This is a genomic window from Anabaena cylindrica UHCC 0172 (genome assembly GCF_034931625.1).
Taxonomy (GTDB): domain Bacteria; phylum Cyanobacteriota; class Cyanobacteriia; order Cyanobacteriales; family Nostocaceae; genus Anabaena; species Anabaena cylindrica_A.
Window position 1 is genome coordinate 1 of the sequence record NZ_JAYGGY010000081.1, and the last position, 110,384, is coordinate 110,384.

101 protein-coding genes and 2 riboswitches are annotated in these 110,384 nt (G+C 38.8%); of the genes, 47 read left to right on the forward strand and 54 right to left on the reverse strand.

Annotation, left to right across the window (positions count from 1 at the left end; all coding sequences use genetic code 11):
- Positions 1-36: 36 nt before the first annotated feature.
- Together VB713_RS16125 and VB713_RS16130 are read right to left on the reverse strand one after the other, a co-directional pair.
- Positions 37-1,704: an MlaD family protein gene (locus VB713_RS16125; RefSeq protein WP_323312530.1), complete on the reverse strand. Its 1,668-nt coding sequence runs from the start codon at positions 1,702-1,704 to the stop codon at positions 37-39.
- A gap of 67 nt (positions 1,705-1,771) precedes the next feature.
- Positions 1,772-2,554, reverse strand: a complete 783-nt coding sequence (locus VB713_RS16130; RefSeq protein WP_323312620.1) for an ABC transporter ATP-binding protein — start codon at positions 2,552-2,554, stop codon at positions 1,772-1,774.
- Positions 2,555-2,753: 199 nt separating this feature from the next.
- Here VB713_RS16130 and VB713_RS16135 point away from each other — a divergent pair, with 199 nt between their 5' ends.
- Positions 2,754-3,620, forward strand: coding sequence for a shikimate dehydrogenase (locus tag VB713_RS16135; protein ID WP_323312621.1), 867 nt, complete (start codon positions 2,754-2,756; stop codon positions 3,618-3,620).
- Positions 3,621-4,398: 778 nt separating this feature from the next.
- On the opposite strand, the gene VB713_RS16140 is transcribed toward VB713_RS16135, so the two are convergent.
- From VB713_RS16140 to psbB, 4 genes are all read right to left on the reverse strand, one after another.
- Positions 4,399-5,130: an HAD family hydrolase gene (locus VB713_RS16140; RefSeq protein WP_323312531.1), complete on the reverse strand. Its 732-nt coding sequence runs from the start codon at positions 5,128-5,130 to the stop codon at positions 4,399-4,401.
- A 332-nt stretch (positions 5,131-5,462) separates the two neighbouring features.
- On the reverse strand, positions 5,463-6,608 hold the full coding sequence (locus tag VB713_RS16145) for a 30S ribosomal protein S1 (protein ID WP_323312532.1): 1,146 nt from the start codon (positions 6,606-6,608) through the stop codon (positions 5,463-5,465).
- Between the two features lie 310 nt (positions 6,609-6,918).
- Complete coding sequence (locus tag VB713_RS16150) at positions 6,919-7,023, reverse strand: photosystem II reaction center protein T (protein WP_027401293.1); 105 nt, start codon at positions 7,021-7,023, stop codon at positions 6,919-6,921.
- 120 nt (positions 7,024-7,143) lie between these two features.
- Positions 7,144-8,673: a photosystem II chlorophyll-binding protein CP47 gene (gene psbB, locus VB713_RS16155; RefSeq protein ID WP_323312533.1), complete on the reverse strand. Its 1,530-nt coding sequence runs from the start codon at positions 8,671-8,673 to the stop codon at positions 7,144-7,146.
- Positions 8,674-9,254: 581 nt separating this feature from the next.
- On the opposite strand from psbB, the gene VB713_RS16160 reads away from it, so the two are divergent.
- From VB713_RS16160 to VB713_RS16195, 8 genes are all read left to right on the forward strand, one after another.
- A complete protein-coding gene (locus VB713_RS16160; RefSeq protein ID WP_323312534.1) occupies positions 9,255-9,710 on the forward strand; it encodes a Panacea domain-containing protein in 456 nt (151 codons plus the stop codon).
- Entirely contained in the window at positions 9,703-10,326 is a 624-nt protein-coding gene (locus VB713_RS16165; RefSeq protein ID WP_323312535.1) for a hypothetical protein, read from the forward strand. Before VB713_RS16160 ends, VB713_RS16165 begins: the two co-directional genes overlap by 8 nt.
- A gap of 37 nt (positions 10,327-10,363) precedes the next feature.
- Positions 10,364-10,588, forward strand: a complete 225-nt coding sequence (locus VB713_RS16170; RefSeq protein WP_323312536.1) for a DUF433 domain-containing protein — start codon at positions 10,364-10,366, stop codon at positions 10,586-10,588.
- A 62-nt stretch (positions 10,589-10,650) separates the two neighbouring features.
- Positions 10,651-10,845, forward strand: coding sequence for a type II toxin-antitoxin system Phd/YefM family antitoxin (locus VB713_RS16175; RefSeq protein ID WP_323312537.1), 195 nt, complete (start codon positions 10,651-10,653; stop codon positions 10,843-10,845).
- A 214-nt stretch (positions 10,846-11,059) separates the two neighbouring features.
- Positions 11,060-11,629 (forward strand): Uma2 family endonuclease, encoded by a 570-nt coding sequence (locus VB713_RS16180; protein WP_323312538.1) that lies wholly within the window; start codon positions 11,060-11,062, stop codon positions 11,627-11,629.
- 86 nt (positions 11,630-11,715) lie between these two features.
- On the forward strand, positions 11,716-13,374 hold the full coding sequence (locus VB713_RS16185; protein WP_323312539.1) for an ABC transporter substrate-binding protein: 1,659 nt from the start codon (positions 11,716-11,718) through the stop codon (positions 13,372-13,374).
- 115 nt (positions 13,375-13,489) lie between these two features.
- A complete protein-coding gene (locus VB713_RS16190; RefSeq protein ID WP_323312541.1) occupies positions 13,490-14,515 on the forward strand; it encodes an ABC transporter permease in 1,026 nt (341 codons plus the stop codon).
- A 518-nt stretch (positions 14,516-15,033) separates the two neighbouring features.
- Positions 15,034-15,540, forward strand: coding sequence for a DUF1993 domain-containing protein (locus VB713_RS16195; RefSeq protein ID WP_323312542.1), 507 nt, complete (start codon positions 15,034-15,036; stop codon positions 15,538-15,540).
- Positions 15,541-15,683: 143 nt separating this feature from the next.
- On the opposite strand, the gene VB713_RS16200 is transcribed toward VB713_RS16195, so the two are convergent.
- The 3 genes from VB713_RS16200 to VB713_RS16210 form a co-directional block, all read right to left on the reverse strand.
- Positions 15,684-15,911 carry a hypothetical protein gene (locus tag VB713_RS16200; RefSeq protein ID WP_323312543.1) on the reverse strand — a complete coding sequence of 76 codons (228 nt, stop codon included), beginning with the start codon at positions 15,909-15,911 and terminating at the stop codon, positions 15,684-15,686.
- Between the two features lie 300 nt (positions 15,912-16,211).
- A complete protein-coding gene (locus VB713_RS16205) occupies positions 16,212-16,610 on the reverse strand; it encodes a PIN domain nuclease (RefSeq protein ID WP_323312544.1) in 399 nt (132 codons plus the stop codon).
- A complete protein-coding gene (locus VB713_RS16210; protein WP_323312545.1) occupies positions 16,597-16,833 on the reverse strand; it encodes a type II toxin-antitoxin system VapB family antitoxin in 237 nt (78 codons plus the stop codon). Before VB713_RS16210 ends, VB713_RS16205 begins: the two co-directional genes overlap by 14 nt.
- A gap of 572 nt (positions 16,834-17,405) precedes the next feature.
- Between VB713_RS16210 and VB713_RS16215 the strand changes: the two genes are divergently transcribed.
- Positions 17,406-19,115 (forward strand): serine/threonine-protein kinase, encoded by a 1,710-nt coding sequence (locus VB713_RS16215; RefSeq protein ID WP_323312622.1) that lies wholly within the window; start codon positions 17,406-17,408, stop codon positions 19,113-19,115.
- Between the two features lie 149 nt (positions 19,116-19,264).
- A complete protein-coding gene (locus tag VB713_RS16220; RefSeq protein ID WP_323312546.1) occupies positions 19,265-21,403 on the forward strand; it encodes a protein kinase domain-containing protein in 2,139 nt (712 codons plus the stop codon).
- Between the two features lie 215 nt (positions 21,404-21,618).
- Here VB713_RS16220 and VB713_RS16225 read toward each other — a convergent pair whose 3' ends face one another.
- The 4 genes from VB713_RS16225 to VB713_RS16240 form a co-directional block, all read right to left on the reverse strand.
- Complete coding sequence (locus tag VB713_RS16225; protein WP_323312547.1) at positions 21,619-22,341, reverse strand: hypothetical protein; 723 nt, start codon at positions 22,339-22,341, stop codon at positions 21,619-21,621.
- Positions 22,334-23,818, reverse strand: coding sequence for an AAA family ATPase (locus tag VB713_RS16230; RefSeq protein WP_323312548.1), 1,485 nt, complete (start codon positions 23,816-23,818; stop codon positions 22,334-22,336). Before VB713_RS16230 ends, VB713_RS16225 begins: the two co-directional genes overlap by 8 nt.
- Positions 23,819-23,991: 173 nt before the next feature.
- On the reverse strand, positions 23,992-25,227 hold the full coding sequence (locus VB713_RS16235) for an LL-diaminopimelate aminotransferase (protein ID WP_323312549.1): 1,236 nt from the start codon (positions 25,225-25,227) through the stop codon (positions 23,992-23,994).
- A 248-nt stretch (positions 25,228-25,475) separates the two neighbouring features.
- Entirely contained in the window at positions 25,476-26,357 is an 882-nt protein-coding gene (locus tag VB713_RS16240) for a PEP-CTERM sorting domain-containing protein (protein ID WP_323312550.1), read from the reverse strand.
- Positions 26,358-26,916: 559 nt separating this feature from the next.
- Between VB713_RS16240 and VB713_RS16245 the strand changes: the two genes are divergently transcribed.
- From VB713_RS16245 to VB713_RS16255, 3 genes are all read left to right on the forward strand, one after another.
- Positions 26,917-27,627 (forward strand): TIGR04283 family arsenosugar biosynthesis glycosyltransferase, encoded by a 711-nt coding sequence (locus tag VB713_RS16245; RefSeq protein WP_323312551.1) that lies wholly within the window; start codon positions 26,917-26,919, stop codon positions 27,625-27,627.
- Positions 27,628-27,693: 66 nt separating this feature from the next.
- Positions 27,694-28,446, forward strand: coding sequence for a TVP38/TMEM64 family protein (locus VB713_RS16250; RefSeq protein WP_323312552.1), 753 nt, complete (start codon positions 27,694-27,696; stop codon positions 28,444-28,446).
- Positions 28,439-29,209, forward strand: coding sequence for a TVP38/TMEM64 family protein (locus VB713_RS16255; RefSeq protein WP_323312553.1), 771 nt, complete (start codon positions 28,439-28,441; stop codon positions 29,207-29,209). The genes VB713_RS16250 and VB713_RS16255 overlap by 8 nt, the downstream gene beginning before the upstream one ends.
- 128 nt (positions 29,210-29,337) lie before the next feature.
- Here the strand turns inward: VB713_RS16255 and hisG are convergent, their stop codons facing one another.
- On the reverse strand, positions 29,338-29,970 hold the full coding sequence (hisG, locus tag VB713_RS16260; protein WP_323312554.1) for an ATP phosphoribosyltransferase: 633 nt from the start codon (positions 29,968-29,970) through the stop codon (positions 29,338-29,340).
- A 37-nt stretch (positions 29,971-30,007) separates the two neighbouring features.
- Between hisG and rppA the strand changes: the two genes are divergently transcribed.
- The 4 genes from rppA (at position 30,008) to VB713_RS16285 (ending at position 33,328) form a co-directional block, all read left to right on the forward strand.
- A complete protein-coding gene (gene rppA / locus VB713_RS16265; RefSeq protein WP_323312555.1) occupies positions 30,008-30,718 on the forward strand; it encodes a two-component system response regulator RppA in 711 nt (236 codons plus the stop codon).
- A 284-nt stretch (positions 30,719-31,002) separates the two neighbouring features.
- Positions 31,003-31,356 carry an Hpt domain-containing protein gene (locus VB713_RS16270; protein WP_323312556.1) on the forward strand — a complete coding sequence of 118 codons (354 nt, stop codon included), beginning with the start codon at positions 31,003-31,005 and terminating at the stop codon, positions 31,354-31,356.
- Between the two features lie 383 nt (positions 31,357-31,739).
- A complete protein-coding gene (locus VB713_RS16275) occupies positions 31,740-31,991 on the forward strand; it encodes a DUF6444 domain-containing protein (RefSeq protein WP_323312628.1) in 252 nt (83 codons plus the stop codon).
- A gap of 173 nt (positions 31,992-32,164) precedes the next feature.
- Entirely contained in the window at positions 32,165-33,328 is a 1,164-nt protein-coding gene (locus VB713_RS16285) for an FAD-binding oxidoreductase (RefSeq protein WP_323312557.1), read from the forward strand.
- A 236-nt stretch (positions 33,329-33,564) separates the two neighbouring features.
- Here VB713_RS16285 and VB713_RS16290 read toward each other — a convergent pair whose 3' ends face one another.
- From VB713_RS16290 to ureE, 5 genes are read right to left on the reverse strand one after another with little or no spacing between them, the layout of a single operon-like run.
- Positions 33,565-34,533, reverse strand: coding sequence for an acetamidase/formamidase family protein (locus VB713_RS16290; RefSeq protein ID WP_323312558.1), 969 nt, complete (start codon positions 34,531-34,533; stop codon positions 33,565-33,567).
- A 50-nt stretch (positions 34,534-34,583) separates the two neighbouring features.
- A complete protein-coding gene (locus VB713_RS16295; protein ID WP_323312559.1) occupies positions 34,584-35,357 on the reverse strand; it encodes a lipase family protein in 774 nt (257 codons plus the stop codon).
- A gap of 41 nt (positions 35,358-35,398) precedes the next feature.
- A complete protein-coding gene (ureG, locus tag VB713_RS16300) occupies positions 35,399-35,995 on the reverse strand; it encodes an urease accessory protein UreG (protein WP_323312560.1) in 597 nt (198 codons plus the stop codon).
- A 31-nt stretch (positions 35,996-36,026) separates the two neighbouring features.
- Complete coding sequence (locus tag VB713_RS16305) at positions 36,027-36,710, reverse strand: urease accessory protein UreF (RefSeq protein WP_323312561.1); 684 nt, start codon at positions 36,708-36,710, stop codon at positions 36,027-36,029.
- The gene (ureE, locus tag VB713_RS16310) at positions 36,691-37,131 is read right to left on the reverse strand and encodes an urease accessory protein UreE (protein WP_323312562.1); all 441 of its coding nucleotides are present in this window, start codon (positions 37,129-37,131) and stop codon (positions 36,691-36,693) included. Before ureE ends, VB713_RS16305 begins: the two co-directional genes overlap by 20 nt.
- Before the next feature lie 330 nt (positions 37,132-37,461).
- Positions 37,462-37,525: riboswitch (Fluoride riboswitch) on the forward strand.
- An 88-nt stretch (positions 37,526-37,613) separates the two neighbouring features.
- On the opposite strand from ureE, the gene VB713_RS16315 reads away from it, so the two are divergent.
- Both VB713_RS16315 and VB713_RS16320 read left to right on the forward strand, forming a co-directional pair.
- Positions 37,614-39,242, forward strand: a complete 1,629-nt coding sequence (locus VB713_RS16315; RefSeq protein ID WP_323312563.1) for a cation:proton antiporter — start codon at positions 37,614-37,616, stop codon at positions 39,240-39,242.
- Positions 39,243-39,433: 191 nt separating this feature from the next.
- A complete protein-coding gene (locus VB713_RS16320; protein ID WP_323312564.1) occupies positions 39,434-40,732 on the forward strand; it encodes a voltage-gated chloride channel family protein in 1,299 nt (432 codons plus the stop codon).
- 124 nt (positions 40,733-40,856) lie between these two features.
- Here the strand turns inward: VB713_RS16320 and VB713_RS16325 are convergent, their stop codons facing one another.
- On the reverse strand, positions 40,857-41,177 hold the full coding sequence (locus VB713_RS16325) for a hypothetical protein (RefSeq protein WP_323312565.1): 321 nt from the start codon (positions 41,175-41,177) through the stop codon (positions 40,857-40,859).
- 50 nt (positions 41,178-41,227) lie between these two features.
- Positions 41,228-42,829 (reverse strand): peptide ligase PGM1-related protein, encoded by a 1,602-nt coding sequence (locus VB713_RS16330; RefSeq protein WP_323312566.1) that lies wholly within the window; start codon positions 42,827-42,829, stop codon positions 41,228-41,230.
- A 113-nt stretch (positions 42,830-42,942) separates the two neighbouring features.
- On the opposite strand from VB713_RS16330, the gene VB713_RS16335 reads away from it, so the two are divergent.
- Positions 42,943-43,482: a hypothetical protein gene (locus VB713_RS16335; RefSeq protein ID WP_323312567.1), complete on the forward strand. Its 540-nt coding sequence runs from the start codon at positions 42,943-42,945 to the stop codon at positions 43,480-43,482.
- 63 nt (positions 43,483-43,545) lie between these two features.
- Here VB713_RS16335 and VB713_RS16340 read toward each other — a convergent pair whose 3' ends face one another.
- Positions 43,546-44,007: a pentapeptide repeat-containing protein gene (locus VB713_RS16340; protein ID WP_323312568.1), complete on the reverse strand. Its 462-nt coding sequence runs from the start codon at positions 44,005-44,007 to the stop codon at positions 43,546-43,548.
- A gap of 335 nt (positions 44,008-44,342) precedes the next feature.
- Between VB713_RS16340 and VB713_RS16345 the strand changes: the two genes are divergently transcribed.
- A complete protein-coding gene (locus VB713_RS16345; protein WP_323312623.1) occupies positions 44,343-44,600 on the forward strand; it encodes a hypothetical protein in 258 nt (85 codons plus the stop codon).
- Positions 44,601-44,640: 40 nt separating this feature from the next.
- Here VB713_RS16345 and VB713_RS16350 read toward each other — a convergent pair whose 3' ends face one another.
- The 3 genes from VB713_RS16350 to VB713_RS16360 form a co-directional block, all read right to left on the reverse strand.
- Positions 44,641-46,188 carry a mercuric reductase gene (locus tag VB713_RS16350; RefSeq protein ID WP_323312569.1) on the reverse strand — a complete coding sequence of 516 codons (1,548 nt, stop codon included), beginning with the start codon at positions 46,186-46,188 and terminating at the stop codon, positions 44,641-44,643.
- A 170-nt stretch (positions 46,189-46,358) separates the two neighbouring features.
- Entirely contained in the window at positions 46,359-46,565 is a 207-nt protein-coding gene (locus VB713_RS16355; protein ID WP_323312570.1) for a hypothetical protein, read from the reverse strand.
- Between the two features lie 385 nt (positions 46,566-46,950).
- Positions 46,951-47,370, reverse strand: a complete 420-nt coding sequence (locus VB713_RS16360; RefSeq protein WP_323312571.1) for a Fur family transcriptional regulator — start codon at positions 47,368-47,370, stop codon at positions 46,951-46,953.
- A gap of 192 nt (positions 47,371-47,562) precedes the next feature.
- Between VB713_RS16360 and VB713_RS16365 the strand changes: the two genes are divergently transcribed.
- Positions 47,563-48,093 carry a peroxiredoxin gene (locus VB713_RS16365; protein ID WP_323312572.1) on the forward strand — a complete coding sequence of 177 codons (531 nt, stop codon included), beginning with the start codon at positions 47,563-47,565 and terminating at the stop codon, positions 48,091-48,093.
- A gap of 216 nt (positions 48,094-48,309) precedes the next feature.
- A complete protein-coding gene (gor, locus tag VB713_RS16370; protein ID WP_323312573.1) occupies positions 48,310-49,674 on the forward strand; it encodes a glutathione-disulfide reductase in 1,365 nt (454 codons plus the stop codon).
- 148 nt (positions 49,675-49,822) lie between these two features.
- Here the strand turns inward: gor and VB713_RS16375 are convergent, their stop codons facing one another.
- The 5 genes from VB713_RS16375 to VB713_RS16395 all read right to left on the reverse strand — a co-directional run bounded on the left by VB713_RS16375 (position 49,823) and on the right by VB713_RS16395 (position 58,462).
- A complete protein-coding gene (locus VB713_RS16375; RefSeq protein WP_323312574.1) occupies positions 49,823-51,703 on the reverse strand; it encodes an ABC transporter ATP-binding protein in 1,881 nt (626 codons plus the stop codon).
- A gap of 294 nt (positions 51,704-51,997) precedes the next feature.
- Positions 51,998-52,312 (reverse strand): chromosome segregation ATPase, encoded by a 315-nt coding sequence (locus VB713_RS16380; protein ID WP_323312575.1) that lies wholly within the window; start codon positions 52,310-52,312, stop codon positions 51,998-52,000.
- A gap of 497 nt (positions 52,313-52,809) precedes the next feature.
- A complete protein-coding gene (locus VB713_RS16385; RefSeq protein ID WP_323312576.1) occupies positions 52,810-53,991 on the reverse strand; it encodes a M20 family metallopeptidase in 1,182 nt (393 codons plus the stop codon).
- Positions 53,992-54,364: 373 nt separating this feature from the next.
- Complete coding sequence (locus VB713_RS16390) at positions 54,365-56,065, reverse strand: serine/threonine-protein kinase (RefSeq protein WP_323312577.1); 1,701 nt, start codon at positions 56,063-56,065, stop codon at positions 54,365-54,367.
- A 297-nt stretch (positions 56,066-56,362) separates the two neighbouring features.
- Complete coding sequence (locus VB713_RS16395; protein ID WP_323312578.1) at positions 56,363-58,462, reverse strand: putative bifunctional diguanylate cyclase/phosphodiesterase; 2,100 nt, start codon at positions 58,460-58,462, stop codon at positions 56,363-56,365.
- A 248-nt stretch (positions 58,463-58,710) separates the two neighbouring features.
- On the opposite strand from VB713_RS16395, the gene VB713_RS16400 reads away from it, so the two are divergent.
- The 6 genes from VB713_RS16400 to VB713_RS16425 all read left to right on the forward strand — a co-directional run bounded on the left by VB713_RS16400 (position 58,711) and on the right by VB713_RS16425 (position 65,805).
- On the forward strand, positions 58,711-62,034 hold the full coding sequence (locus VB713_RS16400) for an ATP-binding protein (protein WP_323312579.1): 3,324 nt from the start codon (positions 58,711-58,713) through the stop codon (positions 62,032-62,034).
- 103 nt (positions 62,035-62,137) lie between these two features.
- Positions 62,138-62,581, forward strand: a complete 444-nt coding sequence (locus VB713_RS16405; RefSeq protein WP_323312580.1) for a response regulator — start codon at positions 62,138-62,140, stop codon at positions 62,579-62,581.
- A 349-nt stretch (positions 62,582-62,930) separates the two neighbouring features.
- A riboswitch (cobalamin riboswitch) is annotated at positions 62,931-63,094 on the forward strand.
- A gap of 25 nt (positions 63,095-63,119) precedes the next feature.
- Positions 63,120-63,899, forward strand: a complete 780-nt coding sequence (locus tag VB713_RS16410) for an energy-coupling factor ABC transporter permease (protein WP_323312581.1) — start codon at positions 63,120-63,122, stop codon at positions 63,897-63,899.
- A complete protein-coding gene (locus VB713_RS16415) occupies positions 63,886-64,188 on the forward strand; it encodes an energy-coupling factor ABC transporter substrate-binding protein (RefSeq protein ID WP_323312582.1) in 303 nt (100 codons plus the stop codon). Before VB713_RS16410 ends, VB713_RS16415 begins: the two co-directional genes overlap by 14 nt.
- Positions 64,185-64,997, forward strand: coding sequence for a cobalt ECF transporter T component CbiQ (gene cbiQ, locus VB713_RS16420; protein WP_323312583.1), 813 nt, complete (start codon positions 64,185-64,187; stop codon positions 64,995-64,997). Before VB713_RS16415 ends, cbiQ begins: the two co-directional genes overlap by 4 nt.
- Positions 64,972-65,805 (forward strand): ABC transporter ATP-binding protein, encoded by an 834-nt coding sequence (locus VB713_RS16425; protein ID WP_323312584.1) that lies wholly within the window; start codon positions 64,972-64,974, stop codon positions 65,803-65,805. The genes cbiQ and VB713_RS16425 overlap by 26 nt, the downstream gene beginning before the upstream one ends.
- Before the next feature lie 144 nt (positions 65,806-65,949).
- On the opposite strand, the gene petA is transcribed toward VB713_RS16425, so the two are convergent.
- Both petA and petC read right to left on the reverse strand, forming a co-directional pair.
- Positions 65,950-66,951 (reverse strand): cytochrome f, encoded by a 1,002-nt coding sequence (petA, locus tag VB713_RS16430; protein WP_323312585.1) that lies wholly within the window; start codon positions 66,949-66,951, stop codon positions 65,950-65,952.
- 149 nt (positions 66,952-67,100) lie between these two features.
- Complete coding sequence (gene petC, locus VB713_RS16435; RefSeq protein ID WP_323312586.1) at positions 67,101-67,640, reverse strand: cytochrome b6-f complex iron-sulfur subunit; 540 nt, start codon at positions 67,638-67,640, stop codon at positions 67,101-67,103.
- Between the two features lie 317 nt (positions 67,641-67,957).
- Between petC and VB713_RS16440 the strand changes: the two genes are divergently transcribed.
- The gene (locus tag VB713_RS16440; protein ID WP_323312624.1) at positions 67,958-68,266 is read left to right on the forward strand and encodes a DUF3067 family protein; all 309 of its coding nucleotides are present in this window, start codon (positions 67,958-67,960) and stop codon (positions 68,264-68,266) included.
- 39 nt (positions 68,267-68,305) lie between these two features.
- Here the strand turns inward: VB713_RS16440 and VB713_RS16445 are convergent, their stop codons facing one another.
- The 3 genes from VB713_RS16445 to tatC form a co-directional block, all read right to left on the reverse strand.
- A complete protein-coding gene (locus VB713_RS16445; protein WP_323312587.1) occupies positions 68,306-68,650 on the reverse strand; it encodes a DUF5615 family PIN-like protein in 345 nt (114 codons plus the stop codon).
- Positions 68,647-68,940 carry a DUF433 domain-containing protein gene (locus tag VB713_RS16450; protein WP_323312588.1) on the reverse strand — a complete coding sequence of 98 codons (294 nt, stop codon included), beginning with the start codon at positions 68,938-68,940 and terminating at the stop codon, positions 68,647-68,649. The genes VB713_RS16445 and VB713_RS16450 overlap by 4 nt, the downstream gene beginning before the upstream one ends.
- 73 nt (positions 68,941-69,013) lie before the next feature.
- Complete coding sequence (tatC, locus tag VB713_RS16455) at positions 69,014-69,808, reverse strand: twin-arginine translocase subunit TatC (protein WP_323312625.1); 795 nt, start codon at positions 69,806-69,808, stop codon at positions 69,014-69,016.
- A 279-nt stretch (positions 69,809-70,087) separates the two neighbouring features.
- Here tatC and VB713_RS16460 point away from each other — a divergent pair, with 279 nt between their 5' ends.
- From VB713_RS16460 to VB713_RS16470, 3 genes are all read left to right on the forward strand, one after another.
- Positions 70,088-70,318, forward strand: coding sequence for a hypothetical protein (locus tag VB713_RS16460; RefSeq protein WP_323312589.1), 231 nt, complete (start codon positions 70,088-70,090; stop codon positions 70,316-70,318).
- 250 nt (positions 70,319-70,568) lie between these two features.
- Positions 70,569-71,903, forward strand: coding sequence for a P-loop NTPase fold protein (locus VB713_RS16465; RefSeq protein ID WP_323312590.1), 1,335 nt, complete (start codon positions 70,569-70,571; stop codon positions 71,901-71,903).
- Positions 71,879-77,035, forward strand: a complete 5,157-nt coding sequence (locus VB713_RS16470) for an eIF2A-related protein (RefSeq protein WP_323312591.1) — start codon at positions 71,879-71,881, stop codon at positions 77,033-77,035. The genes VB713_RS16465 and VB713_RS16470 overlap by 25 nt, the downstream gene beginning before the upstream one ends.
- Positions 77,036-77,050: 15 nt before the next feature.
- Here the strand turns inward: VB713_RS16470 and VB713_RS16475 are convergent, their stop codons facing one another.
- Positions 77,051-78,349, reverse strand: coding sequence for a hypothetical protein (locus VB713_RS16475; RefSeq protein ID WP_323312592.1), 1,299 nt, complete (start codon positions 78,347-78,349; stop codon positions 77,051-77,053).
- Positions 78,350-79,390: 1,041 nt separating this feature from the next.
- On the opposite strand from VB713_RS16475, the gene fmt reads away from it, so the two are divergent.
- Positions 79,391-80,392, forward strand: a complete 1,002-nt coding sequence (fmt, locus tag VB713_RS16480; protein WP_323312593.1) for a methionyl-tRNA formyltransferase — start codon at positions 79,391-79,393, stop codon at positions 80,390-80,392.
- 215 nt (positions 80,393-80,607) lie between these two features.
- On the opposite strand, the gene VB713_RS16485 is transcribed toward fmt, so the two are convergent.
- Positions 80,608-80,970, reverse strand: a complete 363-nt coding sequence (locus tag VB713_RS16485) for a DUF6464 family protein (RefSeq protein WP_323312594.1) — start codon at positions 80,968-80,970, stop codon at positions 80,608-80,610.
- A gap of 218 nt (positions 80,971-81,188) precedes the next feature.
- Between VB713_RS16485 and VB713_RS16490 the strand changes: the two genes are divergently transcribed.
- The 4 genes from VB713_RS16490 (at position 81,189) to VB713_RS16505 (ending at position 85,905) form a co-directional block, all read left to right on the forward strand.
- Complete coding sequence (locus VB713_RS16490) at positions 81,189-82,265, forward strand: vWA domain-containing protein (RefSeq protein WP_323312595.1); 1,077 nt, start codon at positions 81,189-81,191, stop codon at positions 82,263-82,265.
- Positions 82,266-82,634: 369 nt separating this feature from the next.
- Complete coding sequence (ligA, locus tag VB713_RS16495; protein WP_323312596.1) at positions 82,635-84,680, forward strand: NAD-dependent DNA ligase LigA; 2,046 nt, start codon at positions 82,635-82,637, stop codon at positions 84,678-84,680.
- A gap of 162 nt (positions 84,681-84,842) precedes the next feature.
- Complete coding sequence (locus VB713_RS16500; protein ID WP_323312597.1) at positions 84,843-85,415, forward strand: fasciclin domain-containing protein; 573 nt, start codon at positions 84,843-84,845, stop codon at positions 85,413-85,415.
- A gap of 250 nt (positions 85,416-85,665) precedes the next feature.
- Positions 85,666-85,905 carry a spondin domain-containing protein gene (locus tag VB713_RS16505; RefSeq protein ID WP_323312626.1) on the forward strand — a complete coding sequence of 80 codons (240 nt, stop codon included), beginning with the start codon at positions 85,666-85,668 and terminating at the stop codon, positions 85,903-85,905.
- Here VB713_RS16505 and VB713_RS16510 read toward each other — a convergent pair.
- From VB713_RS16510 to VB713_RS16560, 11 genes are all read right to left on the reverse strand, one after another.
- Entirely contained in the window at positions 85,813-86,094 is a 282-nt protein-coding gene (locus VB713_RS16510; RefSeq protein WP_323312598.1) for a type II toxin-antitoxin system VapC family toxin, read from the reverse strand. The genes VB713_RS16505 and VB713_RS16510 overlap by 93 nt on opposite strands.
- Entirely contained in the window at positions 86,094-86,342 is a 249-nt protein-coding gene (locus tag VB713_RS16515; RefSeq protein WP_323312599.1) for a hypothetical protein, read from the reverse strand. Before VB713_RS16515 ends, VB713_RS16510 begins: the two co-directional genes overlap by 1 nt.
- Before the next feature lie 238 nt (positions 86,343-86,580).
- A complete protein-coding gene (locus tag VB713_RS16520) occupies positions 86,581-86,811 on the reverse strand; it encodes a DUF2283 domain-containing protein (RefSeq protein ID WP_323312600.1) in 231 nt (76 codons plus the stop codon).
- A gap of 13 nt (positions 86,812-86,824) precedes the next feature.
- Positions 86,825-87,079, reverse strand: a complete 255-nt coding sequence (locus VB713_RS16525) for a DUF4258 domain-containing protein (RefSeq protein ID WP_323312601.1) — start codon at positions 87,077-87,079, stop codon at positions 86,825-86,827.
- Positions 87,080-87,204: 125 nt separating this feature from the next.
- Positions 87,205-90,396 (reverse strand): VWD domain-containing protein, encoded by a 3,192-nt coding sequence (locus tag VB713_RS16530; RefSeq protein ID WP_323312602.1) that lies wholly within the window; start codon positions 90,394-90,396, stop codon positions 87,205-87,207.
- Positions 90,397-90,487: 91 nt separating this feature from the next.
- On the reverse strand, positions 90,488-90,676 hold the full coding sequence (locus VB713_RS16535) for a hypothetical protein (RefSeq protein ID WP_323312603.1): 189 nt from the start codon (positions 90,674-90,676) through the stop codon (positions 90,488-90,490).
- A gap of 18 nt (positions 90,677-90,694) precedes the next feature.
- Entirely contained in the window at positions 90,695-91,081 is a 387-nt protein-coding gene (locus VB713_RS16540; protein ID WP_323312604.1) for a hypothetical protein, read from the reverse strand.
- 59 nt (positions 91,082-91,140) lie between these two features.
- Entirely contained in the window at positions 91,141-91,773 is a 633-nt protein-coding gene (locus tag VB713_RS16545) for a type I restriction enzyme HsdR N-terminal domain-containing protein (RefSeq protein ID WP_323312605.1), read from the reverse strand.
- A gap of 161 nt (positions 91,774-91,934) precedes the next feature.
- Entirely contained in the window at positions 91,935-92,825 is an 891-nt protein-coding gene (locus tag VB713_RS16550) for a serine protease (RefSeq protein ID WP_323312606.1), read from the reverse strand.
- Between the two features lie 51 nt (positions 92,826-92,876).
- Complete coding sequence (locus VB713_RS16555) at positions 92,877-93,836, reverse strand: serine protease (RefSeq protein WP_323312607.1); 960 nt, start codon at positions 93,834-93,836, stop codon at positions 92,877-92,879.
- Positions 93,837-94,448, reverse strand: a complete 612-nt coding sequence (locus tag VB713_RS16560) for a COP23 domain-containing protein (protein ID WP_323312608.1) — start codon at positions 94,446-94,448, stop codon at positions 93,837-93,839.
- A gap of 323 nt (positions 94,449-94,771) precedes the next feature.
- Between VB713_RS16560 and VB713_RS16565 the strand changes: the two genes are divergently transcribed.
- The 4 genes from VB713_RS16565 to VB713_RS16580 all read left to right on the forward strand — a co-directional run bounded on the left by VB713_RS16565 (position 94,772) and on the right by VB713_RS16580 (position 99,868).
- Entirely contained in the window at positions 94,772-95,689 is a 918-nt protein-coding gene (locus VB713_RS16565) for a DMT family transporter (protein WP_323312609.1), read from the forward strand.
- A 445-nt stretch (positions 95,690-96,134) separates the two neighbouring features.
- Positions 96,135-97,862, forward strand: coding sequence for an alpha/beta hydrolase (locus VB713_RS16570; RefSeq protein ID WP_323312610.1), 1,728 nt, complete (start codon positions 96,135-96,137; stop codon positions 97,860-97,862).
- A gap of 154 nt (positions 97,863-98,016) precedes the next feature.
- Entirely contained in the window at positions 98,017-98,895 is an 879-nt protein-coding gene (truB, locus tag VB713_RS16575) for a tRNA pseudouridine(55) synthase TruB (RefSeq protein WP_323312611.1), read from the forward strand.
- Between the two features lie 190 nt (positions 98,896-99,085).
- Positions 99,086-99,868 (forward strand): DUF928 domain-containing protein, encoded by a 783-nt coding sequence (locus tag VB713_RS16580; protein WP_323312612.1) that lies wholly within the window; start codon positions 99,086-99,088, stop codon positions 99,866-99,868.
- Positions 99,869-99,880: 12 nt separating this feature from the next.
- Here VB713_RS16580 and VB713_RS16585 read toward each other — a convergent pair whose 3' ends face one another.
- Both VB713_RS16585 and VB713_RS16590 read right to left on the reverse strand, forming a co-directional pair.
- A complete protein-coding gene (locus VB713_RS16585; RefSeq protein ID WP_015213214.1) occupies positions 99,881-100,177 on the reverse strand; it encodes a hypothetical protein in 297 nt (98 codons plus the stop codon).
- A 63-nt stretch (positions 100,178-100,240) separates the two neighbouring features.
- Positions 100,241-101,392: an ABC transporter ATP-binding protein gene (locus tag VB713_RS16590; RefSeq protein WP_323312613.1), complete on the reverse strand. Its 1,152-nt coding sequence runs from the start codon at positions 101,390-101,392 to the stop codon at positions 100,241-100,243.
- 341 nt (positions 101,393-101,733) lie between these two features.
- Here VB713_RS16590 and VB713_RS16595 point away from each other — a divergent pair, with 341 nt between their 5' ends.
- A complete protein-coding gene (locus tag VB713_RS16595) occupies positions 101,734-102,927 on the forward strand; it encodes a HAMP domain-containing sensor histidine kinase (RefSeq protein ID WP_323312614.1) in 1,194 nt (397 codons plus the stop codon).
- 414 nt (positions 102,928-103,341) lie between these two features.
- Here VB713_RS16595 and VB713_RS16600 read toward each other — a convergent pair whose 3' ends face one another.
- The gene (locus VB713_RS16600) at positions 103,342-104,058 is read right to left on the reverse strand and encodes a GUN4 domain-containing protein (protein ID WP_323312615.1); all 717 of its coding nucleotides are present in this window, start codon (positions 104,056-104,058) and stop codon (positions 103,342-103,344) included.
- A gap of 275 nt (positions 104,059-104,333) precedes the next feature.
- Between VB713_RS16600 and VB713_RS16605 the strand changes: the two genes are divergently transcribed.
- The 3 genes from VB713_RS16605 to VB713_RS16615 all read left to right on the forward strand — a co-directional run bounded on the left by VB713_RS16605 (position 104,334) and on the right by VB713_RS16615 (position 107,172).
- Entirely contained in the window at positions 104,334-105,755 is a 1,422-nt protein-coding gene (locus VB713_RS16605) for an NADP-dependent isocitrate dehydrogenase (protein ID WP_323312616.1), read from the forward strand.
- A gap of 76 nt (positions 105,756-105,831) precedes the next feature.
- Positions 105,832-106,407, forward strand: coding sequence for a Uma2 family endonuclease (locus VB713_RS16610; protein ID WP_323312617.1), 576 nt, complete (start codon positions 105,832-105,834; stop codon positions 106,405-106,407).
- Positions 106,408-106,458: 51 nt separating this feature from the next.
- The gene (locus VB713_RS16615; RefSeq protein WP_323312618.1) at positions 106,459-107,172 is read left to right on the forward strand and encodes a Uma2 family endonuclease; all 714 of its coding nucleotides are present in this window, start codon (positions 106,459-106,461) and stop codon (positions 107,170-107,172) included.
- A gap of 230 nt (positions 107,173-107,402) precedes the next feature.
- On the opposite strand, the gene VB713_RS16620 is transcribed toward VB713_RS16615, so the two are convergent.
- The 3 genes from VB713_RS16620 to VB713_RS16630 form a co-directional block, all read right to left on the reverse strand.
- Positions 107,403-107,666 carry a type II toxin-antitoxin system ParD family antitoxin gene (locus VB713_RS16620; RefSeq protein ID WP_323312627.1) on the reverse strand — a complete coding sequence of 88 codons (264 nt, stop codon included), beginning with the start codon at positions 107,664-107,666 and terminating at the stop codon, positions 107,403-107,405.
- A 100-nt stretch (positions 107,667-107,766) separates the two neighbouring features.
- Positions 107,767-110,136, reverse strand: coding sequence for an AAA family ATPase (locus tag VB713_RS16625; RefSeq protein ID WP_323312619.1), 2,370 nt, complete (start codon positions 110,134-110,136; stop codon positions 107,767-107,769).
- The coding region (locus VB713_RS16630) for a hypothetical protein (protein ID WP_416242451.1) at positions 110,133-110,384 on the reverse strand (252 nt) is incomplete at its 5' end. The genes VB713_RS16630 and VB713_RS16625, both read right to left, overlap by 4 nt.

Here is a 110,384-nt window from a genome sequence, read left to right on the forward strand (position 1 = left end):
GTTATTGGTCATTGGTCATTGGTCATTGGTCATTGGTCATTGGTCATTGGTTATTGGGTTATTAACTTCCTTTGCTGCTCCTGTTTTCTGTTGCCTGTATTCCCGTAATTGTTGCAATAGCTGTTCTTCGGATGACTTAAGAACCAGTGGACTAGTATTCTGGGTAATTTTTTCTACACTCTCAACAGAACTCTCGACATTAGCAGGTAAGGGTTCAAGTTGAATTACTGCTTTTTCCTGGTGTGGAGGTGTAGAAATTTCTAAATCTGGCTGAAGGACAGATGCTTTCTGGGTTGGAGTTGGCGGTACAACTTTGGATTTATCTACAGATGCTTTTGCTTTCTGGGTTGGAGTTGGCGGTACAACTTTGGGTTTATCTACAAATGCTTTCAAAGTTGGAATTTGAGGCACAACTTTGGGTTTATCGACAAATGCTTTCAAAGTTGGGGTGGGACTGATAACTTTTGTTTGATTCAAAGATGTTTTGAGAGAATCTAAGGTAACAGCTACCTTTGCTTGCTGCTGTATATCTTGTGTAGAAGACACCAATTTACTTAGACCATTTACCAATTGCAAGAGATTTTGCCGGAACTTAGGATCACCTGTTAATTCATCTAAATCTGATGTGATTTTTTGTGTATTTTCAAATGTCACCCTGGCTGAATCTAGGGTTTGTTGTAGTAGCACGACATTTTTAGGATCATTTAAATTTTTAGAAGCATCCTTCAAATTAGCTGAAGCTTCGGCGGCATTAGCAGAAAGAAGTTCTAAATTTTTTAACAATTCTCCTTCTGTCAGGCGATTAACCGCAGGTGAGAAACTGCTAACTGTCTGACGTAATTGGTTACTGGTTTGGGTAATACTGTTTAAAGCACCGACTAGGGAAGAACGGTTTGTAGTTAATAAATCATCTAAGTTATTGAGTAAACTACTTGCTTGTTTTGCCGTGACACTAAAATCGCTGGCTGTTACACCTAATTGATTTGCAGTTTTTTTGCTAGTTGCTGTCAGTTCATTAGTAGCTCGTTGGACTGTAACAGCCGTACCAGAAAATATACCTATTTGTCCTTTAAAGGTTTTGCTGACACTCTGGAGTTCTCGACTAAGGTTAGCGACGCTAGAAGCCGCGTCAGCAGAAGTTTCTAAGGCTCGATTAATATTTTGATAAAATTTTTCGTTACTGTATTGATTAGCAAAATTAGCTGATTGACGAATCAGGTCATCGACACTGATACCAATCTGACCTTTTAAGTTACTAGCCTTATTGCAAATAATCAGGCTGGGATTACAATCTTTTTCTAGAGGTTTAGAAATATTCGTCCCAGTTGGCAAGGTGGCTTTTGGTACGATATCAATAATACTTTCGCTAATTAATCCGCTCTGATTTGCTTCAATAACCGAATCAGCAGGAATCAGTAAGTTAGGATTGTTAATTTCAATTTCCACTTCAACGGCATTTGCTCCCGTTGCAATCTTGGAAATACTACCGATTTTGACACCACGATAACGGACTGGTGAACCTTTTTGCATCCCGCCGGCGTTAGCAAATTCCACCACTGCTTTATATGAATTGCGTCCGGGGGTAATTCGATTCAACCACAAGAGAATGGCACCAAATGCGCCTAAACCGAGTAGGAATAACAATCCTACAGAGCCTTCTCTCAATGTTCGTGTAGACGTGAATTTGCTAATTAAACCTCGCATTTTTTTCCACCCAAAAACTAGTCATGATTTGTGAGTTTCACGATATTGAGAGTCATTCAGTATTGATCTAGCCGACTACCTGAATCGGCCCATGTATACTCCCGCTCATAAATTGTCTGATCAAAGGATGCTCAGTGTGATCTATTTCACTTACTTTACCTTGCCATTGCACTTTACCTTGATAAAGAAATACCAATTTGTCAGCGGTACGCCGAATGGTACTTTCTTGGTGGGTAACAATGCAGTATGTACTACAGATACCTTGTGTACATTGCAAACTGCGAATTAAATCCTCTATTACCGTTGAGGCTATGGGATCTAGTCCGGCTGTGGGTTCATCGTACAATAAAACTTCTGGACTGTCTGCGGGACTATCGGGATTAGACATAATCGCACGGGCAAAACTGACCCGTTTTCGCATTCCTCCAGAGAGTTCTGAGGGATAAAGATGACCGATTCCTGGTAAACCCACCACATTTAATTTATCGTTTACTAGTTGGCGAATGCGCGATCGCTCTAACCTTGAGTTTTGATACAATAAAAATCCGACATTTTCCTCCACTGTCAACGAATCAAATAAGGCTGCTTGCTGAAATACCATCCCAATTCCTACAGGATCAGTTCCATCCTCAATCAACCCACTTCGTTTTACCCCTTGAATATAAATTTCTCCTGCATCGGGCTGTAATAACCCCGCAATTATTCTTAAAATCGTCGATTTACCAGTTCCTGAAGGGCCAATAATTGCCAGCGCTTCCCCTCGATAAATTGTCAAATCGACATTATCTAAAACCTTATTTTTACCAAATGTTTTAGAAATACCTTTCAGTGCAATTAACGGTTCGATCATTGGTGATTGGCTTCCGTCGTTAGCCTCAGCCGAATGGTCATTGGTCATGGTAATAGGTAATGTAATGGGTAATGGTGTACCAAAGTCATAGTAATCCTGGTGGTCTACAGTACACAACCGTTATCTTCACACCAGAGAGCAATGACATGAGACAATAAACATTGTGGCTGGAGTCAAGGCTAGAAAAGTTGATTTACTTATGATTAGCGGCAAAACTAAACTTTTAGGAGTAATTGGGTATCCTGTGGAGCATTCTCTATCCCCAGTGATGCACAATGCGGCCTTGGCGAAATTAGGGTTAGATTATGTGTATTTGCCTTTTCCTATTGCCCCAGAAAATTTAGAAATTGCGATTGCTGGTTTTTCTGCCATTGGCGTTGTTGGGTTTAGCGTCACAATTCCCCACAAACAATCTATTTTACCTTTTTTAACAGAAATTTCTCCTATTGCTCAAGCTATCGGTGCAGTCAATACTGTGACTCGCCAAGAGAACGGGTGGGTGGGAACTAACACAGATGTAGAAGGCTTTATTGCTCCTTTACAAACCACATATCAGCAAGATTGGAGTCAAAAAACAGCAGTAATTTTAGGTAATGGTGGTGCAGCAAGAGCAGTTATTGCCGGTTGTATTCAGCTAGGTTTGGCTGAAATTCATGTGGTGGGGCGAAATTTGCAGAAGTTAACAGAATTTCGGCAAAGTTGGCAAAATTCACCCTTTGCAGATAAATTTCAAGTGCATGATTGGCAAGAATTACCCAAGTTAATTCCCCAAGCAAATCTGTTAGTCAATACAACTCCTGTAGGGATGTATCCTCATGTAGATCAATCACCTTTAAGTGCAGAGGAGATAGCGAATTTACCTTCAGGCAGTATTGCTTATGATTTGATATATATCCCTAAACCAACGCAGTTTCTCCAACTAGCAGAAAAACAAGGTGCTATTCCCATTGATGGCTTAGAAATGCTAGTTCAACAAGGCGCAGCAGCATTAAAAATCTGGTTGAAACAAGAAAATGTACCTGTAACCGAAATGCGTCAAGCACTAAAAAATCATCTTGGGTTATAGATAAGTAAGAATTTAGGAGTCAGGAGTCAGGAGTCAGGAGTCAGGAGAAAGAATTAGAGGAGGTAAGAAGAAAAGTGATTGAATTTTGATGGTTTCAAAGCTTATTCCTTGCACCTTATTCACTCTTTAGCCCTTAGCCCTCTCAATCCATTGATTTATCTATGTTTTTGGTTTATATCCCACATTCCGCAGGTATTTTTTGATTTTTTGTAATTATCTACAATCCAATGATAACAAGGCTTTCAGCCTATAAAACTCAATTCCATATTACGGCGATTACTGCCATACCTAACGGCTAAACCAGGCTTATTGACACTATTATCAATAAATTAGTCAGTTCGAGATTAAATTCCTTGAACACCTCCATAGGGAATAAAAAATGTGAGGTGGTTATTATGATTGGGTTTTAGCTGTTTTGTGAAATTCATTTTTTGATAAAACAACCTGCTGGGAAGAATATTTTAAGTATATTTACTCATGCTGAATGTGGGTTATATGCCTAACGGCACGCTCCGCGAACAGCAAGCCCTATGTAAGGATTCAGGATACAGAATATTTGATATATACTGCAAACGGGTCAAACTTGGACTTATGTCATACTGACCGTAACGTAGTGCAGGGAAGTATCTCGGAGATTCTTCACTTCGTACCCTACGGGAAGCAAGCTACAGAATGACACTTTTAACCAGTTTTTAGTATAGCAGGGAACAGGGAACAGAAGAGAAAAATATTCTTCTTCCTTCTTCCTTCTTCCTTCTTCCTTCTGACTCCTGACTCCTTACATTACAACCTGAATTTCATCCAGTTGATTAATCACCACATCTGCACCTTTAACATTACTGGAATTGCCAATCCAAGTAATACCTATACAACCGGCGGCTTGAGCATTACGCGCCATTTGCATATCACCAACGGAATCACCTACCATCAAAGTAGCGCCCGGTTCCACGCCTAAAGCTTGACAAGCTTGCAAAAATAAGATTGGATCTGGTTTACTTGGGCCTTCATCAACTCCCATTTCTAGTTGCAAATAATCCCTTAATTGGTGAGTGCTGACAAATTTCTGCACATCTTCAGTTGTGGCAGCTGAGAGGATACCAAGTTTTAACTCAGCTTCTGATAGAGACTTTAAAACTTCCAAGCTACCCGCAAACAAAGGTGAGGGAGTTTTGTCAATATATTGTTCAGCTTCTGCTAAAGCTTGACGGGCGATTTTTAAAGATTCAAACCAGCCTCTACCAGTTTCTGCTATGTAGGCAGCAGCGGCTACTTCTGTTTCTCTACGACTGGCTACGGATATTAAACCCGCAGGATCTAATCTATCGCTATTAATACCAAAAGCCATCAATAAAGGTTCCCCAATACCCGGAACTTGAGCGTCTATCATCCGCGCACCTCTTTGTCCGAGCGATCGCAAATAACTCTCTGAGTCTTCTAAAGTACCATTTTTATCAAATAAAATTGCCTGAATATTAGAAAACTGGATGTTTTTACATTTAATAGTCGCCATAATAAAAAAATTTGTAATAGTTCTTTCAACAGTCTGCTTTTAGGGCGCAGCTATGCCCGCAATGGCTTTACGTAATTCGTAATTAAGTTTTGCAATAGGAATTAAAACCCAGACAAAAAACTTGCTGCCTTTAGAGATAGGAATATGAAACCCTATCATTTACGAAAGATCCGTCTCCTGACTCCTGACTTCTGACTCCTGAATGTTTACAAAGATCCTTCATTCCGTGTAATCCTTAAATCCGTAAAATCAGTGATAAAAAAAGAGGGAACGTCCCTCTTCATTAAACAATTTGATAATCTAAGTTGCAGGTAATTACAACTAAGAATTTATTAATCTTCTATCGCTGCGGGAGTTTCTGCTTCAGCTACAACTTCAGTTTCTGTAGGAGTTTCTGCTTCGGCTACAACTTCTACTGGAGTTTCTGCTTCAGCTACAACTTCAGTTTCTGTAGGAGTTTCTGCTTCAGCTACAACTTCAGTTGCTGCGGGAATTTCTGTTTCAACTTCTTCAGTTGCTGAGGGAATTTCAGCTTCAGCTTCTACAGCTGCTTCCACAGGTGCAGCGGTGATACCTTGCTGTTTAGCTAACATCTGTTCCCTATACTTAGCTGCCATTTCTTCGGCCTTATCATAGACCAAATCACGGTTCTTAATCATGTCACCGGGTTCTGGTTCCAACTGCTTGGTAGACAGAGAAATTCTTCCTCTTTCTGCATCCAAGTCAATGATCATCACTTTCACTTCATCATTGACATTGAACACGCTGTGAGGTGTGTCAATATGCTCATGGGAAATTTCAGAAATGTGGAGCAGTCCGCTAACACCACCGATGTCGATGAATGCACCGTAGGGCTTAATACCGCGAACAGTACCAATTACTACTTCACCAACTTCTAAGCGGTTCATCTTCCGCTCAACCAACGCGCGACGATGAGAGAGAACTAAGCGGTTACGTTCTTCATCTACTTCTAGGAATTTTAAGGGTAATTCTTCCCCTACCAATTCTTCTTTCGGTTTGCGGGTACTGATGTGAGAGCCGGGGATAAAGCCGCGTAGTCCTTCAATTCGTACCAATGCACCACCACGGTTAGTAGCAAACACACCAGAACGGACAGTAGCATCCTCTGCTTGTAACTGCCGTACTCTTTCCCATGCTCTCATGTATTCAATACGACGAATGGAAAGGGTTAGCTGACCATCTTCGTTTTCATCAGTGAGGATGAAAAATTCCCGTGTTTCGTTTGATTGTAAGACTTCTTCCGGGCTATCCACCCGGTTAATAGACATTTCCTGTATAGGTATGTATGCTGCTGTTTTAGCACCGATGTCAATCAGAGCGCCGCGCGGCTCTATACTGAAAACTGTACCTGGTACAACATCACCAGGGCTGAAGTGATAATCGTACTTATCGAGTAGAGCAGCGAAATCTTCGTGAGTAAATCCAATTTCTGGAGCGGTTAAGTTCTGATTGACCATGCTGATTTGTTCCTGGTTCTGTTCTCCGTCAAGTTTTTGCCACAATTAACAATGTGTATGCAAGGGCTTTTTTTAAAGAAGTTTACACTTACACGTTTGTTCATACTAGCTCAGAAGAGCTAGGTTCACACATATCAACTTCCAGATAGGAAATTATATCACATCTCAAAAAGTTTTTCACCAATTGACAATTGTAGCTTAATTAGTTTAGCAAAAGATATTCGCAAGATTATCCGTTGCCGCCTATTCTAGGTTGCAACGGATAGAATCTTTAGATTACCTGACTTGTCAGGTAAATGGTAATAGGAATCTATTTTTCTTTTTTCTCAAAGCGAGGTGGTTCGCGGAATGCGATCGCAAAAAAGAGAACGCCTATTGCCAAAGTCAAAATTAAGATGTATGCAACACTTTCCATATTACGAGTTCCTGTTTATCCAGTCGGTAATATTAGTGTACCAAGGAGAGGGATGGGGTGTGGGATATGAGGAAGTTGATTTTCTCTAAATCCCCAATCCCAAGCACGAGTTCCCAAGAATTAGAGAGCTTCGTTCCGGCGGGTTGATTTGTCACCCACTTTCTGGAATAGACCCCACTCAACTTGCTCTTCTAGATCCGCTTCCACACCAGCGAATACGTCTCGGTAGATTGTCCGAGAACCATGCCAGAGGTGTCCAAAGAAGAATAGGAGGGCAAATACGGCGTGACCAAAGGTAAACCAGCCTCTGGGAGATGTACGGAATACACCATCAGATTTTAAAGTTTCCCGGTCAAATTCAAAGATTTCTCCACCTTGAGCCTTACGAGCATACTTCTTCACATCAGCAGGATCTGTAAAGGTTTTACCATTCAGATTGCCGCCGTAGAAGCTAACAGTAACGCCTGTTTGCTCAAAGCTATACTTGGATTCTGCCCGACGGAAGGGGATATCAGCGCGGATAACACCATCTGCGTCAGTCAAAATCACTGGGAAGGTTTCAAAGAAGTTAGGTAGACGACGTACAGTCAACTCTCGACCTTCACCATCTTTAAATACTGCGTGTCCTTGCCAAGATTGAGCAATACCATCACCGTTAACCATTGCTCCTGTACGGAACAAACCACCTTTAGCGGGGCTATTGCCTACGTAATCGTAGAAAGCCAGTTTTTCGGGAATTTTTGCCCAAGCTTCAGCCAGGGTAGCACCTTGGGCAACATCTGTTTGCACACGGCGCTCAATTTCTTCATGGAAGTAGCCTTGATCCCATTGGTAACGGGTTGGTCCAAACAGTTCAATGGGGGTGGTGGCGTTACCGTACCACATTGTTCCAGCAACAATGAAAGCGGCGAAGAATACCGCTGCTATACTGCTAGAAAGTACGGTTTCGATGTTACCCATCCGTAGAGCTTTGTAGAGCCTTTCCGGTGGACGAACTGTGAGGTGGAATAAACCAGCAATAATACCAACAACACCAGCAGCTATGTGGTGAGCAACAACGCCACCAGGGTTAAACGGGTTAAACCCGGCTGGTCCCCATTCTGGTGCTACTGCTTGGATGCTACCAGTGACACCGTAGGCATCGGAAACCCACATTCCAGGGCCAAATAGTCCTGTGAGGTGGAATGCACCAAAACCGAAACAAAGTAAACCAGATAAGAACAGGTGGATGCCAAACATTTTTGGCAAGTCTAAAGCAGGTTCGCCTGTGCGAGGATCTCTAAATAATTCCAAATCCCAGTAAACCCAGTGCCAAACGGCAGCGAGGAATAACAAACCGGAAAGAACAATGTGAGCAGCTGCAACGCCTTCAAATGACCAGAAACCAGGATCGGTTGCTTGTCCACCAGTAACGCTCCAACCGCCCCAAGATTCGGTGACTCCTAGACGTGACATGAAGGGTAGTACGAACATCCCTTGTCGCCACATGGGGTTGAGAACTGGATCACTGGGATCGTAAATAGCCAGTTCATACAATGCCATTGAACCAGCCCAGCCAGCGACTAGGGCTGTGTGCATTAAGTGTACAGAAATCAGCCGGCCTGGATCGTTCAGAACCACTGTATGTACTCGGTACCAGGGTAGTCCCATTGACTACAATCCTCCTAGATGAGTTAGTTTACAAAGCAATTTTCTTACTGAGTTTCTGAGGGACGGAAACCGCCATTCGGATAACTCTCTGAATTTTTTTGTTATTGCCAGTCTTGAGTTTTACCACAGATTGGCCTGCGGTTTGGCAATGCTTAATTAGCTGCAATAATGTTGCCCCTGAAATTTGCTAACTTCAGGAGGCTATATTTTCAGCGTTTGTGCGATCGCCTGGTAAACACGCAAAAATGAGAATGTTTTAAAAAGTGTAACTATTGACGGGGCGCTTTGCAAGCGTGTAAATAGATGGGATCACGTAACTTGTGGCTTAAATGTTGCTACCCATCCCCAGAATGCTGAGGTTTTTCCTGCCCAGACTCCAGCATAAAACTAAAATTGGGGCTTTACTGAGCGAACTGCTTGCAGCAGCGCTTCGCTATCGCTTGTTGAAGAATTACAGATTATGATTTTAGACTGAATCTTAGGCATATAAATTCTGGTTATTATTCTAGGAAGGAGAGGAAAATTCTCATAATTTTTACATAAAATATAGTACAATAGTATTTGTTGGAGGTGAATGAATTATGATTTCACAGGAATTAGATAAAGTTCAAATAGCAATCATTACTATTCACAGAGAGCTATTTGATGAAAGCCCTTCACCGATGAAGTTACAGAAATTGTGCTATTACGCACAAGGTTATGCTTTAGCTCAAGAAAAAGAGCTATTCCCTGAAGATTTTCAAGCATGGCAACATGGTCCAGTGATATGTGATCTTTACTACAAATACAATAATTACAAGTGGCATCCAATTAATGAGGAGGTATCTGAGCCTGAAGGCATTGATTATAAATACTTGAAAGATATCGTAAGTGCTTATGGGCGATACGACGGAGCAGCACTCAGCACAATGACACACAGAGAAAGACCTTGGTTAGATGCAAGGGGTAATTTGGATGAATCAGAAGGTAGCAATGCTTTAATCACTAAAGAATCTCTCCGTGACTACTTCTCTTCTAAGTTAAAAGCCTATGGCTAAAAATAAATTTGATGCTATAGCGGAGCAAGATGCAAGGTCTGTATTAGAAGAGCGTCTCCGTATTTCATTTAAATATCTTGATTGGGACTCAGAAGAGTTCTTTTTTCATGGAATGGAAATTAAATACTATCAGAAATTCTTTGATTGCATATCAACTATAGAATCTAGTACAGAAAGGGAAATAACTGAGCAAACACATCCTAGTTTATCACCTAAGTCGATATTTAACTCCCAAACTTCAATTAGGAATTCGTTTTCTGATGAGGTAATTACCAGGATTAAGGATAAGCTCTTCGTTCAAACAAGGGACGAAGAATCATCACTAGATCAGGCTAGAGAAATAGCCTCAAGGGCTTTTGAAGTAAGACTGGGAAAAAATTATGGGCGAATTCATGGTTTCATATGGAATAACACTTTCAATATTGTCTGGTTTGATCCGGCTCATAATTTATATCCTATGAATCGTGGAATAACAAAACATAAAGATGTTGCAACAGTCAAGTGTTTTTCACCAGATGAATGTTTGCGGCTTCAAGAAATAATAAAGGAACTACAGAAAGAGAATACAGAATTGTATGAAACACTGTTTAACAATGTGGATTCTCATCAAATCTAAACATCATGATAATTGGTTTGGAAGAAGGAAAAAAACTATGGAAAATCGCATAAATATTCATCCAGATATTTGTAATGGACGACCGATTATCGCTAACACTCGAATTCCTGTGCAAACGATTATGGAGTTTTTATGTGCAGGTGATTCAATCGAGGAAGTTATTGAAGATTACCCATCTCTGAAACGAGAAGATATTTATGCTTGTATCCAATTTTCAGCCAAGTTGATGGCAAATCACTACAAAGTGAGAAAAATTGCATGAATGGGTTTTTATTTGATGAAAATCTACCCACTAAAACTATTGAATAGATAAAGGAGCATAAAATGGATGCAATGACGACTCAGCAAGCAAGTAATGACTTAGATAGTTTGATAGATCGGGTTATTGCAGATGTAGAACCGACAATTATTTGTAATAACAACGGCAATAAAGCTATTTTGATTTCTCTAGACGAATTTTCCTCATGGCAAGAAACATTATACTTACTGTCAAATCCTGTTATACTAAAAACGGGTTAAAAGTGTCATTCTGAACGAAGTGAAGAATCTCCGAGATACTTCGCTGCACTACGTTCCGCTCAGTATGACATAAGTCCAAATTTCACCCGTTGGCAGTATAACACTAAGCATCTTCTTACATCAATTCAATCAGCAAAAGCAGGTGAGATTTTTGAGAGAGATTTAATTGAATAATGAAACTCACATTATTAATTTTAAGAATTGAGAAAAAGCAATGACAGTTGCAATTGCGAAAAAGATGTCTTTTGAAGAATTTCTCAACTATGACGATGGCACGGAAACTTTATATGAATTGGAAAATGGAGAATTAATTCCCGTACATTCAGAAAGTGATATCAATCAAAGGATAGAGATGTTTCTATTGTCCTATTTTCCTCAGTTGGGCATTCCATTTTCTCGATTGCGGATGAAGGCTGAGGTGGCTGTGAACAGCAGAATGGTGGGTGTTCGTGTACCTGATCTGGTAGTGTTTTCTGAAGAGTTAGCTGTTGCTATGGAAACTGCTAGTAGATCGCTTGTATTGATGGATATGCCACTGCCGTTAATGGTAATTGAGGTAGTAAGTCCTAATCAGGCTAATCGTGATTATCGCTACAAAAGATCCGAGTATGCAGCGCGGGGTATTGCTGAATATTGGATTGTTGATCCAATTGCCCAAAAGGTGACAGTGTTGGAATGGGTGGAAGGTTTTTATGAAACCCAGGTATATGAAAATGATAGCGTGATTGTTTCTCCCCTATTTGCTGGTCTCAAGTTGACTGCGGCTCAAGTCTTACAAAAATAAGATATCAGTCTTGTAAAGATAATCTGACTAGATGTAATTAGCTAAACATATATCCTAAAATAATTAACTACTGTAAAAAAAAATTAATGTTCATAACTTGGTTATCCTTGTCTATGAGAGAGTGGGGACGGGTGACAAAATTTCTGTCGTTATTCTGTCTATGCTTCTTATTGGTTGTTAGTTGTACACCTAGCCAACAAACCACTAACCCAACACCTGGAAATACAGCTAATTCCGCTGGTGATGGCAGAATTACTGTTGGTACAACTCAAAAGCCACGTACCCTTGATCCTGCGGATGCTTATGAATTGGCTTCTTTGAGTTTAGTCTTTAATATGAGCGATCGCTTGTACACCTACGAATCAGGCAGCACGGAAGTTAAACCCCAACTAGCTACAGCATTACCGAAAGTTAGTGCAGATGGTCTAACATACACTATCCCCATCCGTGAAGGAGTGGTTTTTCACGATGATACTCCCTTCAATGCCAAAGCAATGGAATTTAGCATCCAGCGCTTTATGGAAAATAAGGGTAAACCATCTTTCCTACTTTCCGATACAGTAGCTTCTGTCAAAGCCACAGGAGACTATGAATTAACAATTAAGCTGAAAAAGCCTTTTGCCGCGTTTCCCTCTTTATTGGCTTTTTCTGGGGTGTGTGCAGTTTCCCCCAAAGCCTATGAAATTGGTGCTGGTAAATTTCAACCTAATATCTTTGTCGGGACTGGTGCTTATAAGTTAGCGCAGTATGGTACTGACTCTCTGCGCTTTGATGTATTTGATAAATATTGGGGTGAAAAACCAGCCAATAAAGGCATCAATGTCCAAATTCAAACCAGTCCAGTTAACTTATTTAATGCTTTCCGTACTGGTGCGGTAGATGTAGCTTATTTATCTTTGCAACCAGACCAAATTCGTAGCTTGGAAGAAGGTGCGAAAAAAGGAGATTGGCAAGCCATTACCGCCCAAGGTAGTGTAGTTAGTTATCTGGTGTTGAATCGGAATCAGCCGCCTTTAGATAAAGTAGAAGTAAGAAGTGCGATCGCATCACTAATTAATCGTCCATTATTAAATGAGCGTGTTTTGTTTAGTCAAGCAGATCCGCTTTATAGTATGATTCCTACAACATTCAATGTTTCCCAACCATTATTTAAAGAAAAATATGGTGATGGTAACTTTGAGCAAGCTCAAAAATCCCTAATTGCAGCAGGATTCTCCAAAGAAAATCCTGCTAAAGTCCAAATCTGGTATCCTTCTAGTTCACCAACTCGCAGTTTAGCAGCACAGACCCTAAAATCTCTTGCTGATACTAAAATGGATGGCATCTTACAACTAGAAGTAAACACAGTAGAAGGTGCTACATTCTTCAAAAAGATTTCCGAAGGTTTATATCCAGCCGCACTACTTGATTGGTATCCAGACTTTTTAGATCCAGATAACTACGTTCAGCCATTTTTAGCTTGTGAAAAAGGTTCAGTTGCTAAAGGATGTGAAACCGGAGGCAGTCAAACTCAAGGTTCATTCTACTACAGCGAAGTCATGAATAAGCTGATAGATCAGCAACGCAAAGAACTAAACCCAGAAGCACGGAAAAAAATATTTGCTGACATTCAAACACAAGTAGCAACTGATGTTCCTTACATTCCTTTATGGCAAAACAAAGACTATGTATTTGCCCAAAAAGGTGTAAATAACGTTAACCTTGACCCCACTCAAAACTTAATTTATAAAACAATTAAAAAGTAGATACTGAAGATATAAAGAAGATGAGGGAGATAAGGAAAAATCTTTAGATTTCTCCTGACTCCTGACTCCTGACTCCTGACTCCTGACTCCTGACTCCTGAACTCCTATTTAAAATATGTCTCGTTCTAAAGCTTTACAATATTACATAGTTTCAAGATTACTGTTTGCACCACTGCAATTATTCACTATAGTCACTCTTGTCTTTCTTTTACTCAGAGCTACACCAGGAGATCCAGCAGATGCAATTCTGGGTGGACGTGCGCCAGAAAGTGCTAAAGAAGAATTAAGAAAACAACTAGGTTTAAATTTACCTATTTGGCTCCAATATCTCAATTATTTAGGACATATCCTACATTTTGATTTAGGAACTTCCTTGACAAGTCGAGGACAACAAGTATGGGAAATAATTGGACAATATTTCCCCGCAACAGTAGAATTAGCGGTTTCAAGCATGACTGTGGCGCTAATTGTTGGTGTTTTAGTGGGGACTTTTTCCGCCTCTCGTCCAGGGACATCTTTTGATGTTGGTGGGCGTTTATTTGGTATTATTACCTATGCGCTACCCATGTATTGGGCGGGTATGCTATTGCAATTAATTTTTTCAGTTCAACTAGGTTGGTTTCCAAATTCTAACCGCTTTCCTCCAAATCTTCCCGCACCTGCATCTATCACAGGTTTATATACAATTGATAGTTTATTAACTGGTAATTTTAGTCAGTTTTTCACTGCGTTACATTATTTGGCTTTACCAAGTTTGACTTTAGGAATTTTGCTGAGTGGAATTTTTGAACGCATTGTCAGAGTTAACTTAAAACAAACCTTAAAATCTGATTATGTAGAAGCTGCTAGGGCGCGGGGAATTTCAGAAAATAAGATTTTAGTCTCCCATGCTTTGAAAAATGCCTTAATTCCTGTAATTACGGTTTTAGGGTTAACGTTTGCTTCCCTGTTAGGTGGGGCAATTTTAACTGAAGTCACATTTTCCTGGCCTGGTTTAGCAAATCGACTATATCAAGCTATTTCTGACCGTGATTATCCCACAGTGCAAGGGGTTTTAGTATTTTTTGGTGCGATCGTAGTAAGTGCAAGTATTTTAATTGATATTCTCAATGCTTATGTAGATCCAAGAATTAGATATTAACACAGTATCCATACTGTACTGTAGCCAAAAATGATTCCCTATTATAGTATGACGACAAAATTAATCCAAAAAGTTATAGAGACAGTTAAAACTTTACCAATAGAAGAACAAAGTAATATTCTTTAACATTGCTTATATGAGTTAGAAACACATAAAATTGCTCAATCAAATCAATCTCAAGTTAAATTATCGGAATTACTTCTTTTACCTGAATTAGAAGAAAATAAAATGTTGTTTGAACGAAATAAAGACACAGGTAGAGATATTACATTATGAAATATTTATTAAATACTTGTGTTATTTCTGAATATGTCAAAAAAACAACGAAAAAACTGGACGCTGTGGGGTTTCATACTTTAACCCAACCTTGTATATTGAGAGAAGTAGTAGCAAGGATGGGAGAATTAGAATTTGGCAACTCCCATAATAAATATTAGCTTTTTACCTACTCTTAATTAATCCTTTAAGATTAGATGAGACATATCAAACTTGTTTGAACTTTTTCTGGAGAAATATCAATGACCATTTCCATGTACAAATCTTCAATACCCGTATCTATTCACTCACTGAATAATCTGATAAATATTCTTGAAAAAGGTGCTAAATATGCAGAAACAAAAAAAATAGATCCTTCTGTGTTGATTAATAGTCGTCTATATCCAGATATGTTGCCATTATCAAGACAAGTACAAATTGCCACTGATATAGTAAACAGAGGTCTTGCCAGACTAGCAGAAACAGAAGCACCTAAATTTGAGGATAATGAAACCACGTTCCCTCAACTTATTGACCGCGTTCAAAAAACTATCTCTCATTTAAATACATTTAAGCCTGAGCAAATCGACGGTTCAGAGGAGAAAGCAATTACCTTAGAGGTGGGTGGTAATACTTTATCTTTTCAAGGAATGCCATATCTCCTGTATTTTATTTTACCAAACCTTTATTTCCATGTCACAACAACATATAATATTCTCCGACACTGTGGTGTAGAAGTTGGCAAACGAGACTTCCTTGGTCAGCCATAAAAAGAGACGCAATTAAGCCCCTACCAAGGGGTTTAATTTTAGATAATGCCCAATGGGTTGATTCAGAAACAATGCCCTTTCAAATCTCTTTGCCAAAACAACGGTCATAAAAGGCTCTACAAATCGTCCAAAAAATGGAACAGCTAAGTTGAGCAGTGGCTAGTATCCTTTGCATCACCACCCATATCTCTTGCGCGTCCGCTCCAACGTGTTCTTAGTCCGGGCTTTCTCGATAAGTTCACAACTTCTCTTCCGCTTTCGGCTTGCTTCTTACGTAAGTCTGTAAATATTGCGTCCAAGTCATAGTTGAAGGACTTGGCGTACTTTTCACGAATTTGGTGGATTTCTTCGACAATTTCATCTGTCCACATGATCTAATCTCCCATTAATTCGTTAGGTGTACAAATGTACAAAGAATAGGCAGAACGTAGCCGAAATCGAGACTAATCTCCGCGCCAGGATTAGATTTTTAGTTGATCTGGCTGTGAGATAGCCCAAGATGCTGGTTTCGATGTAAACGGTTTCACTCATATGGAATAGGTTTGAGGTCTTTCCATAATAGATAAATACTAAATACGTTGGGTTTCATACTTCAACCCAACCTACGGCAAGCGATCGCACTGAAAAATTACAATTGTGTGTGAGTCAGTTTGGTGTTTTGTAGAAAAAACTCAAGGTTGAAAGCGAAGGTGTTGGAGCGATCGCACTTGAGCAATAGTTACAAAGTCACGATCATTATGAATCAGAAGTAAATTGTTTTCCAATGCTGCTTGAGCGATACAGCAATCGATTGGGCTACGAACGGTAAGTCCTTGGCGGCGTAAGTCAAAGTAGATACGGGCTGCTGCTTGCCAAGACTCAACTGTGAGTTCAATGTAATCTTGTGTTTCGAGGTACGTAGAGAGGAGATCCCATTCTTGCTCATTCAAGCTACCTTGAAGCAGTTCAAGCTGAGTGAATCGAGTGAGTAAAACTTCTCGATTAGCAATCAGGGTTTCAAGCTGCTGGCGAACTTGATCGCTGCGATCGCGGAAAACGCCAATCCAAACAGATGTATCAATCAACAACATGAAGAGTTTCGCGCAGAGTCTTGTGATCAAAGTCTGGAACCAACTGGATTCGTCCCGCAAGATCGAGAAGATTTTTCTTACGGTGCGATCGCACAAATTCTTGTAGGGCAAGATTCACCAGTTCTTCTTGGGTGGCGAGGTTAGTCAGTTGAAAGGCTTCGTTGAGAAGCGATTCATCAAGGTTAAGGGTAATTTGCATTGGATATTGGGTTGAAATATGCATGATTATTCTTTCCACATTTTAACCCGATAGATGACCAACCCACCTCTAGGCATATCTTTGTTAGTTGGCTCTGAATCCTTAAGCTACTTGCTTTGGCGCAATGCCCTTTCAAATCGCTTTGCCAAAATAATGGTCATAAAAGTAACGCAATAACCCGATTGTGTTGAGGATCTCTTTTGGGGATTATTTCAGAGAATGTGACTATGATATTCACAGAATCTAATCTTGCTTTAATTTCAGGAGTTGCAATACCAAAGTGATGTCCCTGAATATACTCGACTCCAAGATCAACAACCAATTCTCGTAATCTTTAGTGAACTGGCTCTCTAGGAAACAAAATTTTCCAAGAGTTTTTGTAAAATTCCCTAAGTATTTAAACGACTTGGAATATTTCTGCAACAAATCTGCGTAAATTGCTTTTTATTTGTTGTAGCCATCAATAATATCTGGAAATATTGACTTGCTGGAAAAGAGGAAAGGTAGAAATTTCAACCTGCTCTATGTCATATTGTTTCCAACTGATACAATCTAAAATCCAAAATCTAAAATTGGTTAATTCATCCTCCCGTACCATGCTGGTATATTGCAGTAAACAACACGCAAATAATGATAGTCACAGTTTTTGCACTAACTGTGGGGAAGCATTACCTTTGACTGTAGGACAGGTGATCGATAATCGTTATGAAATTGCGCGTATATTAGGACAAGGTGGCTTTGGTCGGAGCTATTTGGCGCTTGATAGGCAAAAATCGCGTCAAACTTGCGTTTTAAAAGAATTTGCGCCACAAGTTGTCAAACCACAGGATTTACAAAAAGCTAAAGAATTATTTGAACGGGAAGCAAGTGTTCTCAGAAAAATTCAGCATCCCCAAATTCCGCGTTTTCACGCTTCCTTTGCAGCAAAGATAGGCACTAAAGATTTTTTCTTTTTGGTGCAAGATTATATTGAGGGTGCAAATTATTACCAGTTATTTGAACATCGTCAAAATCAAGGAAATTCTTTTAGTGAGGAGGAAGTTGTTAACCTCCTGCACAATATTCTCCCGGTGCTAACTTATATTCACTCTCTAGATATTGTTCACCGTGATATCTCACCGGATAATGTAATTTTACGCCAAAGTGATAATTTACCAGTATTAATTGATTTTGGTGGGGTCAAACAATTACCAGCTTCTCAGGGTTTTTGGCAGACTCAGTTGGGAGGTAATGGGACTTTATTGGGTAAAAAAGGCTACGCACCTGAAGAGCAGTTAATTCAGGGGAAGGTGTATAAAAATAGTGATTTATATTCTTTGGCTGTGACGGCTTTGGTGTTGGTGACTGGGAAGGAACCGCAATCGCTCTATGACAGCTATAACGGGACTTGGTATTGGGGAAAGGAAATTAAGGTAAGTCCGAAATTAGAGGCTGTCTTAAAGAAGATGTTGGCATATAAACCGAGCGATCGCTATCAAAAAGCCGAACAAGTCCTTAAAGACTTACCTGCTCCAGCTTCTGCCAATATGGTACATACTCTGCAACCAACCGTTAATAGCCAGATCCAGAATTCCTACATGACTAAGTTCAAAACAATGGTAGCTGCACCTGGCATCAAACGAGCTAAAGCCATTAGCAGTCAATTCCATCATCGGACTCAAGCTGCTATCAAAACAATCCCCATGCCACTATGGTTGCGTCCTTTTGCGGTTAGCTTTGTGATGACAACGGGAGTTAGTTTAACTGTTGCGGGTATATGGGCGCTGGGAAATTTTGCAGTTAGGGGGATTACATCTATTACTTTACCTAAAATTGAAGTTCCTAAAATCCCATTTATTAATCCTGGGGTGACTGATAGCAATAATCGTAGTATTCAAGAAGTGTTCAGCCGCTTAAAAGAATTGGAAATTTCTCCAGTGGTTTTTACTAAGGCAGTGGATGAAAGATTTTATACTCTCAGACCAGGGTTGCGAGGCAGGGGATTAACAGATAAACCAGAAGATAGGGTTTTACGTGAACAGTGGCAGAGTACAGCTGATGAGTTGTTAAAAAAAATTGAACAGGCTAATTTGAGTCAGACAGCACGTAGAAAGATAGGTAGTTATAGTCAACAAGATTCCCAACGCTGGGATAGACTGGCTAAAGCTGGGAGATTGGGTAAATATAGGTCTTTTCAGGATTTGCGAGAGGAGACATATCAAAAATTTGACCCGTTGTTTCCTGGTCAAGAGCGTGGGAAACTAAATCAGCAAACCTTTCTTCAAATTTGGTATGCGATCGCATCTGATAAAGTAGGTGACAGGTGATTGGGGACTGGGGACTGGGGACTGGGTAATGAGTAATAACCTGTTTTCTCAATTACGAATTACGAATGACTAATGACCAATGACCAATGACCAATGACCAATGACCAATGACTAATGACTAATAACTAATAACTAATAACTAATAACTAATGACTAATATTTATTGTTCTCAAGGTCATCAAAATCCATCTGGTAGTAAGTTTTGTCTCCAATGTGGGGAGAAAATGCCTGATGTTCCCACAAATTCTCTCAGTAATGGCATTCAAGTAGGACAAACTTTAGGCGATCGCTATGCTATTGTACGTCTACTTGGACAAGGAGGGTTTGGACGTACCTATTTAGCTGAAGATATCAACCGCTTCCGGGAACCTTGTGTTTTAAAAGAATTCTTCCCCCAAGTTCAAACTGCCTATGTTGTGCAGAAAGCAGAGGAACTATTTCAGCGAGAGGCGAGTGTTCTTTATAACTTACAACATCCGCAAATCCCTCGTTTTCGGGAACTGTTAAGCATCAACTTAGAAGGTAAAGAATATCTATTTTTAGTCCAAGATCATGTAGATGGCGATACTTATAATACTTTATTAAATAACCGCAAACAGCAAGGTTTAAGATTTACGGAAACAGAAGTACGCAAGTTATTACAGCAAATTTTACCAGTACTGGAATATATCCACTCCGTCGGTGTCATTCATCGTGATATTTCTCCTGATAACTTAATGCTGCGTACCATTGATCAATTACCCGTGTTGATTGATTTTGGAGGTGTTAAACAAGTAGCAGCCACAGTTGCTTCTCAATATTATCAAACTGGTGCAATCCCATCTTCTTCCGGTGGCACTCTGTTAGGTAAAATTGGATTTGCACCCCCAGAACAAATGCAAACTGGTGTGGTATCTCCCCATAGTGACTTATATGCTTTAGCTGTAACAGTATTAGTTTTACTAACAGGTAAACAACCCCAAGAACTGATTGATACCTATGATTTTAGCTGGCAATGGCGACGGGAAGTTAGCCTCAGTCCCATGCTAGGACAGATAATAGATAAAATGTTATCTACAAACGTGAGCGATCGCTATCAAACAGCCCGTCAAGTTCTAGATGCACTCAACCCCCAGCCAGTAGGCTATCCTCCCACAGAACTACCACATCATACCAATCCATCAGTACCTGCTTACGTTCCCACATCTGCAACTGTCGCGGTATCGTCTCCCTCTTCCCCCAAAACTCCAGTACCTCAACCTGTCAATACACCCATTCCGCAACCCCCAAGTGTTTGGACACCAACAAACATCTTCATTGTCACCTTAGCTTTATCAGCTAGTATCGGTCTGCTTTGGTGGGGAATCAATAACCGGACAAGGAATCTAGCAGGAAGTGACCCTTTAATTACATCTAGTCCTACCCCTAGCGAAACCCCAACCCCTGAACCTTCAGATAATTTTTCACCAGAAGAAAAAGCACGCAAACAAAAATTGAATAACCGTCGAGAAGAGTTAGGCATCAGCAACAGCTTTTATGTAAGCTTAATTAATCAAGTTTTTTGGGAAAAAAATCCCAGCTTAAAAGGGCGTACCCTAAGCGATAGTCCAGAAGATGAAAGTTTGAGGGCAGAATGGGATAAAACCGCCGCAGAAGTCCTAGAAAAGCTCTCAGGACTCAGTTCTAACTCTCGTCGTCAGCTAGGAAATTACACTTTAGCAGAACGCGATCGCTGGAAAGTCGAAGTTAATAAAGTCAACGTTGGTAGTCGTTCTTTATATGATTTAGGTGATGCCGCTTTTTTAAATAAATTTCCTGAACAGAAGGGTAAAGATTTTCTCAAACAACCCATTGGTCAAGTTTGGCATGGTTTTGTCAATGATCAACTTAACGCTATTCTCTCAAACAGCGCACTTCAAAGAATAGTTTTTCCTGAAGGTGGTATAAGCAAAACAGTTAGCGGAACTCTGCAACCTGGCAGGGGTAAAGTATTTATCGCTGGACTAGCGAAAGAGCAAAATATGGAAGTTGAACTAGAAGCAAATTCTCAAATTTTGCTATCAATTTATTCTCCTTCCGGGAAAGTGACATTTTTAGAAGATTCTCAACAACGTACTGTTTCCAAAACATTACCAGAAACAGGATTTTATGAATTTGTAGTTGTTTCTACAGCTACGAAACCATTAGATTATCAACTAACTCTTGTAGCAGAAACTCTCGCACCACCAGAACCAACCGAAACCCCAGAACCAACGGTAACTCCGACAGCAACCTCAACAGAAACTCCAACAGAAACCCCGAAAAACTAAAAGTAGGGCTTACTCAAGTATCACATTGAATATCTTTTGTAGGTGCGTCAGATATCAAAAATCTGTTGACAATAACCAATTTAGAGGTTTGACGCATTGCAATACTTATAGTGCTATTCCTTTTATCGGTAATTTAAGTCAAATCCTCGGTGAATCTAAATGCCTAAAAAAATTTCAAGTAGAGGATAATCGCGTGGTTATTCTGAAGTTGTTGATTATAACAAATCTTTTAACTTTCTCCTGATTTCTGTTTCTAAATCATTATCTTGATGACAAAAACACTGAACTTTGATTTTATCTTGATCTGTTAAAATTGTCTGACAAGTTAATATACCTGATTTATTATAATTCTTTAAAATTAAATACAGTTGGCTATTCCTATCTCCTTCAAGCTTCCTTTTTTCAGAGAATGTTTTATAAAATAAAATTCCTTTAAAATCTAAATATATTTCTTCTTCATTATAACCTTGCTTGAGATTTAAGTGATTATTGAGAACGAGTAACATACATACTCTCGACATTGCAGAACTAAACTTTTCTTCAATTTTCTCTAATTCTTTGTTGTCTATGCTAGATTTTAATTCAATTAAAATAATATTTAACCTATGACTACTTTCATACTTTTGTAAAACTAAAATAGCACATTCAGTAGTTTTGCTGCTAGTTGAGATACCGGGTATATTTTTTTCTAAGTTAATTTTCCAAATTCTTTCTACTTGGGACTTTTCATCACAATAGTTTAATTCGTGAACACATACCTTTTTCAATTTTGCAGTAGAACTGTCTTCCGTAATTTCAATTACCTCATCATCAGCTACAGGAATTTCAACAATAAATTCTTGTTGTGATAAAGCTTTGTGTAATTCATCCCTGAGTAAAGGAACATTTATATTGTTGGGATTATTTAAAAAATACTTATTTTTCTGGCTTTTACTCATCTTCAACCTTATCTTCCTGACGGTAAATATAATCAGTCAGAATGCGAAGTGATTTATCTAAATTATTTTCAACTTCTCTAAAGTTTCTAAAATAGATACCATAATCACTGCTTTCATAGTCAATAATTTTATCACCTGTGAAGAAATAAACACCTACCTTTTCTTTTGCTATAGATACAGATGAATCAACATATTTTAATTGATTATCTTCAATAATTTTTTCTACATCAACGCCATGCTGATTTTTAAGAACATCCAAATATATATTGTTATTAATAGCATTGGCTAAAATTGAACTATGGGTTGTGATTAATACTTTATTTCCTGTTTGACTTTGAATAAACTGGATTAATATATTTAAGAGTTTAATCTGATTTTCTGGATGTAAATTTACTTCTGGTTCATCTATCATTAAAAAATTGTCTTTTTCTGATGCCCAATATTTTAAATATAAATAAATAAGTGTTAATTGATTAACAGATGAAGAAGCTAAATACATCGGTAGAGGTTCATCAATTGAATTAATTTGAAAATAAAATTCTATAGGACTAATTCCTTTTAAACTAATAGGTTGTATTTCACCTCCAATTATTTCTTGTAACTGTTCAACAAGATTAATATAAGACGTTTCGATATTTTCTTCAAGATTAAGAGAAAAAAGTTTTTCAAAAACCTGGTTCATGGGTTCTGTATATTTTCTTTTCAAAACCTCTAATTCTTCAAAATTAGATAATTCAATCTTTCCTTTATTACCCTGATTTTCCAAAAAATTTACTATTTTTTTAATATCTTGTTCTCGTTGTTTTCTATCAACTTCATAAATATAACGATAGAATGTAGGAAAGAAAATTCTGCTAGCTGGTAAGAAAAAAGTCTCATGCTGATGTTTCAACATTGTTGCAATAATGGTAGAAATTAGAATAGACTTTTTATGTAGTCTTAAGCTACTGTCTAAGATTGTTGGATGAATGATTTTTTTTATGTTTTCTGATAATTCTTTCTTTTCAAATCTGTATCTTAGTTCGCCTTTATTTTTTTTAATTTCAACATATTCTAATGTATTTTCTTGTTCGGTTTTCAAAGTGATAATTATTTTGATTTCTTGCGCTTGTAATTCAGATATTTGATAATCGAATGCGATAGCAATATTATTGAATATTTCTGAATTTTTACCTATATTGAATATCTCTTTTTGGGCTTCTTGCTGTAAAAAATTACTATATTTATGTAAAATATTGTCCAATAGTTTAGCAGTGATTTCAATATTTACACCTTCAACTATTTGATTATCAATTATATCTAAATTTTCTACGGTAAATTTATTAATTATATCTTGATTGAAAATTGCCCATAATAATTGAGCTACATAACTTTTGCCGCTATTATTGCGTCCCACAAACACAAAAAAATCTTTGGATAAATCAATGGATTGAGTATTATTTTTAATAGGTCCCAAATTTTTTATGATTAATTTCATATAAATTCACCTCTAAATTGATTGAGTTATATTTTGTGTAACAAGACTCACAAGGTATTTGAGTCAAAATAAAACTATCCTAATTTTATCTAAAATGCGCTATCTTTTCATCTACTATTTTTGATAGATTAAGTCTAACAAAAACTAGGGTGGGCATAGCCCACCAAAATTGACTAAACTTTAAACTTCTCAGTGATTCTCTTCATTGCTTCTTCCACATTTTCCCGACTGTTAAATGCAGAAATACGGAAATAACCTTCACCAGCAGCACCAAAACCTGAACCTGGTGTTCCTACAACGTTAACGGTTTGCAATAGCTTATCAAAAAATTCCCAACTAGATAAACCATTGGGAGTTTTCACCCACACATAAGGTGCATTCACACCCCCATAAACTGATAAACCTGCGTTGGTGAGTTGTTCACGGATAATTTTAGCGTTTTCTAAATAGAAACTTACCAAAGCTTTGATTTGCGCTTGTCCTGCTTCTGAATAAACCGCTTCTGCACCTCTTTGGACAATGTAAGAAACGCCGTTAAATTTAGTAGACTGACGACGGTTCCAGAGTTTCCATAGTTCTACGTCGGAACCATCTGCGGCTTTAGCGGTGAGGTTTTTGGGAACAACGGTTAAAGCGCAACGTGTGCCGGTGAAACCTGCATTTTTGGAGAAAGAACGAAACTCAATTGCACAATCTCTAGCACCTGCAATTTCATAAATAGAATGGGGAAGGCTGGAATCTGTGATGTAGGCTTCGTAAGCAGCATCAAAGAAAATAATTGAACCGTTGGCTTTGGCGTAGTTTACCCAAGCTTGTAAATGTTCTTTAGTAGCAGTTGCACCGGTGGGGTTGTTGGGAAAGCAGAGATAAATTAAATCTACTTTCTGGGAAGGAATTTCTGCGGTGAAGTTGTTATCTGCGGTGACAGGTAAATAAACTAAACCCTCAAATTCGCCTTTTTCATTAGCGTCTCCAGTGTTACCCGCCATGACGTTGGTATCTACGTAAACGGGATATACAGGGTCGGTAACAGCGATAACGTTATTTTTACCAAAAATTTCTAAAATGTTGCCTGAGTCGCACTTAGAACCGTCGGAAATGAAGACTTCATCAGCTTCTATGGCTGCACCTCGTGCTTGGAAGTCTTGGATGGCGATTTTTTCCCTTAACCAAGCATAACCTTGTTCTGGGCCATATCCTTTGAAGGTAGAGCGATCGCTCATTTCTTCCACTGCTTTAATCATTGCAATCCGACAAGCTTCTGGCAAGGGTTCAGTTACATCACCAATTCCCAATCTGATGATTTTAGCATCTGGGTTAGCTTGGGCGAAAGCATTCACCCGACGGGCAATTTCTGGGAACAGGTAGCCAGCCTTGAGTTTCAAGTAGTTGTCGTTAATAGTAGCCATTCTAGATTTTGAAGAAACGCACTAAAATAGCTTACTGTAAATAATTCCAGGACTTATGCAAAAACTTCACTGAAACCTTCTTTTCTTCTTTTTGAGACGCTACGTAAACGTAGTTCATTATGGAAAGAAGATTTTCATCATCAAATAAAATTAGCCGTTACAGGTCTTATCCTGAGACGACTTGGGAATTTTAGGCTACATCCAAGTTTGAATCATCTTGAATGTCAGCCATCAAATGTTATTGAGTATTAATTAGTAAAAGTGCGACGACGACGAGCCATTACCATACCACTAGCTACTAAACCTAAACCTACTAAAGAAGCTGGTTCGGGAACTCTGGTCTTAGGAGGCTCTTGAGGCTTGATATTAGAGAGAAACAATGAAGCATGAGATAAACCTTGAGCGGTTCCTTGTTTATTTGTGGAAACACCAATGGTGTTATATACTGCCTCTAAAGTTGTACCTTGGAAATTTTCAAAGAGATAAGCACTATAACTGGTACTAGCTTTCAGACTCACTACAAATGTCTTGCCTAAAAAGCTTGTCAAGTTTCCTGCCAATGTCAAATCACCATCAGCAGTGTTGTCTGCGGTAAAATCACCACTATCTGATTTGCCAGCCAAAGTCCATTGCACGCCAGTACCAATTTCGCTGCTAAACAAATTATTATTTAATTTACTTAGTAAAGTGCCTTTTGCGCCTGTATCATTACCTTCAAATGCACCCTCGCAAGCTGTAGCACTCAGTGCGCCAAACTTAACATCTGAATTATTACAAGCAAGACCAGTTAGACCACCGTCAGAAATGCTGCTGCTAACAACTTTAGCAGCTTCAGCGTCTTTAGCGGCTTTAGCGGCTTCAGCGTCTTTAGCGGCTTTAGCAGCTTTAGCGGCTTCAGCGTCTTTAGCGGCTTTAGCAGCTTCAGCGTCTTTAGCGGCTTTAGCAGCTTCAGCGTCTTTAGCGGCTTTAGCGGCTTCAGCGTCTTTAGCGTCTTTAGCGGCTTTAGCAGCTTCAGCGTTACCGTTACCACCACCACCGTTACCAGCGTATGCTGGTGCAGCGATCGCAGTGTAAACAATTCCGGTCGCTAATAATGCTGAAGCTAGTAAAGTAGAGAATTTAGATTTCATCTAACTTGGTTCCCTTAGTTATTTGTGTAAGTTTTCGTTTGTTTTTGCCGATGTATTTTATTTTACGATTAATTTCAAGAATGTCAAACAGAGAAAGTAGCATTTTTGTCATGTCTTTACATAAAAAGAGCTTGTTTGAAGGCAACATAAAGTTACTCTAAGGTGATTGACAATACTAAACAGTGCAAAAAAAGGGGTAAAAAAAACCTCTAATCCTTATCTAGTAAGCTTTTCGTGATTTGAATAAAATTTATATGTGTAGAATTCTGTGCAGTATGGAGGTAGCTAGAAAACTCCATCACAATAGATATTAGTCAATTTCTATCAGGATAAAATACGAGAAATTACGCAAAATCATCGGATGTGGAGAGATGAATGTTAATCCATCTCCATTTACTTATGTATGTAAACGACTGACAGCATGATAAATCAATCTTGTAATGGCTATAAAAGTCATGATTATGACGACAACAGTCGTGAAAATATGTATCTTACTGATACTTGACAGAGAATACCCTGAAGGTAAACCAAATCATAAAAACCCAAAATCACATCAACTATGATTCAAAATCTTGATCATGCGAGAATTTCTATCATCATTCCGACTTTGAATGAAGCGGAAAATATCAAAAATGCGATCGCTAGTACCCAACCCAGTACAAATATAGAAATAATTATCGTTGATGGTGGTTCTCAAGATCGGACAACAGCGATCGCACAATCATTAGGTGCAACTATCATCACCTCTCAACCTGGACGTGCTATACAAATGAATGCCGGTGCAGCAGTCGCTACTGGTGAAATTCTCCTCTTTCTCCATGCTGATACCCGTTTACCACCTGGGTTTGATGACATGATTCGCACCACCTTACAACAACCAGAGACTATAGCTGGTGCTTTTGCATTGCGGATAGATGCACCGCATTGGGGTTTGCGACTGGTAGAATGGGGAGTACAAGTGCGATCGCATTTTTGGCAAATGCCTTATGGTGATCAAGCAATTTTTTTAACTCAAGTAGCATTTGCAAAAATTGGTAACTTTCCTGAATTGCCAATTATGGAAGACTTTGAACTCATCCGCAGGTTAAAATATCAGGGTAAAATCTCTCTTATTTCCGTACCTGTAATTACATCCTCCCGCAGATGGTTAAAAAAAGGAATTTTTCTCACCACCTTACTTAATCAAATCATCATCTTCGCCTATCTACTCGGTATTTCACCAGAACGCATCCGTAAATTGTATCGTTGGGAAAAATTCAGGAGAATTTAATCTCTTTCTCATTTAAAGAGCCTATTTTAGGAGATGATAATTGTTAAAAATCGGGTTAACTCAATAATGCCCAAGCATAAATCCAGATTAAATAGCAAATTACAACTATTATTATTAATTTGCCTAATTGCCACCCTGATTATTGCCACTAAATTTATTAATTTTCAGGAACTTTTACAAATCTCCGTAACTTGGGTACAAAATCTAGGCATTTTTGGACCAATTGCATTTATCATTATCTACAACTTGGCAACCTTGCTATTTATTCCTGGTTCCCTACTAACTCTCAAAGGTGGTTTCTTATTTGGCCTATTTTGGGGATCTGTATATGTATTAATAGCCGCATTTATTGGAGCTATTTTAGCTTTTGCAATTGGACGTTATCTATCACAAGACTATATTTGCCGACAACTTGAAAAATATCCTAAATTTAAAGCCATTGATTTAGCAGTTGCTAAAGAAGGATGGAAAATCGTCTTACTAACTCGGCTTTCTCCCCTCTTTCCTTTCAACTTATTAAATTATGCTTTTGGGATAACAAAAGTCTCCCTCAAAGACTATATATTTGGTTCATTTGGCATAATTCCTGGTACTATAATGTACGTTTATATTGGCTCAATAGCTGGTGACATTGCCATGATTAACACACCCAGTCAGCCAACCAATCCAGAAACACAAATTTGGCAATGGGTAATGCAAGGAATTGGTCTGATTGCTACAATTAGCATGACTTATTACGTCACAAAAATTGCTCAAAAAGCTCTCAATCAAAGTGTGCCGATAGTCGAAAATAACTCTGATATAAGTCGTTATGAATAATCGAATTTCTACAAAAACCTTGATCATTAATAAAAACTTGCACAAATTAGCAAAGCTGTGTATTTTTACTTTATTCGCATTTAGCATAGCTGGCTTATTACATACAGACTTAGCCTTAGCACAGGAATCCATTAATTCATCTTCTTTTAATCCTCAAGAAATTTTACGGAATGCCTTACAGTGGATTGATAATTTAGGTACAGTGGGAGCAATAGCCTTTATTGGCATCTATATTATTGCCACAATTGCATTTTTACCCGGTTCAATTCTCACATTAGGTTCTGGTATAGTCTTTGGCGTAATTTGGGGATCTATATATGTTTTTATTGGTGCAACAATAGGTGCAACAGCAGCATTTATAGTAGGACGTTATTTAGCTAGAGGCTGGGTTTCTCAGAAAATTGCCGATAACAAAAAATTTGCTGCTATTGATCAAGCTGTAGGTAGAGAAGGATTAAAAATTGTTTTATTAATGCGACTTTCCCCAATATTTCCTTTCAACTTATTAAACTATGCCTTGGGGATTACAGGCGTATCTCTCAAAGATTATATTATCGGTTCTGTAGGTATGATTCCCGGAACAATTATGTACGTTTACATTGGTTCTCTAGCTGGAAATTTAGCACTAATTGGCACTGAAGCTCAACCAGGTAATCCTACTTTAGATTGGGTAGTTAGAATCGCAGGTTTAATAGCCACAGTTGCCGTTTCATTGTACGTTGCTCATATAGCCAAAAATGCGCTAGAAGAAGATATTTCGTAAAAATTATTATCGCTATTTTTATATCCAGTAGGGGCGGGGTTTCCCCACCCTCTATTCTATTACCTCCTGCCTTCTGCCTCCTGCCCCCTGCCTCCTGCCCCCTGCCTCCTGCCCCCTGCCTCCTGCTGTTAAACTTCTTTTCTTAGCTGTTCCACCACCTTATGCAAATCACCCGTATTCAGACGATAACTCAAAGGATGAACAATTAATCTGGACGTACTTTCATACAAAGTTGCAATTTCCACCAAACCATTTTCGCGCAAAGTCTTACCCGTAGAAACGATATCCACAATCGCCTCAGACATCCCCGTAATTGGTCCCAGTTCTACTGAACCATACAAAGGAACTATTTCTATAGGCAAATCCAGACTTTGAAAATATTCTCGCGCACAATTGACATATTTAGAAGCAACTCGACCATGAGCAGGTAAATCTACAGGCAATTTGTAGGAACTAGAAGCTTTTACTGCTACACACATTCTACAATAACCAAATTGCAAATCGACTAATTGTGCAACTTGCGGTTTTTTTTCTTGTAGTACATCGTAACCAACAATACCCAGTTGCGCCTGACCGTATTCTACATAAACAGGTACATCCTGCGCCCGTACTAACAGACCTTTCGCTTGTCCACTAGCATCAGAAATTTGCAGTTGGCGGTTTCCAGAATCTAAAAAAGCACTAAAATCTAATCCTACAGATTGCAGCAGCTGGATGCTATTTTTGAGTAATTCCCCTTTTGGTAGTGCAACAGTCAGCATTCTTTTTATTGGTGTCTTTATCTTTGCGGTTAATTATATGCTTACCACAAGCAGCATGAGAATTTTATTAGTTGATGATGAAGTTGAACTCACAGATCCCCTAAGCCGCATTTTAACTCGTGAAGGTTATATTGTAGATACTGCTTATAATGGAACAAGCGGCAGTGAACTGGCACAAGCAGGAACTTATGACTTACTGATTTTAGATTGGATGTTGCCAGGAAAAACAGGGTTGGAAATTTGTCAGGAATTACGCCAACAAGCTAAAATTACCCCCGTTCTATTTCTTACAGCCAAAGATACTCTAGATGACCGTGTGCAAGGTTTAGATGCTGGTGCTGATGATTATTTAGTCAAACCCTTTGAACTGCGAGAGTTACTAGCAAGAGTCCGTGCTTTATTGCGCCGATCAAGTGCTGAGTTGCACAGTACTTCATCAGTACGCTTAGTAGTAGCTGATTTAGAACTAGATGTAGAAAACCAAATATCTTATCGTCAAGGGAGAATGATTGAGCTATCGCAAAAAGAAAGTCAGCTACTACAATATTTTATGGAACACGCCGGACAACTACTGACTCACGGTCAGATTATGCAACATTTGTGGCAAGATAATGAACAACCAGGAAGTAATGTCATCGCTGCGTTAATTCGCCTGTTGCGGCGTAAAATTGAAGTGAATAGTGAATCTGCACTGATTCATACAGTTTACGGTAAAGGCTATCGTTTTGGCTCTGCGGTAATAGAATAAGTTTACTCTAATATTCCTACTTACTCTCAGTTGATCTACACTTTTAAAAGTGATTTTGTTCAAAAATCTAAAATGCTGTATATCAGCAAAATTCCATCTAAGAAATCATAAATATAAATGTTTATATAGTATTTCCTAATCTAATGAAGTACAAATTTATCTGCGTATATCTGCGCTCATCTGCGGTTAATTCTTTCTTTTTGTACCTCACTTGAATGGGAATTGCTATATAACAAGTCAAAATTAAGGTATAACTATAACTAAATAATAAAATTGTCGAACCTATGATTAATGATGTGCTTGATGCCAAAGTTTTAGAAGAACTCAGAGATATAGTTTGCAGTAATAATGTAGAGGAATTTATCCAACTGATAGAATGTTATCTGGAAGATACACCCCAACGATTACAGGCGATTAATGATGCCATTATTCAAGAAAATGCAAAAATACTGCAATTAGAAGCTCATGCTCTTAAGTCTAGCAGTGCTATTGTTGGTGCTAAAAATTTATCTCAAATTTGCAAAAAATTAGAAGACTTAGGACGGGATGCTAATTTAGCAGATACAACATTATTACTATCCCAAGCTATGACAGAATATCAACAAGTAATGGCAGCTTTAAAATTAGAATGTCAGTAAGTCGTCAGTTATACTTTTCAGTAAATTCTCTTACCATAAAATCTTGTGTTATGGTATGGAAGTTAATATTATTATTTTGATTTATTATCCAATTAACTCAAATCGAATTAGTACTTCTCCAATTAGTCGCCAAAGGTGAGGGAAATTGTAACCGTTCAGGGGGGTAGAAGAGCGATAGCGCAAGCGCTGACTTGTCAGTTCGTTAAAGATGACCCCAAAATCTGATAAATTAAGTGACATGGAACTGAATCGCGTCAATCACTTAGAACATATCCCCCCACTTATAGCAATCCGATTTGATTTCTGAATCACTCGTAGAGGCAAGGGACTGGGGACTGGGAAGAAGGAATAAAGGTGTACTGAGTTTTGTTCAAAAATCAAATATGAGTCCTATATATTGGGGAAAGACTCCAGCCAGCGTCAAAAAACTGGTGGAGGAAATGGCGCAGCAAATAGAACAACAGTCAAAGAAACTAACGGAAGTCCTGACAGTTCAAGAACAATTATTAGAAAAAATTAATTGGACATCCATTAACTCATCATCACCACCATCAAGTGACTCACCGGGATTTGGAAAAAAGCCTGCAAAACAGAAAAGCAGCAAAAAACGAGGGGGTCAACCAAGTCATAAATGATAACTCTGGAATATATCGGTCAGAAATACGAATTTTCTCAATCAGTAGAGCTTCATTTTCACCTTTAAACGCTAGAGTATTGACTTCAGCTATTGCTGGGTAGTCGAGGAAAGTCTCACCACGGATTTTCATATTAACAGTTCCAATTTTTTAAAAATTATATCTAAACAATCATGAAAACTTACGATTGGATTATTATTGGTGCAGGAATTACAGGTGCTGCACTTGCTTATGAATTAGCAAAAACAGGGTTCTCTGTACTGTTACTAGAACAATATACCACACCACAAAATGCTACTCGCTATAGTTATGGTGGAATTTCTTATTGGGCAGGGACAACACCAATTACACAACAATTAAGTCAAGAAAGTATGGCTCGTTACCTGACTTTATCCCAAGAGTTAGATGCTAATATCCAATTTCGTGAATTAGATTTATTGCTAACTATCCCTACTAATAGCGACCCAAAAATAACATCTGCATCCTACTCTCATCTTACCATTCCACCGACTCTATTAAGTATTCAAGAAGCTTGTGAATTAGAACCACTGCTCAATAAAAATGCAATATCTGGTGCTTTGACTATTAAACATGGTCATATCCACCCAAATAAAACAGCGCAAGCATATATTCAAGCCATGCTGCGACTAGGGGGAGAATTGCAGTTTACCCAAGTATTAGAACTTAATCAAGGCTTCAAAGGCGTAAAAACAACCACAGCAACTTTCCACAGTGCCAATATAGCAATTTGTGCAGGTGGACTTAGCCGACAATTACTAAAATTAGCAGGTATTCATATAAAAATGTATTTTTCCCATGCAGAGATGATTGAAACCTCACCTGTAGATTTGCGTTTACGCACCCTGGTTACACCAGCTAATTTACAACGCTTACAATTGGAAATTGCATCAACTCAAGTTGATCAATTATGGGATGAATCTGAACACGAACCAGTAGCACCAATTTTAGATGCAGGTGCTGTGCAGTTTCTTGATGGTAGTTTGCGTATAGGTCAAATTAGCCGTATTCTTACAAATCCCTATGCTTCAATCAATTCAGAAGTTAGTGAAAAATGGTTACGAACAAGTATCAACAATATATTACCAAATTTAGGAAAATTATCAGGAACTTGGCATCATTGTTTAGTGGCATTTACTAAAGATAAATTACCATTAATTGGTAATATTCCTGAATTTGAAAACATTTATACTTTCTCTGGTTTTAGTAGTCCTTTTCTTTTGGTTCCACCGTTAGCAGCACGCTTTGCTAAATTTGTATCTGGTCAAAAAGATGAAATTATTAGCCAGATGTCTCCAGATAGAACTAATTTGAACTAATCTATTAATATTACAGCAGCATTCAGGAGTCAGGAGTCAGGAATAAAACTGGCTGTGTATCAATACTTGTCGGTTAAGGAAATGTAGGTTGGGTTGAGCGACAGCGAAACCCAACAAAATCCTTGATAATGTTGGGTTTCGTGCCTCAACCCAACCTACCATATAATAACTTTTGAGCCTTAACCGAGCAGTATTGGGCTGTGTATAGGTTTGAATTTAGATGTTGTAACTCCTAACTACGCAAACTGCTGTATCTTCGGAAAAATTGATTTGGATAACATTCCATGTACACCTTTATGGGGACTATTCACAACTTGGGTGATATGGAAATTAACAGCTAAACTACATAAAATATAAGCATCTTCTGGTGATAAATTGGTGAAGCGTTCCAGAAAATAGATCATATTTTTTAAAGCTAATTCTAAAGCTTCATCTAAGGTTGGTGCAAAACCCATAGTGATGAAATCTGTGGGAGTTTCGGCAATTGGTATTTTCAGTTGCAAATCTTTCCGCAATTTGAGCTTAATTCTACCATTCATAGAAGTTTCAATAGCAGTTACATTCACTTCCCCATCTCCTTGTGCAGAATGTCCATCACCAAGAGAAAATAATGCACCTGGAAGATATATGGGTAAAAACAGCCGAGAACCTGCTTGTAATTGACGGTTGTCAATGTTGCCACCATAAGCACCTGGTGGTATAGAATTACGGGAGTTTTCTGGGGTAGCAACTCCCAAAATTCCAAAAAATGGTGTGAGGGGAATTTTGATATTTGATCCTAGAGGAAATTCTGCAAAATTATTTTCTAAATCAAGGGGAATAAATTTTAATGTTGGGTGAGAAAATTGTTGTGGTAATGCTCCCCAACCTGTACGAATAGCATTAAACCCAATAGGTAAACGGGGTGAAATTGCTTCTAATTGTATTTCTAAAACATCTCCTGGTTCAGCATCTCGGATATAAATTGGCCCTGTGAGTAAATGGGGACCACCTGCTATTTTGCGTTCGGGAGATAAATTTTTGCAGATATCCAGAAATTCCAGTGTTAAAAATTCTTGTGGGGCTTTGTCGTAAACATAATAACCAGTATAAGTTTCTACGTCTATTGTGTCGTTAGAATTAACTACTAATGCTGGTTCTAATAGATGGGAGAAGCCACCTAGATGTACTGTTTCTTTGGTAGCTTTTAAAATGTGGTGAGTCATCTTCTGATGGGTGAATTTAATAGATGCAGGGCTATTAATTGCAGCGTCTTTTAATTCCCTGAACGACTTAATATTTCTTTGAAGCTACTAATATAGTTACGAATAGCATGATCTTGAAATTTTGCGGCAATAAAGTTTAAACTAAATCTTGAACCTATCCGCAATTCTTTATCTACATTGTGATATCCCTGCCACCATCTTGGTAATTCTGGTACTATATCCATACCATTCACAAATTGATAGCTGTTATTAACTCTTTGATTATATGATTCTTGAAATCCTTTATTACCGACTTTTGGCGCACCAAAAGTAAAAGCTTCTATTGATGCTAATTGATTAGCAAAGTTGTATTGAATATCGACAACACATAAGGTTGCTAATCCTCCACCTAAACTGTGTCCAGATACGGTGACATTAGAAATATTATTATTTTTAATATATTCATGGATCTGGTCTCTGACGGAAAAGTAAGCCTTGACAAAGCCACTGTGCATCAAAGATCCCGAACTATTTTCTGTTGGATAAGGATAAATTTTATCATTTTGATCAACAATTTCCGATTGAATTATTTGCTTGTCAAACCTTCTACGTTCCTGACTAGTTTCCAGGTTTGTTCTCCAATCAAAGGATGAATTGCTGCCAGGAAACACAATAGTAATTCCTGATGTATCTGTGAGGATAGCTAGTTGGGTATCAGTATCTTTTTGATCAATTAAAAATGGTTGTTCATTCCAGCCACTAAATCTAATATTAGAGAAATTTTGATAACTTTCCTGGCAGCAAATTGCTAATTTCAATGCTTTAGAATAATCAACCTTCATCATGTCTCCTCTGGTTATATGACTGGATATTGGTAAATAAGAATTTAGCAAATGTGTGTGATAACGAATTGAATTACATCTGCTAAACCAGCTTTGGTTTTTAAGTTAGTGAAAATGAATGGTTTTTCGCCGCGCATTTTTTTTGCATCTCTTTCCATGACGTTTAAATCAGCACCAACATAGGGTGCAAGGTCAGTTTTATTAATGACTAATAAGTCGGATTTAGTTATACCTGGTCCACCTTTACGGGGAATTTTATCACCAGCAGCGACATCAATTACATATATGGTTAAATCTACTAATTCGGGGCTAAAGGTAGCAGCTAAGTTGTCACCACCACTTTCTAAAAAGACTAAATCTAAGTCTGTAAATTTTTCTTCTAGTTGTTCAATTGCGGCTAAATTCATGGAAGCGTCTTCGCGGATAGCTGTGTGAGGACAACCTCCTGTTTCTACACCCAAAATACGATCGCTCTCCAAAGCCTGAGAACGGACTAAAAACTGAGCATCTTCTTGAGTGTATATATCATTTGTGACAACTGCCAAGTTATACTGCTGTCGTAGTGCTTTACACAAAGCATCGACTAAAGCCGTTTTTCCCGAACCCACAGGCCCTGCTATCCCAACTCGAAACGTACTCATAGTTAGTCATTCATCATTGGTCATTAGTCGCTCAACTCCTAAACAATCTTGTATACTGGGTTTCATGCTGCATACTAGCTAGAGATAAACCCCAACTACAACAAGCTAGGTCGTCATCCTCTAAAGCGAGAATTTCCACCATTGTAGTATTTAATAAGTCTTGTAACCCTAATAACAATTTTTGTCCAGCAGTTTGACCGAGAGGAATAAGTTTGATTCCCGCAGTAATTAAATTATTTGCCCAACTATGCAGATATGTCAATAATCCAGCTTGGGGGCTAATTTGCCAGTGAGATGCAGCGATACCAAAAGCGATCGCATAATTGCAAGGATAACCCACAGCAGTAGCCAGCGGTAAAACCTCTGCTTCCAGCTTACCTAATAACTGCAAGAGCGATCGCCCCATTTGCCAACTAGCAGCACGTAATTCTTCCGCATCCCGCAATGCTGATAACCACAAATTCCAGCGGCATAAAGCTTCTAAATCGCCAACTCTAGCAGCTTTTAAAGCTCTTACCATCACTGCCCCATCCAGGCGAATTGATCCATAAATTAACTCCGCTTCTAACCAATGTTTTAGATGTTCTACATTAGTAATAGTTGAGTTTTCTACCAACATTTCCAAACCTTCAGAATAACTATATGCTCCCACTGGTAAGGCTGGACTCGCCAATTGCAAAATAGATAAAAAACTCCTATAAGTGAGAATGTCCATAAGCTCCTAATTCTGGCTGAAAAGGTACAACTTCCTCCTTAATTTCTAACCCCAATTGTGCCAACATAGCGGATAAAATTGGATCTGGAGACAAGCGCAAATAAGCGGGATTAATTTCTAGAGATACGTGACGATTTCCCAAATGATAAGCAGCCCTTAATAATAGCAAAGGCGTTTTTGCATACACAGTCAAAACAGGCTCAGATTTAGCAATAATTCTGATTAAATTATCTTGGCTTTCATCAGCCAACAGATCACCATTATGTAAAACCGTCCCCCTTGGTAAACTTAAAAATACTACCTTCCCGTCCTCCAATGTAAACCGATGACGGCTGCGGGTACGTTCTTCTGCGGTGAGTGCAAGAGTGAGTGTAACTACAGCATTAGAGTCAGGTGGCTTACGTTGCGTCAACGTCAGCATAATTGAGTAAATTATCAATACATCTCTTGTTGAATTTTAAGGCTTTCTTGTCCAAAAAAACTATTTTTATATACTTCGCAAGGCCACAATTTGAGCTTTTGCTTAAAGGGGATATATGGATGTAAAAACGCAAGTTATGACCGTCTCAAGTATATAAGGGACTTCCAAATAAAAAAATACTCAACCACTCATTTCTCCGTGTCCTCTGTGCCTCTGTGGTAGCCTTCGGCAAGCCCTTCGGTCTACGTTTTTTTGGGTAATTTATTTCTTGGAAGTCCCTAACTTGAGTACAGGTTTCCCGCTGGTAATTGGGAAAAATGATATGATTTGGCTATAAACGGCGATGGAACTCGCCAAAACCGCCTTTTGAAAGGCTGATGGTTCCTACTGTTCCCACTTGCTGCGGGAGAGTAGAGCTATTTGCAAACCTAACTCCCCTGTAGAAAGTATCTGTCTACAAATCGCACTTTCAGGAGTTAGGAATGTTATTCAGTATAATTTGGATTTTATTGATGGGCTATTTTAGCGGACAAATTGCCCGTCGTTTAGGCACTCCGCCGTTACTTGGGATGATTTTGGTGGGGATTTTACTTGGTTCTCAAGTAGGGAATGTTATCAGCACAGATGTGTTAAATGCTGCTGATGAATTAAGAACTGTGGCAGTAATGATTATTTTGATGAAAGCTGGGCTAGGGTTAGATAGAGAAAAACTGGCTCAACAGGGGACTGTGGCACTGCGTTTGGGTTTTTTACCTGCGACTATGGAAGCGATCGCACTTTGTTTCGCCTCTATGGTAATTTTTAAATTAGATTTTCCCACCGGTTTGCTTTTAGGTTGTGTCATTGGTGCAGAATCTCCTGCTGTCATTGTTCCGGGAATGCTGAGACTAAAAAGTTTAGGTTGGGGTGTCACTAAAGGTATTCCCGATGCTATTTTAACTGGTAGCGCTTTATCCGATGTCTTGCTGTTATTAGTTTTCAGCCTTTTACTGAATTTTTTAGGTAAAGGAGGAGTTGAACAAATTACCCTGTTTGGGGGTTTGACTTTAAATGCGCTGCAATTACTTCCACTGCAAATTATCATGCAGATATGCTTAGGAATTTTGTTGGGTTACTTAGCAGCCAGGTTGTTAGCTTCCCTATTAACTAAACAAAACTGGACTCAAAATTCCGTTCAAGATACCATTATTGCGGCTGGGTTAGCTTTGTTGTTGGTAATTGTCGCCCATGGTTTACCTTATTTTTCTGGTTATTTGGCGACAATGGCCTTAGGATTTTTCTTAATTGAGTTAGATGCACCTTTAGCGCGACGCTTGCGGGGTGGATTTGATAGTTTATGGGTAGTGGCTGAGATTTTCTTATTTGTGTTGTTGGGTGCAACTATTCAACTGCAAGTATTAGAAAAAATACTCTTACCTGGCTTGTTAATTTTGGCAATTGGTTTATTTATTGGTCGCATAATAGGCTGGTATTTATCCACTTTAGGTAGTAATTGGAATTGGCGCGAAAGACTGTTTTTACTATCAGGAAACTCTGCTAAAGCCACTGTACAAGCGGCTATTGGGGCGATTCCCCTAGCGCAAGGAATAGAGGGAGGAGATATAATTTTAGCGATCGCAGCCCTTTCTATTATAACTACTGCACCTATAGGCGCTTGGGCTACTATGGCTTTTGCTCCTAAATTATTAACTAGGGGAGAGGTTGACCCCACAAAAGTCACAATTGCTACTCAAACCCTGTTGCTGGCAGCTGTAGACACCTCTGATTTATCAACTGAAGTTTTGACAAAGGTGGCAGATTTAGCCCGTCGCAGTCAAGGAAATGCGATCGTTTTACACGTAGTTAATATTTCCAATCAGCAAGGTGTGAAACAACTAGAAGCACAAGCTAAAAAGTTGCTATCGGATATTAAATATGAGTTTTTGACAACAACAGGAACTGTTCCCGAAGAGATTATTCGCATTGCTCAAGAGTATCATGTCACTGCAATTGTCATGGGAAAACGTGGACATCAACCGTGGGAGCAAGTGCTGATTGGTTCAGTATCACAAGCTGTTTTGGAAGCCAGTTCAATTCCTGTAATTTTGTTAGAAAATCGTGAAATTCAATGATTTTTGTGAAACATTTGTAGAAATTATTTATATAAATATTTTTACAATATAGTTTACAGTGATTTTCGGGTAAATGAACCACATTTTTTCTCACGCAGAGGCGCAGAGGAAGCAGAGAGAAGAGAAAAAATTTCACTAAAATGTATGTAAATATGGTCTATTCAACTCATAAAAATACCTTTTTTAAGTAAATGAATTATCTGCATCAATTTGAAATATTAATTGCTTCTAGGCATTTAATTAAGTGGTTGCCAATTTCTTTTATAATTGGTATTTTAGCCGGCGCTGCTTCTGCCGCTCTTTTATCATCATTAGAATGGGCAACTAATTGGCGAGAATCTCATCAGTGGATTATCGCTTTTTTACCAATTGGTGGATTTATTAGTGGTTGGATTTTTCATCATTTTGGTCAGAATGTAGAAGCTGGAAATAACCTTTTACTCGAAGAAATTCATAACCCTAAAAATATTATTCCCTTCCGCATGGCTCCCCTTGTGCTACTAGGAACAGACCTCACACATTTATTTGGTGGTTCAGCCGGACGTGAAGGTACAGCATTACAAATGGGTGCGTCTCTAGCAGATCAATTAACTAAAATATTGCATTTTAAAGGAGCGAGTCGGCGAATTTTGTTAATGGCTGGTATCAGCGGTGGCTTCGCTTCTGTTTTTGGGACACCCTTAGCGGGAACAGTCTTTGGTTTGGAAGTTTTAGCAATTGGTAAAATTCATTATGATGCCCTTTTCCCATCTTTAATTGCTGCAATTGTTGGAAATCAGGTAACTTTGTTATTGGGTTTACATCATACAGCATACCAACACGCTCCAATTATCCCCGCAATGACAATTTGGATGTTTATTTATGCTATTATTGCCGGTGCAATTTTTGGAATTGTAGCGAGATTTTTTTCGCAAGTAACGCACAAAATCAATCATTTATTTAAAGCTAAAATATCTTATCCACCACTGCGTCCTTTAATCGGTGGTGCTATGGTTGCTGCAATTGTTGGTTTAAGTGGGACTACTAAATATATTGGATTGGGTATCCCCACTATTGTTGATGCTTTTCAAACTCAGTTACCTCCCTGGGATTTTGCTGCTAAATTAGGCATGACGGCACTCACTTTAGGGGCAGGTTTTAAAGGTGGGGAAGTAACTCCGTTGTTTTTTGTTGGTGCTACTTTAGGCAATGCTTTATCATTGTTTTTATCATTACCTGCACCGCTATTAGCAGGAATGGGATTTGTAGCTGTGTTTGCAGGTGCAGCGAATACACCTTTGGCATCAATATTAATGGGAATTGAGTTATTTGGTTTAGAATCTGGGGTATTTATTGCTATTGCTTGTGTTGTTAGCTATCTATTTTCTGGTCATTCGGGAATTTACACTGCACAGCGAATTGGTTTGAATAAGTATTCATCTGCAAATCTCGAATCAGGCTTGACTGTGGGTACTTATAAACAAACAAAAAATATCCCAGAAACTGAATGATGAACCTACTCTAATTCGTAATTCGTAATTCGTAATTAAAGAGGGTAGAAGCCCGCATGAATTGTAACTACGAATTACTTTGGTGGTAGCCTACTGGAGGCATTATTATCAATTACGAATTATTTTAAGTCCATGTTTCAAATTTAAATGGAATTTCTGCCGATTTACAAAAATTACGAAACTCATCAACGGCTGAGGGATTATTGCTATATAATTTTTTTAGCAATGCTAGTAGAACTTTATCTTTATCCTTTTTTGCTACAGTTACCCAAAATTCATAGTCTGTATCACCCCAAGTTTCCAGCGGTGCTTTACCTATATCTTGCCCAAAAATGAGTAAGTCGCCTTTTTCGTTTAATTCTGCATCAATAAAGCGTGAAGTTTCTCCATTTTGTTCAAAAAGCCTAATACTAGCTGGGGTAGCTTGAGAGTTATCTTTGGGCATAATTTTATATCTTGATTGACTCTAATTGGTGTGTGATTTAGTTGAATAAATCAGTAACTATATCCATCTTCAAACATGGTAAAATTATAATCAGAACACAGGAGATGATTATTTTTGCCACTGGTTTCTTGATCAAGAACTTTGACGACTTTGTTATAAATATCTTCCGCTTGTTGGGGAGAATCACCAATACTAGTTAATCCTAATTTACCAAACTGGGAAAGACAACCCATGAGATGAAATACTGTACCTGTCTCAGTTCCACTATCAAAATGTAATCTATGGTGAGCGATGATGTCCATTAAATCGTTAGGTAATAATCCTTGATAGCGGTCTTTTTGTAAATTATCTGTGGCGATGTAATATTTAGGTCTTCCTTGCTGACTATAAAACAATCCAGTAGACAGGTCATAGCGTCCATTTGTTAATAACTTTAAGGTCATGAAAGGGTGAGTAGTTCCACCTTTGCGGAGGTTGATTTCAATTGCTTGAATATCCCATTGGCCATTACCTTTGTCTACGGTGACAAAATCAACACCAAATCTTTCTAATGTGCCTTTTTCTGCTAGTTTTTTGCCTACTTTTAAGCCTAATTGCTGTAATTCTAATCTATAGCTTTCATCAGCAGGAAAGCTACAACCTAGATAAATTTGTCCGTCCGGTCCTCCTAGAATTTGGTCATGGGTGGAGAGGATTTCTACTTCTCCATTAGGTGTAATGCGTCCTTGGACACTGGGAGAACGCTTGATTTCTCCTTCTATAAATGATTCTACTATTGCACCTAACTCTGGAATACGTTGGGAAAAATTCGCCCAGGTTTCTTGTGTGGCTTGGAAACGCATTGTTGAAAAGCGATCGCTAATTGCTGCTATTCTTTGACTATGAGAACCGTGACCAGGTGCAATATCCACCAATGGACGCAAATCCAAAATTGCATTTCCTTCCCCCGAAATTCCCTCATTCAGTTTCACAACTATCCGTTTTAATGTTGGTTGACGTTCCCATAAATCAGCCGCTGCTGCTGCTAAATCTGCGGGACTCTTCACCAATTCGCTACCATCTGGAAGAGGTACACCACTTTCAGTAAAAATTTGCCGACTTCCACTTTTGGTTCCCCAAATCTGTAAATCTGGTGCAGCAGCATATAAGGGTACATTTAATTTCAGTGATAATTCTGCTTCCCAAAACGTGGAATTGTAACAAGCCATAAAAGCTTTATCTAATCGCAATGCTTGACGAATTCTTTCTATCAACCGAGGACGTTCTAAAATCTTTTTGCTGAGAGGTTGCAAGGAAGAATCATAGGTAGAAAGTAGTAATAAGCGATGACGAGCATGGGAGAATGGTATTCCGGGTAATAGTTGTAAATAATAATCAATAATGCTGGGATGGAGTGGCATTGATGTCACATAAATTAATCTGGTGCGAGGATTCCGCAAACGCATTAAAGAAAATAGTAATCTTTCTTCATAATGTTCACACCCTTCAATTTTTTGCATTTCCCGTTGGTCGATGCTTAAAGAAGGTATAATTAAGATATCCGCTTCACTGTTGTCAAACAACTCGCTAGTTTTCCAGCGATCGCGTAAAGTTAATTGTAAGTTGCGAAACTGATCAATCTGTTCTAGTTCGGAAATATTTATTGTCACCATAATTTATACCTCACTAGATCCGATTTTTGCCCCATTATCTCAGGTATATCTCAAAGAATAGTTGAGACGCTAATTTAGTATGTATATTTTTGTAACTGTCTGAGAAAAGTCTGATGATGAATAAGTTTAAATTTATAGCTCAATTAGCCGTATCTACTTTAGCGATGCTATGTGTTGTCACTCCTTCCTATGCCCTGCCAGGAGAAAATATAGCTGATGTCTTGAAATGGGTAAAAACTAAACCTCAATTACCAATTTTAAAATATAGTGATGAAACTTTAACTTATTTTGGCAAGAAAGGAAATTTGCAGTTTTTTATATCTGCACGTCCAAGCGATGATTTTAGTTATTTATATCCTCCCAGTTGGTATATTCACAGTGAAAGCATTGAAGTTACTCAAGAACCACAAATAAATTTTTCTCGAAAAACTGCTAAGGCAATAAAATTAATTAACGACATTTACAGTACCAAGATTGCTAGTGATTTTCGTCGTTCGCAGTATATAACAACAATTCATGGCATGAGTTTTTATAAAGGCGCAATCTTTGCTTATATCACTATTGATTCTCAGAAAAACTTATCCTCATGGGACATAATTAATCTCACATCTTTACAGCAAGAAATAGATAATGCAAAATTATCAGCTAATTAATCTCTTAGAGAATAGAGGAGTGATTGCACTGCTTATGAAACTCCCATTGTGTGCGATCCTTCCTCAGCTATTATTACTTCTGATACTTCCATCAGGCATGATAGTTTCATAGAAGATAGCTCGCTTGCATCTATTAATACTGAAATTTTGAGCATCGGTCAAATCAGCATGACTGAAATTGGCATCCCCGAAAGACGATTCTGTCAGAATAGCTCCTCTCAAGTTCGCATGGCTGAGATTAGCACCTTGAAGGAAGGTTTGGAGAAAAACAGCATTACTCAAGTCAGCATAGCTAAGATTTGCTCCCTTTAAACTAGCTTCGATAATATTAGCCCCTCTCAAGTTGGCATAGCTCAAGTCAGTACCGCTCAACTTGGCATCATCCAAAATAGCACCACTAAGGTCAGCTTGCCTGAAAATAGTACTGCGGAGGTTTGCATCAATCAAACGAGCTTTTGGCAACTTCACTCCAGTGAAATCCCGCTCCCCGGCAGCATATCTTCTGAGCAACTCTTTAGCATCCATAATTATATTTCTCTACTAAGCAACACATACGACTTTAACCCACTCACCCTCCAAATCACCTAATTCGACCAATACGGTCGCCCTAACAGATATCTAGTAAAAAAGGTTGTAGAAACATGGAACGTCTCTACAAAGATTCTAAAAAACTCACATTTAAGATCAATTAATTACGTAATTCTTATCTCTATTAATTTAAAATTGATATTTTCCTCTATCTCCTTACACTCAATCTGAACACAAAATCTTTGCTTATTCCTCCCTGAGAAGGATGAATCAATATTGAATGAATGCTAGTATATTTATGCAAGAATGTATACTAACAAATAATTATGTCTATGGTATCCCCAAAAAAATTACACGGTACAGAGTTAGTGGATTGTGCTAGAGCAAATGCAAAGTTAGGAATTGAAACGGCTGCTTATCAATGTGGCTATGATGATGATATTAAAACATTTTCCCAAGAACTGCATCAAGCTTGTGAGTCAATGAATTTAAAAGTTAAAGAACTTAGTGAACTGATTACCGACCAGGATATAATGTTAAAAATGGGTGCAGGAGAAATTATTGCTCCTGATACGGCATCAGAACTTTAGAGACTTTAGAAGCAGATAGAGTTGAGAGAAGATACCCGGCTCAGGAAAATTTTGTTAAAAACTCCAGGATTTTTTTAGTTCTGGGTGTTAGGAGTGTCCGACGATAAGCATCTGCCGATTTTTTGATGGCTTCGGCTTGAGTTGGGTAAGGATGAATGACAGTGCTGAGTTTGCTCAGACCGATTTTATTGACAATGGCTGTAGTAATTTCGGAAATCATTTCACCTGCATGATTAGCAACGATTGTGGCACCGAGAATTTGGTCTGATCCCTTTTTGTGGTGGATTTTGAGAAAGCCTGACTCTTCACTATCTGCGATCGCTCGATCTACACTACTAAAAGGGATTTTAATAGTTTCTACCTCAATACCCAGTTTCTCAGCTTCGTCTGCATACATCCCCACATGGGCAATTTCTGGATCAGTGTATGTTACCCAAGGCATCACCAAACTGCTGAGTTGAGAACGTCCCCAACCAAAGGGAGAAAACAGCGTATTCTTAATCACAATTCGTGCCGCAGCATCAGCCGCATGGGTAAACTTCCAATTCATGCAGATATCTCCCGCTGCATAAATTTTAGAGTTAGTTGTTTGTAGATAATCATTTACCTTCACACCTAAGCCTTTATCGTACTCAACTCCCACCGCTTCTAAATTCAAGCCTTCCACATTTGGCGCACGTCCTGCACCTACTAAAATCTCATTTACAGTCACAGAATCTCGATTACCATGAGATGAAAAATAAAGTCGCTTTCCTTCCGTAACTGTTACCACTTCTTCTAACTTAGAATTCAGCACCAAGCGAATACCTTCAGCAATCAAAACCTTTTGTAAAATTTCCGCAGCTTCTTTATCTTCTTTATTGAGAATGTGAGAACTGTTATGAAATAATGTCACCTCACAACCCAAGCGTTGAAAAGTCTGTGCCAATTCGCAACCAATGGGACCTCCACCAATTACCGCCAACTTATCTGGTTTTTGAATCAGAGAAAAAACCGTTTCATTCGTTAAATACCCCGCTTCTTCAATACCAATAATTGCAGGTTTAACTGCTCTTGCACCAGTAGCAATTACAGCTTTTTTAAACTTGAGAACTTTATCGTCAACTTCTACAGTATTCTTGCTTGTAAACTTACCATTCCCTAAAAAAACATCAATTCCTAAATTTTTAAATCTTGCTGCTGAATCATGATGACTAATACCCGCTCTAATTTTACGTAATCTAGCCATGACTGTGGCAAAATCCACTTCAATATGTTGGGAAATATTAATACCTAAATCCTTAGCTTTCCACATTTCTCCAACTACACGAGCAGACCTAATTAGAGATTTAGATGGTATACAACCAACATTTAAGCAATCTCCACCCATGAGATTCTTTTCAATTAATGCAACTTTTAAACCCAAATCTAAACCCGCAGCACCCGCAGCTACGACTAGTCCTGCTGTACCCGCACCAATTACTACCAAATCATAAAAATCAACAGGTTGGGGATTAACCCAATTTGCCGGATGAACATTGGCTACCAGCTTCTGATTATACTCATCCATTGGCAAAACAGTCACTCTCTCAAATTCTGTAATAGACATTATGTATTACCTCTGAATGGTGATGTATAAAGTAGGTTTTTGATTCTAGTCTTGAGTTAATCGGTTAAAGATGTTGTCTTTACAATCAATATAGCCTTATGAATATTTTGTCAGTTTTATATTTAACAGTTCTTCAGAAATAATAACTATATAAATAAATACGCTTGGTGTTAACAAACTCGGTCTAATACCTGAATACGACCTTTAATCACACGGCGCAAAAGTCTGTTGAGTGCTTCTTCTTCTTCCTTATCCTTGGATTCATCTAAAATAGCTGCCATTAGTCCATAGCGATCAGCTAGAGTCAAAACCCCTGTGTCAGCAGAAGTAGCGATAATTTCCGAAATAGCACCAGGAAGGATTTGGATTTGAAGCATAGGTTTGGCTTTGAACTCTATTAATTTAATATCTCCTCAAATTTAATATATTCTGGTGATTGACCTAATGTATTTAGTGTGATAAATATCAAATTTTTTTGTGATCTAAATACTCATAAATTAGTGATTTACATCACTTACACGGCTAGATAAAGGTGAATATTGATCATGGCGATCAGTTAGGAGGTAGCATGGAAGAAGGTTTGAACCTCATTCGTTTTTCTACATCTATTAGAGCTAATATTTTATTTTTACAGAATACGTAGGGTGTGTATAGTTCCTGATTGTGATCAAGCATAAATTGACCCACCTTAGAAATACTGAGATTTAAAAAAATTCAATCAGATTTATATTATTAGATTTAATTGTGGCGACTGATTTAACTTTACTCGCCGCAGGCATCGCATAAACCCTGAACCGTGACTTCATAGGTTTCCCCATGCAAACCAGGACGTAGACTTTTTAGCCCAATAAAGTTGAATGTATCCCAAGCAATATCTTCAATTGCACCACATTTATGACAGCAAAAATGGTGATGGGGTTTAACATTGGCATCATAGCGAGAAACCCCCTCTTGTAATAACACTTCTCGCACCAGTCCCACTTCTCTGAGCGCTTGTAGAGAACTATAGATAGTTGCTTGGGAAGAAACAGGAAAATCTTTATTCAGATCAGTCAGTATTTGCTCAACTGTCGGGTGATCTGTGCGATATAACAAATTTGCATAGACCGCAAACCGCTGAGGAGTCACCCTCAAACCCTTGGATTTTAAGGTTTGAACGATCGCGTTTGCTTGTTCCTGCATGGTCTTTGCTGTATCTAATATAGTTTTTGTTTTTTATTGATCTACATTATAGCCCATCTAATTAAGGAATTAGTATAATACTTAACTTTTTATTAGATTTAGGTATTTATAACTATTGAATATTTACTAAATCAGAATTATTCTGAGGTAGAATTAAATATAAGTTCACAACATCACAATTAAGAGGTCAACATGACTGTAATCGAAACTGTTCCTAACGTTGTCTTTAAAACCCGCGTTCGTGACGAGTCTGTTGGTGGACCCAACCCCTTCCGCTGGCAAGAACGCACCACACAGGAACTTTTCGCTGGTAAGCGGGTTGTTGTATTTTCCTTACCTGGAGCTTTTACCCCTACCTGTTCTACCTCACACCTACCCCGTTATGAAGAACTCTACAAAGAATTCAAAGCCTTGGGTGTTGACAGCGTGATTTGTATATCTGTAAACGATGCTTTTGTTATGTACCAATGGGGTCAACAACAAAAAGCTACCAATGTCTTCTTGCTCCCTGATGGTAACGGCGAATTTACACGCAAAATGGGGATGTTGGTTGATAAATCCAACTTGGGCTTTGGAATGCGTTCTTGGCGCTACTCAATGGTGGTAAATGACAGCAAAATCGAAAAGATGTTCATTGAGCCAGGTTTCGATGACAATTTTCCCTCAGATCCCTTTGAAGTATCAGATGCAGACACCATGCTGGCTTACCTCAAGAGTGTCTAGACTGGCGTTGCTGTTTTAGGAGTACTGATGCCTGAGTTTTGAGCAACCCTATACATGATTAAAACTAGGTGATGAAAGTGAGGAAGCATAATTGCTCTTGTTTGCTCACTACTCTGAACTGAGAAGCGTTTCGGTAACTTCGAGAAAACTTAATTTCACCCCATCAGGGTATGAGATTACCATGATCTTAATAGCGATATAAAACCTAGGGGACACATGAGCTACGATTTTGATTTGTTTGTAATTGGTGCTGGTTCTGGTGGTATTGCCACTGCTAGACGTGCAGCAGAATATGGTGCGAAGGTAGGAATTGCTGAGTTTGATAGACTAGGCGGAACCTGCGTTAATCGTGGCTGTGTCCCCAAAAAACTCATGGTTTACGCTGCCAATTTTCCTGGCTTGTTTGAAGATGCCCAAGGATATGGCTGGAGTTCTGTAGAGAGTTCCTTAAATTGGGAAAAGATGATCACTGTGGTCAACAATGAGGTAACACGCCTCAATGGAATTTATCAAAAAATGTTAGATAATTCCAAAGTTGAGCTTGTGCAGGGATACGGCAAGTTTGTTGATGCTCATACCGTCATTGTTAGCAATGGGCAAGATCAACGCCAAGTGACCGCAGATAAGGTGTTGATTGCTGTTGGTGGACATCCTGTTAAACCCAACATTTTAGGAATTGAACACGCCATTACCTCCGATGATATTTTTAACCTCCAAGAACAGCCGAAAAGAATGGTGATTTTGGGTGGAGGTTACATTGGAACAGAATTTGCTTGCATTATGAATGGATTGGGAACTGAAGTCACCCAAGTGATTCGTGGTGATTCCCTTTTGCGTGGTTTTGATGATGATTTGCAGAATGAAATTTATCAAGGTATGACTAACCACGGGATTCGGATTCTCAACAAAGTGGAAATGATTGCCATTGAGAAAGATGCTGAAGGAATTAAGGTGACAGTTCGCCAAGATGGTGATGCTGAGGAGACAGTTGTGGTTGATGTTGTCAGTTTAGCTGCCTTGGGACGCAAACCAAATACACAAAACCTCGGTTTAGAAAATACCAAGGTCAAGCTGCATGATGGCTCAATTGTGGTTGATAAATACAGCCGCACAAGTGAAGAGAATATCTACGCAGTGGGAGATTGTAGTAATAAAATCAATCTCACCCCGGTAGCAATTAATGAAGGTCGAGCATTTGCTGATACTGTATTCGGTGGCAAGTCTCGAACTATGAGTTATGAAAATATCCCTACAGCTATTTTTACAAATCCAGAAGCCGCAACGGTTGGTTTGACGGAAGCAGAAGCCAGAGAACAATATGGTGATGCAGTGAAAATTTACCGGACTCGTTTTCGTCCCATGTACTATACCTTAGCTGGTAAAGAGGAAAAAACGATGATGAAATTGGTGGTTGATCAGAACACCGATAAGGTGCTGGGGGCGCACATGGTGGGAACAAATGCGGCAGAGATTATTCAAGGAATTGCGATCGCACTCAAGATGGGTGCAACTAAAGCTAACTTTGATGCCACAGTAGGTATACATCCTAGTTCCGCTGAAGAGTTCGTCACCATGCGCTAAGAATCAGTTACAAGTAGTCGGATGAAATTAAATTCACTCGTTGAAAGAGGGAACAGGGAACAGAAAAATCAGTTGTGTAATTAATTCTGTCCCATTATTTAGCAGGAGTTAGGACTCAGAACATTGATTCTGATTCCTGGATTCTTCTTCACGTCCCCAACATTTGCAAATTATGCAAAGTGGCATAAAGTCCTCCTTGTTCTATCAATTGCTCATGACTTCCTTGCTCGATTAATTCCCCACGCTTCAAAACAAAAATCCGGTCTACATTGCGAATAGTTGACAAGCGGTGAGCAATAATAATCGCCGTCCGTTTGATTAAAAGCTGATTTAGAGCCTGTTGAACTAAAGCTTCTGTTCCCACATCTAAACTAGCTGTAGCTTCATCTAATACCAAAATTTGGGGATTACGAATAGCAGCACGAGCAAATGCTAAAAGTTGTTTTTGTCCACTAGAAATATTTGTTCCCCGTTCTCGTAATTGAGTATCATAGCCTTGAGGCAATTGATCAATAAACTCAGAAACATTAGTTTTTTTTGCTGCTTGTTCAATCTCTTCAAAGGTATAGCTGTCCCCTAAAGTAATATTACCTTTGACATCACCAGCAAACAAAAAAGCTTCTTGTAAAATTACTGCCATATAACGCCGTAGTTCTGCTTGTGGTATCTCACGGATATCTACACCATCAATCAAAATGCGTCCTTGAGTAGGTTCATAGAGACGACACAAAAGCCGAATAATAGAACTTTTCCCTGCACCTGTCGGCCCCACCAAAGCTATTTTTTCCCCTGGATAAATTGTAAAATCTAAATCTTTAATTACATAATCATCATCTTTATAAGCAAACCAGACGTGTTCAAAACAAATTTCTCCAAGTTCAGGTGGAGTAGTAAAATTTTGGGATTCTAAATCCCTAATGATCTCATCTATATAGCCGAATTGAGCATCTAAAAGTGAGAATCTGGAATTGACATTATCTTCGATTTCTATCGGTTCATCTAAAATATCGTTTACCCTTTCAACAGCAGTGAATCCAGATTGAATAACAGTGAATTTTTCGGCAAAATTCCGCAGAGGATCGAATAATTGCTGGGCATACAAAATAAATGTAGTTAAAATACCAAAGGTAAGATTTTTTTCTAACAGTAACCAACCACCTATTCCTAATACTCCGGCAATAGCAATCAAACTAATCCATTCTAAGGTTCCTGAAACGGCAGAATCATACCAAATGGTGGCATCAACTTCTTTAACATAGCGGTTGTTCGTAGCGCGAAACAGTTCTGCATTGAATTTTTCCCGGCGGAACAACTGCACTACATTAATACCAACAATATTTTCTTGTAGCTGGGAATTGAGTTTTGATAATTCTTCTCGTACTTTGTAATTAGCACTGCGATACTGCTGCTGAAAGTAAATAATTAACCAGGTGATTGGGCAAAGAATTAATAACAGCAAGCAAGCAAGTTGCCACTGGAGAGAAAACATCAAACCGACAATTACCACCATGGAAAACAAATCGGAGACAATGCCAATTGCCCCTGTTGCAAACACATCTCCTAAACTTTCTACATCACTGGTAAGTCTAGTTATGAGTTTACCTACAGGTGTGCGGTCAAAAAAGCGCACCGCAAGAGATGTGACATGGCGAAATAAATCTTCACGAATTGTCGCTGTAATTTTTTGTCCTAGCTTCTGTACCAGATAGCCCTGAATACCTGTGAGTGATAGTCTGGTAACTATCGTAGCGAGGAAGCATCCTTGGAGGATACTTAACCCTTCCCATAACGAGCGATTTTTGAGAAATTCGTAGGTACTGGGTTCTTGACGAATCAAGGATATTGCCTGTCCAATCAGTAGCGGTTGAATGGCGTTAGCTATAGAGATGGGGACAAGTAAAAACATTGATACCGTTAATAACCGCCCACTACGGCGGGCATAAGGTACTAAACGCAAAAATAACCGCCAGTCATTTCTCCGGGGACGGTATTCTTTGTTAGATTTTTCCTGGGGTTGGTAGATGACCATATTAAAAGTTAATTGAAGTTTAGACTTTATTTATACAAATGTACTATTTAATTTTGCAATTCAATCTATAAATCCTAAGACATTTTTTGGCTCTAGTATCTTTTTTATGGTGATTGAGGACTGATTATAACAAAACCCTTACGGAGCAAGGGTTATAAACAAGCCCATATTTTCACTGAAATGCCTACACAATAAGGCTTTCAATGGGTTTGAACCAGTTTTTCCATAAAAAAAACCGAAGAACCTTTATTAGTTCAAGGACTGAGATGTATAGCGATTCACTTTTTATTTAATTCACCCAATGCCTAACATTCTATTAACCTGTTCTGACTGTAAGGGTTTGCGCTCTATATTCTGAAAACACTCAACTTTTTTTAGATATGTTGAGGCGGTTTTAAAATTACTTAGGCTCAGTATAACCATATCTTCATATACTGAATCTTGGGGTATTTTAATATCTACAACTAAATCTTCTAGTTTATTTTGGTCAATCGCAAATCTCAGATATTTTAAAAATACTTCCCGCTTTTTAGAACGCACAGTTAACAAGTACCAATTATTACTAATAGGTTGTGGTGATGAAGATTCTAGAGGTTCTATTGATGGCATAGTATAGGTGAAGTTTATGATCAAAACAAAAGCTTGAAGTTGCTTTTGGGATTATCTTAATGAATAGCAGTTAAAAAGGGATTTTTCATAGCAGTAGATAAGGCGCTTAGGACATTAAAAGATGATACAATTTAGACATCAAGAGGCCTTTAGCACTATCACCTGCTATAACTGACTATTAATCAAAATAGTATAGCAGTATTTTCCTCGGTTCTTCACCTCTAAGTACCAGGGTAAGCTCTTATTGAAGATATGTAAGAATTCAGGAGTCAGGAGTCAGGAGTCACGAGTCAGGAGTCAGGAGTCAGGAGGAAGAAAGAAGAAAGAAGAAAGAAGAAGGAAGAAGGAAGAATATTTTTCTCTTCTGTTCCCTGCTATATCAAATATTCTGTATCCTGAATCCTTGCGAAGATATAGATATTAATGAAAAACTACTCCTCGCTAGTGTAGAGGAGTTTAGTAAATCAGATGTAATAAATACTCAATATAAATGTAGTTTATTTACTTTTCCAGAATTTGTAAGCCGCATAAGCTAAAGTTACAACCCCAGTCATAATTGCAGATTCATCAACTTCAAATTGAGGATGATGTAAGGGATAATTGATGATTCTATCTTTGTAACCTACACCCAAGCGAAACATCGAACCGGGGGCGTGTTCTAAATAAACAGAAAAATCTTCAGCCCCAAGGGAAGGTTCGGGTAAGATTTGGACTAATTCGCTACTCCAAGCTTCTTCTGCTGATGATTGCAATAATTGTGTTAGTGCATAATCGTTTTGTACACTGGGTACACCCTGGCGATAGTTAACTTGGTACTTAGCGCCGTAGGAATTGCAAACATTAGCGACAATATTCTCAATCCAGTGTGCTAATTGGGCGCGGGTTTCTGGGTGGAGCGATCGCACCGTACCCAATAACTGTACTTTATCAGCAATCACATTGGGCGCTCTACCACCATTAATCTGTCCGATACTCAACACTACAGGGCGTAAAGGATTTTGAGTGCGGCTAATCGCTTGTTGCAATGTAGTAATTACCTGGGCAGCAATCCAAATAGCATCAATCGCTTCATGGGGACGCGCACCATGTCCAGATTCACCCATAATGATAATCTCTAAATCATCCGCTGCTGCTGTCAATGCCCCATAACGGATACCAACAGAACCAGCCGGGATAGAAGGAAAAACATGAACCCCCAAAATAGCAGAGACATTTTCCATCACCCCATCTTTTACCATCCAGTTTGCACCTTGGGCAATTTCTTCTGCTGGCTGAAATAAAAACCTGATTTTACCACCCAACTCATCTGCTATTTGGGAAAGTACCATCGCTGTACCTAATCCCACTGTAGTATGAATATCATGACCACAAGCGTGCATCACCCCTTCTTTACGAGAAGAATATTCTAACCCGCTCCGTTCTTGGATTGGCAAAGCATCCATATCAGTGCGAATTGCCAAGATCCGATCATCTTGACTAGCCCCTTGTAACTCGCCAATCACACCAGTTTTACCCACTCCCTCTTCTACGTGCAAACCACTGGAAGACAGTACACCAGCCACAAAAGCAGCAGTTTGATATTCTTGTCCACTGAGTTCTGGGTGTGAGTGGATATGGCGGCGAATCTCCACTAAGCGGGGTGCTAGGGTGGCGGCTAAGTCTTTAATTCGGGTCAGCATTTAATTAATTTTAGTTGATCAGTGTTGTTTCCATGATAGATAAGTGCCAATTGCCAAAATGCTCTCACTTGACAGGAAAAAAGGGCTTTGGCCTTCCATCTGGGGCAATTGTGAAGAAGATATAAAAATTTTGCAAATTATAATGCTAAGACTAGCCAAAGCCAAATAAATGATATAAAATTTATTTTAGTGACTATACCGAAAGATTTATAGACTACCAATTATGTGGTCCCCCTAGCTTAGATAAAACAGCTAGGGGGATCTTGTTTTATATCTCGTTCCTAGTCTCCGGCTAGGAATGCTATCCCAGAGTCTCTGACTCCTGACTCCTAGCCCTAACATATTCTTGATTTTGTGTAGGTTCTATTAAAAATTATCGCCACCCTAACCAACGTAAACAAGGAACAATGAGATAATAACTCAACCCTAAACAAAGACTAATTAAAATACCCACAAAACCAAAAAAGGCGATAGGTACAAATAACTCTAACCCGCCTGGTTGATTGGAGGAAAAATGAATAGAAGGAACTGGTAAACCTAGATGAATTAAGGCTGCTAAGATGTTTGCACTCCCAAAGGAAGCTATGAAGGCGTAAGCTAGATAATGGGTACGCAGACCTAAACCCAAGGTGAGTATGGAAATTGACACTAACATCCATGCAACTAAACCTTCGGCGCTATGATGTGGGGTGATGAATTGCCAAGCTATCCAGCCTAAACTATTGCCAATTAAACCCATGAGTGCTGCCATCAAAAATCGCCGTTTTTGACCAAAACTGCCAGATACGGTAATTCCCCAAGCGGTTCCTAAACCAGCAGCAGCAAATACTATCATTTCTTTTGCTGAAGTTGGTTGAGAATTTTGGATTAATGCTGGTAATTGGCGGGATATAAATTCCTCGATGAAAGCGCCTAATCTGCTTTGATAAGCCAAGATAAAACCAACGATAGTACCTAAACTAGCACCAATACCGCCTAAAATCATCGCCCAAATTGTTGACAGACAAGCTAGTAAAAATTTGAGAATTGCCTGGACTGTGAATAGAGTTGTGCTACCCACAGCTTGGGTAAATTGGGTGACAGATTGAATAACAGTAGTTTTGAGTTGGGTAAATAAATTTGGTTGTGATCCGGCGGGGACAATTTTCAGTAACCGTTTTTGAATTATAGCTGCATGGGCGGGACGCGATCGCACATCCGTCTTTACCATTTCATCTAATAAGTCTGCTAGACGGGGGTTGATATTGCAGCGATTGCGCCAACGTAACTCCCCAGTGATGGGATCTTCTAAATTTTGGGGATGCTTACCGGTGAGTAATTCAATCATTGTCCGCCCCAAGGCGTAAAAATCTGCTGCTGGCCCCACATTCCCACCAATTACCTGTTCTGGGGGACTGTAACCAGAGGAAAATAGTCTTGTAGAGGGAGAGTGCGATCGCAATATCGCCCCACTAAATTGTTTAGCACCACCAAAATCAATTAGTACCAATTGTTGCACTTGCAGAAGTGCGCTTGGTGAAGGGTTCCGTAGCATTAAATTAGAAGGTTTAATATCCCTATGAATAATTTGGCGTTTATGCAGTTCCTGTAAAATTTTTACAGCCTGGGCGAACCAACTTAGCACCAAATCCTCTGGACATCCTTGCGGATAATTTTTGCGGATTTCCTCCAAATTTTGCCCATCAATTTTTTCCATCACCAGACAAGCCAACTGGTGCGGTTTAGGACTAGTTAAATTAATTTGAAAATACCCGTCAGCATCAACTTTGGGAACACCTGGATGTCGGAAACTACTTAAAACCTCCGCTTCCTGGATAAACAATTCCAAAGCCTTAGGAGAATCTTCCACTAAGACTTTTAGAACTTTTTCAGTCTCGGTTTTTTCATCCCAAACCGTGTAAATTTGGGCAAAACCTCCTGAACCCAAAGGATTAATAGGGTCGTAGCGGTCTAATAACTGTAACGGTGCGCCACAGCTATTACAAAATTTGTTTCCCCAAGGTTGAGGATAGGGACGTTGACAGTCAGGATTTATGCAGTGAACCGCACTCTGATTTATCTGGGACAAAACCACGAAAATACAAAGGCTGAATCGATTTTAGCGCCTATTTTGTCTTCTTTACTCAACTTCATTTGTTGCTTAGATAAATTTTTGCTGGTGTTGTTGAAATTTTCTTTACCCAAAATATAGAAGTGTAGTGATTTTCATAAGTGTAGAGGGCGGACTAGGTCAATAAAAATCAAAGAGTTTTCCTGAATTGACAATAAAATAGCAGGAGTCCCATCGCAACCGAGTTTATACGGGCTAAACGCCTCTCTACCGCTACAGGACTCTCGACAAGGTTAGATATTTTGTTTTGAGAATCAAAAGCTAATAAAATTTATCATAGTCTTTGTTGAGAAAGTAGGTTTCAATTTCCTCCGCAGCCAAGGGTTTAGAAAATAAATATCCCTGACCAAATTCACATCCTAATTCCTGTAACCATTGTAGTTGCTGTGGTGTTTCAATTCCTTCTGCTATAACATTTAAGCCGAGTTGATTACTCAAAGTGATGATAGTACTCACAACTTGATAATTACGATTTCCTGCCTGCATTTGAGTCACAAAAGAGCGATCAATTTTCAAGTTATCAGCAGGTAAACGATGAAGATAATTGAGTGATGAATAACCAGTCCCAAAGTCATCAATACTAATTTGGTTTTTTCTTAACTTTATTTTAGTTAACAAATCAATTGTTTGATTGATATTTTCAATTAGCATACTCTCTGTAATTTCTAAGCTGATGGATTCACCATCTAACTTTGTTTCTTGTAAGATTTTATCAATATTTTTAATTAAATTATCTTGGCGAATATCTTGAACAGAGAGATTAATACTCATTTTTAGTGGGAAGCGATTAGGAAACTTAGTTTTCCAGGTGGCCAATTGTTGACAAGCTGTGAAAAATATCCACTGATCTATCGGCACGATTAGTCCAGTTTCTTCGGCAATAGGAATAAATTCATTTGGTAAAATAAATCCACGAGTTGGATGTTGCCAGCGCACTAATGCCTCAAATCCAATCAGCCGACTGCCAACTATATCAATAATAGGCTGGTAATATACGATAAATTCTTCTCTTTCGAGAGCTTTACGAATTTCGGTTTCTAGAGTTAGTCGATTTACTGCTTGGGTATGCATTTGGGCATCAAAAATTTTGTATGAATTTCTGCCTTGTTCTTTGGCTTGATACATAGCAATATCTGCATCTCGGAGTAAATCGGCAGCAAAATCATAGTTTTTTGTTCCTAAAACAATACCGATGCTTGTGCTGATCACAACTTCGGAATTATTAATGATCAATGGTGTTTGAAAATCTTTAAGTATACGCGTGGTAATTTGGATGGCTTGTTCCAAATTATATATATTTTCTAATAAAACTACGAATTCATCACCACCGAGTCGAGCCACTAAATCAATTTCACGCAGATGAATTTTCAGCCTTTTAGCAATACTCTTAAGTAGTTGATCTCCAGCTAAATGCCCTAAACTGTCATTGATGACTTTAAATCGATCTAAATCTAGAAATAAGACAGCATAATGATAGTTTTCTACTCGCTTAGTGCGGTGAATTGCTAATTCAAGTCGCTCTTCCAAAAGCGTCCGATTGGGTAGGTTTGTTAATGGATCATGTAAAGCATTGTGAATCAGTAATTCCTGTGCGTGTTTGCGATCGCTCACATCCAATAAAATACCATGCCAAATAGTATCTCCGTTTTCCCTTAATTCTGGGCAGGCGCTGGCCTGTACCCACTTTAACTTGCCAGATTGTGTGACTAATCGCCACTCGTAAGAAAATTGATTTAAAGTTTGAATGCTTTGTTTAGCAGCTAAATAACATCCTGCACGATCATCAGTATGAATTTGTGCAAAGCAAAGAGAGATATTTTCTAAAACTTGATCTGGCGTTAACTCTAAAAGAGATAAACAGCCCAAACTGACGTATTCAAAGGCAGCAGAACCATCGGAATGCTGCACCAGAGTGTATATCATGCCTGGTATATTAGAGGCTAATGTTTCTAATAGACTTTGGGCTTGTTTGTGTTCTGCTCGTACCTGGACATCCCGAAGTTCTCGACGCACTGCCTCTGGTAATCGGTTTAAGTTGTCCTTCATCACATAATCATGAGCGCCTGCTTTCATCATTTCCACGGCTGATACTTCGCCAATTGTGCCGGAAACAAGAATGAAAGGAATATCTTTTTGACTCTGTTTGACTATTTGCAAAGCCGCAGGTGCATTGAATCCAGGCAAGCGGTAATCTGAAAGTATGATATCCCATGTACGGCTATCGAGGGCTATGCATAGCTCTTGGGCGGTTTGGACACGCTCCCAAATTGGATTGAAGCCACCGCGATGCAGTTCCCGGAGAACTAACATAGCATCAGCTTCTGAATCTTCAATAATCAGGACATTTAAGGGTTCACTCATAATTTGGAGGGAATCTTTAACAAAGATAAGAGCCACAAGAAGATTGACCTTAACCAAGTTTCTTGAGTTAGCTGTTCAGGCATTCTCTGATACAGTCTAAATTTAATACTAGCTGAGTTTCCTATTAGTCCGCGCCAGCGACTTTCTTCCGAAAAGATACTGAATACGTGTCATATTTGTGTGAAGGCGGCTGCCATTCGCTGATCAACAACTTTTAATAAATCAAAAACATTAAACGAGTTCGTTCAATGTATTTAACAAAAATTTTAGGATCAAAATTACCTGAAAATCGGCAACTGGGAGGCTTAATCTTACTGATTATTGCTGGTTTTTTGGGAAATTACTTCCATTGGACATTATTTTTCGACATTGATTTTCTGTTTGGTGCGATCGCTGTTTGGATTGTCGTCTGTCTATACGGGGTGAGATGGGGAACTTTGGCTGGTTTTATTGCTGGCATCTGTACCTACGTGATTTGGCATCATCCCTATACCACCTTAACTTTTACGGCAGAAGCACTATTTGTCGGTTGGCTATTTCACAGACGACAGCAAAATAATATCGTTTTGCTGGATGCTCTTTTTTGGTTGGTAATTGGGATGCCACTTATATGGATATTTTATGCGATCGTTCTCCATGTCGATCCGACTCAATCCCGAATTATTCTTTTTAAGCAGCCTGTCAATGGTATCTTCAACGCCCTCATTGCCAGCTTATTACTGACGCATTCGCCTATTCATCGTTGGGTTGATCGTCCACCGGCTATTAGCACCCTTTCATTACAACAAACGCTGTTTAATCTGTTAGTCGCTTTTGTGTCGTTTCCTACCTTAATTTTAATTGTGTTAGGCAGCCATCAGGTGGTCAATGACATCAAAAACACCGTTCGTTTAGACTTAAATGATGCCTCTCGTTACTTGACAGCTGAGGTGTGTGGCTGGTACGAGAGACGTTTGACTTCTGTGAATGAACTTGCCGAATTAGTGATACTCAACTCTTTCCAGAGCGATGCTTTACAACAAAATGCTGCATTCGTGAGCCGGATTTTTCCTGAGTTTCGACACATTCATATTTTAGATGAGACAGGAAAAACCATTCTCGATTTTGAGGATAATGACTCTGTTGTTCAGATCGCCTTTAATCAAAACGAGTATTTCGAGCAAATACGGCGATCGCCCCAACCGTTTCTCTCTCCTGTTCGGCTGCTACCGGACAATTCTTCCTTTCCCATTGCCTTATTTGGCGTGCCAATTCTGAAGGATGGAAAACTGATAGGTGCTATTTTTACTGAAATTAATTTAAGCAACATCACAAAGTTATTACAGTCTAATTTGGGTGAAGAAAAGCTAGATATCACATTAGTTGATCAACAGCAGACAGTAGCTGCCTCCACGAAACCAGAATGGATTGGTACTCCATCCTTCAATTGGCGTGAGGATGGTAGGGTTGACCAAATAGGTACTCAAATCTACCATTGGCTACCAACTACTGCTAGTCCTCTGGTCATGGTGCAGTGGCAAAATTCCCTATTTGTGAAAGAGTTTGCTATTAATCAGACAATTCCTTGGAAACTGGTTGTCCAGATAGCTGCAAGCTCTTATGTGCGCCAGATTGAGTGGGTTCATACCCGCAACATGGCAATACTGCTATTTGTCTCCGGACTGGCTCTAATTTCTGCTACTTTAGTTAGTCGTCAATTGGTTAAACCGTTGTTTCAATTGGCAGATGTGACTACTAATTTACCAAATAAACTGCTAGAGCAAAAACCAATCAACTGGATGCACAGTCAGGTAACTGAATTGGCGCTGTTATTGCAGAACTTCCGATTGATGGCCGTCAGTTTACAGCAAAAGTTTGGGGAAATTCACCAAGCTAATGAACTGTTAGAACAACGAGTACAGGAGAGAACTCAAGCACTACAACAAACAAATGCCGAATTAGAAATAGAGATTGCCGAGCGCAAACGGGCGGAGAAAGATCGCGATCGCTTGATTGCAATCTTACAAGCCTCTACAGACTGTATTGGGATGTCGTCACCGGATACTGTTATCCTTTGGAATAATGCCCAAGCTAATAAAATTCGAGGTCTATCCCCTGATGCAGATGTGTCAGCCTTACGTATGAAGGATTATCACCCTCAATGGGCTTTAGAAATTATTCAAAATCAAGGGCTTCCAGACGCAATACAGAATGGTAGCTGGGTGGGAGAGACGGCATTATTAACTATTGAGGGTGCAGAAATTCCAGTTTCGCAGATGATTATTGCCCACAAAACAACAGATGGCACTCTGGAATATTTTTCTACCATCATGCGCGACATCAGTGAAGCGAAACACCGGGAAGCGGATCTGATTAGAGCAAAAACAACACTGCAAAATTTGGTTGCAGGAACGGCTGCGGTGACAGGAAAAGATTTTTTCCCGGCTTTGGTTTCTCATATTGCCCAAGCCTTGCACGTCCGCTATGTCCTTGTCACTGAACTAGTAAATGGTGAACTTCAATCTCTGGCTTATTGGGCGCATGGGACATTGCAACCACAAACCGCCTACTTTCCGGCACGCACACCATGCGAATTGGCTTTGAAAAACGGACTGTTTTACTGCGAAAGCTTTGTTCAGCAAATGTTTCCCGAAGACTTAGACTTGGTGACAATGCAAGCAGATAGTTATCTGGGTATTGCTTTAAAAAATACCAACGGCGATCCTATTGGTAATCTTTGCATTCTCGACTTGCAACCACTGGCAGATATGCGGCGATTAAGGACAATTTTAGAGGTATTTGCCGCACGGGCAACAGCAGAATTAGAGCGAAAGCGAGCGATTGAAGCCTTACATGAACTGAATGAGTCTTTAGAAGTGAGGGTAATCCAACGAACTGCCCAATTACAGGCTGCTAACAAAGCTTTGGAATCGTTTTCTTATTCTGTTTCCCATGACTTGCGATCGCCTTTACGAGCGATTGATGGCTTTTCGAGAATGATCCAAGAAGACTACGGTCAACAACTGGATGCAGAAGGCAATCGGTTCTTAAAAGTTGTCCGCGATAATGCCAAACGCATGGGTGAGTTGATTGATGATTTGTTGAATTTATCTCGCTTGGATCGGAAGGAAATGTCCAAACAGCCTGTGTTAGTCAATGAATTGATTCAACAGATGTTGAGTGATTTAACTCCAGAATGGTCTGGTCGTGAGATTGAATTTGCGATCGCAGATTTACCTATCTGTCAAGCTGACTTTTCCCTCCTCACCCAAGTCTGGATTAACTTGTTATCGAATGCCATTAAGTACACCAGTTACAAATCCATCGCTCATATCGAAGTGGGTTATGAAGTGATGGATGGTGAAGGAGTGTACTTCATCAAAGATAATGGGTCAGGATTTGATATGCAGTATGCCGATAATCTCTTTGGAGTATTCCAACGTCTGCACCGTGAACAAGAATTTCCAGGTACAGGCATCGGACTAGCGATCGTTCAACGCATTATTCAACGCCACGGTGGCCGCATTTGGTCCCAAGCAGCAGTCGATCAAGGTGCAACCTTTTATTTCACCATTCCGAGTACTGAGTACTGAGTACCGAGTACTGAGTACCGAGTACCGAGTAAGGAAGTTCCTCCCCTGCTCCCTGCTCCCTGCCTCCTGCCCCCTGTCCAATGCCCAATGCCCCTTAAAACCAATGACTGACCAACCGATTTCTATCGTTTTAGTTGAAGATAATCCTGCTGATGCCGAACTAGCTATGCGGGCTTTACGTCGCGCCAGAATTGGAAATCAAGTCCAATGGCTTCAAGATGGAGCAGAAGCCCTCGATTTTTTCTTTTGTCTAGGAAAGTATACTGATCGGACTATAACAAATCAACCCAAAGTCGTTTTACTAGATTTGAAACTACCAAAAGTAAATGGATTGGAAGTTTTACGTCAACTCAAATCTGACCCCCGCACCCAAACAATTCCCGTTGTTGTATTAACTTCTTCTGCTGAAGATAGAGACGTAATAGAAAGTTACCAACTGGGGGTGAATAGCTATATCGTCAAACCCGTAGATTTTGAACAATTTAATCAAGCAGTCCAACAGCTTGGTTTTTATTGGGTTTTATTTAATCGAGTCCCTGTTTCTTGAGATTTAATGCTTAGTGTTTGATGATTCTTGATCCTCAAAATTAACATCTTGATAAATGTCAATTAGACATCTCCGAAAATAGTCAAAGTCGCTTTATGACTAGCTTCTAAGCTGCATTTTCAAATATCACAGAATGATACTATTTTGGAGATGTCTATTGACCAACTTCCCCCTAGACATATTGCCAAATCCAAACCCATCAATCTAAAATCCCCTCCCCGCAAGCGAGGAGTGGACTATGATGTATCTCATTCAAGTGCATACTCCCTTATTGACGATTTTCCGGACTTGTAGCTAACTGGCGGTAGTTGTGCTAGTAAAAAATAGCATCTCAAAATTTAGTAACGGTGATATAGTTACTCTAATCGGTTCTGATGGGTAGCAGCCATTGGCTTACGCCAAGCTGCGCTATCGGACGCAAGGGGGAAAGTTCGGTGCAAATCCGGCACTGTCCCGCAACTGTGAACCACAAATGGGTAAGTCAGGATGCCCGCCGATTAGAATCAATTCGTTTACATAAATCTGCGAGGTACAGATTATGAACAGAAAAAAACAGGCGTTAGTCAGTCTAACCCTGATGACATTTATCAGTTTTTATCTAGTAGTTGGTTTACCCAAACCCGCCTACGCCATGCACATTATGGAAGGTTTTTTACCAGTGCAGTGGGCAATTTTTTGGTGGATTGTGGCATTACCATTTTTTATATTAGGATTGCGTAGTCTGACTCGCATTACCCAAGCTAACCCACAACTAAAACTATTACTAGGCTTGGCTGGTGCTTTCACTTTCGTCTTGTCAGCGTTAAAAATCCCTTCCGTGACAGGTAGCTGTTCTCATCCTACGGGGACAGGATTAGGTGCGGTGCTGTTTGGCCCCCTGACAATGTCAGTTTTGGGTAGCTTGGTACTGTTATTTCAGGCGTTGTTACTGGCGCATGGTGGTTTAACAACGCTGGGTGCAAATGCTTTTTCCATGGCGATCGCTGGGCCATTTGCAGCTTACTGGATCTATAATTTGACAATAAAGTTGGGTGCTAAACAAAAAATCGCCATATTTCTAGCAGCTGCGATCGCAGATTTACTCACCTATATTATCACTTCTATCCAACTCGCTCTAGCTTTCCCTGCACCTGTGGGTGGGTTTATCGCCTCTTTTACTAAGTTCGCCGGAATTTTTGCTATAACTCAAGTTCCCTTAGCAATTAGTGAAGGATTGCTAACTGTATTGGTGTGGAACTGGCTGCAATCTTATAATCCCCAAGAATTAGAATTGCTGAAATTAATCAAACGGGAACCCCAAGCAAATGAATCAGTCTAAAAAAGGGTTGAGTAACTGGCTGTTGGTGGTAGCTGTATTCGCCTTAGCAGTTGCACCGTTAATATTTGTGCGTGATGGAGAATTTACTGGTTCCGATAACCAAGCCGAAAAAGCAATTACTGAAATCCAACCTGGATATAAACCCTGGTTTAAATCATTTTTTGAACCAGCTAGTGGGGAAATAGAAAGTTTATTATTTGCATCGCAAGCAGCTTTAGGTGCAGGAGTGCTTGGTTACGCAATTGGGTTGTATAAAGGACGTTCCCAACAACAAAAACCTGAAGAATGAGCTTGCAAATAGACACTTTAGCTTATACTAATCAACTGCGAAGATTGCCACCAGAACATAAACTAATTTTTGCATTTACTACTCTTGCGATTTCCCTTTTTACCCATCCGCTAGTGCAAATTTTAATAGTGCTTTGGATGGGTGTTTGGACTGTTATTTATGCAAGAATTCCGGCTGGTGTTTATTTTCGCTTGTTAATGTTCACCATAGTGTTTTGTTTGACAAGTTTACCAGCCTTGATGGTGAATGGAATTGCAATTAATGATTTGCCAAGGGTACAATTAGATGCGTGGTATGGACTAACTTTCGGACATTTCTATATTTATATCAGTCATAGTGGCAGTATCCAAGCATTGGAGATTTTAACCAGGGCGTTAGCCTCTGTTTCTTGCTTATATTTTCTCATGTTAACTATCCCTTTCACGGAAATTTTACAAACTCTACGTTACTTAGGATTTCCAGTAATTTTAACCGATTTATTATTATTAATGTATCGGTTTATTTTCATCTTGCTGAACACAGCCGATGAATTGTTGACAGCACAAAATTCCCGTGGTGGCTATCGCACTTGGCGTATTGGCATAAAAAGTTTAGCATTATTAATTGGGCAATTATTACAACGAAGTTTACAACGATATAGTCAGTTCTCTCTGGGATTGGAAGCACGGGGTTTTGTTGGTGAATTTCGAGTTTGGCATCCCCGGCGCTATCGTCCACAAGTGCGATATATCATCGAAGCAATTTGCGGCTGTGTAGGATTAATAGGATTAGAGTTTTGGCGAAATGCAGGAATATTTACTCGAATTTGAGCAGGTATATTACACCTATACCGGCACACAACAATCAGCTTTAAATGGTCTAACACTAAAGATTCCATCAGGCAAAAAGTGTGCATTAATTGGCCAGAATGGTTGTGGTAAAACGACACTATTTCTATTAGCTAATGGTCTATATAAACCTGATTCTGGTATTGTCCGTTGGCGTGGTAAACCGTTAAATTATAACCGAAATTATCTCAGTAACTTAAGGCAGAAGGTTGGACTAGTATTTCAAGATCCAGAACAACAGTTAGTAGCTTCTACTGTGGAAGAGGATATATCTTATGGTTTATGTAATTTAGGTTTACCAGAACCAGAAATTAAAGACCGAGTAGAACAAGCATTAGTTGAATTTGAACTAACTCCTTTAGCAGAAAAACCGGTGCATCATCTGAGTTTAGGACAAAAAAAGAGAGTTTCTATAGCTGATGTGATGGTACTTCAACCGGAACTATTGGTGTTGGATGAACCTACTGCCTATTTAGATATCAAACATACTCGTAACTTGATAGCAACTTTGAAAAAAATTCATCAAAATGGAACGACTTTAGTAATGGCAACCCACGATTTAGATCTAGTTTATCGTTGGGCAGATTGGGTTTTTGTCATGGATAAAGGACGGTTGATGCTAGAAGGTAAACCACAAGATGTATTTAGCCAGCGCACACTTTTAGAAGAGTTAGAGTTAGGTGTACCATTGATATATGAGATGTTATTTGATGGGCTATCTTTTGAAGAAGGAGTAGTTATAGAAAGAGTGCGACAGAGAATATTAGATATATTTCGTAATTTTTCCTGATAGCGTGACGTAAGCAATAAAAGTTATCTGTAAGGGCTAGGAGTCAGGAGTCAGGAGGAAGAAGGAAGAAGGAAGAAGGAAGAAGAAAGAAATAAAAAAGACAGGCAAGATGCCTGTCTAAAAATGAATTATTTAGCAGAGAATTTAGAAATTCATCTCAGCAGCTTGAACTTTTTCAATCTGCTTTTTCTTCAGTACCAGCATAACTTGTGCCAACATCACTAAACAGATGAAAGCAACCATCCATGCGACTCTGGAACTATCTTGTAAGACAATTTCTGCATCAAGTTGACCGAAACCACCAACGTTGGGATTATTGGTCAAAGCATCACCAGATGCAACTGTTTGTCCTTCAGAAACAATTAGATCTGGTCCTGCGGGAACAGTGTCATTAACAACTTCACCAGCTTCAGTTGTGATGCTGATTACATACTGAACATTACCGTCTTCGTCTTCTTCTTTGGCAATCTTGCTAATTGTGCCAGCAGCAGAAGCGTTGTAAATGTTGTTATTGCTCTTTTCACCTGTGGGATATACTTGTCCGCGTCCCCGGTTTCCGCCTACATGAACGGAATATTTGCCAAAGTGGATATTTTTGTCGTTAGCGGGGTTAGGTGACAGAATAGGGAAGACGATTTCTTGATATTGTTCGCCTGGTAAGGGGCCAACAATGACAATATTTTCTTTATCTTCACCGTAAGGTTGGAAGTAAACATCGCCTACTTCTTCCTTCATTTCTTCAGGAATGCGGTCTTCTGGCGCAATTTTGAAGCCGTCGGGCAACATTAATACAGCACCGACGTTTAAACCGACTTTAGAACCGTCAGCGCCTACTTGCTGTTCGCTGGTATCATAGGGAATTTTGACGATCGCTTTAAATACGGTGTCAGGTAGTACAGATTGGGGTACTTCTACTTCTGTGGGTTTGGCTGCTAGGTGACAGTTAGCGCAAACAATCCGTCCTGTTGGTTCGCGGGGAGTTTCAGGATAGGCTGCTTGCGCCCAAAATGGATAAGCCGCAGCGGTTTGGGGTTGGGCTATATCGCTGGTGAAGAAAAAGGTCACGGTGGCGATCGCTATCAGCAATGCGTTTAGCATCACTTTAGCAGTACGAGTTAACCTCGCAGGTGTACTGGCGTTTCTCATCTCTATAAAGTCATTACATTAGTCAGTGGTCATTGGTCATTGGTCGTTGGTCGTTGGTCATTGGTCAAGAATTGATTCAAAACTCTAGACTTTTGATTTCAGACTAATAACTCAGCACTCAGCACTCAGCACTCAATACTCGGTACTGTTTAAGCCCACCAAGCTGCTTCACCGTCACGGAAGTCGGTTTCTGTCCAAGGTGTTAAAACGATTTTGTCGTCACTAACTGCGGCATGAGCTAGGGCTAAAGATTTGGGTGCAGGCCCCCGAACAACTTTACCAGTAGCATCGTACTGGGAACCGTGACAAGGACATTTAAACTTGTTTTCAGCTACGTTCCAGGGGACAACACAACCTAAGTGGGTACAGATGGCGTTAATCCCATAGTCAGCGATCGCTTCTTTGCTTTCGACCACAATATAAGTAGGATCGCCTTTTAGTCCTTGAACCAAAGTGCGATCGCCCACATTATGGCTTTCTAGAAATTGACCAACACTAACATCGTTACCTAGTTCGTTTTTGGCAACTGTACCACCACCACCACCACCGCTTGCGGGGGGGATAAAGTAGTTCACAACAGGATACAATGCACCTAGCGCCACTCCGGTCACAGTCCCAAAAGTGAGCAGGTTCATGAACTGACGACGACCCATATCAGGCACGTCTGCTGATTCAGAAAATTGAGCCATAATCTACGCGCTCTTTGTGTAATTTATTAAGCATTTTGACAAGAGTACCAGCACTTGAGCAACCCTTGTCTGAGTCGAAATGCTAACGCCTTCAGCGACACCATACTTCTTTGTTGCAAGACATATCTAGCATCTTTTCTGTTAGCATTACATTTCTTTATATCCTTATCATACTGGAGTTACGGAACTTAACATCATAACTAAATGTAAAATCTAATGGAGAAAACTTCTGATCCCATCAAGGATAGGCTGCGATGTTTCAAATCGAGGAAATACCCTCAGCCGAACTATTCCCAATCCCAAATCCAAATATAGATATGACAGGACAGGAATTACGTCAACTTTTGATTGATAAGTGGGGATTCTCCTACGATGTCCAGTTCCGCAGGACAAAGGGGAAGGTATTTCTGCAAGTGATGTGGAAATATCTTGAGCAAGCTTCATTCCCCTTAAGCGAAGCTGAGTACCAAGAGCATATTGATGATATTGCTAATTATCTCAATGCCTTGGGGGGAACAATACAAGTGCAAATTTTTATTACACAGACCAAAGAGCGTCCCCGACTGGGTAAAGCAGTGAGTATTCCTCTTGATTTAGGCGATCGCGCTTCTGAATGGATTTTATGAATTTTTACTAAAAATCAACTAAAATAACCATTGCTTAAGTTAAACGTACAGTAATTGATTGCTAATTTCATCTGCTGTCAGAGTATCAAGGAGAATTGCAACTCGTTCGGCAATTTGATATGGATTTCTGCGTTTAGCAATCAGAATTCCTGCATGGGGTTGATTATTAGTTAAAAATTGAGTATGTAATTGCTCAAAATCAAGTCGGTTATGCGTTAACATACAACGTTCAAAAGATGCTGCAAAAACCAGTTGCTCTGGATCAGTTTTACCTAACATTCCTTTTTCTCTTGCCGTTGTGACATCTAAACCTTTCGCTAATATTAAGCTGGCAACTAGAATGTCTACATCTTCATCAATATAAACCTTAGCAAAAATGGTCATCTTTGATTGAGCCTGTTTTTAATCGCTGGATGGACTAATTCATCAGGTATGTGATTGCGCTCAATATATTCATTGATTTCTTCTTGATTATCTAAATAAAAACTAAGAGCATCAAAAACTTGAGCTAAAGTTAAATGAGGTAAGTGTAGAGGAATTTCTTCCGGTCTAAGTCCTAAACGCCAATTTTCGACAATCGCCCTCACAGGTGTTCTCGTTCCATCAATAATCGGTTCACCGGATAAAATTTGAGGTTGTCGAGTGACATAGCGAGAGTTTGTCTTAGTTATCATACTGATTGAGTTTTTTGCCGTATTTATTTTACAGTAACACTGTATTGATTAGACGCGATCGCTCTTGCGTTCATTATTTTCCTGTAAGTTTAACTAACCCAACACCACCAAAATAAAGACCTAAAACTGCTCCTGCTAAAAGACTTTGAGTCAGCGGATCAGTAGAAGGTGTGAGAACTGCTCCTAAAACTACTGCTCCCATAATTACAAAACGCCAACCAGCTACCATTTTTTCAGAAGAAACAATCCCCAAATTACCTAACAACAATTGAATAATAGGTATTTGAAATGCTAACCCAGTACTGAACAAAAGCAACAGTACAAATTCAAAATATTTTTCAATCGACCACAATTGTTCTACAACATCTGCACCGTAACTGATAAAAAATTGCAACGCAGCGGGAATAAGTAATAAATAAGCGAATACTAACCCACCTACAAATAACACACTAGATCCTAAAACCACAGGCCCCAACAAACGGCGTTCACGGCGTGTTAGTCCGGGAAGCACAAACTGCATAATTTGGTAAAGAATAAAGGGACTAGCCAGCACTAAGCCACTGTAACCCGCCACTTTGATAGACACAAAGAAATATTCACCCGGTGCTAGTTGGAGAAATTTAATCCCATGAGCAGGGACTTCTAGCAACTGAACTAGGGGTTTAACGGCGACAAAACAACCGATAACAGCCACTACAACAACAATTAAAGAATAGAAAATCCGTTGCCGCAATTCCTCAAGATGGTCAAAAAAGGACATTTCGACCTCATCTGGTAACTCATCAAGGGGATTATCTTCAGAGTTTTCGTATCCTTCCATGTCCATGTCAGGGGAATTGAGAGTATCTACATCTGATAAAGGTGTCATAAGTCCATTAATAGCGAACATTCCTTCACTATTTTATCTGCCAGAGCGACCAGCAATGGAGTTTTTAGGGTTTAGGGAATTTTTCCGGTTGTTTGGCATTGCATCTGCATAAGTAAGTAAGAAGACATTTGTGGGGAATGTCTACTACACACAATTACGGAACCGTTAATTTGTCAATTACGTCTGGAGTAACCACTACTGCTGTGCTGTGGTGTTAACTCTAGTGGGTCAAAATAATGTTTCCGATAACCCAATCATCACTAGGAAAAGAGGTTTGGGATGAATAGGAAAATTTATATGCGATTGATGTTATTACCAGTATGTTTGTCCAATTCTATTTCAGGTCTGGCTAGTAGTAATTTTTCACTCTTTCAGTATATATCACCGATGACAATTGCTCAAAATACAATAGTTGCTGATGCTAATTTTCAGCCAGAATTTAACAAAAATATCCAGGCTAGAGATGATCAAACAGAAGATTGTTTAAGATCAGGTATTTGTAAGGATTAATGGTTGTTTAAGGCAAGAATTTAGGAGTCAGGAGTCAGGAGTCAGGAGTCAGGAGTCAGGAAGCAGAGGAGAGTTATCTTAATCTCTTCCAATGACCCATTACCCATTACCCACACAATTACTTTTTTAAAATTTAATTGTGTTGTTGTGTTACATAAAATTATTTGTCGTCCTATAAAATAATGAGACTAGACGAAAAAGATATAGTTTATTTTTATTCTCCCCGTTCTTGAGTGAAGTAGATTAAATTATGCTCCTAGATTTAGAAAGATTTTATCAGGCTTGTAATCCGAGCAGACCATTAATGATTGAAAATGCTGCGGATCGCCTGTACTATATTGATTTTGCCTCAGTACGGGGAGGTAAAATTATTGAAGCTTTGCTGCGAACTATTAGTAAAATTTCTCCGAATACCCCCACCTGTCAGCTATTTACCGGACACTTGGGTTGTGGGAAATCTACGGAGTTGTTACGGTTAAAAGCAGAATTAGAGGAGCAGCAGTTTCATGTGGTATATTTTGAATCCACTCGTGTGCTAGAAATGGCGGATGTGGATGTGACTGATATTCTTTTAGCTGTTTCTGGTCAAGTGAGTGAAAGTCTAGAAGCGATGAAAATCAGCATCAAACCTCGCTACTTTGCCAAATTGTTTACTGAGGTGGTGGATTTTTTGCAAACACCTATAGATTTGGGGGTAGAAGCCGAATTATCGGTAGGAATTGCCAAAATTACTGCTAAAACCAAAGAAAGTCCACAGTTACGAAGACGGTTAAGAGACTACTTAGAACCACGCACTGAAAATATTTTACTCTCAATTAATCAAGAATTGCTAGAACGTGCCAATACTGAACTGAAAGCCAAGGGTAAAAAAGGATTGGTAGTAATTGTTGATAATTTAGATCGAGTATCATCATTCCGACCCATACCATCTGGGAAATCTCTTCCAGAATACTTGTTTATTGAACGGGGTGAGCAGTTACGTAAACTCAATTGTCATCTTGTTTACACTATCCCTTTATCTTTAACTTTCTCCAACGATAGCGCTGAACTACAACATCGTTTAGGTGGTGGCGTTGCACCAAAAGTCTTACCGATGATACCTGTGTTACTACGTTCTGGAGAAATTTACACAGAAGGATTAGAATTAATGCAGCAAATGGTATTAGCTAGAGCCTTTCCTGACATTTCACCGAGCGATCGCTTAAACTTAATTACAGAACTGTTTGATCACCAGGAAACTTTAGACCGTTTGTGTCTAATCAGTGGTGGCCATGTCCGCGATTTATTAGGACTACTCTTTGACTGTCTGCGAGAACAAGACCCCCCATTTGACCGAGAATGTTTGGAATTAGTCATCCAAAGACAGAGAGATTATCGAGCTAATGCTATAGATCCCCATGAGTGGGAACTGATTTTTCAGGTGATGCGCGAGCAAAGAGTAAGAGGTGATGCAGAATACCATGTATTATTACGCAGTTTATTTGTCTTTGAATATCGCGATCGTCAAGGAGCTTGGTTTGGTGTTAACCCAGTCTTAGCAGAAACTCCAAAATTCAAATCATGGTTGAAAGAAACACACCAATAGATATCAACAGTGCTAATGATCGTTCCTTACGCAGTTTAGCCAGGGCAATTTCACTTTCTCAAGGTCAATTTTCTGTTGTCTTGGTGTGTTGTAATTATGGAATTTTACGCGATTTAATACTAGAAAGACTCTCAGAAATAAAGAGTAATTCTAATAAAATCCAAAAGGTAGTATTAACCCAAAATTCTCTGAGTCTATATTCAACTATTCATTTACAGCAACAAATTAATCAACCTACCGCATTAATAGTTTTAGGTTTAGAGTCAGTAGAAGGACTCAATGAATTGCTAATTTCTATTAATCAAATCCGTGATGAATTTCGCAAACGCCACCCGTTCCCAATGGTAATATGGGTGAATGATGAAGTATTACGAAAAGTCGTAAAATTAGCACCCGACTTTGCTAGTTGGGCAGCAACACCAATTAGATTTGAAATGACTTCTAAGGCGTTGCTAGAATTTTTGCAACAAGAAACAAACTCTTTATTTGCTAAAGCTTTACATGGAGATAAAACGCAGAATCAACAAATCACAAGATATGATACCACCATTGAACAAATATGGATGCGTAGTTATGAACTGCAAATTGCGATTAGAGATTTAGAAAACCGTGGTATTGGCTTAGAAGCCCAGTTAAATGCTAGTTTACAATTTGTTTTTGGTTTAGATGATTATGTCAGTGACCGCATAAATTCAGCTTTGAACCATTTTCGACAAAGCTTACTATTTTGGTATCAGAATCAGGACCCAAGAGAAAAAGAAGAAATCACCAAAGAATGGGAAAAAGGTAGAATTATTGAATGGGATAATCTTTCTCAATCACCCCAACTCCCTAATTTTCCATCTCCTCATCTTCTCAAACAAGGTGTTTTATTACTTTATATCGGCCTATGTCATTGTCGCCTGAGTGAACAAAATCAAACAGCAAGTCAAAGTCACTTACAAGCAGCAGAAAATTATTTTCAGCAATGTTTACACACTTTTGAAGTAGCTGGACGGACAGATTTAGTTGCTGAATTTATTGGACACCTGGCTGATGTTTTGCAAAGTTTAGAAGCATGGTCAGAATTACAAATTGTTGCTGAAAAATCTTTAGAGTTACACCAAAATTATGGCAGTCAAATTCAACTAGCCGGCGACTATGGTATTTTAGCCCAGGTAGCTGTACAACAGTCACGCTGGATGCAAGCGAGTACTTTAGCACACATAGCATTACTGAAATTAGGGGAAGCGCAAAAACACTGCAACCTCCAACCCTGTTTATTTCCTTTACTGTTAGCGCAAATTGATTATTTAACCTTAGCCAAAGCACAACAACAACTAGGTGAGCAAAAAGTCGCCCAGGAATACTTAGATAAGGCAACCACAGAACTACCAGCGTCTTTAGAAAGTAGTGAACATCAATATGATGCCCATCGTTATATTCGCTTATTGCGGACATTGCGATCGCTCTATTTTGAAGCTGGTTGCTATCTTCAAGCCTATCTAATCAGACAAAAACGCCGTTCCGTTGAACAACAGTATGGTTTTCGCGCCTTTATCGGTGCTGGACGTTTACAACCCCAAAGGAAAGTTACCAACCCCGCTTTGATGTCTGCGTCGGGAAATAGCAGCGTGGCTTTAGAAATAGCTGCTTCCGGTCGGGAAGGTGATATTAATAACTTAATTGGCAGACTTAGCCGTGCTGACTACAAGCTGATCGTAATTCATGGCCCGTCTGGTGTGGGTAAGAGTTCTACCGTCACCGCTGGTTTAATTCCCGCACTCCAAAATCGTGCCATAGGTGATCAAAATGCCATTCCTGTTGTCCTCCAAGTTTATACCGATTGGGTGCGAGAATTAGGCAAATCTTTAACAGCAGCCATGCTGCAACATCAAGAAGCAAACATTGCACCAGGAATCGCCCCTGATTTAGCCCCCCTCAATAGCATTGATGGTATATTACAACAATTACGAGAAAATGCCGATCATCATCTCATTACAGTTTTAATTTTCGACCAATTTGAAGAATTTTTCTTTGGTCATACTGACCGCTATCAAAAACAAGACTTTGATAGATTTATAAGTGACTGTTTAAATATATCTTTCGTCAAAGTGATTTTATCTTTACGGGAAGATTATTTACACCGATTACTAGATTTTAAACATTTAGTTTCCCTAGAAGCAATTAATCATAATATTCTCGATAAAAATATTCGCTATCAATTAAACAACTTTTCTCCTGAATATGCTAAAGTAATTATTCACAAATTAACCGAACGCTCCCAAGTACATTTAGAACCGGCTTTAATTGATGCTGTAGTCCAGGATTTATCAGCAGAATTGGGAGAAGTCCGCCCCATTGAATTGCAAGTAGTTGGCGCACAACTTCAAGATGAACGCATTACCAGTCTTGCTCAATATCAGCCTTATAGACCAAATAAACTCATTGAAAGATATATCAAAGAATTAATTAAAGACTGTGGCGCAGAAAATGAACGGGCGGCTTTAATAGTTTTATACTTATTAACAGATGAAAGTAACCAAAGACCTTTTAAAACCCAAGCAGAATTATCAACCGAATTGGCAGAATTAGAAGACTCTAGCCAACTAGAATTAATCCTATCTATTTTAGTTAGTTCTGGGTTAGTCGTATTATTTGCAGATATTCCCGAACGCTATCAACTTATTCATGATTATTTAGTAGATTTAATTCGCTACCTGCAACAACAGGAATCAAGCTTACAAGCACAACTCAATCAATTACGTTATAAAGTCGAAAATAGTCAACAAGAAATTGAACGTCTTAAAAGTGAACTGAGACAAAAAAAACAGCAAGCAACATTAGTCGATACCCAACGTCAACAGGGAGTAGATTTATTAACAGAACTCCGAGAACTACGCAAGCGAGAAGAACTAAGTCAATTAGAAATTGAACATCTGCGTGGAGAACTCAAAGAAAAAGCATTAATTGCACAACTAGCAGAAAGTCAAGAAAAACAACGACAAAGTGAAGCGCGATTAAATCGGACATTAAAAATTGCCCTGACGGCTTCCGTTGGCGCTATATTTGGCTTAACTATTTCTGTAATTACTGCCATAGATAGTGAAATTAAAACTCTCAGTACTTCTAGTGAAGCTTTGTTCGCTTCCCAAAAAGGTCTTGATGCACTCAAAGACAGTTTAAAAGCGGGGAAAAAATTGCAACAGACAATCTGGGTAAGTGCTTCTACTAGAGAACAAGTACTAACAGCTTTATACCAAGCAGTTTATGGAGTCAAAGAACGTAACCGCTTAGAAGGTCATTTATCTGGAGTTAATAACGCCACATTTAGCCCAGATAACTCTTTAATTGCTTCAGCTAGTGCAGATTACACAATTAACCTCTGGCTTCCTAATGGTAGCTTTGTCAGAACTTTATCGGGACATGAAGATGTAGTCAATAGTGTTAATTTTAGTCCTGATAGTCAAACTATTATTTCTGCTAGTCAAGACAAAACAGTAAAATTGTGGAACCAAAAAGGTCAACTATTGAAGACTTTAATTGGTCATAAATCTGTAGTCAATAGTGCTAATTTTAGCCCCAATGGTCAAATAATTGCTTCGGCAAGTACGGATAAAACCGTTAAATTATGGAGTGCGGAGGGTAAATTTCTGAAAACTTTGACAGGTCATAATGGTGCGGTTTTGGCTGTAGTTTGGTCACCGGATGGTCAAATAATCGCTTCAGCAAGTGCTGATAAAACTATTAAATTATGGAATGCGGAGGGTAAATTCCTCAAAACTTTGATAGGTCATGAAGATGCGGTTAAAAGTCTAGCTTGGTCATCTGATGGTCAAACCCTTGCTTCTGGTAGTTTAGATTTAGACAAAACTATTAAATTGTGGAGTCGGGAAGGAAAGTTATTGAAAACGCTTTCTGGTCATACTTCTGGCGTTACCAGTGTTAGTTTTAGCCGTGATGGTCAGACGATCGCGTCTGCTAGTACCGACGAAACGGTTAAACTCTGGAGTTTGGATGGCTTATTGCTGGGAACTCTCAGAGGACATAATAATTGGGTGAATAGCGTCAATTTTAGCCCTGATGGTAGTACTTTAATTTCTGCGGGTAGGGATAAAACGATTAAGCTATGGCGTTGGGATGAGGTGCTGTTGCGAAATGGCAAAACTGACATTGATTGGGTGACTAGTATTAGTTTCAGTCCTGATGGTCGCATTTTGGCGGCGGCTAATCGAGATAAAACAGTTAAACTTTGGAGTCAGAATCGTCAATTACTCAGAACATTAACAGGACATCAGGGTTCTGTTTGGGGTGTAGCTTGGTCGCCGGATGGTCAGAATATTGCTTCTGCTAGTAAGGATACTACAGTCAAGCTTTGGAGTCGGGAAGGGCTGCTAATTAATACTTTGCAGGGTCATAAAGATACTGTTTTAGCTGTAGCTTGGTCGCCGAATGGTCAAAATATTGCCTCTGCTAGTAAGGATGCTACAGTCAAGCTTTGGAGTCGGGATGGTAAATTGATCACAACCTTGTTGGGTCATGGAAGTGCGGTCAATTGGGTCAGTTTCAGCCCTGATGGGAAGTTGTTAGCGTCAGCGAGTGATGATAATTTAGTCAAGATTTGGAGCAATGATGGTAAATTTCTATACGATTTAACTGGCCACACCCGGCGGGTAAATGGTGTGGCTTGGTCGCCGGATGGTCAGACTATTGCTTCAGTAAGTATTGATAGTACGGTAAGACTGTGGAATCGGGATGGTAGTTTACTCAGGGTATTACCAGGTAATGGTGATAGTTTGATCAGTGTCAGTTTTAGTCCTGACGGTAAAACGTTGGCTGTTAACAGTGATGATAAGATCAGGCTTTGGAACCGAAACGGAACACTGCTGATAGCTTTAAAGGGTGAGAAGCAAGAGTTAACTAGTCTGAGTTTTAGTCCAGATGGTAAGACTCTGGCTGCGGGTAGCGGTAATGGAATTGTGATTTTACGCAGCTTATCAGATGTGAAGTTAGATGTTTTATTAAAACGTGGCTGTGGATTAATACAAGATTATTTGCATAATAATCCTAAAGTTATGGGGAGCGATCGCATTCGCGGAGTATCTACCACAGCAGAAACCCTCAGTGGGAATCGCTTTTTGTGCGATCGCTAAGAATGTGAAAACCTATTATCTTGAGGCTACTTGGGGTTCTGCCCAAACTTGTCTATCACCTACACCAAAAGTCACAGGCTGATCCCCATCTGTGGAGACGTTTGTACTTTTACCATCACTAGCAACTTGCACCAAAGGCCAATTTTCTTCCCCTATTTCACCTGCACGGAACAGTGCATGATCCGGTTGTTGTTTACTCCAACCTAACAAGATTGCTATTTTTTCATGCTCATTTGTCTCCTGGGGAGGAGCAACTGTTTTGGTATGATTTTGTTGCTGATCCCAAATTACTGCATGATCTGTAACATCTGCTGTATTGAATATGCCTATAAACTTGCGGGCTAAAAAGCGATCGCCTTTTTGTGACCAGCTAACTGGAACTAACACCCCCATTTTCCCTGCTGTATCAGTTGCTTCTGTATCAACAGTCCGTTGTAATAGCGGGTCGCTAGTCCCAGATGTTTTAGCTATCACCTTTAATTTCTTAGTTTGTCTATCTTCTATAAACAACAAACTAGTGACTCGGCTATTGTACATTTCCGGTTTCACTTCTAGCTGTACCCGGCTATAAACAGCATATCTACCATCTGGAGAAACCACCGGTATGCTGCGATAGTGCCGTACTCCAGAATTTCCTTTGCCACCAATAGCTTCCTGAGTCATCATGATCCATTTCCAGGGGATAGGATGAGGACTGCCCATCGGATCATCTGGTAATCCATCAGACTGATGTGGGGGACTATCTATGGGTATTTCCCGCATTGATGAGTCTCTAACACCTGGTGAACTGTTAACCGTTGCTAATTGTTCTGTTGCCGATCTCTTGCTGATCTCAGGATTAACTTCACCTTCCAACGCCGCTATTTTAGCTTCTTTTAATTTTTGTACTAAATCAGTTTGACTAACAGGTATCTTTTCTACAGGTATCTGTTTACTTGCTGTCACAGGAACACTTGTATCACCCCTAGACTGATAATTCTCTTTTTTTACCCCCGAATCCATTTTATCTGCCAGTAATACTTGCCTCTCTCCACTAATAGGCGTATTTAATGGCACAACAGTCCCCAATTGTCCATTCAATGAGTTTAACTGACCTATTTTTAAATTAGATTCCCCTGAAATAGCACTTTTTGGCGATTTTGAATCATATTTCTCAACTTCTACACCAATTTTGGCTACCTTTAATTGTGATTGTTTTGCCAAGGTAGAGTGAATAGATACACCTAAGAGGGGAGTAATTACTATAACAACAACAACGTATCTAATAAATGGTTGTACGCGGAACCATCCTGACAGCAAAAGGGATTTCAACATGAGTGGACTCTCTAAGGGGGGGTGGCTATTTCGAGGAGCAATGTCTATACAGGAAGGGCAAAAGCTATGATTAATTATGTATAACAACAAAGTAGAAGCTCTAACGAGATAATCTCGTCAAATTTTGCATCACTTTACAAAAGTTTTAGTATCATTGTCCACATCTTTACAATCTTTAAATTCTGTAATATTTCCGGGCAGTCAGACCAGTAACAATGAATTACCGTGTTGATAGATACAATGAGTTTTGCGTAAACTATATACCCAAGTCATACCCTTACTTAAGGAAGACTACTATATAGTTCAGTAGTCCTGAGTAACCCCATAGATAAACCTAGTGGATTAAAAAGGACGCTGGATCAGCTTTTAAACTTTTTTCACTGGATAGTTATTTTCGCCAACCTGTACTAGTGACTAAAATTAAGGTAAGCTTTTACGAACAGTTGTAGCAAGAGCTAGTCCATGCCATCTAAAAAACTACCTACTTAGAAACTTTTGTAACAGTACTAATCCTGTTAAAAGTAAAGCTAATGCGTATGAAAGCAATTGAGTAATCAAAAAATCTTCTACTTTCCGGCAAGAATTACCAAAATCCTCATCTTTATCTGTCCAACTCTATAAACCTGTTCGCAAATCAATAATATATCTATTGCGATCGCTTTGCGTGTGAGTACCATCACACAAATAGAAAGAAGCTGATTTTAGTAAACTACCAAATTACTACCCTACCAAATAAGTGGGTTTAGTAGATGCTTAACTGTCTAGCTACAAGACATAACCAAATATTTATGCCTGCATAACAGCAAATACAATCATTGATCATCGCTGCCGTGCTTGCCAAGACATTTTCATTCATTAAGGAAGTTTTCTTTGCACCAATAACTAACACTTTACCACTAAATCACTAAACTTGAATGCCCTCCTAGCAAAATTGCTTTGCGTCTTTTCCATCATTATCGTAATTTAGTGAGTTGTGGGCAGTCAGTTGTCAGTGATTCATGACGCACCTAATATTGACTAATAACTAATAGCTAATAAATAATGAAAATCGTATTTTTTGGTACTCCCGAATTTGCTGTCCCCACGCTAGAGAAACTACTAGCTCACCCAGATGTGCAAATTTTAGCAGTTGTCACCCAACCTGATAAACGTCGAGAAAGGGGGAATAAACTCACACCCTCACCAGTCAAATCACTTGCTATTGCCCACAACCTCCCCGTGTGGCAACCTGAGAGAATTAAAAAAGATATTGAAACTTTAACCCAACTAAAACAATTAGACGCAGATGTGTTTGTCGTGATTGCTTATGGGCAAATTTTGTCTAAGAAAATCTTAAATATGCCAAAATTGGGTTGCATTAATGTGCATGGTTCAATTTTACCCCAATATCGTGGTGCGGCTCCCATTCAGTGGTGTCTATGTAACGGTGAGCAAGAAACTGGGATTACAACTATGTTAATGGATATAGGCATGGATACGGGTGATATGCTGCTAAAAGCTACTGCACCTGTTGAATTACTAGATAATGCCCAAAATTTAGCTGATAAGTTAGCGATAATGGGTGCAGATTTATTAATAGAAACCCTATTCAAGCTGGAACATCAAGAAATTGAACCAATTCCCCAAGATAATTCTGCGGCTACTTATGCATCTTTGATTCAAAAACAAGATTATAATTTGGACTGGTCAAAGACAGCTATTCAATTGCACAACCAAATTAGAGGTTTTTACCCCAACTGTCTGACGACTTTTCGCAATCAACCACTGAAAATAACTGCGGTTGTTCCTCTAAATTCTGCTTATATTCACGAGTTACCAGAGCCATTAAAAGAAAAAATACACAAAATATCTGATTTGTCAACTATTTCAGGGCAACCAGGAGAAGTCGTCAGTATCATCAAAGGCTTAGGAGCAATTGTACAAACTGGGGAAGGTTTGTTGCTGTTGAGAGAAGTTCAGCTAACCGGTAAACGTCCCCAATCAGGATGGGACTTTGTCAATGGTACCCGTTTAACTTTGGGAGAAGTGATAGGTAATTCGTAATTAACCTCTTCATCTCCCCAGTATCCAGTCACCTATCACCTATACTGCAAACGAGTCAAACTTGGACTTATGTCATACTGACCGTAACGTAGTGCAGGGAAGTATCTCGGAGATTCTAGAGCCTACGGCACGCTACGCGTTAGCAAAGCTCCACGACGTGGCACACTTCGTACCCTACGGGAAGCAAGCTACAGAATGACACTTTTCAACCGTTTTTAGTATATCACCTGATTTTCATAGAAACGGCAGGATTTACAAGGGCCTTCTGGGTTGACTGCACAACGAAGGATTTCTGAACGAGCATTGTAGTTGCAGGTAGCATCCCCAATTACCCAACGTCCCCCAACCAAGGTTTTTTCATCTGGTCGTTTTGCAGACTGCACATAAATAGCCACATTATGCAAGCGGTAGCGTCCTAATTTTAATTGATATCTATGACGACGCTCTAAAACTGCATAGGTTTTACCTTCAAGATCAAGATAATTACCCGGTTGGGGTGTCCAATCAAGTTTTAATATACCGAGAGACTGACGTGGGTTTGTCAAAATCACCTCAGTTGGTAACGAATCTGGTTCCATAATAAGTTTATGTTATGAGATTTACATTATAAAGATAGTACCGCAACAACCAAAAATATATTTATGGGTACGAGTCGATAGAACTTTACCGTATTTTTACATAGTTATTTATTTTCAAATGCCCTAAATATTACAATATTTTAAAGTAATGTTTTTCACATTGAATAAGTATTTAAAATAAAGATACATTCTAGATAAGTGAGATTTAGGTTATAGCTATGACAAACAACAATATAGAAGTTGTTTTTAGCTTTGATACGACAGGTAGTATGTATCCTTGTCTAACTCAGGTACGAAGAAAAATTAAAAATACCGTCACTAGACTGATGGATGAATTACCTCTAATTAAGATTGGCATTATCGCTCACGGGGATTATTGTGACGCAGGTTCAACCTATGTGACTAAAACCTTTAACCTTTCTGGTGATGTCGATAAAATTTGTGATTTTGTCCAAAATGTAGAACCAACTGGTGGGGGAGATGCACCGGAATGTTATGAGTTAGTATTACATGAATCCCAATCTCTATCTTGGTCAAAATCAGCATCTAAATCTCTAGTTTTGATTGGTGATGATATTCCCCATGCACCAGCACACAATCCCCAAAAGTTAAATTGGCGTAAAGAGGTAGATAAGTTAGCAGAGTTGGGAATTTCAGTTTATGGAGTGCAAGCACTTAATCGCCATCATGCTACACCTTTTTATCAAGAATTAGCTGAAAAGTCTGGTGGTTTTCATATTAATTTAGACCAATTTTCTTATATTACTGACTTGTTTTTAGCAGTTTGCTATCAGCAGTCATCCGATGAACAGTTACAAGCTTATGAACAAGAAGTAATTAACCAAGGAAGGATGAATCGTGGGTTAAATAAAATATTTGACACCATGATGAAACGAGAAGGAACATCTTATTATGAATCAACTGATTTAAGAGCGGTTGTTCCTGGAAGATTCCAAGTTTTAGAGGTTGATTTAGATATTTCTATTAAGGCGTTTGTGCTAGAAAATGGGTTAACATTTAAAGTAGGGCGTGGCTTCTATGAATTCACGAAAACAGAAACTATCCAAGCGACTAAAGAAATTATCTTGATGGATAGGACTACAGGTGATTTATTTCAAGGTAGTGCTGCACGAGAAATGTTAGGTTTACCAATGGATACGACAATTAGGATTAAACCGAGTAATCTCGAAAAGTATGTGGTGTTTGTTCAAAGTACTTCTGCTAATCGTAAGTTGATTGGTAAAACCAGATTTTTATATGAAGTTGAAGACTGGGATCATAAATCAACAGATTAAACCTCGTCTAACTTGAGATTTGCGATTGCTTCCTTACGTCGCAATGACACAAACCAATCATTCAAAACTCCAGATTTCAAAATGGATGAGGTTTAAATATTCGCGTAGCGTGCCGTAGACATACCGAAAATATGCGCCAAAGAACGCGAAAGAAGAAAATAGCTAATTCTACACTGGGAAGGGAGTAACATAATTTAGCTAGGTGTGTCAGATGTATAAAGTCTGTTAATTTGTGCCAAATTTTTGAGTCTGACGCACCCTACAAGATGAGAGATTTAAAGGCATACTCAATATGTGCTAGATTCTATCAGTGCGTGATTCCTATAGTCTTTGAAATTCTATTTTCTAAAGTATTATCTTATAAATTTTATGATGCCAAGTGAATCTGAGATCAAGCGCATAGAAGAAATTCGGCGGTTATTACAACAAGCTAGTTATGCTTACTATGTCCTAGATGCACCAATCATGGAGGATACTGTTTATGATCGGTTTTATCGGGAATTACAAGAATTAGAAACTCAGTATCCAGAATTAATCACTCCTGATAGTCCGACTCAACGGGTGGGTGAGCGACCTGCAACTCATTTTACTTCAGTCCGGCATAATATCCCTTTATATAGTTTAGAAAATGCTTTTAATGTGGAGGAGTTACAAAGCTGGGAACAGCGTTGGCGAAGACACTTACCCCCTCAGTATTCTCCGGGGGATATAGAATATGTGGCGGAATTGAAAATTGATGGTGCTGCTTTGGCGTTAACTTATGAAAATGGTGTTTTAACTAGGGGTGTGAGTAGGGGTGATGGGGTGATGGGTGAAGATATTACCCAAAATGTGCGGACTATTCGCTCGATTCCTCTACGTTTGAATTTTGACGGCTTAGAAAATATTGACAAGGTGGAAGTGCGGGGTGAGGTGTTTTTACCTATAGATGTATTTAAACAAATTAATGAGAAAAGACAAAAAGCCGGTGAACAGGTATTTGCTAATCCTCGCAATGCTGCTGCTGGTACACTTAGACAGTTAGATCCCCGGATTGTGGCACAGCGACAGTTAGATTTCTTTGCTTATACGCTACACATTACGGGGCTGGATGACTCTAGTATTGCTAATACCCAATGGGAAGCTTTGGAGTTGTTGCAAAAAATGGGGTTTCGGGTTGATTCCCACCATAAGCTGTGCAATTCCTTAGGGGAAGTTGCTGAATATTATGAATATTGGGATACAGAACGGCTGAATTCAGCTTATATGACTGATGGGGTGGTGGTAAAGCTGAATTCTTTTAGATTGCAAGAACAGTTGGGTTTCACGCAGAAATGCCCCCGTTGGGCGATCGCACTTAAGTATGCAGCAGAGGAAGCTCCAACCCGTGTGGAAAGGATTACAGTGAATGTAGGCAGAACCGGCGCATTGACTCCTTTAGCGGAAATGTTGCCTGTACAATTAGCAGGGACTACTGTTTCTAGGGCTACTCTACATAATAGCGATCGCATTGCCCAATTAGATATCCGCATTGGAGATACTGTCATTGTCCGCAAAGCTGGGGAAATTATCCCGGAAGTGGTGCGGGTAATAAAAGAATTGCGTCCCGCTGATACTCAACCTTTTATTATGCCTAGCGAGTGTCCCGTCTGTAGTCAACCAGTGGTGCGAGAATCAGGGGAAGCGGTGACAAGATGTGTAAATGCTTCCTGTCCCGCAATTCTCAAAGGTGAAATTGAACATTGGGTAAGTCGTGATGCTTTGGATATTAAAGGTGTCGGTGAAAAGTTAGTGCATCAACTGGTAGATAAAGAGTTGGTGCATTCCGTTGCTGATTTATATGACTTGACACCGGAAAAACTATGTGCATTGGAACGAATGGGGCAGAAGTCCGCAGAAAAATTAGTGAATGCGATCGCACAATCAAAAAATAAACCTTGGTCAAGGGTATTATATGGTTTAGGCATTCGTCACGTTGGTAGTGTCAACGCCCAATTATTAACAGAGAAATTTACCAGTGTTGAACAGTTAGCAGCAGCACGACAATCAGATATTGAAGGTGTTTATGGTATCGGTGCAGAAATAGCACAATCCGTTTATCAATGGTTTCAAAGTGATGCTAATCAAAGTTTAATTTCCCGTCTGCAAGCAATCGGGTTGCAATTCGTTTCCACCGAAGAACCGAAACCAGCAGGTGAGATGAATGAAAAGTTTGCTGGTAAAATCTTTGTGGTTACAGGCACTTTACCAACCTTAAAGCGCGATGAAGCAAAAGCACTAATTCAAAAAGCTGGCGGTAAAGTCACAGATTCAGTCAGTAAAAAAACAGACTTTTTAGTTGTGGGTGAAGATGCAGGTTCTAAGTTAGACAAAGCCCAAACCCTAGGAATTACTCAGTTAAGTGAAGCACAACTACTAGAAATGTTGGAAGTTTAAACGATTAGCTTGACAAAGATATCTAAACTATGAGATATTCGTGCAATTACTTAATTTAAGGGTATAAAATTTTAGAGATTTTTTAACAAATTGGGAAACCTAACAGGTTGTCATCCCGTCAATTTACGTGGACATGAATTTTGTTAAGGAATTTATATAACAATGAAAGCATCTTCACGTTTGCTTGTAAAAACAGTCGGTATTGCGATCGCTCTAGCTAGTGTACTAGTTAGTTCTCCCTCTTGGGCTAAGAAAGAAAAACACAAAAATTCAGGACATATACAGAGTGTAACTACAGTTACAACTACTTCCAATACACTTATACAAGTTGCTAACACCAGTTCTTGTGGTTGTAGCACTTTTGCCAATGCTATCAGGTCTGCTGGCTGGGAAAACACTTTTTCTAGCACCAGATCATCATATACCATGTTTATCCCCTCAGATGCTGCTTTCGCCGCTTTACCAGTTGCCACTCGCAATAAACTATTCTTACCGAAAAATAGAGCAATATTACAGCAAGTTTTAGCTTACCACATTCTTTCTGGCACAGTTGATTACAAAAAAATCAAGCCAGGTAAATTCAAAACCTATCAAGGTAAAGTAGTTGAAATTAAATATAAAAAAGGTAAATTAGAAATAGGTAAAGCAAAATTCAAGAAGTCAGACTTGAAAGCCAAAAACGGCTACATTCACTTAATTGATACAGTACTTATTCCCCCTGGATTGCTTATTTAACTCATTTTTTAGAGGGTTTAAAAAACTTCCAATTAAAAAAAATATCAATCTGTGGGGTGTGTTATGACAGCGTATACTGTAAACGGGTCAAACTTGGACTTATGTCATACTGACCGTAACGTAGTGCAGGGAAGTATCTCGGAGATTCTAGAGCCTACGGCACGCTACGCGAACACTTCGTTCAGAATGACACTTTTAACCCGTTTTTAGTATAACATACCCTTTTCATTCATCTATTCTGATTAGTAAAATCTCAGTTACAAAACTTAATGTAGTTGTCACTCCTTTATGGGTTGGTTTTCATGATGGCAACTTTGATATTTTCAACCTCAATGAATCAGCTTCCAGTAGTTTGGAACGTTTAGCTGAAGATGGGGATACAGCACCAATTTCTAATTTATTTTCCAGTAGTGGTAATGGACAAGTTCAAGGAACATTCAATTTCATCACTCAAGCGAAAAGGAATTTCAATATATCCCTGTTTAACTAATTGCAAAGTTTTTTCACGCCCTGCATGGACTCTTTGTAGCAAAAAGCAAACTTCAGTGAGAACGGCTTCACAGGTTAATAGAGGATACTGAATATTTGTTAATGAAGAGATAGCCCACTGATGAAATTTATCATTAGGCATCAGGAAAGCTACCAAAACTCCTGTATCGATAATGATGCCCTTTCGCATTATTTACCGAAGCCTTCCATATATCCAGAATTATAGGATAAATCTTCTATATTACTGTCTAAACAACCGATAAACTCTTGTGCTGCTTCAGTAAAAGAAATTTTTTTATCCTCTGGTTCTATCTGTTCTTGGATATGACTAATGTTGTCTATTTTGAATTCTAAAAACTCAATAAACTTAATAACTTCGTTTCGCTGTTCACGAGGTAATTGTTTTATTTTAGCGATCGCTATTTCTAAAGAGGTCATTTTTATCGTTCTCCTTTCACGCCTAAGCCAGTCCTAGTTTAGCAAAATTCAACAGCGATCGCTTTACTCGCCGCAGGTATCGCTTGATTGAAAGTAGGGGAAATAGCGATCGCTAAATCAATACCATTTTAATTGTGCCATTTGTAGAAGCATTCGCAGATATAAATTATCGGTCTATTCCATATTTTGTGGTGCGAATGCTTTGCTCTTACAGCATAATGCGATATTTTCTATTATTTTAAGCTGCCGTTGATACAATTTGGAATGGGATATTTTCTAGAAAAATTTGTGGTAATTGACCCGAACCAAGTACGTCTTTTGCATCAAGAATTTCTATACCAACTAAAACTTCATCTGCACCAATATTGAGTGCAATTTCTTCACTTAATCGCAAGGTACGACATTCATGAGAGCCATCAATTAAGCGAATATAGAGTGAGTCGGTTTCCTGATCATAAGTAATTTTCATAGTGTCCCTTTCCTCAGAAATAAAATGTATACACAGTAATCACTACAATTTCAGTCTCGTTTTCGGCAATAATGGGCGAAACTCGTTTAATGGCATAGGAGCGACCTTGCCATTCTCCATTAAACTGAAAGTCGTAACGATATTCAAGTCTGCCTTGCTTGGCAGGTTTTTGATTACCATTAAGAATTGCTTCTGTGACTTCTAGCTCATTTGTACCACGCTCTATACATTGTGCTAAAGCGTGTTTGGTAAAACGAATTGGCTTCATGGAGTTTACTTAAACCTGCTCCTATCAAGACTATAACAACAGATATCGTTCAATCAATATAAACTCCATAAGCGATCGCTTCCATTGATATCACATAAATTCAAGCGATCGCTTTTTTGGTATTTCTAAAAAGGCAAGCCCGGAATTTTAACTGGTACGGGAATTCGAGTGGGAATCGGTAAACCTCCAGGAATTATTTGTTTGATTTGATTGACGATATTGAGTGCTTCAGCAGTTGTTTGGGCAAATCCTGTATCACCTGTAAAGCCGACATCAAAAATACAACCCTCCAATTGTTCGGGACTGACTCCAGCTTGTTGACAGGCATTTGTCGCTGTTTGTATTTGGGCAGAAGAAAGCATCGCCAGTGTTTTGTAGCTGGATGGGAAACCGCGATCGCTAAAGGTGTCGGTATTTTGCCCTGCTTTGTAATCAAACAATGAATCTGCTTGACTAATCCGCCAACTATTCCCAAATTCTTTGTATAGCTGATCAAAGACGATATTTTCGACTTTACTAACCAATCCGGCAACGCGACTTAAACCAGGAATGAAGCTGTTAGCAGTTTGAGCGATTTGACCATAAGTGGATTTAGTTTCAATGACTTTACCACTGCGTGTTTGCAAGTCATCCCCAGGGTTGCCATTAGAGTTACCCAATAAGCCAACATACTTGCCTACAACATCTGGAACTGAAGGATTCACATCCATATAAGACAGGTTATTGCGCTGAGTTCTTCTAACTGAAATGATTTCTCCTGTGGGTAGTTGAATAACATAGCTACCTTGTCCCTGTTCAGCAATGATCGTGCCATTTGGTAATGTGCCACCCTGTGCAGCAAAGGGTTTACCATCAACTCTAATCGGTGTACTGGTATCGCTATCGGGTAAACTCTGTCCATAGATAGCAAGGCGGCTATTACCTGATTTTATTGCTACTGCCGAGTTAAGTGAAAGTTGCGATCTTAAAACGGGGCTTTGTCGTACTTGTACTTCAAAACTTCCATCAGTGGATTTTACGAGTGTAAATTCACCAACTGTTTGGAAGCTATAACGATAGCCATCAAATGTCACAATATGCGGATCACCATAGCTACTTCCTGTTTTTCCCTTGCCAGGTTTAGGAATGGGCTTTTTATCATTAACTGTAATTTCTTGAGAAGCAGAAGCTAAACAAGCTGAATTGCTACCTAAATTGGAAGAAATAACTAAATTAGCACTACCTGATTGTACTGCTTGATATATATTTTCATTAGCCAAACTGATTACGGAACTTTCGACTTTAGCCGAGATAAATTTTTGGGTATCAGATGGCTTTTTATAAAGAGTTACATTTCCATATTCCACAGGCTTAATAGGTATAACTTCTGTGTCTGCGAAATTTTTAACATGGTTACTAGCATCTTCAAATAACGTTTTTATAAAGCTTCTAAGCTCATTAATTACAGATGTGAATTTACTCAAATAGTCTTCTTTCCCCGGTTCAATTTGCTTTATCCTTGCCTTATTAAGTGCTGATCTATCTCTTTGAAACTGATTGGTTGCTTTTTGTAAATTGCTTTCCGCTTCCTTAACACTAGAATCATAGATTTTTTCAGTAGTCAATCCAGTTCTTTGATTAGTTATAGCAGTTTGTTTATTCTGCATTGACTTAAAATAATTCTCTCTAGCATTGTCAAGCAATTCTTTACTGCTTTCAACACTTTTTTCTAACCTAGCTATATTTTCTCTACTCTCTCGTAGTTCTTTAGCATAACCTTTAATATCCATTGCAGTTAAGATTAAATCAATCATATCAGCAATATCGAAACTACCTCCTTTACTTTTAATATTAGTGAGGATTACATCACTCCATTCTCCTTTTTTTTTGTTTTGCGTGTCCAGATTATGTTCTGTTACTTGAAATTGTAAAGTTACATTAAAAGGCAAAATAAATTCTGAAGCCTTTGTTGCTTTGTCAATCACAAACATGGTGATAGATCCTGCAAGTGCTGGAACAGCGCCTGCTCCAGTCAGACTTAATCCTGTCAGGAATAGATTCAATGCCAGCTTAAGATAACTATACACAGGGTTGTGTTGTGCAATATCTGCGTAGTCATATGCACGGCAAAGCGTACTGAGTCCTTCTCGTGTTTTAGCAATATCTTGTAAAGGTTTTATTAAACTAAAAGATATTTTTTGCTCAGATTTAGTATTTGTAGATATTCTTTTTTGTTTTATATCTAATATTTTAGATATATAAGTCGCAGCATATATTTCATTTTGCTTTGAATTAGATGGTATAAATCTATTATTCCAGGAATCTAAATATGAAATCATATTGCTATTAGCAATAATGCCGTCCAAAATTGAAACGTCAGGTGATTGACCTTTCAAAAGTGGAGAAGTACCAGAAAGTATAGCTTTGAAAGAGTTGGGATTCCTTGGATGATCCAATACAAATTGAGCAGCAGCTAATGGTATTAATTCTTGGGGCAGATTTTTTGCATTAATCAAATCATTACGACTTATCCCAAAAATTCCGGCTATTTTATCTAGGATTTGTTGCTGTTTTAAGAATAATGACTTAGTTGTACCTGGAGAAGGTGTAAGAGCGGCAATAGTAAAATTTACTTTTGGGCAAACGTTATTATTGCTAAATATAAAAATTGTTGTGTTTCCACCTAAAGCACCTCTGCTTGGATGTAAAGGTACAAATACTGAAACATCATCATTAGAAAGTCTTGTAGCAATTGATGGTGAGATTTGTTCGCTACCTTCTGCTTGGAATGCGACAGATAGCTTGACAAAATTTTGGGGAATTCCTTTAATAATAACTTGTTTGCCAGGTTCAACGTTATTAGTAGTCATCACTGGTGATACGCATGGAATATTTGCATCTTCTGTAATCGCTGGAGTTTGAACTTTACGATTTGGATTTAATGGCGTTGAAACTGGGTTAACTCTTTCAGTATCACTATCATCAAAATCGGGACGACGGAGAGGAGTATTAGGTCCAGGATCTTGCGGAAATGATGGTGCTTGTGGATTAGTTACTGGTGGTGTACTTGGCTCATCATCAAATTCCCTGGAACGCTGTACCAACAAATCCCCCAAACCATCAAAAATCGTCCTTTCCACAGCCGGGGGAGTTGCTGCAACCACTCGCTGGGACGATCGCGCTAAATCTACCGTACACATTGTCGAATTGAAGCTAAAAACCGTACACATAGCAGTAGCGATCGCTCTATTCAACCAAGTACCTGGAGACAAAAAAGCAGCAATTAGGGAAACAAGAAAACTAGAAATTCCCAGAACAAAAAGACGAATCCGACGCATGGTTTACCTCACAGCATTTAAAAATTAGAAAGACAAGTAAAGAAATTTGGGAAGATGATACCTTTAACTGAAATCAAGGCAGAAATTGAAGCTATAATTTTCCTTCTTCTTGCTCTGTTCTTCCGTCAGTAACTTTGCACTGAAAACCGTAATGTGCTATTGGCTCGTTAGGAATGCCTCTGAGACCTTCTGGCATACCAGAAAATGGATCGCCACCATGAGGCCAAAAGTAAAACCAATTATTATCGTTATGAACGTTAAATGCACGACATTCCCACACGTTGCCTGATGCTTTTTCTTATTTAACCCAACAGGTGCATTTAGATACATTTGAAGAAGCAAAAGGATTTTCCTCTCCATTGCTAGATGATTGTGGTGCTTGTGGATTATTTACAGGTGGCGAAGTTGCTGGTTGATCATCACCAAATTCATTTGGATCTCGCTGTACCAACAAATCCCCCAAACCATCAAAAATTGTCTTTTCTATAGCCGGGGGAGTTGCTGCAACTACTCGCTCAGACGATCGCCCTAAATCTACCGTACACATTGCCGAATTGAAGCTGAAAACCGTACACGTAGCAGTAGCGATCGCTCTATTCAACCATGTACCTGAAATAAAAAAAGCAGGAATTAGGGAAACAATAAAACTAACAACTCCTAAAGCAAAAAGACGCACCCGACGCATAAATATCTCCTCAGTTAGTATTTGACACAATCCAACTCAAATAAATATTCATTTACTCTCTAACTAGAAATTGTTAATTGACCAAGAGACTTTAAAATTTGTAGAACTTCGTATAATTGATTTTCTGTTTCAGAAAGAGAGAAAATTTTAGATAAAGTATATGTAGGAGATGGTTCTTGAGTCAGTTTAATAAAGCGAAACTCACGTCCATTGCTAATCATCCCAAATAATTCTTTGGACTTTTGATTAGGGCTTGCTATCATATAAGTCAGAGCCTGTGGCAAAGCAACCATCACGTCATACTGAATACTTTTTGCTTCAATGACAACAACCCAGATGGTATTTTGTAAGACAAGAACATCGATTTGTCCCCGCACTGTTTCCGAACCATCCTGAGATACAACCTCGACTGATTCTTCTAGAGTTGTGTAAAATGGCGGATCATAGAAACCTGCTAAAGACAGCAATGGCGATAAAGTAACCATCTTCACTGTTACTTCTAAAAGCGGACGATCAGCAAGATAAAGGTATTGTTGTCTAGTGCGATCTAATATTTGCTTTTCAAATTCATTTAGTGGAGGAGCCGACTGTAATAACTCCGCAAATAATGTATCGCTTTCAATTTGTTGTAAATGAAACTTAGTTTTGACATCATATAAACTGAGCTTTGAGGCTGGGAGTGTTTGAGTCATGACTTGTCTCCTGTATTTTGATAATTAATAGGGCTAGACCTGCGGTGTCACTTTGAGGATATTTTAAACTATCTCAAACACTTCAACATTTAGATAGAATAGAGAAGAAATTATGGGAAGGCAATTACACCTAAAAAAAGAAATGCAATTGCCCCTAAAACCTAAAATAAACGAGGAATAAATCGGTTGATAATATTGTTAATTATTGCAGTGCCAAATTCCTGTTCCCAGCTTTTCACATCAGCCTTTGTTGGTTGAGTCGCTTCCACATTGGCAACTTCAGAATTATCTTCTTTGAAAGCAACCTTAACTCCAGCTTGAGAAATTAGTTCTTTGAAAGTATTAATAGGGATTGCTGCGTTAAAACCAGTTTTAATTTCTGTTTGTCCACCAGAAGCAGACTCATTTTTCACTACCCCGTCACGGTCTCCCTGTCCGTGAATTCCTATCACACGACCACTCACATCAAACACTGGACCACCACTCATACCTCTGCGAGTTACAGCATCATAACGCATGGTATATCCTTGAGCTTTGCTATCAGGACGGCTGGTAACTTGTCCTCTTGTAAATTCATATTCCCGTTGATTGTTGTCTTCAATAGACATCGGATAACCAGAAATATAAACACCTGTACCAATTCCTGCTTCATCAGAATTGCTAATTGGTGCAACAGAATATTCTTCTGAACTTTCAAATTTAACTATTGCTAAATCTGGACTGGTTTCAGTTTTCTGTAAATTCTGCACTGAAGTAACAGCATAAGTTTTCTTTTTGCTGGTATAAATGTTGTATTCTTGGGCTTGGCTGGCAACTACATGATTAGCAGTTAACACAGTATAAGTATTACCATTTTTGGCGATTATTACCCCAGAACCACCCGCATTTGTACCTGCGGAACTGTCAATTCTTACTGTTGTTGGCACGGCAATTTGAGCAACTTCTTTAGCAGTTTTAGCAGATACCGGTTGACTAATTACTATTGCTGCTACTACTGCTGTCCCTGTGATAAAACCAGGAAGAGAATTAAACCGAGAAAAACCAAAACTCATAAACAACTCCTTTAAACTGAAAACTACATTTTATACAAGTCAGACTAGAAACTACTCCGATAAAGTAGACCTAACTTCCCCTACTGATTGTTTTGGCAAGATAACTGGAGAGGCTGTACTTTCCGGTTTCCGTAGGATAGGAACGGGAGGATTTAACTGGATATTATTTTCCGTTGTTTCTGGTGATAAAACAGGTTGCTGGGATTGGGGTAAATTCTGAAACTGTAAATAGCTACTAATGGGAATTCCCAAACTAGAATTAACTATTTGCGCTAACAATCCCGGTGATGGTTCTGTGCCATCTTCAAAGGCATACACGCCAAAATCTGGATCACGGTTTTTTACCCTGCCATTAATCCCAATTAGCAAACCCTTGGCATTAAAAATTGGTCCGCCACTCATGCCTACAGCAATATCATTGGTGTAACCTAAGCGATAACCTTGAGCGAGGGATTTTGGTGGTAGTACTGACACCTCACCACGGGTGAATCTAAATTCCCTGATGCCTTGATCAAAAGTTGTGGCTAAACTCTGTTCCTGATACATGGGAAAACCAGCCGCAAATACAAGTTCTCCTATTAATACAGGTTGATTACTGATACTTGCCACTTGGTAGGAGGAATTGCTACGAAACTGAGTAATAGCTAAATCAGTATTACCCAGTTGTTTAAGTTGGCGCGATACGGGAGTATAACTCCGACCATCTGGTGTCATGATTGTATGTTGGTCACTGAAAGCGACAACGTGCCAGCTAGTCAGAACTGTATAAGTTTGTCCTTGACGCTGGACAATCACACCAGAACCAGAAGCATTGGGAGTGAGGATTCGCACGGTAGTTTGTTGTGCCAATCGTTGCATATTCCCCATCTCGGTTTGGGCTGTTAAGTAGGTAGGGACTGTTTGGGCAATAGCATTGCACCCATCAAAAAGATAGAATGGAGCGATCGCTAAACTGCCCATTAGTCCCAGTCGCAGCCAATTAGTTACTCTATACCACCCGCAAGGGGTCATTTAGTTGAACTCTCCACTACGTCCTGAACTGGGTTGGGATGGTGTCGGCTGAACATTGGTATTGGTGGGTGTGGTAGGTTGTGTAGTGCTTTCTGCGTTTTCTCCTAACCTTCCACTCACATCTATGTAAGGTGCTGCACCACTCTCACTCAGCGATCGTATGCCAGCTTGTCCCTCACGCCATGCCAGGAGATTAGTCAGTGTTTTTACTGCATCTTGACCACGTTTGAGAGTAAATATCAAACCTTCACAACGTCCATTGACTTGACTAGCGGTGCAAACCACATTTTGTCCATTCATTCTCCCGACAGTGATCAGCTTAAGCTGTTTATTACGTCGATAGGTTTCCAATCTTCCGCTTACTTCTTGACAGCGCGTTAGAGGATCGTAACCAGAGTATCGAAAATGATTAGAAGTCCACTTAATCCAAGGCTCAGTAATGCCTTGAGAATTTTGGTATACTGTTACAGGTACACCAGTTGAGCGATCGCAATAAAATCCCTGTGCTTGGGCGTAGCTGGGTTGATGCAACGCAACAGTAGTACCTAATGCGATCGCCATGCCGACCGAAGGTATAACTACACCCTTTTTCAATGATTGCAGTTTCTTCACGACGTTATTTGATACTCCGTAAATCTAATAAACTTTCTTAGTTATTATTATTCCCAAGAGGTGTCTAGATCAATCTTATGTAAACAATCTTCAGCAAAAATTAATATCACAGTTTAAATGCATGAAAGCTAAATACAATATATGACAATTCTCAATTATTTTTCAAAAATAAGATACTTACTTTATCAGTATTTATTCTTAAATAACTTATTTTTTTGAAGACTTACCCGGAGCTAATAGTCAATGGCACGAAGTAATTAAGTATTCCTCACACTTAACTCTTGGCAAAATATCATTTTATACCTATCAATTTATTATTAACCATGCATCAAAGTTCCGGTCGCTGGCGTTTAGGACTAGGTTTATCGTTAGTGACTGTTTTTTTATGGGGTATTCTACCAATTGCCCTAAAGGTAACGCTACAAGCTCTAGATGTTTATACTATCATTTGGTTTCGCTTTTCCTTATCTTTTGTATTACTGGTAATTTATTTGTCGGTACAGGGAAAACTACCAAATTTAACACAATTAACTTCTAGTTCTGGCAAATTATTAGCAATAGTCACAATATTTTTAGCTAGTAATTACTTCTTTTTTATGCAAGGTTTAGCATTAACAGCACCTGCTAACGCAGAAGTGATAATTCAGTTGGCTACTGTGTTGTTAGGTTTTGGTGGTTTGGTAATTTTTAAAGAACATTATACATTACGGCAATGGATTGGTGTGAGTGTATTAACTTTAGGTTTTGCACTATTTTTTAATGCTCAATTAACAAATTTAATTACAGCACAGGGGCAATATCTTTTAGGTAGTGGATTGGTTGTATTGGGGGCGGTAGCATGGGCTATTTATGCTTTGGCACAAAAGCAGCTATTGCAATCTTTATCATCCTCTAATATTATGCTGATAATTTACGGTGGATGTGCTTTATTATTCACTCCTTTTGCTAAAATCAATACAGTTTTTAATCTCAATCCTTTGCATTTAGGAATGTTGCTATTTTGTGGATTAAATACTTTAATTGCCTATGGTGCTTTTGCTGAATCATTAGCACATTGGGAAGCCTCAAGAGTAAGCGCAGTCTTAGCATTAGCTCCAATTGTAACTTTAATATCAGTTTGGATAGTTTCAGGTATTTTCCCGAATCTAATTCCCTTAGAACACATCACTATAATAGGAATTATAGGAGCATTTTTAGTTGTTACTGGTTCGGTAGCTATCGCTTTAGGTAAATCTGAATAAAATAAATTGTTGGCATTGTTTCAAGTAGGTTTTTAAACTCAAAAAAATATTTTTATAGTCAGGATTAAAGATACAGAATATTTGATATAGCAGGGAATAGGGAACAAGAAAAAGAAGAGGAAAATATTCTTCTTCCTTCTGACTCCTTAATTCTTACGTTTTATATTTAAAGCTACACAATAAATACTGAAGCAAACTATTGTTTTGGTTGTTATGATTTTAAAAGCATCTAATCAAATAGAGTCAAAATCCGACCGAAGAGAGATTTTTTTATCCTAATTGACTCTATATCAATGAACCTCTCAATTTTATCTTCACAAGAAAAAAAGCTCAAAAATATCCAGAAGACTGAGGCAAATAAGAGTATATAAATACATGAACAGGGTGTCTGAATAACTACCAAATTTAACGCCTCGCTAAAACACATCATTGAAAAATTTGAGCGATGAATAGTTTGTTTGGTAATTGGTCTAGCAGTCTGAGAAAAAGTTTTCTCTTGCTGACACTTTCAATATTGCTGCCAATATTTGGAATTAATAACTCTGTTATGGCAGCAGAGAAAATATCCGCTTCTTATTCGTTACTAGAAATTTCTATTCCTGTAATTAGTTTAGAGACTTATGCCAAAACGGGATTAATTGATAAGGATTTGTCAGTGTATCAGCAGTATATTTCACTTCAAAAACTGCAAGAACTACGACAAATTTTACTCAGAACTATCAAAATTAATCCCGCAGTTGCTTCACAATTTCTCCATACACAACAAGGAGAATTTTTACTGCGACGGTTGGCAGAATTAATTAAAACTAAATCTCATCAACCTGATTTAGGATTTAATGCTTTACGTACAGCAATAATTTTAGCATCGGGGGAGGCAGACGGTTTAACATTATTAAATTTGCTACATAAGTATCCTACAAATAATATTCATATTAACTTAGCTGATAGCCTGGAAATAATTGGTGAACTGGAGAAATTAATTAATGAAACGAAAAGAGCGATCGCAGCAATTCAGCAAAAAGCCAGTCTAGAAGCTGCTATCATCCAAAAGGCAAGTTTATATCAACTGCCAAACTTAAAAACTGAAGGCAGTGTGAAATCAAAAAAATATCAGCTAGAGTTCTTTGATGTCACCCGTAATCGACGTTTGCTGACTGATGTTTATGTTCCTAATGTTCAGCATCCCACTTCAGTAATTGTCATCTCTCACGGTTTAGGTTTAGATAGCAGCAACTTTCGTTATTTAGCTGCTCATTTAGCTTCCCACGGATTAGCTGTGGTTGTTCCTAATCATCCGATTATGAATGCTCCACAATTGCAACCTCAGCAATCTCTTGGTAAGAGTAATACAACTAGATTGATAGAGTCAGGTGAATTTATAGATAGACCGTTAGATATCAAATTTATCTTAAATCAACTAGAAAAAGTTAATAAATCTGATGGCAAATTTCAAGGTCGGTTAAATCTGCAACAAGTGGGAGTATTTGGCCAATCCTTTGGTGGTTATACTGCGTTGGCTTTAGCAGGTGCAGAAATTAACTTTGAGCAACTAAAACAAGATTGTCAACCCGATATGCTGCGGGATACTTGGAATATGTCTTTATTCCTGCAATGTCGGGCTTTGGAATTGCAAAGTAAGTCGAAACTAGAATATAATTTGCGAGATGAGAGAGTTAAAGCTGCGATCGCAGTTAACCCTATCACTAGCTCTATTTTCGGACAAGCTGGTTTAAATCAAATTCAAACTCCTGTCATGCTGGTTGGCAGCAGTGAAGATACTGTCGCACCAGCTTTATACGAACAAATTCTCCCCTTCTCTTGGTTGACTAATCCCCATAAATATCTAGTCATGTTTGTTGGTGGTACTCATTTTTCTAGCATTGGTAATAGTAACCCAGACAGCAAGCAAGTAGCATTGCCAGCAGAAATGGTTGGTGATGCTTCCCAAGCGCGTGCTTACATCAATGCTTTGAGTTTGCCGTTTTTGCAAACTTATGTAGCCAAAATGCCACAATATATACCTTACCTTAATGCCGATTACGCTCAAACTATTTCTCATCAATCTTTGGGTTTGAGTTTGGTTCAATCTTTGAGTAATCAAGAATTAGCATCAGTACTGGGTAATAATTTTCAGGAAGCTTTCTCCGCAAAAAAAAACTCTCCCACACCATAATCACGTTTGGATTTTGGATGTTGAATGTTGGTGTATCCTTGCTTCATGTTTTGATATTCTTGTAAATCTAAATAATTTGAATACAGGCTTCGCCCAAAAAATTAAATATTATTCCTATATAATTACTGAGGAATTATGAATTATAAATTATTCTGTGGAAGGATTTCTCAACCTCAACAAACCATTAGACTGGACTTCTCACGACTGTGTAGCGCGAGTCAGAAGACTTTTGCGTCTGAAACGGGTGGGACACGCAGGAACATTAGATCCTAAAGCTACTGGTGTATTGCCGATCGCTCTAGGTAAAGCTACTAGATTATTACAATATTTACCTGGTGAAAAAGCTTATCAAGCCACTATCCGCCTTGGCATACGTACAACTACTGATGATTTAGAAGGGGAAGTAATCACTTCTCAACCTTGTCCTGGGTTAAATTTGCCAGCAATCAAAACAGCACTTAATCAATTTATCGGCACAATTGACCAAATTCCCCCCAGTTACAGCGCCATTCAAGTGGATGGAAAACGTCTGTATGATTTGGCACGTAAAGGGGAAATTGTACAAGCACCAGTGAGGACAGTAGAAGTTTTTGATATAGAAGTTATAGACTGGCGTGATGGTGATTTTCCAGAATTGGAAATAGCGATCGCTTGTGGTGCCGGCACATATATTAGAGCGATCGCTCGTGATTTAGGTATAGTCTTAAACACAGGTGGAACTCTAGCCGCTTTAACACGAACCCAAAGCAGCAGTTTTCACCTCAAAGATAGTCTCACCCTCACCGATTTAGAAACCCAAATCCAAGCAGGGACATTTCAGCCCATTCTCCCAGATGCAGCCTTACAAAAGTTACCATGTGTAAATTTACCAGGAACATTTGCCAAAAAATGGTGTCAAGGTCAACAAGTTCCTGTAGATCTGGATATTTTGGGAATAGTGCGAGTCTATGAACAAGAAACCCGCTTTTTAGGTATTGCCCAACTACAAGACAATTTGTTGATTCCTCAAATGGTTTTTGAACCGATTTCTTAAGTTAATTTTTCGCCAAAACCCTCTTCTCCCATACATTGGAGCCTCCTGCCTCTGGTCTTATCCTCACGCTAAATATTCACAACCATCTACTGAGATACACCTCAAAATCTTCACAATATCTTCGTTGATATACGGAATTTAGTTTTCTGAATGTGAATTTTAATAAAGTAGCCAACACAATCTCACTATCATGCATTTACAAAAGTATATTAATTCTTTGGCTTTAGGAAAAATTGCTGTCGGAATTTCTCCAGCGTTGATAATTTTATCTACCTTTTCTTTACCCTCATCAGCACAACTTTCCCCAAGCCTTCAATTACCAACAACATCTAACAGCAAATTATTAGCACAGTTTCAATTTCCATCCGCACCTGATCGAGGTAGACCTCAAAGAACAGGTGCAGGAGGGAGACGTGGAAATTCTTGTATTATTAGCCAAAAGGATCAACCATCTTTAACTGCTTTAATGCCTACATCGGATAATAATGGGCAAACAGTTTCTGATCATCCAGAATTATATGTGTATGTTCCCCAAACTAATACGAAATCTGGAGAATTTGTATTAATAGACGAGGAGGGAAATGAAGTTTATCAAACCAATTTTATCCCACCTAATCAACCAGGAATAGTCAAATTAACCATCCCATCCAATGCTTCTTTAAAAACAGGCACAAAATATCAATGGTTTTTTACCATTGTTTGTAATTCTGAAGATAGAAGTCAGGATGAATATGTATCAGGTTCACTAGAACGGACTACCCTAGGTTCATTATTAAATAGTTACCTTCAGCAAGCATCACCTCTCAAACAAGCAGAGATTTACGCCAAAAATAGAATTTGGCATGATACTATTAGTCACATTGCTTCCTTGCGTACTGAAGATCCAGATGTATGGTCACAATTGTTAGAATCAGTTGGTTTAGAGAAGTTGGAAAAAGAACCTTTCGTTGATTTAGGTACACCAAAACCCTAATGTTTCATGACTTCATTCCCAAGTAGCTACATCCCGCAACACATGAGGAATTTCTCCCTGTGATAAGGGAAACTCTAAAAAGGTTTCCCTATAACCCAAATATCCAGACTCAGTAAAAGACATTAGCATTCGTGCTAGTGCTAACCACACTTCTGATTCATATTCCCAATCACTATAACGCCTAGCACGACCAGCTATAGAACGTAGCGCCCAAAAATAAGAATTTCTCACTACAGAACCACCTTTTTTAAATTCGGGTACATCCTCCTTATGGATAAATAAAACATTATTTTCGATTCTGGTTCTCATATATTTTAGATTTTAGGTAAGTATTCAGGATAGAGAATACTCCAAGTCAGGAGAATTAAGGTTTTAGACCATCGGAAAAATCCTCTCACCAGTGCTTGTATCAAACACAAATAACTGATTTGAATCTAATTGTAAATTCAGATGTTCACCTGGATATAAACGCACACCTCCAGCCAATTGCACATTTATAAACCCAGAAGAACCAAGTAAACTTGCACGAATTAAAGTTTCCCTTCCCAAAGGTTCCACCACCTTAACTTCTGCAACCAAACTTCCCCACTCTTCCTCTCCACTTTCTCTGCGACTCTGCGGTACTTTGCGGGAAGCCGCTTGCGCGTCTACGTTCATCTCTTGAATATAAATATGTTCAGGACGAATACCCAAATTACAGATTTGTTCTGGGTGCAAATTTAAACCTGATTTGATATTTTGAGGAATGGCTAATAATTGTCCACTAATATCAAAATTATCACCTTTATAAATAGCTGGTAAAATATTCATTGGTGGATTACCCAAAAAACTTGCTACCATTTCATTAGCAGGAAGGGCATAAATACTTTGAGGATCACCAATTTGTTGAATTCTACCGCGATTTAGGACTACGATTTTATCAGCCAAAGTCATCGCTTCAACTTGATCATGGGTGACGTAAATTGTCGTAATTCCTAATTGTTGATGTAGCTGTTTTAATTCTGCTCTGGTATCATCTCGTAATTGAGCATCTAAATTAGATAAAGGTTCATCGAGTAAAAACAGTTGTGGTTGACGTGCGATCGCTCTCCCTAATGCTACCCGTTGTTGCTGTCCCCCCGATAGCTGCTGGGGTTTCCGATTTAATAAATGTTCTAGAGAGAGCGATCGCGCTACAGTAGTTACTCGTTCTTGAATCGTCTTCGGATCAACTTTCCGCATCTCCATCCCAAAGGCGATATTTTGCGCTACCGTCATGTGGGGATATAGGGCATAATTTTGGAATACCATTGCCACATCACGCGCTCTAGCTGGGATATCATTAACTAAGCGATCGCCTATAAACAGATTACCAGATGTAGCAGTTTCTAATCCGGCAATAGTTCGCAAAATCGTAGATTTACCACATCCTGACGGGCCAACAAACACCCAAAATTCACCATCAGGAATTTCAAAGCTAATATCCTCGATAGCAGTGACGTTGTTAAATCTACGCTTAATATTTTCTAGAACAACTTTTGCCATTATGAAATTAATTCGTTGTATTTGGCAGTTTTATACAATTATAAGGGAATATTAACCATAAACTCCGGGCTGCTTCTAGACGATCTCATTGCACTCTGCTTATATTTTAGGTAGTGAATGGCATTTTTAAAGCTATAGTTGACAGGTTGATTGCTATCTAAACCCCATCTAAGTTGAAACCTATAGTTTTTTCTATGGTGAAAACTCAAGTTTTCAAGATGGATAGGATATATTTATGATCCTATGTAATTCATGCCATAATTTATATCAATAATTTTGAAGATCATCTTCTAAGATAATTAAACTCATTTACGTGCAATAGATTCACGGAATTTAAACAAATGGATTTTAGTCAAGTGCTGGCTGATAAAAATGATATTATTCTAGATAAATGGGTGACGGCTGTTCGCAAAGATAAACAGATAGAAAGTGCTGAAAATCTATCCTTCAGTGCAATTAAAAACCACATTCCATATATTTTAAACGCAATAGTCACAGTTCTTTCAACATATGAGAGTAATGATTTTAAGTCAATTGTTACTGCTAGTTGGGAACATGGAGTTATTAGAGCTGCACAAGGCTTTAATTCCGAAGAAATTGCTAGGGAATATCATCATTTAAGAACCGTAATATGTGATGTAATACAAGAAGACTTGTTGCAGGGAGCTCCTGAAGATATAATTCGGGCTTTTCGGTTGATTAACATTGTACTTGATGAAGCAATTGCTCGCTGTTTTAATAGTTATGTTGATGAACGATTAAGAGAATTAGATCATCTTTATAATACTTTAATCTTGCACAATCAGGAACTAACTAGATTAGTTAATGCTAATCAAGAAAATCTTTCTTTGCTAACTCATGATTTAAAACAGCCTCTAGCTTCGATTATTGGCTACTCTGATTTATTTTTACGTCAATATCAAAACACTAATGAAAAAGAAACTTCTCACAATATCGAACATATTGAACGAGTATTACGTAATGGCAAACAATTGCTACGTTTAATTAATGATTTACTAGAAGTATCGCGGTATGAGTCTGGCAAAATCAAACTTGAACTTACATCACCGGATGTTTGTGAAATCATTAATAATGTTTGTGAAATGCTTGAACCTTTAGCTGCCGAAAAAAAATTGTTACTTGTAGTTAATTGTGAGCAAGAATCCCAAAAAATAACCACAGATGCATTGCAATTACAACAAATTATCATAAATCTTGTTAGTAATGCAATTCGCTATACAGAGTCGGGAATGATTAATATTACTTGTCATATATCAGATAATCATAAATGGGAATTTACCGTTGAAGATACGGGTATTGGCATTACACCAGAAAACCAAAAGCAGATTTTTGAACCCTATTTTCGTTGCACTAATAAAAAGTCTCACTTACCTGATAGTAGTGGATTAGGTTTAACAATAGTTTCGCAGTTAGTAAAACTATTGCAAGGTGAAATTAAGCTAGTTTCTCAAGTAGGAGTTGGTTCTAGTTTTACTGTAATTTTGCCTTTGCAAATAGAAATGAAAGAAAGTTGATTTCGAGTAAGGATTCAGGATACAGAATATTTGATATAGCAGGGAACAGAAGAGAAAAATATTCTTCCTCCTTCCTTCTTCTTTCTTCCTTCTTCCTCCTGACTCCTGATTCCTAACTCCTGAATTCTTACGATTTCGAGCAGAGACGCAAAAATGCTAAAAATAGTTTTGCGTCTTTGTGTGAAATCAATATTTTTCAATCGAATAAACCTCATTCTTTCAATTTAGCTCATACCTCTTCCATGTATACTAAAAACGGGTTAAAAGTGTCATTCTGTAGCTTGCTTCCCGTAGGGTACGAAGTGAAGAATCTCCGAGATACTTCCCTGCACTACGTTACGGTCAGTATGACATAAGTCCAAGTTTGACCCGTTTGCAGTATATCCAAGCATTTCAATCAATTTAATTAATTACTTACTTATTCCAAGCAGGATGGTTGAGAAGCGAAGACATCACCCGTACACCCCGCAGTTGATTAGAGAGGGGTAGATGACCTCTAGGAGCGCTTAAATCCCATGTAAACTCGTGTGGGTAGCGTGTCCAGTTATTACCGCTTTTCCAGCCAATTTTCGTCCATAGGTTGATCCAGTTTTTACCCAACCCCAGCCAAATTTCTCGTTGTACAGAAAAACCAAACTTCCCTTCCGAGTGGACTACCCATAAATGATTAAGGGTTTGTAAGTCCTGAACTGGGAAATTATCTACATCAGTAAAATACAACCATTTTCTTTGTACAGTTGTGGGTCCTGCGACTTCGCACATTTTTTGGATAGTTAGAAGGTCAGCGGCTTGGAACTCTTGACGAGTTAGTAGCTGTTGCAAAGAATTGTAACTGATCCCACAGTCTGATTTTAGAGGTACAATTCCTTCAGGAAAGTTAGTTTCTAGAAATTCTTTGGCTGTAGGTGCATCAGAGTTGTAGACTACTTGGTAGGCGTTACCATCAATCCAAGTTGCTGGGGTGTCACGACGTTTCAGTAAAAATTCCTGCAACACTTCCAATCCCTCATTACCCAAGTTAGCTAACTGTGGGATGATTTGTTGTTGGACTTTTTGGGACCCAGCGATTAAATTTTGGCGCAGGGAGTCGATGTTATTAGCAGTGCCTGATAAAATCATTGGGTCTGTCATGCCATTACTCGTGTTAGCGGTGAGCGTGAATAAACGATTCAGCTATTTGGCATTCTACAAAATGAAGCACAGATAGCGAAATGTAGTTTACTATTTTTGACCGTACAAAATAGCGATCGCTTAACTGAAACCTACACCTGAGCTACCAATACTGTATCAGTTAGAGCCGGGGATAATCTGCGCCTTAGGCATAAAGAGTGAGTTGCAGGAGTAAGGGTTTACTGATATACCCTTCCTGAACTCCTTGAAATTCTTCCATTTGGAGTGTGTTAACTATGTACGACAAGATTACCCCCCCGACAACCGGAGCAAAAATTACCTTCAAAAATGGTGAACCAGTTGTCCCTGAAAATCCTATTATCCCTTTTATTCAAGGTGATGGGACGGGTATAGATATTTGGCCAGCAACCGAAAAAGTACTTGATGCTGCGGTAGCTAAGGCATACAAAGGCAAACGAAAAATTAGCTGGTTTAGGGTTTATGCTGGTGATGAAGCTTGTGATTTATACGGAACTTATCAGTATTTACCCCAGGATACATTAACAGCTATTGAAGAATATGGCGTTGCTATTAAAGGTCCTTTGACTACTCCGGTAGGTGGGGGAATTCGTTCTTTAAATGTGGCACTACGACAAATTTTTGACCTTTATACTTGCGTGCGTCCTTGCCGATATTACGCTGGTACTCCATCTCCACACAAAACCCCGGAAAAACTGGATGTAATTATCTATCGGGAAAATACGGAAGATATTTATTTGGGGATAGAATGGAAACAGGGAAGTGAAATAGGCGATCGCTTGATCAAGTTTCTAAATGAGGAATTGATCCCCGCAACCCCAGAACATGGTAAAAAGCAAATTCCCCTGGATGCAGGAATTGGCATCAAACCCATCAGCAAAACCGGTTCTCAGCGTCTTGTCCGCCGTGCCATCAAACACGCCTTGTTATTGCCCAAAAACAAGCAACAAGTGACCTTGGTGCATAAAGGCAATATCATGAAATACACCGAAGGCGCTTTCCGTGATTGGGGTTATGAATTAGCCGCCAGCGAATTCCGTAACGAAACGGTGACAGAACGGGAATCTTGGATTTTGGGTAACAAGGAGAAAAACGCCAATCTCTCCTTAGAAGAAAATGCCAGAATGATTGATCCTGGTTTTGATTCCCTGACTCCAGAGAAAAAAGCGCAAATTGTCAAGGAAGTAGAAACAACTCTTAACGCCATTTGGGAAACCCACGGAAACGGCAAATGGAAAGAGAAAATCATGGTCAATGACCGGATTGCTGATAGTATTTTCCAACAAATCCAAACCCGTCCAGATGAGTATTCTATTCTGGCGACAATGAACCTGAACGGCGATTACCTCTCTGATGCGGCTGCTGCTATCGTCGGTGGTTTAGGCATGGGGCCAGGGGCGAATATTGGGGACTCCTGCGCTATTTTTGAAGCTACCCACGGGACTGCACCCAAACACGCTGGGTTAGACAGAATTAACCCCGGTTCTGTGATACTTTCCGGTGTAATGATGCTGGAATTTATGGGTTGGCAAGAAGCCGCAGATTTGGTTAAAAAAGGATTGGGGGATGCGATCGCAAATTCCCAAGTCACCTATGACCTAGCGCGGTTAATGGAACCACCTGTACAACCATTAAAGTGCTCTGAATTTGCCGACGCAATCATCAAACATTTCGGTTAATTTCATTTAACCATAGGGGCGGGGTTTTCCCGCCCTTGATACTATATATTTATCACCAGCTAACCAGGTTATTTGTATGGTTATTACTCCTTTGAAATTAAACTTAAACACAGTTGATTTTACAGATGAACAGTTTTATCAACTATGTCAAAAAAACAGCGATTTAAAATTTGAACGCACATCTACTGGAGAATTAATTATTATGCCACCAGTGGGAGGAGAAAGCGGTAATAGAGAAGCAGAATTTATTATAGATTTAGGTATTTGGAATCGTCAAACAGGACTCGGTTACACTTTTAGTTCTTCCACTATATTTAAATTACCAAATAGTGCTGATCGTTCTCCAGATGCAGCTTGGATTAAAAAAGAACGTTGGGAAGCACTCACCCCTGAACAAAAACGCAAATTCCCTCCCATTGCACCAGATTTTATCATTGAATTAAGGTCAGCAACAGATGATTTAAAAACCTTATGTCAGAAAATGCAAGAATATATGGATGCAGGAGTAAAACTGGGATGGTTGATAAATCCTCAACAGCAACAAGTAGAAATTTATCGTTTCGGACAAGATGTAGAATTGCGAAATTTGCCTACAGAATTATTAGGTGAAGAGATATTACCAGGATTTAGTTTGAGTTTAGATTGTTATTAAAATCTCATCTAAAGTGTTATAATCTCCATATCTCAACTAGTGGATACAATCATGATTGAGCAACTTCTAATCAATAGTGAAATTGATAATTGTGATGTACCAGATGCCAACCTGCTAGTCACTGAAGATGATACACCTGTGGATAATCTCGCATCTGAAAAACAACAACGCCTTTTAGTCGGTTCTCTTTACAGTTCTTTACAAAATCAAGTTTTTTTAGCGGCAGCAAATGTTGGTGTTTATCATACTTATGGTGAACCTTCCATAGTTCCTGATGTATTTGTCAGTTTTGATGTGCAAACTCCGCAAAACTGGTGGGAAAAACAAAATCGTTGTTATCTAGTTTGGAAGTTTGGTAAATCACCAGAAGTTGTTATTGAAATCGTATCAAATCGAGAAGGTGAAGAACTAGATAAAAAACTGCAAATTTATGAGAAAATGCGAGTTTCTTACTATATTGTATATGACCCACATCAAAATTTAGGAGAAGAGATTCTCAGAATTTATTCTATCCAAGGTAGACGTTATGTAGAAACTACAGATAATTGGTTAGAAGATATTGGTTTAGGTGTAACTTTATGGACTGGAGAATTTGAAGGTAGAAATGATTCTTGGTTACGCTGGTGTGATCAAAATGGTAATGTTTTACTAACTGGTGATGAACTCGCAAAAACCGCAGAAGAACTGGCTAAAAATGCCGAAGCACGCGCTCAATTATTGGCAGAAAAGTTAAAGGCTTTGGGTGTAGATCCTGATAGTATTTAAATCTGATTCTAGGATTCTTAGAGATGCTTTATAAAGCAAACTTACAGATATAGCATTTCCTAGTCTAATGAAGTACAAAATTATCTGCGTTTATCTGCGTCCATCTGCGTTTAATTATTACTGCTTGTACCTCACTTGAATGGGAATTGCTATATAAATACTTATTCCTAACCAAACACATCAGGTAAATGTTTTGCACCTACAACACGCACAACCTCTACACCATCTAATTACACATCCCTCTCAGAAATTTGAGCGAAACACTTTCGTGCTTCTAGCTTAATAGCGTCTATATCTGCATATTTTCCAGCACTGCTATCAATACCTTCTTGCCACAAACGATGTATTTCCTCAATATTTTGGGATTGGATGAAACGCTTATATTTCCAGTCCCGCAATGCTTCGCGGATAATTTCACTACTGCTGGCATATTCACCAGATTTTACAGCATCACGAACCAAAGCAGCCATTTCTGGTGTTAGGGCAATGCTAATTCGACGTTAGGCATAAATCATACCTCTATTTTGCTCTATGGTAGCAATATTTCCTACCAAATTTATATCTTAATCAAATTTATATCTGTTTGTATTTCACTCAACCAAGAATCGCCATATTAACAACCCAACGCCGAAATAATTCTACTATTATTCGCCATTGTTCCTGATTTTCTACAATGACATCATGACGTTTTAAAACTTCTAAAGCTGTCTGTAAATCAGTTTCATTTATTACCGTAAACTCAACTAACTCATTTAAACTTAATCCTGCGGTGTGTTTTGCAAGATGACTTAAAATTACTTGTTGAATATTACCATTTTCCTCAGCTTGACCCCAAACACCATTAAAGTAATTACTACCTCTTTGGAAAAACTCCGGTTTATTGACAATTGCTTCCACATCTTCCACTGTAAAAACAGATTCGCGGGGTTTTCCTTGTTCAAAAACGAAATCATTATATAGTCGGACTAAATGAAATCCTACCAACTGCACTAAATAAGGTTGTCCGTGTGTTAAACCATAAATTTTATCTAGTGCTTCTGGTGTGTAGTCTAATAAAAAATCTTCAATAGCTGGGTTAGCAAGAATTTGACCAGTTGCACCACGACTTAAAAAACCCACACGAATAGGCAGAACACTAGCAAAAAAAGGTTGAAAATAATCTGCTGTCATTTCATCTAAAGTGTGCAAACCAGCAAAAGCAAAAGCAACTTGAGAATGTGCTTGTACTAAACTACGTAAGAAACCCATAAAATCTGGGCTAATTTTTCCGGCTTTAATTAAATCTTCAATTTTCTCAAATTCATCTATCGCAATAATTAACCCACCAGATAAATTTTTAATTACTTTTTCAAAATAGCGGTTAAAAGTCCGTTCGGGAAGTTTTAATAAATCATCATCATTGGGAGGTTCAATATTCACAACTTGGGAAATTTCATCACTAATTGCCATTAATACTTCACCTACTCCTTGGGTGACATCTCCTAATTTGAGCAAATTCACATAAACAACTTTGACATTTGCACCTAAAGAGTTAGCAGCATTGAGTAAAATCGAAGTTTTACCCATGCGTCTATGACCATAAATAACTACAGACTGGAGTTGAATACCTCTCAGCCAAAGTTCTTCTAATTGTCTAATAATATCTTCTCTACCAATAAATAAATTACCCATTACAGGGTCGCCGATAACATAAGGATTATTTACGGGTTTAGTAATTACAATTTCCCCAACTTCCCCAGCAATTTGTAATAGCTGTAGTTGCCAATTTTTAGTAATATCTATAATTAATCCCTGTTCTGCTTTGAGTAAGGTATCCGCTGTATTTAAAATAGTTGTGAGTTCTCCTAATGCTCGATTTAAAGCCGAAGAACGAGACACACGAGAGGCACTACGGTTGATGATTTTTATATCTTCAATTACTTTGACAAATCTATCTAATGTTTGCCAGGTGACAGGACGTAATAAACCTGTTGTGGGAAATGTAGGTATTTTTATATTAGCAATAGAGTTTAAATCGTCACGGGAGGAAAAGACTGCTAAAGTTAGAGCAAGAATATACATTTCTTCCCCATAGAGAAGAGAACGAACTACTTTAAAAGCTTCTATTGCCTTGAATGGTTGTTTTTCATAAAGATACCAAAAGCCAGCAGCAGCAGCATGGGAAGGAGTATCAAGACGGGTATCTGTGTTCAAACTTGCTTTTAATCTTCGTTTCCCAGGGAAAGGATATGGAACACCATCTAACGATCTTGATTTAAGTTTTTCACTAAGAGAAGCAGAGAGAAAATGTATTAATTCCCAATCATAAGTAGTTTCTGCTAACTGAGAAACTGACCAAATTATTTGTTCTGGTGGTTTTGCATTTAGTACGTTATTCACTGTTTGCACTACAGGAATAAATTGCATGGTATATGCTAATAGTTGATTAACATTATGTATGCCGTTGTTCCAATCATTTAATAACCATTTTTTTAAACGTGAATTAAGGTAAGGTAAGTGTATAATAGTAATACGAGGAAGTAAAAAACTGCCATTCCTGAGATGAGGCAGATTGAATAAACTAAATAACCAATTTTCTGGACGTAAAACCGCCACACCTCCCGCCACACCTACCGCCACACCTCCCGCCACACCTACCGCCACACCGAACCAATCAACACGCAAGCCTAATTCTTGGAGAAAGAAACAAATTAATATTGGTGTAATTATTGTTAAAACCACACCTTGAAATAATAATTGACGCTGAACAGAATTTTGGCGTAATATCTCCAGTCCTTTACTCCAATTCATTTGTTCTTCAGGAATATAACCCCCGCCAAAAGTATCAACATACCATCGCAAAGCCTGGGGAAAATAAAACACCCAATAAAGCAATAGCAGATAATCTAAAGGATTCCATAAAGAAAGAGGATGGCGTAATTTAGGTGCTAAGTCTAAACGAGGTACGGGAGATTTTTCATTCATGATTCATTCTCTAAATATTGAGAATATTTTTGATAACAAAATTGAGTCACTTTTTGTGGGTTTCTACCACTTTTTTGAATAATTTCATTAATATCTGCTTCTGTAAAAATGATAGAAGTTGGTGATAATCGTTTAGTAATAAAATTACGGATAATTTTTTCATTCCAAGGTTGAATATCTAATTGTTGACAAATACAGCACTTCCCGCTGTTATGAGGTACAGTAACAGCAATTAGTAAACCAGTTTT

Excerpts from the sequence above, each read along its gene's own strand:
- VB713_RS16125 (WP_323312530.1), bottom strand. The coding sequence starts at position 1,704 with ATGCGAGGTTTAATTAGCAAATTCACGTCTACACGAACATTGAGAGAA.
- VB713_RS16130 (WP_323312620.1), bottom strand. The coding sequence starts at position 2,554 with ATGATCGAACCGTTAATTGCACTGAAAGGTATTTCTAAAACATTTGGT.
- VB713_RS16135 (WP_323312621.1), top strand. The coding sequence starts at position 2,754 with ATGATTAGCGGCAAAACTAAACTTTTAGGAGTAATTGGGTATCCTGTG.
- VB713_RS16140 (WP_323312531.1), bottom strand. The coding sequence starts at position 5,130 with ATGGCGACTATTAAATGTAAAAACATCCAGTTTTCTAATATTCAGGCA.
- VB713_RS16145 (WP_323312532.1), bottom strand. The coding sequence starts at position 6,608 with ATGGTCAATCAGAACTTAACCGCTCCAGAAATTGGATTTACTCACGAA.
- VB713_RS16150 (WP_027401293.1), bottom strand. The coding sequence starts at position 7,023 with ATGGAAAGTGTTGCATACATCTTAATTTTGACTTTGGCAATAGGCGTT.
- psbB (WP_323312533.1), bottom strand. The coding sequence starts at position 8,673 with ATGGGACTACCCTGGTACCGAGTACATACAGTGGTTCTGAACGATCCA.
- VB713_RS16160 (WP_323312534.1), top strand. The coding sequence starts at position 9,255 with ATGATTTCACAGGAATTAGATAAAGTTCAAATAGCAATCATTACTATT.
- VB713_RS16165 (WP_323312535.1), top strand. The coding sequence starts at position 9,703 with ATGGCTAAAAATAAATTTGATGCTATAGCGGAGCAAGATGCAAGGTCT.
- VB713_RS16170 (WP_323312536.1), top strand. The coding sequence starts at position 10,364 with ATGGAAAATCGCATAAATATTCATCCAGATATTTGTAATGGACGACCG.
- VB713_RS16175 (WP_323312537.1), top strand. The coding sequence starts at position 10,651 with ATGGATGCAATGACGACTCAGCAAGCAAGTAATGACTTAGATAGTTTG.
- VB713_RS16180 (WP_323312538.1), top strand. The coding sequence starts at position 11,060 with ATGACAGTTGCAATTGCGAAAAAGATGTCTTTTGAAGAATTTCTCAAC.
- VB713_RS16185 (WP_323312539.1), top strand. The coding sequence starts at position 11,716 with ATGTTCATAACTTGGTTATCCTTGTCTATGAGAGAGTGGGGACGGGTG.
- VB713_RS16190 (WP_323312541.1), top strand. The coding sequence starts at position 13,490 with ATGTCTCGTTCTAAAGCTTTACAATATTACATAGTTTCAAGATTACTG.
- VB713_RS16195 (WP_323312542.1), top strand. The coding sequence starts at position 15,034 with ATGACCATTTCCATGTACAAATCTTCAATACCCGTATCTATTCACTCA.
- VB713_RS16200 (WP_323312543.1), bottom strand. The coding sequence starts at position 15,911 with ATGTGGACAGATGAAATTGTCGAAGAAATCCACCAAATTCGTGAAAAG.
- VB713_RS16205 (WP_323312544.1), bottom strand. The coding sequence starts at position 16,610 with ATGTTGTTGATTGATACATCTGTTTGGATTGGCGTTTTCCGCGATCGC.
- VB713_RS16210 (WP_323312545.1), bottom strand. The coding sequence starts at position 16,833 with ATGCATATTTCAACCCAATATCCAATGCAAATTACCCTTAACCTTGAT.
- VB713_RS16215 (WP_323312622.1), top strand. The coding sequence starts at position 17,406 with ATGCTGGTATATTGCAGTAAACAACACGCAAATAATGATAGTCACAGT.
- VB713_RS16220 (WP_323312546.1), top strand. The coding sequence starts at position 19,265 with ATGACTAATATTTATTGTTCTCAAGGTCATCAAAATCCATCTGGTAGT.
- VB713_RS16225 (WP_323312547.1), bottom strand. The coding sequence starts at position 22,341 with ATGAGTAAAAGCCAGAAAAATAAGTATTTTTTAAATAATCCCAACAAT.
- VB713_RS16230 (WP_323312548.1), bottom strand. The coding sequence starts at position 23,818 with ATGAAATTAATCATAAAAAATTTGGGACCTATTAAAAATAATACTCAA.
- VB713_RS16235 (WP_323312549.1), bottom strand. The coding sequence starts at position 25,227 with ATGGCTACTATTAACGACAACTACTTGAAACTCAAGGCTGGCTACCTG.
- VB713_RS16240 (WP_323312550.1), bottom strand. The coding sequence starts at position 26,357 with ATGAAATCTAAATTCTCTACTTTACTAGCTTCAGCATTATTAGCGACC.
- VB713_RS16245 (WP_323312551.1), top strand. The coding sequence starts at position 26,917 with ATGATTCAAAATCTTGATCATGCGAGAATTTCTATCATCATTCCGACT.
- VB713_RS16250 (WP_323312552.1), top strand. The coding sequence starts at position 27,694 with ATGCCCAAGCATAAATCCAGATTAAATAGCAAATTACAACTATTATTA.
- VB713_RS16255 (WP_323312553.1), top strand. The coding sequence starts at position 28,439 with ATGAATAATCGAATTTCTACAAAAACCTTGATCATTAATAAAAACTTG.
- hisG (WP_323312554.1), bottom strand. The coding sequence starts at position 29,970 with ATGCTGACTGTTGCACTACCAAAAGGGGAATTACTCAAAAATAGCATC.
- rppA (WP_323312555.1), top strand. The coding sequence starts at position 30,008 with ATGCTTACCACAAGCAGCATGAGAATTTTATTAGTTGATGATGAAGTT.
- VB713_RS16270 (WP_323312556.1), top strand. The coding sequence starts at position 31,003 with ATGATTAATGATGTGCTTGATGCCAAAGTTTTAGAAGAACTCAGAGAT.
- VB713_RS16275 (WP_323312628.1), top strand. The coding sequence starts at position 31,740 with ATGAGTCCTATATATTGGGGAAAGACTCCAGCCAGCGTCAAAAAACTG.
- VB713_RS16285 (WP_323312557.1), top strand. The coding sequence starts at position 32,165 with ATGAAAACTTACGATTGGATTATTATTGGTGCAGGAATTACAGGTGCT.
- VB713_RS16290 (WP_323312558.1), bottom strand. The coding sequence starts at position 34,533 with ATGACTCACCACATTTTAAAAGCTACCAAAGAAACAGTACATCTAGGT.
- VB713_RS16295 (WP_323312559.1), bottom strand. The coding sequence starts at position 35,357 with ATGATGAAGGTTGATTATTCTAAAGCATTGAAATTAGCAATTTGCTGC.
- ureG (WP_323312560.1), bottom strand. The coding sequence starts at position 35,995 with ATGAGTACGTTTCGAGTTGGGATAGCAGGGCCTGTGGGTTCGGGAAAA.
- VB713_RS16305 (WP_323312561.1), bottom strand. The coding sequence starts at position 36,710 with ATGGACATTCTCACTTATAGGAGTTTTTTATCTATTTTGCAATTGGCG.
- ureE (WP_323312562.1), bottom strand. The coding sequence starts at position 37,131 with ATGCTGACGTTGACGCAACGTAAGCCACCTGACTCTAATGCTGTAGTT.
- VB713_RS16315 (WP_323312563.1), top strand. The coding sequence starts at position 37,614 with ATGTTATTCAGTATAATTTGGATTTTATTGATGGGCTATTTTAGCGGA.
- VB713_RS16320 (WP_323312564.1), top strand. The coding sequence starts at position 39,434 with ATGAATTATCTGCATCAATTTGAAATATTAATTGCTTCTAGGCATTTA.
- VB713_RS16325 (WP_323312565.1), bottom strand. The coding sequence starts at position 41,177 with ATGCCCAAAGATAACTCTCAAGCTACCCCAGCTAGTATTAGGCTTTTT.
- VB713_RS16330 (WP_323312566.1), bottom strand. The coding sequence starts at position 42,829 with ATGGTGACAATAAATATTTCCGAACTAGAACAGATTGATCAGTTTCGC.
- VB713_RS16335 (WP_323312567.1), top strand. The coding sequence starts at position 42,943 with ATGATGAATAAGTTTAAATTTATAGCTCAATTAGCCGTATCTACTTTA.
- VB713_RS16340 (WP_323312568.1), bottom strand. The coding sequence starts at position 44,007 with ATGGATGCTAAAGAGTTGCTCAGAAGATATGCTGCCGGGGAGCGGGAT.
- VB713_RS16345 (WP_323312623.1), top strand. The coding sequence starts at position 44,343 with ATGGTATCCCCAAAAAAATTACACGGTACAGAGTTAGTGGATTGTGCT.
- VB713_RS16350 (WP_323312569.1), bottom strand. The coding sequence starts at position 46,188 with ATGTCTATTACAGAATTTGAGAGAGTGACTGTTTTGCCAATGGATGAG.
- VB713_RS16355 (WP_323312570.1), bottom strand. The coding sequence starts at position 46,565 with ATGCTTCAAATCCAAATCCTTCCTGGTGCTATTTCGGAAATTATCGCT.
- VB713_RS16360 (WP_323312571.1), bottom strand. The coding sequence starts at position 47,370 with ATGCAGGAACAAGCAAACGCGATCGTTCAAACCTTAAAATCCAAGGGT.
- VB713_RS16365 (WP_323312572.1), top strand. The coding sequence starts at position 47,563 with ATGACTGTAATCGAAACTGTTCCTAACGTTGTCTTTAAAACCCGCGTT.
- gor (WP_323312573.1), top strand. The coding sequence starts at position 48,310 with ATGAGCTACGATTTTGATTTGTTTGTAATTGGTGCTGGTTCTGGTGGT.
- VB713_RS16375 (WP_323312574.1), bottom strand. The coding sequence starts at position 51,703 with ATGGTCATCTACCAACCCCAGGAAAAATCTAACAAAGAATACCGTCCC.
- VB713_RS16380 (WP_323312575.1), bottom strand. The coding sequence starts at position 52,312 with ATGCCATCAATAGAACCTCTAGAATCTTCATCACCACAACCTATTAGT.
- VB713_RS16385 (WP_323312576.1), bottom strand. The coding sequence starts at position 53,991 with ATGCTGACCCGAATTAAAGACTTAGCCGCCACCCTAGCACCCCGCTTA.
- VB713_RS16395 (WP_323312578.1), bottom strand. The coding sequence starts at position 58,462 with ATGAGTGAACCCTTAAATGTCCTGATTATTGAAGATTCAGAAGCTGAT.
- VB713_RS16400 (WP_323312579.1), top strand. The coding sequence starts at position 58,711 with ATGTATTTAACAAAAATTTTAGGATCAAAATTACCTGAAAATCGGCAA.
- VB713_RS16405 (WP_323312580.1), top strand. The coding sequence starts at position 62,138 with ATGACTGACCAACCGATTTCTATCGTTTTAGTTGAAGATAATCCTGCT.
- VB713_RS16410 (WP_323312581.1), top strand. The coding sequence starts at position 63,120 with ATGAACAGAAAAAAACAGGCGTTAGTCAGTCTAACCCTGATGACATTT.
- VB713_RS16415 (WP_323312582.1), top strand. The coding sequence starts at position 63,886 with ATGAATCAGTCTAAAAAAGGGTTGAGTAACTGGCTGTTGGTGGTAGCT.
- cbiQ (WP_323312583.1), top strand. The coding sequence starts at position 64,185 with ATGAGCTTGCAAATAGACACTTTAGCTTATACTAATCAACTGCGAAGA.
- VB713_RS16425 (WP_323312584.1), top strand. The coding sequence starts at position 64,972 with ATGCAGGAATATTTACTCGAATTTGAGCAGGTATATTACACCTATACC.
- petA (WP_323312585.1), bottom strand. The coding sequence starts at position 66,951 with ATGAGAAACGCCAGTACACCTGCGAGGTTAACTCGTACTGCTAAAGTG.
- petC (WP_323312586.1), bottom strand. The coding sequence starts at position 67,640 with ATGGCTCAATTTTCTGAATCAGCAGACGTGCCTGATATGGGTCGTCGT.
- VB713_RS16440 (WP_323312624.1), top strand. The coding sequence starts at position 67,958 with ATGACAGGACAGGAATTACGTCAACTTTTGATTGATAAGTGGGGATTC.
- VB713_RS16445 (WP_323312587.1), bottom strand. The coding sequence starts at position 68,650 with ATGACCATTTTTGCTAAGGTTTATATTGATGAAGATGTAGACATTCTA.
- VB713_RS16450 (WP_323312588.1), bottom strand. The coding sequence starts at position 68,940 with ATGATAACTAAGACAAACTCTCGCTATGTCACTCGACAACCTCAAATT.
- tatC (WP_323312625.1), bottom strand. The coding sequence starts at position 69,808 with ATGACACCTTTATCAGATGTAGATACTCTCAATTCCCCTGACATGGAC.
- VB713_RS16460 (WP_323312589.1), top strand. The coding sequence starts at position 70,088 with ATGAATAGGAAAATTTATATGCGATTGATGTTATTACCAGTATGTTTG.
- VB713_RS16465 (WP_323312590.1), top strand. The coding sequence starts at position 70,569 with ATGCTCCTAGATTTAGAAAGATTTTATCAGGCTTGTAATCCGAGCAGA.
- VB713_RS16470 (WP_323312591.1), top strand. The coding sequence starts at position 71,879 with ATGGTTGAAAGAAACACACCAATAGATATCAACAGTGCTAATGATCGT.
- VB713_RS16475 (WP_323312592.1), bottom strand. The coding sequence starts at position 78,349 with ATGTTGAAATCCCTTTTGCTGTCAGGATGGTTCCGCGTACAACCATTT.
- fmt (WP_323312593.1), top strand. The coding sequence starts at position 79,391 with ATGAAAATCGTATTTTTTGGTACTCCCGAATTTGCTGTCCCCACGCTA.
- VB713_RS16485 (WP_323312594.1), bottom strand. The coding sequence starts at position 80,970 with ATGGAACCAGATTCGTTACCAACTGAGGTGATTTTGACAAACCCACGT.
- VB713_RS16490 (WP_323312595.1), top strand. The coding sequence starts at position 81,189 with ATGACAAACAACAATATAGAAGTTGTTTTTAGCTTTGATACGACAGGT.
- ligA (WP_323312596.1), top strand. The coding sequence starts at position 82,635 with ATGATGCCAAGTGAATCTGAGATCAAGCGCATAGAAGAAATTCGGCGG.
- VB713_RS16500 (WP_323312597.1), top strand. The coding sequence starts at position 84,843 with ATGAAAGCATCTTCACGTTTGCTTGTAAAAACAGTCGGTATTGCGATC.
- VB713_RS16510 (WP_323312598.1), bottom strand. The coding sequence starts at position 86,094 with ATGCGAAAGGGCATCATTATCGATACAGGAGTTTTGGTAGCTTTCCTG.
- VB713_RS16515 (WP_323312599.1), bottom strand. The coding sequence starts at position 86,342 with ATGACCTCTTTAGAAATAGCGATCGCTAAAATAAAACAATTACCTCGT.
- VB713_RS16520 (WP_323312600.1), bottom strand. The coding sequence starts at position 86,811 with ATGAAAATTACTTATGATCAGGAAACCGACTCACTCTATATTCGCTTA.
- VB713_RS16525 (WP_323312601.1), bottom strand. The coding sequence starts at position 87,079 with ATGAAGCCAATTCGTTTTACCAAACACGCTTTAGCACAATGTATAGAG.
- VB713_RS16530 (WP_323312602.1), bottom strand. The coding sequence starts at position 90,396 with ATGCGTCGGATTCGTCTTTTTGTTCTGGGAATTTCTAGTTTTCTTGTT.
- VB713_RS16540 (WP_323312604.1), bottom strand. The coding sequence starts at position 91,081 with ATGCGTCGGGTGCGTCTTTTTGCTTTAGGAGTTGTTAGTTTTATTGTT.
- VB713_RS16545 (WP_323312605.1), bottom strand. The coding sequence starts at position 91,773 with ATGACTCAAACACTCCCAGCCTCAAAGCTCAGTTTATATGATGTCAAA.
- VB713_RS16550 (WP_323312606.1), bottom strand. The coding sequence starts at position 92,825 with ATGAGTTTTGGTTTTTCTCGGTTTAATTCTCTTCCTGGTTTTATCACA.
- VB713_RS16555 (WP_323312607.1), bottom strand. The coding sequence starts at position 93,836 with ATGACCCCTTGCGGGTGGTATAGAGTAACTAATTGGCTGCGACTGGGA.
- VB713_RS16565 (WP_323312609.1), top strand. The coding sequence starts at position 94,772 with ATGCATCAAAGTTCCGGTCGCTGGCGTTTAGGACTAGGTTTATCGTTA.
- VB713_RS16570 (WP_323312610.1), top strand. The coding sequence starts at position 96,135 with ATGAATAGTTTGTTTGGTAATTGGTCTAGCAGTCTGAGAAAAAGTTTT.
- VB713_RS16580 (WP_323312612.1), top strand. The coding sequence starts at position 99,086 with ATGCATTTACAAAAGTATATTAATTCTTTGGCTTTAGGAAAAATTGCT.
- VB713_RS16585 (WP_015213214.1), bottom strand. The coding sequence starts at position 100,177 with ATGAGAACCAGAATCGAAAATAATGTTTTATTTATCCATAAGGAGGAT.
- VB713_RS16590 (WP_323312613.1), bottom strand. The coding sequence starts at position 101,392 with ATGGCAAAAGTTGTTCTAGAAAATATTAAGCGTAGATTTAACAACGTC.
- VB713_RS16595 (WP_323312614.1), top strand. The coding sequence starts at position 101,734 with ATGGATTTTAGTCAAGTGCTGGCTGATAAAAATGATATTATTCTAGAT.
- VB713_RS16600 (WP_323312615.1), bottom strand. The coding sequence starts at position 104,058 with ATGACAGACCCAATGATTTTATCAGGCACTGCTAATAACATCGACTCC.
- VB713_RS16605 (WP_323312616.1), top strand. The coding sequence starts at position 104,334 with ATGTACGACAAGATTACCCCCCCGACAACCGGAGCAAAAATTACCTTC.
- VB713_RS16610 (WP_323312617.1), top strand. The coding sequence starts at position 105,832 with ATGGTTATTACTCCTTTGAAATTAAACTTAAACACAGTTGATTTTACA.
- VB713_RS16615 (WP_323312618.1), top strand. The coding sequence starts at position 106,459 with ATGATTGAGCAACTTCTAATCAATAGTGAAATTGATAATTGTGATGTA.
- VB713_RS16625 (WP_323312619.1), bottom strand. The coding sequence starts at position 110,136 with ATGAATGAAAAATCTCCCGTACCTCGTTTAGACTTAGCACCTAAATTA.